We start from the raw sequence: 114310 nt of genomic DNA, 5'->3' as shown, positions 1-114310 counted from the left end.
TGGCCTGCACATCAACGGCGGTCGCGGCGGTCGTGGTTCTCGGTTGTGCGACGGTGGTCTTGCCATTGTCGGTTCCGCATCCGGCGACGAATGCCGCGGCCGCAGTACCGAACCCGATCAGCCGCCGCCGCGACATATTCCTATCCAGCATTCCCCGTTAGCTCTCTCTCACAACCGTCCACAGGATGCTACCGGCGCAAATGGCCGGACACCGTGGCGGGCAATAGATCCCACCACGGTGTCCGATTACTACCCGTTGGGCGGCGTACTACACGTGCGCGATGCTGGACCAGCCAGCGACTTCCTGCGGCTGGCGCGGGCCGGGGCCGGTGTAGATGGCGGCCGGGCGGACCAGCTTGCCCAGCTGCTTCTGCTCGAGGATGTGGGCACACCAACCGGCGGTGCGGCCACAGGTGAACATCGCGGGCATCATATGCGCGGGGACCTCGGCGAAGTCCAGGATGACCGCGGCCCAGAACTCGACATTGGTCTCGATGGCGCGGTCCGGGCGACGCTCGCGCAGTTCGGCCAGTGCGGCCTGCTCGAGCGCGGCGGCGACCTCGAAGCGCGGGGCGCCGAGGCGCTTGGCGGTGGCGCGCAGCACGCGGGCGCGCGGATCCTCGGCCCGGTAGACCCGGTGGCCGAAGCCCATCAGCTTTTCCTTGCGGTCCAGGATGCCCTTGACCAAAGTGCGTGCGTCACCGGACTTTTCGACGGCCTCGATCATCGGCAGCACCCGCGCCGGTGCGCCGCCGTGCAGCGGGCCGGACATCGCGCCGATCGCACCGGACAGTGATGCGGCGACATCGGCACCAGTGGAGGCGATGACGCGGGCGGTGAAGGTGGAGGCGTTCATGCCGTGTTCGGCGGCGGAGACCCAGTAGGCGTCGATGGCCTCGGTGTGCCGCGGGTCCGGATCGCCCTTCCAGCGGGTCATGAACCGTTCGGTCACCGTGGTGCACTCGTCGATCTTCTTCTGCGGCACCGCGGGCTGGTAGATGCCGCGCGCGGACTGCGCGACGTAGGACAGCGCCATCACCGAGGCGCGCGCCAGATTCTCCCGCGCGGTCTCGTCGTCGATATCGAGCAGCGGCTGGTAGCCCCAGATCGGGGCGAGCATGGCCAGTCCGGCCTGCACGTCGACGCGCACGTCACCGGTGTGCACCGGCAGCGGGAACGGCTCGGCTGGGGGTAGACCGCGACCGAATGCGCCGTCCACCAGTAGCGCCCACACGTCGCCGAAGGTCACCTGCGAGCCGACCAGGTCCTCGATATCGACGCCGCGGTAGCGCAGCGCGCCACCGTCCTTGTCGGGTTCGGCGATATCGGTGGTGAAGGCAACCACGCCTTCCAGGCCGCTGATGAAGTCGGGGGGTACGGCGGTGTGCCCGCTGGGCACCGCGGGGCTGGTAGTCATGTTGTGACTCTCCTTGCACTTCGGTTTCGCATTCCGTAGCGACTGCCTGCCGGTCGCTCGGAAAGGTCACGAGCGACGGCATGCCGACCGCTCGAAAAGGCCTGTTCTCGCCGATGAGGGTGTGGCTCGCCGAGCACATGCCGATCAACAAAACCTTAGCTCCCTGCTACCGCGGAGTAACGTCTGCCCCATGCGTGACCTGGACAATTCATCCGTCGGACAGGAGACGACCGTGACCGATCCGACCCTGTTCCGGGCGTCCGATCTGGCCGCCATGCGAGTCGACTACGGCGGCATGCCTTTCGGCAGCGGCGAAGACACCGATCTGGACGAAACCTGGCTGGCCGGGGGCTGGGAGCCGCTGTTGCGGCATTGGATCGAACAGGCCACCGCCGTCGGCATCGCCGAGCCCAATGCCATGGTCGTCGCCACTGTCGCGCTGACCGATGCCGGTCCGCGCCCGGTCGCCCGGACGGTGCTGTGTAAGGGTCTCTCGCCGGAGGGTGTGACTTTTTACACGAATTACGACTCGGCCAAGGGCAATCAACTGGCAGGTGTTCCGTTCGCCGCCGCGACCTTCGTCTGGCCGGCGCTCGGCCGCCAGGTCCATGTGCGCGGGCCGGTCGAGCTGGTCTCGCCGGAAACGACCGCCGTCTACTGGCGCTCCCGGCCGCGCGATTCACAGTTGAGCGCCTGGGCCTCGCGGCAGTCCCGGCCGATCGCCTCGCGCGCCGAACTCGATCGCACGCTGGCCGAGACCACCGCCCGCTTCGCCGATGTCGACGAGATCCCGGTGCCGCCGCATTGGGGCGGTTATCTGATCCGCCCCGATGAGGTGGAGTTCTGGCAGGGCCGCCGGGGTCGGCTGCACAACCGGATCCGGGTGCGCGTCAGCGGTGACGCCATGATCGTCGACCGACTACAACCCTGACCAGGCCCACCCGTCGCCAGGCCACCACTCCACGAGCGAATCGCTGCGCGATGCGCCCACCCGTCGTCCGGCCACCACCCCCATCGAATCGCTGCGCGATGCGCCCACCACCGAGCCCACCCAACCTTGTTGGGCCGCTGACCGACTCATTACGCTGCGATCGGTGAAACTGCTCGCCGACACCACCCCGCTGCGCTATCCCGATTTCCGACGGCTGTGGACCAGCAATATCGTCACCGTGATCGGTTCGCAGCTGTCCGTGGTGGCGGTGCCGCAGCAGATCTTCCAGATCACCGGCAGCTCGGGCTATGTCGGTCTGGCCGGTCTGTTCGGCCTGATACCGCTGATCGTGTTCGGCCTGTGGGGCGGTGCGCTCGCCGATGTGATGGACCGGCGCAAGCTGATGCTCATCACCAACTGCGGCACCGGCGTGACCGCGCTGGCCTTCTGGGCCCAAGCCGCGACCGGACTCGACAATGTGTGGATCGTGCTGGGGCTATTCGCCGCGCAGCAGGCGCTGTTCGCGGTGAATCAGCCGACCCGCAGTGCCGCCATCCCGCGACTGCTCCCCATCGAACACCTGGCCGCCGCCAGCGCGCTCAGCATGACCGTGCAGCAGATCGGTGCCATTGCCGGTCCGGTGCTCGCGGGTGTGCTGATCCCGGTGGTCGGGCTGTCCACGCTGTATCTGATCGACGCCGTCGCGCTGCTGGCCACCGTCTGGGCGGTGTGGAAGCTGCCGGCCATCGCACCCACCGGAACCGCGCGCAAGGCCGGATTCCGTACGGTTCTGGACGGTTTCGCCTATCTGGCGACGCAGCGCATCCTGCTCGCCTCCTTCATCGTCGATGTGATCGCCATGGTCTTCGGCATGCCGCGCGCGCTGTTCCCGCAGATCGCGCGCGAAACCTTCGGTGACCCGGCCACCGGCGGCGTCGCGCTCGGCCTGCTGTTCGCGTCCATGTCGGTCGGCGCGGTATTGGGCGGGGTGTTCTCCGGCTGGATCGCGCATGTGCGCCGCCAGGGCCTGGCGGTGGTGGTCTGCATCGTGCTCTGGGGGCTGGCCATGGTCGGCTTCGGACTTGCCGTCGGACTGACCGGCCATGGCCTCGGCATCGGGCCGGGGCTGTGGATCGCGCTGGCCTGCTCGGCCTTCGGCGGCGCGGTCGATATGGTCTCGGCCGCGCTGCGCGTCGCCATGCTGCAGACCGTCACCACCGATGAGATGCGCGGGCGCCTGCAGGGTGTGTTCATCGTGATCGTCGCCGGCGGTCCGCGCATCGGTGATGTTGCCCACGGTTTTGCCGCGGCAAGCCTGGGTACCGCGGTCGCCGCGGCGGGTGGCGGTGTGCTGGTGGTTATCGGTGTGGTGCTGGCGGCCCTGGCATTTCCGGCATTCGTGCGATATCGGATCGCCAGGTCGTCCTCGGTGCCGGTGTCGAGTTAGCGCGATAAACCTCACGTGACGCGAACGTGTTTGTGAGGTCGGTCGGTGGGCACCCTCGTTCTCGGGCCGTGCGAGCAACGACTAGCGTCTAGGTGAGAGCACCGCCGTGCCGACCGCACCCCGATGCCGACGGTCCTAGCCTGAGAGGGATCCTTCCGTGCCCGAAAAAGACCACATCAACGACGCCAAGCCGGTTTTGAGCTACCCCGGCGGCGAATACGCCATGACGATCGCCGAAGCCGAAGAAGGCAATGACGGCATCGATCTCGGCAAAATGCTGGCCAGCACCGGGTATGTGACCTACGACCCCGGATTCATGAACACCGCGCCTACCAAGTCGGCGATCACCTACATCGACGGCGAAGCGGGCATCCTGCGCTACCGCGGCTACCCGATCGACCAGCTCGCGGAGTCCTCGACCTTCATCGAGGTCAGCTACCTGCTGATCTACGGCGAGCTGCCGACCCAGGCGCAGCTGGACGAGTTCACCGACCGGATCCGCCGGCACACTCTGCTGCACGAGGATCTCAAGCGGTTCTTCGACGGCTTCCCGCGCAACGCGCACCCGATGCCGGTGCTGTCCTCCGCGGTGAACGCGCTCTCGGCGTACTACCAGGATTCGCTGGACCCGCGCGATCCCGAACAGGTCGAACTGTCGACCATCCGACTGCTGGCCAAGCTGCCCACCATCGCGGCCTACTCGTACAAGAAGTCGGTCGGTCAGCCCTTCCTCTACCCGGACAACTCGCTGAGCCTGGTGGAGAACTTCCTGCGGATGACCTTCGGCTTCCCGGCCGAACCCTACGAGGTCGATCCGGAGATCGCCGCTGCGCTCGACATGCTGCTCATCCTGCACGCCGATCACGAGCAGAACTGCTCCACCTCGACCGTGCGCCTGGTCGGCTCCTCGGACGCCAACCTGTTCACCTCCGTCTCCGGCGGTATCAACGCGCTGTGGGGCCCGCTGCACGGCGGCGCCAACCAGGCCGTGCTGGAGATGCTGGACGGCATCAAGGCCCAGGGCGGCAACGTCAAGGAATTCATCCGCAAGGTCAAGAACAAGGAAGACGGCGTGAAGCTCATGGGCTTCGGGCACCGCGTCTACCGCAACTACGACCCGCGGGCCTCGATCGCCAAGAAGCACGCCGACGCGATCCTGTCCAAGCTCGGCGGCGATGACGAATTGTTCGATATCGCAAAGTCTCTCGAAGAGGCCGCGCTCACCGACGAGTACTTCATCTCGCGTCAGCTGTACCCGAACGTCGACTTCTACACCGGCGTCATCTACAAGGCCATGGGCTTCCCGACCCGCATGTTCACCGTGCTGTTCGCCATGGGCCGACTGCCGGGCTGGATCGCGCACTGGCGCGAAATGCACAGCGAGCCTTTGAAGATCGGCCGCCCGCGTCAGATCTACACCGGTTACGGTCACCGTGACTACCACGAGATCAGCGGGCGATAGTTTTTCCGTCCAATTTCACCGTCACCTATCAGAGGGGATAGCCGAATGACCAAGCCGGAGATCGAATTCCAGGAGGGCCCCGCGCCCACCGAGCTGGTGATCAAGGATCTCACCGTCGGTGAGGGTAAGGAAGCGGTGCCGGGCGGCATCGTCGAGGTGCACTACGTAGGTGTGGAATTCGACAGCGGCGAGGAGTTCGACTCGTCCTGGAAGCGCGGCGAGTCCATCAGCTTCCCGCTGCGTGGCCTGATCCAGGGTTGGCAGGACGGCATTCCGGGCATGAAGGTCGGCGGCCGCCGCCAGCTGACCATTCCGCCGGAGCTGGCCTACGGCCCGGCCGGTGCCGGCCATCAACTGTCGGGCAAGACCCTGGTCTTCGTGATCGACCTGCTGGACGTTAAGTAGGCTCTGTCTAATTTGCCGCGCCTTCGGCGCGGCGTGTTCGCGGCCCCCTTGAGACGGGCCGCGAACGGTCGCTCGTAAGACTCGCTCCGTGGTGGCTCGCTATGTGGCTCGTGTTCCGGCTGACGGAGCACGAGCCACAATCGTTTCTCGGGCGGGCTCGGGCGAAGCCGGACGCGTCAGTTGCGAATGATTTCGACCGGGTCGGTGAGCGCGAGGGCGAGGGCGGACTGCTGGCCGGCGCTGCGCTGAGGCAGGGCCGCGACGGCCTTATCGGTTTGGGTGCTGAGGTTGGTCACGATCTGCTGGAGCTGGGTGACGCCGCCGGTGAGTTGGCCGATGGCGCTGACCAATTGGGCCCCGCCCTGATCGGCGAGTTGCGGCAGGCCCTTGGCGAGTTCGGCGCCCTCGGCCAATTGGGCACTGGCACCGGTCAACCGGTCGACCACGGTGCGCAGCAGGGTGCCGAGATCGGTGCTCGGATCGACGGCGCTGCCGACCAGTTCGCCGAGACCGCTCAGCTGGGATCCGGCCTGACCCGAAACATTGCGTAGCCCTTCGAGTTTCCCGATGATGTCGGCCACCTGCGGATCACCGGCGAAGGGGAGGGCGCGCAGCAGCGGCAGGATCTGATCGAGTCCGCCGCTCACCGTATTCGCGGTCTGCTGCACCTGCCCGATCGTGACACCGGTCGAATCCAGCGCCGAGGCAAGCTGATTCGCCTGCGCGGCCGCGCCGGAGACGGTCGAGTTCAGCAGCGCGATGGCCGAAGTCAGCTGTGCCGAACCCTCCTTGGCGAAACTCAGGAAGCCGAGCAGCTGATCCGCGCCCGAGCTGAACTGATCGGCACCCGCCGCGGCGGCGTTCACCCCGGCATTGAGCAACTGGGTGGTGAACTGCACCGAGGTCATCTGCGTGCGCGCCTGCGCGACCGCGGCGAGGGCGGCGTCCACTCCGGCCGCGCCGACCCGGTGCGTGACGGTATTCACCGCGCCGTTCACCAGGTTCGTATCGGCACCCTTATGGGTATCCACCGTGACCTTGGCCCGTTTGGGCTGTGCGCTCGCCAGCGTGCCCATGGATTCGGTCAGATCAGCGGGCAGGGTGATCACCGCCGCGTAGTCGTCGGCATTGATGTCACCGGGCTTGCCGACGGTCCACTCGTAACCGCCGCCCTCCTGCTGCAGCGCCTGGGCGATGCGGGCACCCGTCGGTCCGGTATCGGCGTTCACCAGGGCGATACCGCTCGGTGCGCTGGACGCTCGTGTGCATGCGGTGATGGTGCCTCCGAGCACGCCGGCGGTGAGAACGGCAACGGCGAACAGGGCCCAGCGGGCGCGATTTCCGGTCACAACTCCGCCTCGCTAGCGCTCGGCTCCGCCGTGACCGACGGTGCTGTGTCTTTGGTTCCTTCGCTGCGCTCAGTCACGTCTGCAGACCCTAGAGGTCCGCAATGGCTTCAACGTTGGCCGAACTCTGAGAGTTCGGTAAGGGCAGCAGGAGAATTCGGGTCAGGAAAGCTCGAGCCCGGCGCGCTCCTCGACCGGCTTCGCATCGACCATGCGGCCGAAATCGAGCTTGACCAACTGGTCGGCGCAGTCGAAGTACCTGTCGTCGTGGGTGATCACGATGACGGTCTTTCCGCGCTTCTTGAGGTCGACGAGGATCTCCCGATAGAAGACTTCGCGGAACTTCGGCTCCTGATCGGCGGCCCACTCGTCGAAGACATAGATCTGCCGGTCCTCGAGCAGGGCGGTCAACAGCGCGAGCCGTTTGCGTTGGCCCTGGGACAGATCGACGGTGGACAACCGCCCGTCCTGCACCGTCACCTTGTGCGCGATCTGCAATTCCTCGAGATAGCGACGCACTTCATGGTCGAGTCCCGGCCGATCGAAGCCGAGATACTCCTCGAACAGATGGAAGTCGGTGAAGATCGCCGAGGAGTTCTGCCGGAACCATTCGATGTTCTCATGGTCGATCGGCTCGCCATTGAGCGACAGCGCCCCCGACTGTGGCACGTACAGGCCCGTGATCAGCTTGGCCAGTGTGGATTTGCCGCTGCCGTTACCACCGACGATGAAGGTGATCTGCCCGGGTTCGAAGACCAGGTCGAGCGGGCCGAGCCGGAATCCGGACTCGCCGTTGCCCGTTTCCGGCGGCGGTCCGAGCGGTACCGGCCGATTGTCGTGCCCGCTGTGGTCGACGAACCGATGGCCGTTGACATCCGGTCGCGGTCCGCCGGGGCGTGGACCACGGCCGGGCGGATGCGCGCCGCGACCGGGTGCGCCGGGACCCGGCGGCGGCGCGCCCGGACCAGGCGGTGGCGCACCGGGCGCGGGTGCACCCGGACCGGGCGGAAACGGCGGCGGCGGCTCCATCCGGTAGCTGTAGTGCACATTCGTCAGCACCAGCCGCGCCTCGTCGACGGCGGGACGTTCCGTGAACGGCAACTGCTCCTCGTTGTGCATGGTCTGCATGGACAGGTTCATGGCGCGGATCTTCGCCAGCGCCACATCACCGCGCAGCAGGTCCGGGATGCGGTGCATGAAGTTCTGCATCGGCATGGCCAGGAAGGTCGTCACCAGGACATAGCCGACCATGACATCGCGCGACAGATCCAGCGGTGCCACGAGTACGAACAGGATCAGCGCCATGGTGCCGAGTTGCAGCGCCTGCCCGAATCCCTGTGCCACCGAGAATTTGGATCCGGCGTCGACGTTCTGCGCGCGCAGCGTCGCGGCCGAACCGAGCAGATGCCGATCCATGAAGTCCCGGCGCCGCCCCCGATGCAGCTTCAACTCTTTGATGCCGAGCGTCACCGCCTGGTACGACCGCAGCAGCGCGTCCTCGTTCTCGCGCGCCTCGCGATAGATATTGCGCACCCGCTTCAGAATCAGCTCGACACAGGCGATTCCGAGCAGCGTGCCCGCCACCGTGACCGCGAAGAGCGGGCCCGAAACCACCAGCAGGAAGACGAAGCAGCCGATGATGGTGGCCACATCGATGCAGATGCTCGGGATGGCGGTCACCGCCTGCGAGAGCGAGCGCACATCCTCGGTCAGCGTCGCCATCAGACGATGCATGCCGAGCCGTTCCAAATGCTCGAGCGGAGCCGCGACGATCCCCGAACTCAGATCCGCGCGCAGCCGGTAGATCGCGTCCTGGGCCAGGCGGATCAGCAGCACCTGCGATGCGACGCCGCTGACCAGAATGACCAGGCCGGTCAGGGCGAAGTTCTGCAGGTTGACATTCGGATGCGGTTCCGGTGACACGACCCCCCGGATAAGTGTCACCAGATAGGTATTGGCCGCACCGCAGATCAGGCCCGCGGCGATGACGGACGCGATCCGCATCCAGGAGATCGAGATGAGGAATCGGATGAGTTGCATGGTTGCTGCGCTCCTTGAGGCCGGTGCTTACCGGCGAATGATGTCGAAGATCATGCCTTCGAGGGTGACCCCCGGGGCGAAGGAGAACGCCACACCGGTCGAGATCGGCTTCGCCACCTCCTGCTGAATCATTTGTTCCAGCACGAAGATCAGCGACACGCTCAGCATATTCCCGAACTTCGCCAGCACATCCCAGCTCAGCGCCGCCCGCTCCGGTGCGATCCCCAGCGAATGCACGGACTCCTCGATGATCTTGGGCCCACCGGGATGGATTGCCCACAGATCGATATCGGACTTCTGCAAACCATTGCGGCGCAGGACATCGGTGACCACGGGATCGACCCCGGAATAGATGTACTCGGGCAGATTCTCCGACAACTCGCAGGTGATGCCATTGTGGTTGACGCCGAGCACGATGCCGTCCTCCGCGCCGTCGAAGAGCTGGCTGAAGCTGTCCCGGATCACCACTTTGCCGGGCGCCAGCGGCTGCTGGACCCGACCCGCGCCGATCACGACCGCTCCACATCCGTCCCCGAACAGGCTGTGGATGATCACATCGTTGACATTGTCGTCGAAGACCGCATTCACCGAGCTGAGCTCGAGGCACACCACCATGGCCTTCTTATCCGGATGCGCCCGAACATAATCCACGGCGGTGCGAATACCGTTCATGGCGGCCGCACACCCCATGAAGTTCACCACGACCCGGCCCACCGACGGCGAAAGCCCGAGCTGTTTCAGCACGGCGACGTCGACGCCGGGGGCGATGAAACCGGTGCTGGTCACGAAGACGAGCAATCCGATCTCCGCCGCCGCGTCCTCGATTCCGGCCAGCGCCCGCCCGGCGACATCGACGGCCAGTGGTACCGCGTGCCGGTAGTACAAGTTCATCCGGTCCCGGATCGTGCCGGGATCCCTACTGAACGGCAGGAATTCGGGATCGAGCGGATCGACGACCAGGCGCCGGGTGTCGATCTTGGTCTTCTGGTAGATCCGCGAGATCCGCGTCCGCTGCTGCGGATCGGAGAACAGCTCGGCGACCCGGTCGGCGGCATCGTCCTGGGCGACGTGCCGACTCGGCGCGCCGGTCGCGATGCTCTCGATCACGCCGACCGTGGTCGGCGGCGCCGGTGGCAGCCCGTGCTCGGCGAGGTTGTGGCCGAACTCGTTCCCCTGGCGAGCCGCCGACGTTCCCTCATCGATGGTGATAGACACGAAATTCTCCCCGTTCTTGTGAAAATGGTGATCGGCGCCGCCGTCGGAGCGCGGCTCGATCGGTCGATCGGTCAGCGGAATCGGTTCAGACCGTGCCGATTCCGGTGAACCCCTGAACCGTGTAGACCGCGCAGGTCTTCAGTGCCCCCGGCGCGAAGTGCTCGCGGATGAAGCCCCAATTCCGTTCCTCCGCCTCGCGCGAGGGCGACAGGAGATAGGTGCGGCAGAGTTTCGGGAACCGATCGGTGAAGAAGCTCTTCGCCGGCAGCCACTCGACCCCGAATTTCGCTGCCTCCTCACGCAATACGTCCTCGGTGGCGATATTGGCGAATCCGCTGCGCTGGAACGGCAGCACATGATGTACGCGATGTGAACTCAGCCCGGCCGCGAGAAAGCAGTCGATATAACGGTTCCCGAGCACCTTCAGGTCATAGGCCTGCTCCACTTGGTTGACGGCCCAGTCTTCGGTATCGGATGCGGGGAGTTCCTCGGTCTCCACTTCGAAATCATGGCTCGCGACGACCAGGAAGGTACTGATCCACAACGTCACCACGAATTGCAGTGCCCAGGCCCAGAAATCGCCCGCGATCGTGAATACCACCAACTCGCCGAGCAGAAGTGCGCGCACCCCGAACGATCCGACGAAGTGTGGCAGCGCTCCGCCCCACGTTCCGTACATGTCCTTGATGCCGACTTTTCGGGTGAGCCGGCAGACATCGAGCAGTCGAATCGTCATGCCGGTCACCGTGTGACCGAATTTGTGGAGGGTGTGAATAGGCACTCGGTACAACCGCGGCACCCGCATCATCATGGTGAAGACGTTCTTCTTGATATCGACTTCACTCTGGGTGTGCGGGTGGTGCAGCAGTGCGTGTCCGTCCGCGGTGACGAAAGCCAGTGCCACATAATTGAAATCGAAGGTGTTCGTATAGATCTTGTTGAGGCCCTTTTGCGCCCGATGGATCGCGTAGTGGCCGAATCCGGCCAGCGAACTGCGCAGCAGCACCATCGCGATCACGAAGACCGGCAACGGCATCCAACTGCGCTCGAACAGGCGCAACCCCTGGACCGCGAAGTACGCGACGGCAAGCACCGCCACCACGATGTTGAAGATCGTGTCCATGCGCCGCAGGCGCGCGGCCAGCTGCGGCTCTTTCAACCGCGCCTTCACCTGGTGGAGCAGATCATCCTTGTTGTCGAATCGGTACTTTGGGGTGTCCTGCCAGCTGTCGAAGCCTTCTTTGAACAAGAAATCGGGTGCGTTGTTCTTCGGATGGATGTCCTCGGGCAATGCGTCGCGGCCGAGCGCATACCGCTCGAGCATTCGTCCGATGCGTTCCGGATCGCGATGGTAGGAACCGATGATGGACGTGATGTCGCGATTTTTCGTTCGCCCGATGAAGAACTCGCCGCCGGGATGCTTGGAGATCCAGTCGCTCAGATCGTAGGCTTTTCCGTTGTATACCCACACATTTGAGATTTGCGGGCCACCAGGAGGCGGGCCGGGCGGTCTACGGAAGTTCCGCTCCTCCGCTTCTGGCTGGCTGTTCGTCATCGCATTCCTCCGTGTCTGATCCGCGGTTCGGTAGCCGTTGTCGGCCCCGGGGTTATGGCGTGTATCGCGGACAGGCGCGGGGGCGCTTCATCCGGTGAACCGGATGTCCCTCCGAAGTCGCACGCACTGCCTGAGCGTTCATGACAGCATCGTGCTTCCAGCGCCTTACATCTCACCAAACAATCCCTTAACCCGGTAACTTTCGCGTCGGATTCCCCCCGATCTGTGCGAGAAGACCGAACCAAGGGTAACGTCGGCACCCGCGGCATGTGCGGTTCGCCTGGACTTCGCCTTGCGAACCGGGTCGAGTCGGCCTGTGGGACAGGCTAATCTGGCGACGCAAAATGCTGCACTACACCGGGCGGCAGCACCAGCTGTCCCCGTCAAACCACCCGGTCGTATCGACCTCGCACTCTTCTGGGGGCAGAACATTGAGTGATCTGACAGCGCGAGCACGCACCTCGCACCGAATCCGGCTTCGCCGACCGGGACTCGTGCCCGCAGTGGTCGCGGCGTCGATGTTCGCGGCGCTGGTGACGGGTTGCAGCTCCAGCTCCGACTCGAAGTCCACCACTTCGTCCGCACCGCCTTCGGGCCAACTGCCCGATGCGGCGCAGATCGTGCAGGAGTCCGCCAGGACCACCCAGACTCTGCAGGCCGTGCACCTGAATCTGAAGGTGGACAACCTCACCAACCTCCCGGTCGAGACCGTCTCGGCGGATGTGACCAACCAGCCGCAGGGCGCCGGTCAGGCGATCGGTGAGGCGAAGGTGCGGACCAAGCCCGAGGCCGACTTCATCCAGGCCAAGTTCCTGGTCGTCGACAAGGTGATGTACGCGCAGACCGGTGGTTCCTCCGCATACGCCAAAGTCGGTCCGGCCGAGCAGATCTACGACCCGGGCGTAATCCTCGACAAGGACAAGGGTCTGGCCAACCTCATCGCCCAGGTGAAGAACCCGAAGGTGGAGGGTCGCGAAAAGCTCGACGGCACCGACACCGTGAAGGTGTCCGGCACCATCGACTCCTCGGTGATCGATCCCATCGTGCCCAAGTCGGGTGACCCGTCCGGTTCGTTCCCGATCACCCTGTGGATCGCGGATGTCGCGCCGCCGTCGGGTTCTGCATCGGCGCTGCCGTCGCAGGCCGCCTCGCCCGGCACCGGCCCGAATCTGGTTCAGGCAGTGGTCAAGCGGGATCCGGGCACCATCAAGGTGACGCTGTCGGCGTGGGGTAAGCCGGTCAAGGTCACCGCGCCTCCGAAGTAGGACTTCGACTCGGCGAACCGGCCCGGGAAGCGCGACGGCGGCACTTGTCGTCGGCGCATTCCGGGCCGGTTCGCGTTTTCGGCTCGGTCAGGCCTCGGCCCTGCGTTCCGGCAGCTCGAGCACCAACCGTGCGCCGCCGAGTGAGCTGTCGTCGAAATAGGCCCGGCCGCCGTGCAATTGGGCCTGTTGGGCGACGAGGGCGAGACCCAGTCCGGAGCCGCCCTTACTGGCCTGACTGCCGCGGAAGAATCGTTCGAAGACGGCGGTGCGCTCCTCGACGGGAATGCCGCGGCCATTGTCGTCGACGGTGATCAATATGTGGCCATTGGGGATTCGGTGCGCGGAGACCACCGCCTCGGTGGCACTGCCGTGTTTGACCGAGTTGGCCAGGGCATTGTCCACGGCCAGCCGCAGTCCGGCGGGCAGGCCGCGAGTGATCAGTTCGGCATCGGTGTCGATGCGCACGCTCAGTCCGGGGAAGTGCCGCATGGCATCGTGGGCGGCTTGATCGCACAGGTCGCCGACATCGGTTGCTACGTGATCGCGCTCGTGCGTGAGATCACCGGACGCCAGACGTTCCAGTGCGGCCAAGGTGGTTTCGACGCGGCCCTGGCTGCGCTGCACGTCGGCCAGGATTTCGGCGCGCTGGGCCTCGTCCAGGTCGAGGGTGCGCAGCACCTCGAGATCGGTGCGCATCGCGGTGAGCGGCGTGCGCAGTTCATGTGCGGAGACGGCCGCGAAATCCCGTGCGGTTTCCAGTGCGGCGGCGGTTTCGCTCTGCGCCTGATCCACCCGCTGCAACAGGGTGTTCACGGCTTCGGCGAGTTTCTCCGCCTCCTTGACCCCGGATCCGTCGACCGGCGCCTGCGGATTGTCCGGATCGCGATATCCGCTGCGCGCACCCACCTGTCGGGTGAGATCGACGATCGGGCGCACCGCGCGGCCCGCGAGCAGCCAGCCGAGTGCGGCCGCGGTGGCGATCGCCAATCCGGCTCCGGCCAGCACCAAACGCTGTTGCTCAGCGGTTGCTCGTGCCGCGTCGGTGGCCGGAATACCCAGGGAGACAACCCGTCCCGCCGGTTGGTTCTCGGTGGTGGTGAGCACGCGGAACGGGGTGCCGTTCACGGTGACCGAATGCGATCCGATCGGCTGTTCGGGCAGGCGGATGGGTGTGCTCGCCACGATCGTGTTGTTATCGCGGACCGTCACCGCCATGTCATAGGTCGGACCGACCAGTCCGAGCACGCCGACGGCGAGCACCGAATCGATGAGCACCAGTCGCGATGCGATGGTCAGCTGCCGATCGGTCTGGGCCAGATTATTGCGCTCGATGGCCTGTGAGGAGAGCACGCCGATGATCGTGACAATGATGATCGCCCCGACCGCTGCCGCTCCGGCCACCCGGGTACGCAGCGAGAAGGTGCGCCGCCGCCGTTTCGCGGGAGTCGCTGGACCGGTGGGCAGTTGGGGCTCCGGTGTCATGGCGCACTCACTTGGGCGCCCGCAGTACGAACCCGACGCCGCGGACGGTGTGCAGGAGCCGGGGCGTGCGCTCCACCTCGAGCTTGCGCCGCAGGTATCCGACGAAGACATCGACGACATTGGTATCGGCGGCGAAGTCGTAGCCCCACACCAATTCCAGTAGCCGCTCACGGCTCAGCACCACGCCCGCATTGCGCGCCAGGGTGGACAGCAATTCGAATTCGCGCTTGGTGAGTTCGATTTCGCGTCCGTTCAGCAGCGCGCGGTATCCGGCGACATCGACCTCGAGCGGCCCGACCGTGATCGCGCCGGGGGTGGCGGGGGCAGGGGCATCCGAGCGACGGCGCAGCAAGGCCTTGATCCGCGCCACCAATTCGGCGAGGACGAACGGCTTGGTCAGATAATCGTCGGCACCGGATTCCAGTCCGGAGATCCGGTCGTCGACGGAGGCGCGGGCGCTGAGCACGCAGATCGGGACGTCATTGCCGAGTGCGCGCAAAGCCGTCACCACGCCCGCGCCGTCGAGCACTGGCATATTCATATCGAGCACCACCGCGTCGGGCGCCTGCTCGGTCACGCTGCGCAGCGCCTCGGCGCCGTCCCTGGCGACCCGCACCTGGAAGCCGGACAGGCGCAGCCCACGCTCGACCGATGCGAGCACGTCCTCGTCATCGTCGACGACAAGGACGGTCGGGTTCGCACTGCGTTCGGTGGTCACATCGTTCATTCTGCTCCGCCACCTCCCCGAATCTTCGGCCATACCAGCAGGTGCTCCCCCGCCTCTCCGAATCTTTTGCCGGCCGTCGGGCATGCGGCCGGCTTACGTCGCGGGCCGACGGTTGCGATCGTGGCAGGGTTCTGGGCGTGCCCGACGAGTTACCCGTGTTCTTACGAAATCAGTCGGCCGGTCGGGGTGGGACATTCGGGGAGGCGGGTGCTCAGTAGTTGTGGCAGGTTTCGGCCACCGTGCGGATGGTCTCCGCCAGACCGTTGGCGCGCGGATCGTTCTCCGCATCCTTCGCGGCGTCCGGGTTCTCGTTGATCATTGCCTGGAGTTCCGCGCGGCGCTGCTCGACCGGTTGGTCGAACTTGCGCTGCAATTCGGCCTTCTGGGTCGGGTTGGCGTCGAGCATCGCCGCCAGTTGCGGAGCCTTGGCGTGCAGTGCCGCGTCCACCTGCGCGAAGCTGCAGTCGGAGCTCAGCAGCGGCCCGGCCAGTGTCATCGGATCCGCGGCCGCGATGGCCGGGGAGAGCAACACGGCAACACTGGCCGTTGCGCCTGCGGCGAGAGCTGCGACGGCCGGGCGACTGCGGAAGAGCTTCATCTGTGCCTCCAGATCTACGGGTCTACGTCTTCGATCAATGCTGTGGTCCAGCGCCTCAGACGCTATTGCCCAGCGCTGGCACAGGTGTGAGCTATCCCTGAGGATTCCCTAAGGGGTGAAACGCCGCGGTGCCGCAAAGTTATGACGGCACAATGGGATCGCCGTTCGGAGCGACGACTTCGGATCCCGACTCCTGCGGATGGCTGGCCCGGATCTGCACTTCCAGTGCGGCCAGCACCGAGGGATCCTCGATGGTGGACGGCACCTCGTAGGTATCGCCCGCGGTGATCTGGCGGATGGTCTTGCGCAGGATCTTGCCCGACCTGGTCTTGGGCAGGGCGGAGACGATGACGGCGTCGTGCAGTGTGGCGATCGCGCCGATCTGCTCGCGCACCCGGGCGACCAGTTCCTCGCGTAGGCGCTCCGGATCGATGTCGACGCCGGATTTGAGCACCACATATGCGATGGGCCGCTGGCCCTTGAGTTCGTCGGGCAGCCCGATCACCGCGCATTCGGCGACCGCGACATGTCCGGCGATGGCGGCCTCGATGCTGCCGGCGGAGAGCCGGTGCCCGGCCATATTGATCACATCGTCGCTGCGGCCGAGTACGTAGAGGTAGCCGTCATCGTCGAAGTATCCGGAGTCACCGGTCAGGTAATGGCCGGGGAATGCCGACATATAGGAACGCTGGAAACGCTCTTCGTCGCGCCATAGCCCGGTCAGCGTGCCGGGCGGCAGCGGTAGCCCGATGACGATATTGCCCTCGGTACCCGGCGCGACCGGATTGCCCTCGGCGTCGAGCACCCGCAGCCGGTAGCCGGGGACCGGCACCGATGCCGAACCCGCCTTGATCGGAAGCTGCTGGAGGCCGAGCAGATTCGCGCAGATCGGCCAGCCGGTCTCGGTCTGCCACCAGTGGTCGACCACCGGGCAGTCCGGCCGGTCGGCGAGCAATACCTCGCTGGCCCACTCGTAGGTGGCCGGGTCGAGGCGTTCCCCGGCGCAGAACAGCGCGCGTAGGCAGGACAGGTCGTAGCGGTGCGCCAGCTCGGCATCGGGATCGGCCTTGCGGATGGCACGCAGCGCGGTCGGCGCGGTGAACAGCACCCGGACGTTGTGCTCGGCGACCACCCGCCAGTACGCGCCCGCGTCCGGAGTGCCGACCGGCTTGCCTTCGTAGAGCAGCGTTGTCGCGCCCACCAGCAGCGGCGCGTAGACGATGTAGGAGTGGCCGACCACCCAGCCCACATCGGAGGCGGCCCACAACACCTGGCCGGGACCGAGGTCATAGATGTTGCGCATGGACCAGGCCAGGGCGACCGCATGTCCGCCGTTGTCCCGGACCACGCCCTTCGGCTTCCCGGTGGTGCCCGAGGTGTAGAGGATGTAGAGCGGATCGGTGGCGGCGACCGGCACCGGATCGGCGGGTGGCGCATCTCGGACAGCGTCGTCCCAATCAAGCCATTGCGCCGCGATGGTCTGGGTGGAGCTCGGCAGTGATTCGGTCGCGGGCTGCGGGGTGGGGAAGTGGATCGTCGGGAACTGCGGGCGCTGTTTCACGATCACGTGGCGCGGCGCGCTGGTCTCGGCGAGGTCCAGCGCCTGCAGCACGATCGGCGGATAGTCGACCGCCCGGCCCGGCTCCAAGCCGCCCGAGGCAGTGACAATGAGCACAGGCTCGGCATCATCGATGCGGGCGGCGAGCTCGGGTGCGGCGAAGCCGCCGAAGACCACCGAATGCACCGCGCCGATGCGGGCGCAGGCCAGCATGGCGATCACGGCCTCGGGGATCATGGGCAGGTAGATGACGACGCGGTCACCCACCGAGACGCCCAAACGGACCATCGCACCGGCGAATTCGGCAACCGCCGCGAGCAGTTCGGCGTAGCTGAAAACGCCTCTGGTGCCGGTCATAGCAGAGTCGTATATTAGGGCGGGCTGATCGGCCCGGCTCACCTCGTCCGCGGCGCCACCGCGCACATGTCGGTCGAGGGCGTTGAAGGAGGTATTGAGGCGAGCGTCCGGAAACCACCTGGCCATCGCGCGAGCCGTGGTGTCGACGATCTGGGTTGGCGGGACCTCCCAGTCGATCGCCTCGGCCGCCTCGGCCCAGAATTCGGCGGGGTCGACCAGGGAGGTCTGATACACCGGCCGGTACTCGTGCCGCCCGCCTGTCTCTCGACCGCCACCCCCCGTCGAATCGCTGCGCGATGCAGTGCGCCCACCCGTCTCCCGACCGCCACCCCCCGTCGAATCGCTGCGCGATGCAGTGCTCAAACCGTGCTCCCTAGCCTCGCTCGATGCCCGCCTCGATAGATCAGCACGATTGTGGCAGACTTCACGCGACGCCCGGGTGGGTGCCGCGACCTTTGGTTTTGCCAATTATTGGCAGGTCAAGGCCCGTAGCCATACTCAACGTCACCCAAGCTGTTATTGATCCGTTAGAATCTGATGTCACTTATTTGGGCCGTCGTAGACGCAATTTCTCGGCCAGCCGCAGTTCCTCGGCCAGCTCTGCCTGTCGAGCCAGCATGCGATTGTCTAGGTTCGCTGATGGCACGTGGTTGGGGCCAGTTTGGAAAGTGAGTGGGAGATGCGTGACGCCGCAAGGTCCGGCAGCAAACGCTGGGCGCTCGGCAACTGGGACTTGCGCTGGAAGGTTACGGCGGTCTTGGCCGTTCCGCTGGCAGTCGCGGTTGGGCTCGGCGTGTCCAGGATTACCACCGAGTTCGCCGACGCGAACCGACTGGACGCCGCCGCTGGGAACATCGAGGCGATTCCGGCCGTCACCGCGCTGAGTGCGCAGACGGCGACGACGGCGGGTTCGCAGATGATTTCGATCATGCCGAACGTGTCGATCGTGTCCGATAAGAACCTCGCGGACCTCGACAAGGTCATCGCCGATGCCGAGCAGTCGGTCGGCAAAGTCGACGGTGTCGCGGGTGCTCGCGCGTCGCTGGACAGCATGATCAACCAGGCCAAGGCGGTGCGCGCCCAGGGCAAGAACGTCACGACGCAGACCCCGGCCGAAGTCATCGGCATGATCGACCGGGTCCGCAACGACAGTGTGCACATCGTCGAGACCACGGTCGGCCAGGTCAGCGACCAGGCCATCGAACAGGCGAAGCTGCGGCTGGTCGACTCGCTGAACACCCGTGCCGCACTGGTCGGTGAGGTCGCCGCCTTCCCCGAGGTGCTGCGCGGCTCGGCGAGCGGTATTCAGAGCGCCCTCACCGCGGCCAATACCGAGCGGGCGATGCTCAACGTGCTCGCCCACCGCTTCCCGGACGCCGACTCCTCGATCGCCGACCTGCGCGCCGGTATCGATAATCGGATCTCGCTGCTGACCAGCCCGGAGGCACAGTCGGGCAAGATCCCGGTCGGTGATCTGAAGAACTCGCTGACCGGCAGCCTCGATGTCTACGAGCGCGTGGTCAACAAGTCGACCAAGGACATCGACTCGGCGATGAGTTCGCTGGTGTCCACGGCCAACACCGATGCGTGGACCTACACCGCGGTCGTCATCGCGACCATTCTCGCCGCGCTGTTGCTCGCGGTCTTCGTCGCGCGCTCGATGATCGTGCCACTGCACCGGCTGCGCCTCGCGGCGCTGCGAGTCGCCGAGAGCGATCTGCCGCACGAGGTCGCCCAGCTGCGCAACGGCGCGTCCCCGGAGGACGTGCCGCTGGAGCCGATGCCGATCCGCAGCACCGAGGAAATCGGTCAGCTGGCCCGCGCCGTCGACGACATCCACGGCCAGGCGCTGCGTTTGGCCAGTGACCAGGCGCAGATGCGTGCCCAGGTCAACGACATGTTCGAAACCCTGGCCCGGCGGTCCAAGTCGCTCGTCGACCACCAGCTCAGCTTGATCGAGGCGATGGAGTACGACGAGAAGGATCCCCGCCTGCTGGAAAACCTGTTCCGGCTGGACCATCTCGCGGCTCGTATGCGCCGTAACGGCGACAACCTGCTGATTCTCGCGGGTACCAGGCAGCGGCGCAGCAAGTCCGCGCCGGTCGAGATCGCGGACGTGCTGCGTGCGGCGATCTCCGAGGTCGAGGACTACGAACGGGTGAAGCTGGGTGCGACGCCGCGTGGTTCGCTGGTCGAGCCCGCCGCCTCGGATATGGCGCATCTGTTCGCCGAGCTCCTGGACAACGCGCTACGCGCCTCGCCGCCGGAGACCGACGTGAAGTTCACCTTCGCGCAGGGGCACGACCAGGGCATGCTCATCGAGGTCGCGGACCGCGGCATCGGTATGCCGCCCGCCGAGATGGCCGATATCAACCGGCGGCTCGAGCAGACCGCCGAACCCGGTCCGGACACCGCCCGACACATGGGTCTTTTCGTGGTCGGCCGACTGGCCGAGCGGCACGGACTCACGGTGCGGCTGCGTCCGACCTTCGATACCGCGCGGGATCCCGGTGTGACGGTTACCGTGCATGTACCGATGAAGCTCATTGTGCTCGGACAGGGACAGACCACCGCGATGCCGCAGGCGGCGACGCCGCAGGTCGCCGCCGGTGCTCCGCAGCGGCCGTCGGCTCCGTCGTCGATGCAGATGCGGGCGATCACCAGGACGCCGGGCGGCAATGTCATGGTTACCGTCGATCCCGGTGTGAGCGGCCCGATTCCGGTCAGCAGTCCGGCGCCGTCCGCGACGAGCGGGCCGATTCCGGCGGCGGCGGGTGGTCTGCCGCAGCGTTCGCCCGGCTCGACCATGGGCTCTGGCGCTGGAGCTTCCGGACTGCGTCAGGATTCGGCACAGTCGGGTTCTTCCCTGCGCCCCGCGCCGGGACCGGCGCCGAGTGGTCCGCAGCGCGGCAAGCTCGCCGCGGCGAGCCTGCCCAAGCGCAATGTCACTCCCGGCGGTCCGCCGCCGAACCGGCCCGGCGCCGAGCCGACCATCTCCGGTGGCGGTCTGCCGCCGCGGAATCTGAGTACCGGTGGTCTGCCACAGCGTCAGCCCGGTACGAGTGGGGCGCCGCAGCCCGAGGGTGGTCCGGCCGGTGGTGGTCTGCCGCAGCGTCAGCCGGGCACCAACGGTGTGCCGCCGCGCGACGGTGCCGGCGGTCTGCCGCAGCGTGAGCCCGGTGTGACCGGTCTGCCGCCGCGCGATACGGGTTCGGGCCTGCCGCCGCGCGATACGGGTTCGGGTCTGCCGCAGCGGGATGCCGGTTCGGGTCTGCCGCAGCGGGAATCGGCTTCGGGTGGTCTGCCGCAGCGTGAGCCCGGTGCGACCGGTCTGCCGCAGCGTCAGTCGCCTGCGGCGAATCTGCCGCAGCGCGAGACGCCGAACGGCTTGCCGCAGCGCGAAGCCGGGTCGAATGGTCTGCCGCAGCGCGAAGCCGGCGCCAGCGGTCTGCCGCAGCGCGATTCGGGTCTGGGCGGTCTGCCGCAGCGGGATACCGGTTCGGGCCTGCCGCAGCGCGATCCCGCCTCCGGTGGTCTGCCGCAGCGTGATTCGGCTTTGGGTGGTGGTCTGCCGCAGCGTGAGCCGGGTTCGACCGGTCTGCCGCAGCGTGATTCGGCGTCCGGTGGTCTGCCGCAGCGTGATTCGGGTCTGGGCGGTCTGCCGCAGCGCGATCCCGCCTCCGGTGGTCTGCCGCAGCGTGATTCGGCTTTGGGTGGTGGTCTGCCGCAGCGTGAGCCGGGTTCGACCGGTCTGCCGCAGCGTGATTCGGCCCCCAGCGGTCTGCCGCAGCGCGATTCGGGTCTGGGCGGTCTGCCGCAGCGTCAGTCGCCCGCGGCGAATCTGCCGCAGCGCGAGGCACCGAACGGTTTGCCGCAGCGGCCGTCGGGTACCCAACCGCCGAGCGGTCTGCCCCAGCGTGATGGCCTGCTGTCCCGCGATAGCCTGCCGTCTCGCGATGGCTTGCCGTCTCGCGACGCGCTCCCGCAGCGGGAGCCGGGTATACCCGGTCTGCCCCAGCGTGAGCCGGGTGCGACCGCACTGCCACGCCAGGAAGTCCCCCCGGGTATCGCGCTGCCGCGGCGTGATCGCGGTCTGACCCGGCCCGCGCCCGGCGGTGAGGTGCCCGCGATCTCCGAGAACGGAACCTCGACCGCACCGCGCGATCCGGGGCGGCACAGCTTCAAGCCGGATCCGGAGAAGGCGGCGTCTTTCTTCCAGACCAGGTTGCAGCCAGCGGTCGATTCTGATTCGGTAATGGGCGGCACCCCGATCTTCGCCGAGATGATGTCGGCGTGGCTCTCGGATCCGAATACGGACCGGTCCCAGGTGGCGGCCTCCTTCGAATCGCCGGGTGACGAAGGGTGGCAGGCCGCACGCCGCGCGAGCGAGGCCCAGTCCGAAACAAAGACGGCTGCCGGGTTGCCGCAACGCAATCCGGGCGGAAGGCTGGTCCCCGGTGGTGTCAACGGCAACGCCGATCGCGCGCCGCGTCGCGATCCAGAAACGATCAGGTCCAGCTTGAGTCGTCACCAGCAGGGCGTCCGGGATGGCCGCGCAATGAAGGCAATGAACCTAACCGGAGATAAAGGAGACCGATGAACCCCGATCTAGGTGGTACGAATCGTCAGCTGGATTGGCTGGTTTCGAACTTCGCCAACGAGGTTCCTGGCGTAGCTCATGCCGTCCTGGTCTCGGCTGACGGCCTACTCATGGCGGCGAGCGCGCAGCTGCCGGTGGACCGTGCCGAACAGCTCTCGGCTGTCACCGCCGGACTTGCCAGCCTTTCGGTGGGCGTCTCGAACCTATTCGAAGGCGGCACCGTGCTGCAGTCGGTGGTCGAGATGGAGCATGGCTACCTGCTACTCATGGCAGTCGGCGACGGTTCCTATCTCGCGGTGCTGACCAATACTTCTTGCGATATCGGCCAGGTCGGTTACGAAATGGCCCTGTTGGTCGAACGTGTGGGTCAGACGGTGCAGGCCACGCCACGCGTCACGATGGGTTCCTGATGGTGGGATGGACATAGACGATCACCGCATGGGGAGCGCCGAGCCCAGCCTCGTTCGCCCATACTCCTTGACTGCGGGCCGTACTCGGCCCGCGGTCGAGTTGGCGTTGGAGGCACTCGTCGCATCGCATCCGGTCGCCTTGGAGCGGCAGTTCGAACTGACCAACATCGAGACGTCCATCGTGGAGTTGTGCAGAGAATCGCCGTCCGTTGCCGAAGTGGCAGCGCGTTTGGGTATCCCCATTGGGGTGGCCCGCGTGCTGGTGGCCGACCTCATCGAGGCCGGGCATGTGCGAGTGTCGGCGACTTTGAAAGACGATTCCAGCGACGATGAGCGTCGCGAGCTGATCGAAAGGGTTCTCAGTGGACTCCGGCGTATTTGATTCGACGGCGCAGGTCGATACCCGTACCAGTAAGCCAACTTCTGCGAAGATTGTCGTCGCGGGCGGCTTCGGTGTTGGCAAGACCACGTTGGTTGGTGCAGTTTCGGAGATCGTTCCGCTGCGCACCGAGGCTTTGGTAACCAATGCCAGCACCGGAATCGACAATCTGACCGGCATTCCGATGAAGTCGACCACCACGGTGGCAATGGACTTCGGCCGGATCAGCCTCGCCGACGATCTGGTGTTGTACCTGTTCGGCACGCCGGGCCAGTACCGATTCTGGTTCATGTGGGACGACCTGATCCGCGGCGCCATCGGCGCGGTGGTGCTGGTCGACACCCGCAGACTCGAGGACAGCTTCGCCGCAGTCGACTACTTCGAGGCGCGCAACCTGCCGTTCCTGGTTGCGCTCAACGAATTCGACGACGCACCGCGGTATCCGATCGAGGACATCCGTCAGGCCCTCGCGGTGCCTGCGGATGTGCCGATCCTGTCCATCGACGCCCGCCGTCGCGAGCCCGCCAAGCAGGCGCTGGTTTCGCTCACCGAATACGCCCTGCGCAAGGTCATGCAGGGTTACTGAGCCCTGCGGAGCGAGTGGCTAAGCTCGCTCGGTGAGTATTTCCGCGCGGGAGCTGCTCGGGCAATTGCTCGATTCGGACTCGTATATCAGCTGGGACCGGCCACCGGTGACGGTGGCCGCGTCCCCGCGGTACCGCGCGGATCTGCGCAAGGCCGTGCTGGCGGCCGGGACCGATGAGTCCGTGCTCACCGGTGAAGGTCTGCTGCGTGGCCGTCGCGTGGCCGTAATCGCCTGCGAGTTCGGCTTTTTGGCGGGTTCGATCGGTGTGGCCGCGGCGGAGCGGATCGTTGCCGCGGTCGAGCGCGCGACCGAGCTCGGTTTGCCCCTGGTCGCGTCGCCGACTTCCGGTGGCACGCGGATGCAGGAGGGCACAGTCGCTTTCGTGCAGATGGTGAAGATCGCGGGTGCGGTCGCGGCGCATAAGGCGGCCGGACATCCGTATCTGGTCTATCTGCGCAATCCCACGATGGGTGGCGTCTTCGCATCCTGGGGTTCGCTCGGGCATATCACCTTCGCCGAACCCGGTGCGCTGATCGGATTTCTCGGCCCGCGCGTCTATAAGGCGTTGTACGGCCGGGATTTTCCGGAGGGCGTGCAGGTCGCGGAGAATCTCTACCACAGTGGTGTGATCGATGGGGTGCTGCCGGTGTCGGTATTCCGCCGGATCGCGCACCGCGCCTTGAGCGTTCTGAGCGGCGTGCCGGATCCCGTTGCGGCCGAATCCGGTTGGGCGGCGCCGGTGCGCGGGCTCACCGGCGCGTCATCGGATCGTGTCGCCGGGGGTGATGCGGAGACGAACGACGCTGTCCCGGCGTGGGATTCGGTGCGGATCTCGCGCCGTCCCGGCAGGCCGGGTATTCGTGACCTATTGCGCCATGTGACGCAACGGGTGCCGCTCAGCGGCACCGGCCAGGGGGAGTCCGATCGCACGATCGTGCACGCGCTGGCCCGATTCCGCGGCCAGCCGTGTGTGGTCTTCGGCCACGATCGCTCCGGGCAGCAGGGCGAACACACCATGGGACCGGCCGCGCTGCGGGAGGCGAGGCGCAGTATGGCGATTGCCGAGGAGTTGCGGATACCGCTGGTGCTGGTGATCGATACGGTCGGCGCGGCTCTGTCGAAGGAGGCCGAGGAGCGCGGGCTCGCACCGGAAATCGCGCGCTGCATCGCGGATCTGGTGACCTTGGACACCCCGACCATCTCGATCCTGCTCGGTCAGGGCACCGGCGGTGGCGCACTGGCGCTGCTTCCGGCCGACCGCGTTCTGGCCGCCACCCACGGCTGGCTCGCGCCGCTGCCCCCGGAGGGAGCCAGCGCGATCGTCTACCGCGACACCGCCCACGCCCCGGAGTTGGCCGCGGCGCAGGGCATTCGGGCCGCGGACCTGCTGGCCGACGGTGTGGTCGATCGCATCGTCCCGGAATTTCCCGACGCCGCCGACGAACCGGTCGACTTCGCTCGACGCATGGTTGCCGCCATTGCCGAGGAGCTGACCGGCCTGCGCGCCCGACCACTGGACGAACTGCGCACGTCCCGGCGCACCCGATACCGCCGCCTCGGTCTGCCCGAGTCCTGAGTGACCCCGACTATCAAGGCAAATCGCGTGCCAGCCAGCAAACCGGTGGTCAACACGCGGAGGGTTTTCGTTGACGACTCGCCACGGCACTTCTACGGTCGGACTGTGACCTTCAGAAGCGAGACCTGCACCATCCCCTCGATCGTGCTGAATGACGGGAACGTGATCCCGCAGCTCGGCTTCGGTGTGTTCCAAGTGCCGCCCGATGACGTCTACCCGGTCGTCACCGCCGCGTTGGAGGCGGGCTATCGCAGCATCGACACCGCCGCGATCTACGGCAATGAGGAGGGCACCGGCCGTGCCATCCGGGAATCCGGGCTGCCGCGCGATGAGATCTATGTCACCACCAAACTGTGGAATTCCGAACAGGGCTACGACTCCACGCTGCGCGCCTTCGACGTCAGCATGGCCCGGCTCGGTCTGGACTATCTCGATCTCTACCTCATCCACTGGCCGATGGCGCAGGCCGATCGCTACGTCGAGACCTTCAAGGCGTTCCAGACATTGAAGGCGCACGGCCGGGTCCGCTCGATCGGCGTCTCGAACTTCACCGTCGGCGACCTGGAGCGCGTCATCGGCGAGACCGGCGAGATTCCGGTGGTCAACCAGATCGAACTGCATCCCCGGCTGGCCCAGCGCGAGCTTCGCGCCTTCCACGATGCGAACGCCATTGCCACCGAGGCGTGGAGTCCGCTCGGCCAGGGCACGCTGCTCGACGATCACACCATCGTCGCCATTGCCAACCAGGTCGGCTGCACCCCGGCCCAGGTGATCATCCGCTGGCATCTGCAGTTGGGCATCATCGTCATCCCGAAGTCGGTCACCCCATCGCGCATTGCCGCCAATTTCGATGTCTTCGGTTTCGAACTGACCCGCGAACAGATGGAGGCCATCAACGCGCTGGACCGCGGAGCCCGGATCGGTCCCGATCCGGCCACTTTCACCGCGGGGATGTAGCGCTCTCGCTATCGCAATCCCAGGTACTCGGTGAGTTCCTGGGCGGCCGCGCGTCCGGCCCGATTGGCGCCGATGGTGCTGGCGGACGGGCCGTAGCCGATCAGATGTATGCGCGGGTCGACCGCTACCTGCGTGGCGAGGCGGCCGGTCATGGTGATGCCACCGCCGGCGCCGCGCAGGCGCAGCGGGGCCAAATGGTCCAGGGAACTGCGGAATCCGGTCGCCCACAGGATCACATCGGCCTGCTGGAACGAGCCGTCGGCCCAGCGCACCCCATTCGGTTCGATGCTCGCGAACATGGGCCGCCGCGTCAGCGCACCGCGGACCTGCGCGGCGCGCAGCCGATCATCGAGCCGCAGTCCGGTGACCGAGACCACCGACCCTGGGGGCAGCCCGCGCCGCACCCGGTCCTCCACGATGGCGACGGCGGCGCGGCCCTGCGCCTCGGCGAACGGCCCGTCACGGAATACCGGTTCCCGCCGTGTCACCCAGGTGGTGGCGGTGACCTGCGAGATCTCATCGAGCAGCTGGACCGCCGACACCCCGCCGCCGACCACGACGACATGCTTGCCCGAGAATTCGTCGGCGGTGCGGTAGTCGCGGGTGTGCAGCTGCCGTCCGGCGAAGGTTTCCGCGCCCGGATAGTGCGGAATAAAAGGACGCTCCCAGGTGCCGGTGCCATTGATCAGGCCGCGTACCCGGATGGTGCCCGCGGCATCGGTCTCGACATTCAGCGTCGTGCCCCGCCCGGCCGCGAGGTCCGGTCCCGCGGCACAGGGGGTTCCGTCCGCATTGCGGTCGCAGACCACGGTCACCGAAACCGGTCGGCGGACCCGCAGATCGAAGCGCTTCTCATAGAGCTCGTAATAGCGCGGCACCGCGGTCGCCGCGGGTACGGCGTCGGAATCGGGCGGCAATGTCTCGGCGAACGACATCCCCGGCAGGTCGTGTACCCGGTTGACGGTGGTCAAGGTCAGCGATGGCCAGCGAAACTGCCAGGCTCCACCGGGCCCCGGCGCGTGATCGACGATGAGGAAGTCCTGTTCGGGGCGCAATCCGAGACGCTGCAGGTGGTAACCGGCCGACAGTCCGGCCTGACCAGCACCGATCACCAGGATGGAGAAGTCTGTCGGCACAAGCCGAGATCGTATCGGCAAGGTCGGTATGTCCCGCCACCTATGGCAGAGTTGATGTAACCACTCGAACCGGTCAGTTGGGGAGCTATGCATGCTCGGAGTTAGCCGCGATGGTGGCGTTGTCACCATCGAACTACAGCGCGAGGCGCGGCGTAACGCGCTCAACATCGAACTCGTCTCACGGTTGCGAGATGCGGTGTCGACCGCGGCCGAGGATGCCAGGGTGATCGTGCTCACCGGCCAGGGACCGATCTTCAGTGCGGGCGCGGACCTGTCCGGTGTCCATTCGGACGACTTCCTCGGCGCCCTGCTCGATATGCTGCACACCATCGAATCGGCACCGGTCCCGGTGATCGCGGCGATCAATGGCGCCGCGGTCGGCGCGGGCGTGCAGATCGCGCTGGCCGCGGACCTGCGGGTCATCGAACCCGACGCCTATATCGCCATCCCGGCCGCCAAACTCGGCATTACCGTCGACCGCTGGACCGTGCGGCGGCTGGTATCGCTGATCGGCAGCGGTCCGGCCCGGACCATGCTGCTCGGCGCGGAATCGATACCGGCCGCCGACGCCTACTCCTTCGGTTTCGCGAACCGGCTCGGCACCCTGGCCGATGCGCAGGGCTGGGCCCGATCGATTGCCGAACTAGCACCACTATCGCTACGTCATATGAAGCTGGTACTCAACGACGACGGCACCCGCGATCCGGACAATGCGCAGCAGCGTGCGGCGCTGGAGGCGGCGTGGACCAGTCAGGACGCCCAGGAGGGACGATTGGCCAGGCAAGAGAAGCGTGCGGCGAAATTCGTGGGGCGATAATGAAACTGGGAAAACTTTTCGCAGCGGCGGCGGGCGCGGTCGGTATCACCTGGGTGGTGCGTGCGGTCTGGGATATTCCCTCCGCGATCGGCGCGTCGATCAATGCCATCCAGCCCTACGCCACCGGCGCGGTGAGCTACCGCAATCGGCAATTCCACAACACTGAGCCGAGCACCCAGTTCGTCTCGGGTGCGGCTCCGTCCCTGCTGTTTTCGGTGCTGACCCGGCGCAACGCCGGTCGTCCGCGCGCCGCGGTTCCGCTGGCGACCCCCGAGGTGCCGACCGAGGCCGCCGATCTCGCGGTCACCTGGTACGGGCACGCGTCGGCCCTGATCGAGGTGGACGGGTACCGGATTCTGGCCGATCCGGTCTGGAGCGAACGGGTTTCGCCGTCCGCGCTGGTCGGTCCGGCCCGGCTGCATCCGGTGCCGACGCCGCTATCGGAGCTGCCGCCGGTGGACGCGGTGCTCATCTCGCACGATCACTACGACCATCTGGACAAGGCCACCATTCGCCAGCTGGTACTCGGCCAGGCCGCGCCCTTTCTGGTGCCGATCGGTATCGGAGCGCATCTGCGGCACTGGGGTGTGCCGGAGCATCGGATCGTCGAATTGGATTGGGGCGGTTCGATTTCCCTCGCATCGCTGGGACGCGAGCGCGATGGCACCGATCTGGTGCTCACCTGTACCGAGGCGCGGCACTTCTCCGGTCGCGGACTGGTGCGCAACACCACGCTGTGGGCGTCCTGGTCCATTGTCGGCCCGACTCGCCGGGTGTACTTCGGCGGTGACACCGGATATACCAAGGCTTTCGCCGAGGCCGGTGCCGCGCTGGGCCCATTCGATCTGACGCTCTTGCCGATCGGGGCCTACGACGAGGCATGGCCGGATGTGCATATGAATCCGGAGGAGGCGGTGCGGGCGCACGCCGATCTGTGTGTCGGCGATCCCGGGTACGGGCTGCTGGTGCCCATCCACTGGGCGACCTTCAATCTGGCCTTCCACGGCTGGTCGGAGCCGGTACGCCGGATGGTCGAGGCGGCCGGGGCGGCCGGTACCGCGGTCGCGGTGCCCATGCCGGGACAGCGCGTCGATCCCGATGGTCTGCCCACCGGTGATTCCTGGTGGGAGGATATGGGGTGAACACCTCTGCGGTTCGTCGACAGGAAGGAATGCAGGAATGAGTCTCGTGGACACCCTGAAAGACCTGGTCGGCAAGGGTAAGGATGCGGCGGCCAAGAACGCCGACAAGATCAACGAAGCGGTCGACAAGGCCGGTAGCTTCATCGACGAGAAGACCGGCCACAAATACACCGACAAAATCGGCAAGGTGTCCGAGGCCGCGAAGAAGGCGGTTCCGTCCGAGCAAGCTGCGCCGCCCGCTGCTGCGCCGAAGGAGCCGTCGGCTGCTGCGCCGAAGGAGCCACCCGCTGCCGCGCCGAAGGAGCCGTCGGCTGCCGCGCCGAAGGAGCCACCCGCTGCCGCGCCGAAGGAGCCGTCGGCTGCCGCGCCGAAGGAGCCACCCGCTGCTGCGCCGAAGGAGCCGTCGGCTGCTGCGCCGAAGGAGCCACCCGTCGGCGCGCCGAAGGAGCGGCCCGCCACCGCACCCGAGGAACCGGGGCAACCACCGGCCTGATCTGTGGCGGGGACCGGTTTCTGTCGGTCCCCGCCCCTAAACTTCAGTTATGGTGACCCGCCGGGAATTCGGTGGCGGCCCGGGCCGGTCGGGCATAGAGGTTGAATTGAGCAACCTCGACAAGGTGCTGTATCCGGCGACCGGAACCACCAAGGGCGAGGTCATCGCGTACTACTCGGCCATCGCGCCCGCCATGCTGCCGCATATCGCGGGGCGGCCGGTCACCCGCAAGCGCTGGCCCAATGGGGTCGACGAACCATCTTTCTTCGAAAAGAATCTCGCCGAACACGCACCGTCGTGGCTCGAGCGGCACAGCATCGAGCATTCCGGTCGTAAGGTCGTCTATCCGGTCATCGATTCCGAGGCCGGACTGGCCTGGATCGGACAGCAGGCGGCGCTGGAAGTCCATGTGCCGCAATGGCGTTTCGACGGTGACCGAGTCGGCCCGGCGACTCGGCTGGTCTTCGACCTCGATCCAGGGCCCGGCGCCGGGCTCGCCGAATGCGCGCGGGTCGCGCTGGCGGTGCGCGATATGGTCGAGGGCATCGGGCTGCACGCGTTCCCGGTCACCAGTGGTAGCAAGGGAATTCATATCTACGTCCCCTTGGACCGGGAGTTGAGTCCGGGTGGCGCGTCCACCGTGGCCAAGCAGGTGGCGACGAATCTGGAAAAGCTGCGTCCGGATCTGGTGACCGCGACGATGGCGAAATCGGCGCGCGGCGGAAAGGTCTTCCTGGACTGGAGTCAGAACAATCCGTCCAAGACCACCATCGCACCGTATTCGCTGCGCGGCCGGGCCGAACCGAATGCGGCCGCACCGCGCGCCTGGTCCGAGATCGAGAACCGGAAGAAGCTGCGGCAGTTGCGGTTCGACGAGGTGCTGGCCCGCTGGCGCGATGGCGGCGATCTGCTCGCCCAACTGGATCCGCCGATGGCCGACGCGCTGACGAAGTACCGCTCGATGCGCGATGCGGCGGCGACACCCGAACCGGTGCCGTCCGCAGCGCCGACGCCCGGTGCCGACAATCGTTTCGTCGTCCAGGAGCACCACGCACGGCGGCTGCACTGGGATGTGCGGCTCGAACGTGACGGCGTACTGGTGTCATGGGCCGTGCCGAAGGGCCCGCCGACCTCCCCGAAGCAGAACCGGCTCGCCGTGCACACCGAGGATCATCCGCTGGAGTACCTGGACTTTCACGGTGCGATCCCGAAGGGACAGTACGGCGCGGGGGAGATGACCATCTGGGATTCCGGCACGTACGAGACCGAGAAGTGGCGCACGGACGAGGTCATCGTCACCTTTCACGGCGAGCGATTGCGGGGTCGCTACGCGCTGATCCAGACCAATGGCACCCAGTGGCTGATGCATCTGATGCAGGACCAGTCGCCGCGGGAGGACGGATCGCAGGATGGTGCCAAGCGGCCCGCCGGCGGTCCGGTCGGACCGCTCGCCGCGATCACCGTGCCGAAACCCGCGGGGCCGGTGCCCCTGCCACGTGGCCTCGCGCCGATGCTCGCGACCGCGGGCGAGGTCGCCGAGCTCGATGATGCCGAGTGGTGCTTCGAAACCAAATGGGACGGCTTCCGGCTGATCGCCGAAATCGAGTCCGGCGCACTGACCTTGCGCAGCCGACGGGGTAATACCGTGACGGAGCGCTATCCCGGGATCGCGGTGCTCGCCACCGAATTGGCCGACCACGACGTGGTCCTCGACGGCGAGGCAGTGGTGTTCGACGATCACGGAGCGGCCAATCTCGGTCTGCTGCAGGCGGATGCGGCCCGTGCGGTTTTCGTCGCCTTCGATGTGCTGTACCTGGACGGGACCTCGCTGATCCGCAAACGGTATTCGGACCGTCGTCGGGTGCTCGAGGCGCTCGCCGCCAATGCGCCCTCGCTGATGGTGCCGCCGCGACTGGACGGCTCCGGCGCCGATGCGCTGCGCCGGAGTCAGGAGCAGCGCATGGAGGGTGTGGTCGCCAAGCGCAGGGATTCGGTGTATCTGCCGGGTAAGCGCGGACATTCGTGGGTGAAGCAGCGCAACTGGCGCACCCAGGAGATCTTGATCGGTGGCTGGCGGCGCAGCGACGCCCGCAACTTCAAATCGCTGCTGGTCGGCATACCGCACGATGGCAGGCTGTACTACGTGGGGCGGGTCGGCACCGGTTTCAGTGAGCCGGTCATGCGCGACCTGGCCGCGCGGCTCGGCAAGTTGGAACGCAAGACCGCCCCGTTCGACAACGAACTCACCGCCGAGGAACGCGAGGACGCGGTGTGGGTGACTCCGAAACTCGGTGGGACCGTGCGCTTCATGAATTGGACCGAGACCGGTCGGCTCTGGCATCCCGCCTGGGTCGGCTGATCGGTCGGCGGGCCGAGTGTGACGGCGGTCGCCGATGGCTTGCCGGTTGATTCGGGTATTCGCTGGGTATCGTGAGTTCGCGGTTGTGTCGGCTCGAAAACGAGGAGTGCGTGGTGGATTTCAAGAATCTGGCGAACAAGGCCATGGACCTGGCCCAGCAGCATGCGGACAAGGTGGATACCGCCATCGATAAGGTGGGCGATCTCGTCGACAAGCAGACCGACGGCAAGTTCGCGAACCAGGTCGACGCGGCGCAGGAGGCCGCGAAGAAGGCCGTCCACAAGGATAGCTGAGTTCGCCGCTGGCGGAGGCGGTCCGCCGATCCGCCAGCGCACGCGGTCGGTCAGCTCTGTTCGCGGGCCAGCAGCGGAATGATGGTCGCGCTATCGGTGACCATGGCATGTCCCTGGAACTCGAATTCGTCGTAGGCCCGCGCCATCGCCTCCTTATCGCGGCCGCCCACGGCATCGCTGATGATCACCGGCACGAAGCCGAGATCGGTGGAATGGGTGACCGTCGGCGCGATGCCGATCTCCAGTGCGACGCCGGTGATCGCGTACGCGCCGATGCCGAGATCGCGCAGCACCGCGGCCAATGGGGTGCCCTCGAATGCCGACATCGAGGTCTTGTCGAAGATCACCTCGTCCGCCGTCGGCCGCAGCTCCGGGACCAGTTCGAAGGCCGGGGTGTCGCGCTGCAGGATGAATTTCACATCGTCCACGGAATCGACCTGCTGCCAGCTCATTGCCATTCGCAGCGCGAAGGTCCCACTGAGCCGCCGCGGCAGGAAGAAGTGCCGCAGGAAGATGATCGGATAACCGCCGCGCCGGGCCGCCTCGACAATGCGCGCGACCCGCTCGATGATCTCGGGGCCGTCCGGCAATTGGGAGAGCACGCCGACCTGCATGTCGTAGACGATCACCGCCATGCGGTGCGGCGCACACACATCGGCGAGCCCTTCGGGAATGTCCAGTCCGTTGCCATGCCGCATGGTCAGCTCACTCCTATTCGACACCGGTCACGGCCGGGATACGGCCTGCCGGTGATTCGGTTGCGCGATAGCCACTTCCGAAGCGTGCCGGAGCCCGCTTCGACCCCACTGTAACCATGTCGGAAATCGGACATGTGCGGCGTCGTCGATGCCCCCGAATGACCGTAGCCGGGGCCTCTGATCAGGCAGTACGGTTGTGGCACTCGAGATCGGGCGGAGTCGGCGCAGACGCGTTCCCGGCGTACTGTGCGTCGCGCCGCGTCGGAACACTGGAGGCCCCGATGAAAAATTTGCATGCCCCATTCGTCGGAAGTCACCGGATATCCGCTCCCACAGCGATACCGATCATCCTCGCGATGGTGGCGTTCGCTGTCGTACCCGTCGCCGCAGCGGTGCCCACCCCGGACCAGGATCCGTTCTACGCGGCCCCGGCCGACGTCGGCGAATACCCCACCGGTGCCGTGCTGCAGTCCCGCTCGATCGCGTTATACGGTCTGCCGCTGCCGATTTCGGCTTGGCAGGTGCAGTACCGGACCAATGACGGGAACGGTTGGCCGATCCCGGGCATGGCCACCGTGCTGGTCCCGAATTGGCCCTGGTTCGGTCCCGGCCTGCGGCCGCTGCTGTCGTACCAGATCGCCGAGGACAGTCTCGATGTCCGGTGCGCGCCGTCGTACGCGCTGCGCGGTGGCTGGGATCTCGGCGGTGCGAACAGCTATATAGACACGCTGTTCATCGCCGAGGCATTGCGTCGCGGCTGGGCGGTGGTGGCCAGCGACTATGAGGGGCCGGACTCCCGATTCCTGGACGGTGTCAATTCCGGCCGCGCGGTGCTCGACGGGATCCGTGCCGCTCGCGCGCTCGCGCCGGATGGGGTCGGACCGGCGAGTCCGATCGGCGCGTGGGGTTACTCCGGCGGTGCCTTCGCCACCCTGTGGGCGGCCCAGCTGCAACCGGAGTACGCGCCGGATATCGAGTTCGCGGGGATCACCTCCGGCGGGGTGCCCGTCGATTGGCCAGCCATGGCCCATGGCGTCGACGGCACCATGCAGGCGGGTCTGGCGATGCTGGCGCTGGTCGCGATCGTGAAGAACGAGCCGGATTCCGGTGTGTCGGAACTGCTCAACGAGCGCGGTCGCGCCGCGGTCGCCGAGGATGCGGCGGCCTGCGGTCCGGATTTCGTCATCAAGTACGTCGATGCGCACATCGACGATTTCGCCGCCGTGCCGGATGTGTTGTCCCACCCGTACTTCCGGGCGGCGACCGACCGGCAGGAGTTGGGTGGCAGTGCCCCGGTCGCGCCGATGTACCTGTACCACAGCACGACCGACGACGTGATCCCCGTCGCGGGATTCACCGACCTGCTCGGCCGGTACTGCGCGCAGGGTGCCGATATCAGCTCCGTGTACTCGGCACTGCCGGGACACGATGTGACCGCTCTCGGTGAGGCGGCCGGTGCGATGGGCTTCCTCGCCGATCGTTTCGCCGGTATACCGGCAGCTCCCGGCTGTCATGGTGGGTGAATACGGAAAGATGCGACGCGCTAGGAGGATTCGTAGCGCGCCGCGTCCGGAGTGCGTGTTCGCGGCCCTACTTGACCGGCGGGTCCTGCCATTTGGTGGTGCCGGGCGCGGCGGCCAGGGTGCTGATCAGATCGATGCCCGCGATGACCAGTGCCGGTCCGCCGACCACGATGGTGCCGATGATGCCGCCGATACCGGCACCGGCGATGACACTGGCGATCACCGTCGGTCCGCCGACGATGCCGGTGAGTCCGACCAGGGCGCCGATCACCGTGCCGAGAAAGCCGCCGATCGCGGTGGCAATGCCGAACTGGGACAGGAAGTTGTCCTGTGCGCGCTGATTCTCCCGCGGTGACGCGATCGGCGTCGCCACCGGGTGCGCCTGCGTGTAGTCCTTGACCGCGGTCAATTCCAGCACCCGTCCGGCATCCTTGACCTCATGCGGCAGCGCGAATTCGTATCCGTCCTGCCGGAACGACAGCGGCAGCGTGACAACCGTATTGCCCGCGATGTCCTTGATATCAACTGTGTTCGCTGCCATCTGGAACGACCCGTTGGTCAGCGTGGTGACGATCTTGTCGCCCACCAGTTTTGCCTCGTAACCGATATCGGGCACGGGCGTGGCGCTCGGCTGCGCATAGGAGGTGCCCGCGCCGACCGCGACCGCGGCGACGATCGGCACGGCGGCCGCGGTGATCTTGCGGAGAATCATTCCGGTGGTCCAATCTTCATCAGTTCTTGCAAGCCGTAGCAACACTCCGCACGCGAAGAATCCTCCCCCCGGCGCTATGCAGAGTCACGATGTGATCAAGAGAACAGCACTCCGATGACAATGTACCGTGTACGAAAGGTTTCGAGGAATGCTTTTCGGGGTATCCACTCTTGCTTGGTGACGAATCTTGCTACAGCTCTTGACTATACGGTCATGGGAACGGTTGCAGAACGTTGATGGCGCGGGCGATCACCAAGATCACCAGCACCAGCGAGATCGCCGATTGCACCATCATCATCGCCTTCGCCCACCGCGACATCGGCATCACATCGGTCGGGCTGAACGCCGTCGCATTGGTGAACGACAGATACAGATAGTCGAAGAACTCTGGTTCCCACTCGGTTTCGGTCAGCTCCGGGTTCTGCATCTGCACGAACAGGAAGTCCGGCAACGGCTTTCGCGCATAGGCGCGGGCCGCGGGTCCGCCGCGATCGAACTCCCAGTACCACAGGCCGAATACCACCACATTGGTCAACCAGACCGCCCCGCCCAACTCGAGCAGGTTCACGGGATCGCGCAGGGTGCTCTCGAGGTCGTAGGCCCATCCCGGAGGCCAATGGATCAGTGCGGCCACCAGACGACCCGCCGAGATCGCCGTGGCCAGACTCAGCACTCCGGTCAGCAGCAGGCCGCTATTGCGCAGCCACCGCTCCTCCCGGTTGAGCCGGAACGGATTCACCACCACCAGCACACCGAGCAACCACACCTCCAGTGCGGGCAGCAGCAGCCAAATGGGCTGTGGCCAGAGTTTCTTCAGCGGCCCGAACTGCAACCCAACGATCACCAACACGGCCAGTGTCACCGCGACTCGGGACTCTCCGTCCGTCTTGCGCTGCCATGCGGGCACCTCGTCGTTTTGCTCCGGCACCGGGCCAGTATCGCCGATCAGGTGAGCAGATCGAGTAGGACCGCGCCGACGCAGACCGTGATGACCAGGGTCAGCGCCAGCGCATCGTTGCGTCCGGGGGAGTTGGGGCGGGCGGTGAGCTGCCCGGTGCCGCCGCGCGCGGTAATGGCCTCGCCGAGTTCGGTTGCCCGGCGGCTGGATACGGCCATGGCGGCGGTGAGGATATCGACGAGCGGATTATCGGCGGCGCGATAGAGCCCGCGGTCGCGCGGGCGCAACCGGCGTGCTGCTCGCAGCACCCGGATCTCCTCTATCAGCAGCGGCAGTCCGCGCAGCGTGAGCGCGATGACCACGGCGCATTCGTCGACGGGCACCCGGAGTTTGCGCAGTGGGGCACCGAGTTTGGCCAGTGCCGGGGCGATATCGCCCATGGGGGTGGTCCAGGCGATCAGGAACGAGGCGGCCAGCAGGATCAGGCCGAAGACCATGATATTGGTGTAGCGCAGTACGGCCTCGGTCCCGATCGGCACATTCAACAGCGCGCCGACGCCGATCGCCGCCCAGAACCACCACGGCAGGCGAGGCAGTGTGCTCAGCGGGAGTTTGGCGAGTGCGCCGATCGCGATCAGGAATACAACCATCAGGCCGAGCACCCACCAGGACGGCAGGAACATCAGCACCAGGCTGATCAGGAACACTCCGATCATCTTGGTTCCGGCCCACAGGCTGTGCACCGGGCTGGAAACCGGTACCTCGCGGAACAGGACGGTACTCATCGGTGTCCTCCGTTCCCGAGCCGCCAGGCCGGATCGCCCGGGCGTGGTTCGGGCAGCGCGACGTGGGAATCCAGCTGGTGCGCAGGCAGGTTCGCGGCCGCGGCGGCGTCGACGACGGGGTCGGTCTCCAGGATCCGCCCGGCCTCCAGATGGACGGTGCGGTCGCAAACCGCGGTCATATCGCGCACGTCATGCGAGATGACGATCAGGGTGAGCCCGGAATCACGCAGGCGGGCAAGCAGTTCCACGACATCGGCTCGGCCCTCGGGGTCCAGTCCGGCCAGCGGCTCGTCGAGTACCACGACTGGCGCGTGGCTGGCCACGATGGCCGCGAGTACCACCCGCTTGGCCTGTCCGCCGCTGAGTTCCTCGATGGATCGCGCGGCGAGTGCACGATCCAGCCCCACCGCGTCCAGTGCGCGTCCGACCGCACCGGAACCGGTGGCGCGCCCGCCCCAGTCCGCGATCTCGGTGCCGACCGTCTGCTTCTGCAACTGCAGCCGGGAGTGCTGGAACGCCAGCTCGACCCGGCCGATCTGCTTGGCGATCGGCCTGCCATCGACTTCGCAACGGCCGGAACTGGGGTGGATCAACCCGGCCATGATCCAGGCCAGTGTCGACTTGCCGGATCCATTGCCGCCGACCACCAGCAGCGCCTCACCGCGCCGCACGGTCAGGTCGACACCGTGCAAAGCCGGTGCCGCCCACGGTGTTCCGCGGTTGTAGGTATGGCGGACATCGCGCAGGCACATGATGGTCTCGCCCATCGGGCGGCGGCGGATCGTGCAGACCGGCTGCGGCCAGGCGGGCAGGTGCTCGACGGTGCGGCCACCGGCCAGATGCACCACCCGATCGGCGGCGGCGGCATCGGCCTCGTGATGGGTTACCAGCACCACCGCCATGCGGTGGCGCTTGGGCAGTTCGGCCAGCAGTGCGACCAGATCGCGGCGACCGTCCGGGTCGATCATCGAGGTGGCCTCATCGGCGATGAGCAGGGCGGGGCGGCGGGCCAGCGCCGCGGCCACCGCGAGTCGCTGCTGCTGACCGCCGGAAAGCGTCGCGGTCTCCCGATCGCCCATGCCGTCCAGGCCGACCTCGCGCAACAGACCGTCGATATCGACCGCGGCGGCGAGTTCGGTGGACAGACCCCAGACCACATCGTCGGCGACCAGCACGCCGAGGGTCTGACTCTCCGGCCGCTGCAGCACCAGCGCGGTGCCGCCGAGGTGGCCGAGTCCGGCGGCGCCGGGACGGTCCACACTGCCCGAGGTCGGTGGGCGACCGGCGAGCAGCCGGGTCAGCGTCGACTTCCCGGATCCGTTGTGCCCGACGACGGCGACGAACTCACCGACGTCGACCGTGAGATCGATGTCGGACAGTGCGTCCACCGACGTGCCCGGATAGCGGAATCCGGCACCGCGCAGCCGCACCGGCAGCGGCGCGATGGGCCGGTCGTCGGGTGGTGCGTCGAGCCGATCCTGACTGGGCAGCCAGGCCAGCCGATCGAGCACCGAGCCCAGGACGAACCAGGAGAACACCGCCGTCACGATGATGCCCATGATCACGCCGCCGCCGACCAGAGCCCACCACCAGCGGATCGCGGCGTCAGCGGCGTCGGCGATGCCACGTCCGAGCGGTTCCAGCTGTGCCTGCTGTGCCGCGATCCGCTCCAGGCCGTCGGCGGTGCTGCGAATGGTGTTGAACAACAGCGTCCGCGACCTGGACAGCACCAGCAGGGTTCCGATGGCGAAGGCCGCGAACCCGAGACCGGCGAGCACGGACAACCCGACCACCGCGGGCAATCCGCCGCGCCGCCGTTTCACGGTGCCGATGATGCCCCCGATGGTCGCGGAGCTGATGATGCCGAATGCGGGGACCAGGCCCGCCGCGACAAAGCTGACCAGGGCGGCCGCACCGGTCGCGGTGATCAGGGCGCGGAGCCGATAGCGCTGCGCGATCATGGCCAGCGGTACCGCGGCGACCAGTTGCAGTGCCGCGGCGAACGGGATCAACGCGCCCACGGTGACCAGTCCGACGGTGGCGCCGCCGAGCACCGCACCGGCGGCGAGTTCGATCGGGCGCAGCGGTCCGCGCTCGATGGCTCGCTCGGTAGGGTGCACGCCGGGCCGATCACTCACGAAACAAGTCTGCCAGCTTCCTGTGCAGAGTTCGTGTGGTCTTTTTGTGGAGACTATGTGGCCGTGGTTCCGTTCACGCGACCCGCGTCAGTTCGTAATCGTCGGCTCTGAGCTTGCGGACGCGACGACGATAGGCCAGTTGCCGACCCGGCCAGTTATTGGTGATGCGGCCCGAGTCGGTGCGATACCAGCTGGAGCAGAAGTTCCACGGCGTGCGCGCGAGGCGCTGCTGAACCGCGGTATTGAACTGTGCCTCCGCCTCCTGGCGCACCTCGAGCACATGGCCGGGACGCGCGGCGAGCAGTTGTACGGCCTGACGGATATAGCGGGCCTGCGATTCGATCATGTAGATGATCGAGCCGACGCCGAGATTGGTATTGGGTCCGTAGACCAGGAACAGATTCGGGAAGTCGGGCACGGTGATGCCGTAGTAGGCGTGCGCTCCGCCCTCCCAGGCATCGGAGAGTTCGCGGCCCCCGCGGCCGTAGATGTGCATGGGCCAGAGGAATTCGGTGCCCTTGAATCCGGTGCCGTAGATGATCACATCTGCCTCGTGCACCGTGCCGTCGGCGGTGCGCACGCCGTTGGGCACGATCTCGGTGATCGCGGTGGTCTCGACCCGCACATTCGACTCGGTGAGGGCGGGGTAGTAGTCATTGGAGAACAGGCCGCGCTTACATCCGATCGGATAGTCGGGGGTGAGTTTGGCGCGCAGTCCCGGATCCGGCACCTGCTCTGCCAGATGTTTGGTCGCGATCCGGCCGACCATCCGGGCGATCCAGGGGAATTCGACCAAGCCCAGCGCGACGAATTCCGCGATGGCCCACCAGCCGAAGCGTTCGACGAGCAGTGCGCCGGGCAGCCGCGCGAAGAGTTTGTGCTGGATCGGGGTGTAGTCGGTGTCGAATTTGGGCAGTACCCAGGCCGGTGTGCGCTGGAACAGCGTGAGGTGCTCGACCTTCGGCTGGATCTCCGGGATGTATTGAATGGCGCTGGCGCCGGTGCCGATGCACGCGACGCGTTTGCCGGTCAGCTCGACGCCGTGATCCCATTCGGCGGAGTGGAAGGCCTGGCCGGTGAAGGAATCGATGCCGGGAATGTTGGGCAGGGCGGGCCGGGACAACTGGCCGACCGCGGAGATCAGCACGTCGGCGGTGCGGGCGGCCCCGTCCCTGGTGCGCACGGTCCAGCGGCCGGAGGTGTCGTCGAATTCGGCCTCGGTCACCTCGGCGCCGAAATGAATATCCTCGAGCAGGCGGTGGCGCTTCGCGACGGTGCGCAGATAGTCGTGGATCGCGACCCGTCCCGAGTAGCGCTGCGGCCAGTCCGGCTTGGGCTCATAGGAGAACGAGTACAGCGGCGACGGCACATCGCAGGCGGCGCCGGGATAGGTGTTCTCCCGCCAGACCCCGCCGATATCGGTGCTCCGCTCCAGCACGGCGACATTCTCGAAACCATTGCGCCGCAACTCGATTGCCATTCCGATGCCGCCGAAACCGGCACCGATGACAATGACCGACGGGCGCTCGCCAGCTGTCATGTGACACTCCTCACAACGCGTATGAATCCCACTCTAGGACCGTGTGACTGAACGTGGCCGGCATATCGGGCTGACCCTTTCGAGCGACCTGCAAGCAGTCGCCACGGAGCGTATCGAGATTTTCGGCCATAATGTCGGCTGTGGAGCGGGTACAGGATCCGGGCATCCGCGACTGGAACTTTCCACGCGGCATCGCCAGCGTGGCGCTGATGATCGGTTACGCCGGTGAGCACGGCGTGCCCCTCGCGCGCATGCTCGCCGGAACCGGGCTGACCGAGGCGCTGCTGCGCGACCCGGACGCGCAGATCGATGCGCGGACCGAACTGGCGGTGATCCGCAACCTCGTCCGCGAACTGCCCGATACGCCGGCACTCGGTGTCGAGATCGGCCGCCGCTATCGGATCACCACCTTCGGCATCTTCGGCTTCGCCTGTGTCAGCAGTCCGACGCTGGGTGAGGCGATCTCGTTCGCCCTGCGCTATCTGGAGCTGAGCTTCACCTTCTGCCTGCCGGTCGCGGAGTGGGGCGACGGCGAATTCGTCGCCTGGGTGCACGATGAATCCATTCCGGCCGATGTGCGCCAGTTCCTGGTCGAACGCGATGTCAGCGCCATGCATCAGGTCATGAGCGACCTGATCGGCAAACAGTTGCCGCTCACCAGGGCCGAATTCCGTTTTCCCGAGCCGACCTATGTCGATCGGATCATGGAGTTCACCCAGGTTGCCCCGCGCTTCGGTTGCCCGCGGAATCTGTTCGCCATCGATCCGGCAGTGCTGGAACAGCCACTGCCACAGGCGAATGAGCACACCTGGGCCATGTGTCTGGCTCAATGCCGCGATCTGGTGGACCGCCGCCGCGCCCGCACCGGCATCGCGGCCGAGGTGCGCGAACTGCTGGTCCCCGGCGGTGCCGAAGGATTCGCGGCACCGCCCGGAATCGATACCGTCGCACGGGATCTCAATATGAGCACCCGTACCCTGCGCCGCCACCTCGACGCGGCGGGCACCAGCTACCGCGCGCTGCTGGATGAGGTCCGCCGCGCACTCGCCGAGGAAATGCTTACCGCCACACCGCTTTCGGTGAGCGATGTGGCCATCCGGCTCGGCTACGCCGAATCCTCCACCTTCATCTACGCCTTCAAACGCTGGACCGGCGCGACACCGGCCGTCTACCGGCGCGAGCGTGTCGCGCGGCGCTAGTTCGGCGGCACGCTGATCCAGCCGCCCATCGCGACACTGCGGAAATGCGTTGTCATGCGGCGGTTTTCGTCGATCACGTGCAGGGCGACGGCCGGATCCGGCGCGTAGTCCATGACGCGGTCGGGCAGTTCGAGCTCCCATTCGCCGCCCAGCACCGATGCGGTGCTCGGCGCGATCAGTAGCGGGCGGCCCGCGAAGGTGGTGACGGCCGCGGAATGCGCGTGTCCGGTGAGCACGCCGACGATGCGTTCGTCGGACGCGACGACCTCGGCGAACTTCTCCGGTTCGGCCAGCGAGATCGTATCGATCACCGGGCTGAACAGATGGGCGGGCGGGTGGTGCAGTGCCAGCAGAATGGGCGCGTCGGCGGGCGCCGCGGCCAGTACGCCGCGCAGCCAGTTGTAGGTCTGTTCGGTCAGTTGGCCACCGGATTCGCCGGGGATGCTCGAATCCAGCAGGGCCACGGTCAGCTTGCCGACCCGGTGCGCATGGTTGATCGGCGCGGTCGAGGCGGGTTCGCCGAGCAGCGTCTCGCGGAAGGCGGCGCGGTCATCGTGATTGCCGGGCAGCGCGTAGACCGGGATATCGGCATCGAGCGCCATGCGGGCCTCGGCGTACTGGTCGGATTTGCCGGAATCGGTGATGTCACCGGTCACCAGGATGGCATCGGGTCGGCGGCGCAGATCGGCGAGGAAGGCCATCACCCGCTCGGCGCGTTCGGCGTTGCGGGCGCCTAGATCGAAATGGGTATCGCTGATCTGAGCCACCAGGATCATCGGCGTTCGCTTTCTCTGGGGGTATCGCTCCATTGCGTCAGAGTGTGCCGACCTCGCGTGCGCGGCACCCCATCAGGCTAGATGACCTGCGGGTTCCGCGTCGCCATGAGGCTGACCACCGGTAGAAAGCCGGAGGGTCGGTAGTGGTGGCGCCCACAGCGATACCGGTGGGTTTCGGATGTCAGCCCTGCTGTCCGATGATCGACGCCCACAGCGTTTGCATCGACCGCAGGAAGGCCTTGCGCTCGGCGGCGGGCAGTGGTGACAGCAGCCGGTCCTCCTGCTCCTGGATATCGCGTTGCGCACGATCGCGAGTGGTTCGGCCGGTCGGGGTGAGCGAGACCAGCCGCGCGCGCCGATCGGTTGGATCCGGATCACGTCGGATGAGGTCGCGCTGCTGGAGTTCATCGAGCACGCCGATGATGCGGGTCTTATCCGCGCGGATCTTCTTGGCCAGTGCGGCCTGGGTGTAGACAGGTTCGTCGCCGAGGCCGAGCAGGACCACGTAGCCCCACATGGTCAGTCCGTGCCGCTCGAGTATCGGCAGCTCCGCGGCGGCGAGGGCGCGGCCGAGCGGCACGAGCATCGCGGCGAGATCGGGGCGCTGCACTTCCGGCATGAGTAGAAAATACTGCTTGGCAAGTGATAAGCATGAGCTTACGATAAGCTGACGCTTACTAATTTGAAGATATCGAGAGGACTGAAATGACCACCGATTCCGAAACCGGTGCGGTAGCTGCCGAACTGCGCACCCTCGATCTGCTGGGGGCGAAGGTCGATCTCATCGCACTCAACGCGCAGGCCGTGCGCACCAGCATCGATGTGGTTTCCCATGTCACCGCCGCCGATCTGGCCAAGCCGACGCCCTGCGCGGGCTGGACGCTGCACGGGCTGCTGGCGCACATGATCACCCAGCACTACGGGTTCGCGGCCGCCTCGCGCGGCGAAGGTGACCTGTCGCTGTGGCGGCTGCGTCCGCTGAGCGAGGACCCGGTCGCGGACTACCGTGCGGCCGCCGAACATGTGTCGGCGTCCTTCGCCGAGGACGGTGTGCTCGAGCGGACCTTCCCGCTACCGGAATTCACCCGGGCCTTCGAATTCTCCGGAGCCGAGGCGGTCAGCTTCCACTTCATCGACTACGTCGTGCACTCCTGGGATGTCGCCCGAACCCTCGGCAGGACAGTGCATTTCGACGATGATCTGCTCACCGCCGCACTGCGGGTGGCCGAGGCCGTGCCCGGCGGTAAGTCCAGGCTGGCGCCCGGTGCCGCATTCGCCCCGGCGATCACCTGGTCCGGGGATTCCACGCTCGACGAGATCGTCGCCATCCTCGGCCGTTCCCCCAACTGGCCCGCATAGGGCCTGTGCGCCCGCGGACCGGGCGTGCCGAGTGATCTGCTTCACATGGTGTCAGGATTTTCGTCGCTGCGGTGTCTTGTATTCGAGCCCCTCGGCGCGAAGGAGACACCATGAGCAAGAACACCGATGTGGTCGTGATCGGCGGCGGATATGCCGGAGTGATGGCGGCCAATCGTTTGACGCAGCGCGACGACGTGACGGTGACCGTGATCAATCCGCGCCCGGTCTTCGTCCCGAGGCTGCGGTTGCACCAGCTGGTTGGCGGGACCCACGATGCGGTCGTCGACTACCAGGAGGTCCTGGCCGAGGGTGTCCGGTTGGTCGTCGACAACGCAACGCGGATCGATGCGGTCGGACGCAGTGTGATGCTGGCCGAGGGTGACGGTATCGGCTACGACTACCTGATCTACGCGGCAGGTAGCGGCAACGCCGGGCCGCGGGTGCCGGGCGCGGCCGAGTTCGCCTACCCGGTCGCGACTTTGGAGGCTGCGCAGCGGCTGCGGTCGGTGCTCCTCGACACGCCCATGGGGGCTGCGGTGACGGTGATCGGGGGCGGCCCGACCGGAGTCGAGACCGCCGCCGAGCTGGCCGAGCAGGGGCGCAAAGTCACCTTGGTCTGTGGTGGTGTCCTCGTTCCGTACCTGCATCCCAAGGCACGGCGCACGGCCCACAAGTACCTAGCCAAGCTGGGAGTGAACGTCATCGAGGGCCCCGATGCAGCCGTCACCGCGGTGACGCGGGACACCGTGCAGCTCGGTGATGGCCGGACGCTGGCGAGCGACGTCACGATCTGGACAGCGGGCTTCGGGGTGCCCGACCTGGCCAACCGTAGCGGGCTGAGCACCGATTCCGCCGGGCGTCTGCTCACCGACGAGACGCTGACCAGCGTCGACGATGAGCGCATTATCGCAGCGGGCGACTGTGCGGCACCGTCGAATCTGCCGTTCCGGATGAGCGCCTACGTCGCGTACTGCTTGGGAGCGCACGCCGCTGACACCCTGGTGCACCGGATCGCGGGTGAGCAGCCCGCACCGATCGACCTGTCGTTCATCGCCATGTGCCTCAGCTTCGGACGGGAGGCCGGGATCTACCAGCTCGGCCACAAGAACGAGACCGGCATGCGGCTGTACTTCAGCGGGTCCGTGGGCAAGAAACTGAAGGAATTCGCCTGCGAAGCCGGCATCGAACACCTCGCGACCGAGGCACACAAGCCCGGCTCGCATCACTGGTTCAAAGACGGCAAACACCGGCCGCAGCTGCTGGCGGCCCAGCGCGACAACACGACGGCATCGGTCGCGTAGGACACCGAAAGTCGTCGCGTCCCGCTGCCGGTGACCTGCCTGCACGGATGGCGGCACCGCCCCTTGATCCGGGCCGCCGCCGCACGCCAGGTCATCGGCGGCCCGGATCGAACGGCTGCAAACGGGAGACAGGAGAGGACTCCATGGACACAACGAGTCACCCCGGCGGACAGCGGCGGCCCGGCGGCGCGGCAGCGGGTCGCGATGTCGGTGACCGCGCCACCGTCGAGGCGACGGAAACGTTTGTCGCGCACCGCAAGCTGCTGTTCACCGTTGCCTACGAAATGCTCGGATCGGCGGCCGACGCCGACGATGTCCTGCAGGAGACCTGGTTGCGCTGGGTCGCTGTCGACGCGGCGCACGTCGACGACCACCGCGCCTACCTGGTTCGGATCACCACCCGCCAGGCGCTCAACCGGCTGCGGTCGATGAAGCGCCGCAGGGAGGCGTACGTGGGGTCCTGGCTGCCGGAGCCGCTGCTCACCACCGCGGATGTGGCCGCCGACGTCGAACTGTCCGAAAGCGTTTCGATGGCGCTGATGCTCGTGCTCGAGACATTGACCCCGACCGAACGGGCGGTGTTCGTGCTGCGCGAAGCATTCGGAATCGGCTACGACGAGATCGCGGCCGCAGTCGACAAGACCCCCGCCGCCGTACATCAGATCGCCCACCGAGCCCGCCGCCACGTCGAAGCCCGCCGACCGCGCCGGTCGGTCACCGCGCGCCAGGCCGAGGCGGCCGTCGAGGCATTCCGGCATGCGCTCGAGACGCGGGACCTGCGGGGCCTGCTCGACGTGCTCGCCCCCGACGTCGTGACGATCAGCGACGGCGGTGGCATCAAACGGGCCACACCGCGACCGATTCTCGGCGCCGACAAGGTCGCCCGTTTCATCGTCGGCGGCCTCACCAAGCACAACGTCACGCTCACCGTCGAGCCGACCACGGTCAATGGTGGCCCCGCGCTGGCTCTCCACGTCGACGGGCAACTCGACGGGGTCATTGCGATGCACGTCGAGGACACCCACATCACCGGCATCTACTACGTCCGCAACCCGCAGAAACTGACCCATATCGAATCCGAAACCCAACTCACCCTGCGATGAACACCGGTCCCACTTGTTCGAGGAGTAGATATGACCACGCGAGCACCGCTCGCCACCGATGCGCTGCCGTCCCGCTGGCCGAGGGTGATCGGCGCTGTCGTCCTGCTCACCGCGATCACCAGCGTGCTGCTCGTCGCCTTCGCCTGGCCGTCGGTGCGGTCGTCGGTACACGATGTTCCGATCGCCGTCGCCGGCCCGGCCGCCGCGGTCACACCGATCCGCAGCGCACTCGAGCAGCGTCTCCCAGGCGGCTTCGATATCACCGAAGTCACCGACACTGCCGCCGCTGAACAACTCATCCGCGACCGGCAGGTGTACGGGGCGATCGATCTCAGCTCCGGCACCCCACAGGTCATCGTCGCCTCCGCCGCCAGCACCGCGGTCGCTCAGACCCTGCAGACCATGGCTACCGGCCTCGGCCGAGCAGGGAAATCCGGCACACCGGCCGTTGTCCGCGACCTCGCCGCATTGCCTGCCGACGACCCGCGCGGCGCCGGTCTCTCCGCTGGCGCCCTGCCCCTGGTCATGGGCGGTCTGCTGGCCGCGGGGCTGCTGACCGAGCTCGTTCGCGGCACGGTCCGCCGGGTTGTCGGGGCACTCGCCTTCGCGGCAACCGGCGGTTTGGCCGTGACAGCGATCCTGCAGTTCTGGCTCGGCTCACTGAGCGGGTCCTACCCGGTCAATGCCGGTGCCGTCGCATTGACCATCGCGGCCACCTCCCTGACCGTCCTCGGGCTGGAATCCCTGCTCGGATATGCCGGAATCGGCATCGGCGCCGTCGCCATGATGCTGATCGGCAACCCCCTCTCGGGCACGGCGACCGCACCCGAGATGCTGCCCGGCTGGTCCGGCACGCTCGGCCAGCTACTGCCGCCCGGGGCCGGTGGCCGGTTGCTGCGATCGACCGCCTTCTTCGACGGTCGCGGCGCCACCCACGCCGTCACCGTCCTGGTCGCCTGGGTCGCGCTCGGTGCGGTGCTGTGCCTGGTCGGCGGCCTGCGCGCCGGTCGCGCCGCCAAGGCGGCCGCAGGGCTTTCGGCGATTACTACCGGAACCCCGGAAGGTGTGCAGCGCACCGGAATTGCTCGCTGAACTCAGGTGCGGCTCACGAAAAGTTTGCGGCGCTCGGCTATTCGATGGTGTGCAGCAGCTCGTCGGCGCGCTGGAGGATCGCGTCGGTGTCGGAAGCGGGCTGGATCGGCTGCCAGAAGTCGGAACTCGGCGTCGCTCGCACAGTGAGTTCCGGGGGCGTGCGCCACGGTGCGGCCAGGCCGAGTTGCCAGGAGTGCAGGTAGGTCCGGTCGTACCGGCCGGACTTGTCGAACAGCGGATCGCCGAGGATCGGATGTCCGATCCAGGCCAGGTGCACCCGGATCTGGTGGCGGCGGCCGGTGATCGGGCGCACCGCGAGCAGGGTGTGTTCGTCGGTGCGCAGGACCGTCGCGAATCGGGTGACCGATGGATAGTTCTTCGTGGCCAGTAGGTCGGCGTCATCGACGAACCATCGGCCCGCCTGTTCGCGAATGCGCTCCCGGGGCGCGGCGATGCGCACCCGGTTCTTGCGCCCGACGCTGAGCGGCAGTTCGATGACGCCGCGATCGGGCAGTCCGGTCGACTCGACGATCGCCAGATAGGCCTTCTCCGCCGTCTGTTTATTGAACTGCCTGGTCAGCTGCCCGTGCGCGGTCAGCTCCTTGGCCAGTAGCACCAGTCCGGAGGTCACCTTGTCGATCCGGTGCACCGGATACAGCGTTTCCCCCGCCGCGGCCGCCGCCTCGACGATATCGCTGTCGTGCCGCTCACCGGTGACCGAAATCCCCGCGGGCTTGTTCAACGCCAGCACCGCGGCGTCCTCGGCGATGCCGCAGCTCGCGCGCAGTTCGGCCCACTCGAAATCCACCGGACGAGCTTAGGTCCTGCGCTATCGCCTCTTGCCATTGCGGCGCAGTGTGTGCGGCCGGAGGCGATTGAAGCCGCGGACGCGGACGCTGCGCAGGTTGCGAATATCGAACTCCGGATTGCCCTCCAGCGCGGCGGCGGCATCGTCGTCGACGAGTACGGTGCCCGGGCGGGCGACGCCGGTGAGCCGGGAGGCGATATTGACCACCGAGCCGTACAGATCGCCGAAGCGCTGCAGCACCGGACCGTATGCCACCGCGACCCGTAGGTCGGGGGTGCCGCCGACCATCATCGTGCTCTCCTGGATGGACAGTGCGATCCGGGCCGCGTCGGCCGGATCCTCGGCCGCGAACATGACCTCGTCGCCGACGTTCTTGATGACCCACCCGCCGTTCTCGGTGATCGCGGCGGTGGTGGTGGATTCGAACGCCTCCAACAGCGTCGAGAGTTCGTCCGGATGCAGATGCCTGGTGAGCCGGGTGTAGCCGACCATATCGGCGAAGCCGACCGCCAATTCCCGCACCGCCTCGCCCGCCGTGGTGCCCGGGTCGAGCGAACGGGCCACCGCGGCGGCGAGATGGCGGCGCCAGGCGTAGGTATTGATCTTTTCGAGCGTCGAGATGGCCGCCTCGGTGGCGGTGCGGGCGGTCTCGGCCGGATCGGCGCCCGGCCCTGCCTCGGCGATGCGATCGCTGATCTCGGCGAGCACCATGTCGACCTGCCATTCCGCGAGTCGCGCCATACCCTGGCCGACGGTGCGCACGGTCGCGGCCTGCTGCCGGGAGTCGGCGGAGGAGAGCGCGTTGAGCGCGCGGAAATTGCGGACCGCGGCGATATCGGCGTCGGTGTAGTCGACCGCGTCGTCGTCGATGCCGGCCGGGAAGCCGAGCGCCCTCCACAGCCGTTTGGTAAGGGTGGTGTTCGCCCCGGATTGCTCGGCGACCTGGGTCCGGTTGTAGCGGCGCGGTCCGTCGAGCAGATACGACTCCACGACCGACTCGACCAGCTCGGATATCTCGGTGGGGACCATGATCGGTACCTTACGGGCCGGGCCGGGCCCGCAGGGTGGCAACCGGGGCGGGTAATAAGACCGCACGGTCGCATCGGCCGCCGACTGTGGTCGGTCACAATCGGCGGCGTGCTCAGCTCAGGTGCAGCCACTGTCCGGTCGATGGCACGCCCTGGTCGTTCACGACGAACACCAGATACCAGCCCGGTGGTGCGAGCGCCGGATTGGTCGGCAGTGTGATCGTCACCGAATTCGGTGCGGTGCTGGCGAATTCGAGATCGATCAGACGTTGCTCGTTATCGGAGGAATGGGTGCAGGCGCCCGGCCGGACTAGATTCACCTCGCGCAGGGTGGCGGCGGTGGTCGCGGTGACGGTCGCGCCGTAGGCGGCGGTATCGCTGGCCAGCGCGAGCTGGGGTCGCTCGCCCTGGAACAGATAAGGCGGCCAGTAGGTTTCGATGCGCAGTTCCTCGGTCTTGCGCGCCGGATTGGAGCCCGCGGTGATCACCTTGCCGTCGGGGGTGAGCAGCGCGATGGAGTGGTAGAGCCGCGGGACGCGACACGGTGCGGTGTGCATCCAGGTGCCCATGGCCGGATCGAAGATCTCGGCATGCGGTGGTGCGGCGTGCGCCATCTCCTCCATTCCGGAACCACCGGTGGCCAGCACCGTTCGGTCCGGGAGCAGTACCGCGCTCAGGTGCATTCTCGGGTGGTCCATCGGCGGCCCCGGTTGGTATTCCGGTGCCGCCGCGGTCAGGTCGACGATTCTGGTATCGGCCAGCGCCGGTGCGGGGCTGTGCATATCGAAGCCGCCGCCGCCGAGGATCATGACCCGCTGTTGTTGCGCCGGTGGCAGCAGCACGCTGGTGGACTGATTGCGCGATCCCGGATCGGTGAGGCCGGGCACCTCCACGGTGGTGCCGGTCGCCGGATCCCAGATCGACGGGCGCATACCGTTGTTCGCGCCGTACTGGCCGCCGGTGTAGAACAGCCTGCCGTCGGCGAGCAGGACGAGATGTCCGTACATCGGGATCGGGCCGGGCGATGGCAGCTGGGACCAGGTTTCGGTCCCGGCATCGAAGACTTCCGGAATGACGGATAGGAAGTTGTCGGTGCCGAGACCCGATACCGCGACGATATTGCCGTTCGGCAGCGGTGCCAGTGACGGATACCAGCGCCCGAAGGCCATATCCGGCTGGGCATTCCAGGTCGAGGTCGCCGGGTCGAAGATCAGTGCGTCCCTCAGCCCGTAGAACGGGTCGTAGCGTTCGGTGCCGCCCGCTGCGAGTAGTCGGCCATCCGGCAGGAATGCCTGGCCGACACAGAACAGGTCGATCGGGGTGGCGGGCGCGCTCAGCTGCGGCCGCGGGTAATGCCAAACGCGAGTGCGGAATTCGTGGGCGTCGTGCCGGTCCGGATCGTTACCGGAACCGGCGAAGAACAACACATCACCGGTGTGCAGTACGGCTGCGTGCACCGGGTTGATCTCGGTGCCGAAATCGAGAATTCGCCACAGGCCCATATGCGGCGCATGCGTCAGATCGGTCTCCAGTTCGAGCACGCGCAGATATCCGGCATTGGGACCCTCGGGTGCATCGATGGTGAATACCACCAGCTCCGGCGGCGCGTCCGCATGGGGCAGCAAAGCCACTGCCGCGCCCTGGTTTTCGGCGAATCCCCAGTCCGTCTTGGTCCACACGCTCCAGCCGTCGACCGCGTGACCCGAACCCTCCAGACCCCAGCCGATGGTGTAGACGCCGGTGTTCACACCGTCGGGATCGTCCACCGCGAAGACGATCAGCTCCGGCCTGCCGTCGCCGTCCAGATCCGCGGCCGTGATGCCCGCGCCCTGGTTCTCCCACCCGTACCAGTCGGGCACCTCGATCCACGGTGTCCATTCGCCGACTGCCCCCTCGACGGTCAGGCCCTTGGCCAGCCGGAACTGTCCGCTGTTCGGGCCCGGCGGATTGTCGACCGTCAGCAGGACCAGGGTGGTCTGGCCATCGATCGAGGTGAGGCAGATATCGGCCCCTTGGTTCTCCCATCCGTACCAATCCGGTACGGCGATCCACGGCGTCCACCCGCCGGTCACCGTGCCGTCGGCGTCCAGATCGCGCCCGATCCGGTAGAACCCCTGGTTCTGGCCCGGGGGATTGTCGACAAGGAAGACCACCAGGTCGGGCCGACCATTGCCGTTCAGATCCCCGATGGCGATGCCCGCGCCCTGGTTCTCCCAGCCGTACCAATCCGGCACCGGCAGCCACGGTCCCCAACTCTGCGTCGTTCCGTCGGTGGCCAACCCCTTGCCCACCCGATAGGACCCGGTGTTCTGACCCTGTGGATCGTCCACCATGAGTACGACGACATCCGGTGTGCCGTCACCATCGATATCCGCGACCGCGATCCCGCAATCCTGGTTCTCCCAGGCGAACCAGTCGGGCATCGGAACGAATTTGCCTGCCACGCAATACATCGTCGCGCCGAAGGCGCCAAAGTGCGCGCTGTGCGGCGAAGTTGGCCGATCCTGCCTAGGCCTGCTGGTACGGCAGCAGGGATTCCCTGGACCAGGTCAGTGTGCCCGCGGCCAGATCGGCGATAACACTATCGAGCCAACGCAATTCGGCCTCGGTGACCGCGCGCTGGTACTCGTCTTCCAGCATCACCACCCGGGGCAGATGCATCGCGGCGGCCTGTGCCGCATCGGCATCCATCTCGGCGAGCTTCGCGCGCACCGACTTTGCGCGCCGCTCCAGTTCGGTGCGGGCCCCCTCGGGGCCCAGCAGCATCAGAAATGACAGTGCCGCAGGGAAATCCGGATATTCGTTGCGCGGTTCGCCGATCATCTCGGCCAGCCAGCCGGCGCAGGCCGCGCGGCCCGCATCGGTGATCTCGTAGACGGTGCGCTCGGGATATTGCTGATCGCGTCCGGTCTCGCGCACGGTGACCAGCCCGGCCTCTTGCAACCGGCCGATCGTCTTGTACAGCGCGGCGCGCTGGGCGACATTGACGACCTTGTCCTTGCCCCACTCCTTGATCCGCCGCTGGATCGCATAGGGGTGCATCGGTTCCAGATGCAGGATGCCGAGCAGCGCCATCGCCAGTGGTGAGCGCTTGAACTGCGTCGATGCCGTCATACCGACCATTCTAGTGGTGTCTGCAGAACTAGGGTCTTAAATACTAGTTGCAAAGAAACTAGTGTGTATGCCACTATTGGTTCATCAGCGGACGCCACCGCCCGGAAGGAACAGAGAAATGACCGCCAAGACCGCCACCCGGATCCACGTCGACCACGAGACCACCAAGCGCCTCGGTGACTGGACCGCCGCCGATACCTTCGACGTCACCGCTCGCTACGGCAGCGTGGTCATCGACCTGCGCTCGCCGCTGATCACCGGCGACGGCGAGATCGTGGTGCACGCCGACCTCGACCACGCCATGATCAAGCTGCTCGTCCCCGACGACGCCGTCATCGACCAGACCGAACTGCGGTGGACCGGGCGCGGCCGGGTCAAGGATTTCGCGCGGCCCAAGGACGCCGCGGGTCGTGTCATCCGCCTCACCGGCGCCAGCAATCGGAGTGAATTCCGTGTGCACCGCGCGGGTATCGCGGTGCTGTCGGCAATGTTCTCGCGGGAGTTCTTCGAGGATGCGCGCCGGGCGCACCGGGAGGGGACCCACCCCACCGTCGCCGATCCGGCCAACGCCCCGCGTTGACCCGCGCCGACGTCAGTGCCCCCGCCTTGGTGGGTACCGAGGTTGGGGCACTTGGCATTTCGGTGGGGATTCAGAGTGCGAGCGTTCGGTGCAGTCGGTTGTCGGGATCCACGACGGCGCGGATGCGCCGGAGTCGGTCGAGGTTGTCGGCGAAGTAGCGGTGGGGGGAGTCCGATGGTTCGAGGTAGTTGACGTACGCGCCTGCCGAATGCGAACCGAGGTTTCGATGGGCATTGGCGACCCACTGTCCTGCGTCGGTCGGACCGTCGACGATCCACTGCAGGACGGCCGAGTGGTCGCGCCACGGGAAAACCGTTGCGTCGCCGGGGAGATCGCGCACCGCGCCATCGAGCGGGTCGATGAGTACTCGGCCGGACATATCCGTGAGCGTGGTGAGGGTTTCGATGATCCGGTCGGCCAGGTCGGCCGAAATATCAGCTACGACATCGGATCCCGCGACCGAGCAGGTGCGTGGCGCATCGATGCCACCGGCGAGCGCGTCGATCGCTCCGAGATGGTCGAGGGTCTGTCGCTGGACGGTCAGCGGGGCGGTACCGGTGGCTGCGGTCAAGGCGCGGGTGTGTGCCACTCCCGTGTCCGCGGCGCAGACCAGTAGGACCGTGCAGTCCATGGCGCCGTGGCCGTCGGTGGATGCATCGATATTGGCCCAGGCGCTGCGGTCCGCGGTCGACAGCCAGTCGGCCCAGCCGGTGATCACTCGTGCCAGTCGTTCGGCTGGAAAGGTCATGCGCACTATGTCTTTGGGTGTCGCGGGGCAGGTCAGGAAGGTCAGCGAGGTGACGACGCCGAGTTGCCCGCCGCCCCCGCGCAGCGCCCAGAAGAGGTCCGGGTCGCTGGTCGCGGAAACCTCGACCGATTCGGCACTCGGAACTACGATGTGCGCCGAATCGAGCCGGTCGCATGACAATCCGTGCCGCCGCGACTCGATGCCGATACCGCCGCCGAGTGTCAGACCGGCGATGCCGACCGTCGGACAGGTGCCCAGGGGTAGGGTCTGCCCGAATCGGTGCAGAGCGTTCTGCACATCGGATAACGAAGCTCCGGCCCCGACGGTGACCCGGCCGCCGTCGTAGCGCACATCGCGCAGTGCGCGCAGATCGATGACCAGCGTTCCGTCCGCCGCGGACGCCCCTATATAGGAATGTCCGCCGCCGCGCGCCGCGATCCGCAGTCCGGACTCCGCCGCGAATGCGACCGCCGCGCGCACATCCTCGACCGAGGTCACCTGGACAATGGCGGCCGGAGTTTTCGCGTCGAACCGGGGATCGAAGAGTTGTTTCGCCGAGGCGTACCCGGCCTCACCCGGCAGCAACACGTGGCCGCGCCACTGCGCGGGTTGTGCGGCGGCACCGCCCGACCATGCGAGGAATCCGGAGCCGGCCAGCGCCGCCCCGGCTCCCAGTGCGCCGCGCAGAAACGACGCCCGTGACATGCGATTGCCGATGCGATGGACCCTATCGCCGCGACCCATCGCCGCCGCGCCGCCGCACCGGGGGCGTCTCGGCGGTTATTCGAGATCGGATAGGCCCTGCGCCGTGTCGAGGCCGGTCGTCAGATAGTTGACGAAATATTCGTTGTTCAGCGCATGGGGTGAGCGCCGCCGCCGGATCAGGGCGATCGCGTCATCGACCGCATAGCCCAGGTCGAGCAGGGTCTGTGCGACCACCAACCCCGACCGGTTGTAGCCGTACTGGCAGCGCACCATGACAATGCGCCGCGCGCGGACCGCCGCGGCGGCGATCGCGGCCAACCCACGTGCCGCCGCCAACTGCTCGGCGTGCAGCTGCGCATCTGGAATCGCGAGGTGATGGTGTTCGATCCCGGGCCCCGGCCCGTGCCCGTCGGCCTGGAAAAGACTGATCACCACATCGAATTCGGTGCCGACCACCGCGGGCACCCGCACTCCGTCACCGTTCCCGTAATGATGTCCGCCCATCCACAGCTGCGGCACGATCTCATCCCACGGCGCATCCGCGTCGGGTGTCCGCATACCTTCGATCCGCACCATCACTGCCTCCCCACGGCAACCGACCCAGACCTGCCGGGACGGCCTCATTCCACGGTACCGTCGGCCAGCGCTGCCGCAATGGCCTGAGGAAATGAGCTGGCCCCGGTTCCGGGGGCAGGCCTTCTTTGGTCTGTCCACCGAGATCGTCGGCTCGATAACGTCCCGACCAACGGTGCCCCTCGCCGTTCGGAAAGGATCGACATAATGCATACCTTGCGCGCCGGCCTCTTCATAGGCGCCTTGCTCATGGCCCCCATGGCCGCCACCATCCCGGCCTCCGCCATCCCCCTGGAACCGGCTACCCCCGCCGAACAGACCACCCCCGTCGATCAGGCCACTCCCATCTGGCAGGTCTGCACCACCCCAACCCCCGACCTCACCTGTTACCTGATCACCCTCTCCTCCAGCGGCTCCGGCCGCTAACACCCGCCCCCCGCCCCCCAAGCGGCGCGGCCCAACTCCCCACCCCATGATGAGTCGAGAATGCGCTGGTGCAGGTGCCTTCTCGGCGATTGCCGGGCGTGAGCGCACGGTGATCGCTTGTCCAGGTCGTCGCTGGGTGCCACGGCGGCGCGGGTGTGAGGGGTGTCCGGTCGCGGTGGTGGGGTGGGGCTGGCACGGCTGGCGGTGGGGTCAGTGTTCGGCGTTCCAGAAACCGATGGCGATGGCGCCCCACCAGCAGATCTGGGAGATGGCGCCCGATGTTGCGCCCCATAGGAGTAGGCGGGTTGTCAGGGGTGTCGAGGTGTGGGTGGTCAGGCGCTTGCCGAGGAGGAGGGCCTGGAGTCCGTTGAGTGTCAGGATCAGGACGAATGCCATCTTGGTTCGGGTCATGGCGGATTCGAGATTCGGTTCCAGGAGGCATCCGCTGGCGACCAGGGTGACCAGGCCGACCCAGATCGGCACGTGTAGGCGCGCGACTCCGGCCAATGCCTCGGCGAGGGTGGTTCGTCCGGCCAGCCAGATCAGCATCAGATAGTCGGCGATGAGGACGCCGCCGAAGCCGAGTACCAGGGCGGCCAGATGGATGAAAAGACCGACGGTGTGCAACTGCCGATCGACGCTGAGATGGGCCGCGATCCACAGCGCGCCGCCCAGTGTCAGGGTGGCCAGCAAACCTGCGGCAGCCACCGTCCACCACGAATCATGAAGTGCGACAGCGCGTTGCGGATTGTTCTCGGGCCAGCGCCGCCGCGGTGCGACGGCGGGGTGCCATTCGCCCCAGATGGTGGTGGCCGCCCGCGTTCTCGGCAACACCACGATCGCGGTGGTGGACGTCGGACCAGGGACTTCGGCGGTCCTGCCACCAGACATACGGCCTCCAGACAGCATTCACAGAACATTCACAGCAATTGTTAGGACAGGCTAATCTATGTCTTCGGTCGGGTAAAGACGGTGGATCGTCCGTGCGGGCAGGCGCGGATCGGGCGTGAGGATGAGATGAGGACGACCCAGGCTCTCGGAGTGAGCATCGGCTCGGTGAACGCGGTATCGGCGGCGGCGACCGATGGCGGCGCACATCCGGTGGTGACCACCCGACGCACCACGGTGACCTTCGATGGTGACGGCACCGCACATATCGGCGCGGTTCCCCGTGACGCCGCGGTACTGGCGGATTTCGCGGATCTGGCGATTGCGCAGGATCCGGTAGTCGTCGTAGCGGGGCGGGTCATGACTGGCGCCGATCTGGTTGCAGCAGTGGCGAATCGGCTGGCGGCAGTGGCGGTGCGCAGCGTATTGGCCTACCCGGCAATATATTCCGGTGATCAGGTGGCGGATCTGCGCCGGGCGCTGGATGAGGTCGGCGCCACGGGAACCGGGCTGGTTCCCGAGCCCGTCGCTGCCGCGGCATGGCTGCAATCCTGCGGTGGTGCGGTGGAATCCGAACTCGTCCTGGTCTACGACCTCGGCGCGAGCTGTCTCGATCTCGCGGTCGTTTGTGCTGGCTCGCTGGCCGGACCGCCGGTGCGCTCCTATGATTTCGGCGGCCGTGCGCTGGATGTGGCGGTGGCCCGATACGCGCACGATATCGAGCCGGATGTCGAATCGCGTTTGGCGCAGGGCGTATCCGCCGACGATATCGCCGAGTTGCGTACCCGCCAGGTGCGCGAGTCGGTCGCGCTGGTACGTGACTGCGTGCGTGCCGCAGGTGTCGCGATATCCGATATCGACCGAATTCTGTTGATCGGTGGCGCGGCCCGGCCCGCATCGGTGGCGCAGGTGCTGGCCGATGAACTCGACCTTCCGATTGTCCTCGGCCCCGATCCGGCGCACACCACCGCGCTGGGCGCTGCACTGCTCGCATCCCGTGCCGCCGCTGACGGCCCGGCGCTCGTGCCCCTCGGCCGCCGCGAGCCACGCGTCGCGGCCTTGGCGGCCGCGGTGCTCACCACCGGGCTCCTCGTGCCAGCCGCCGTGCCGGTCGGACGAGCCTTCGATCACAGGTCGCCGATCCAGGCGTCCCCAGCCGATGCGTCCTCGGTACCGCGCTACGACCCCTACCGCGATCCGATCCCTGCCGCGGCGACCGCAATTGTCGCGCCCGCCGTGCTGCCGCACGCGGTGCTCGTCGACAGCCCCGCGCCCCGGCGGCCTTCGGTTCCCGCGTCATTGTGGGCGATGCTGCCGGACCCTGCGGCACATGACATTTCACCGCTGCCGACCACCGAACGGGCTACTGCCTCAGTAACATCCGAGTCGGCGTCCACCGTCTCGACGACGGACTTCCCGTCCGCGACTGCCCGGCCGGATGGAACCACGCCGTCCGACACTGTCGATTCCAGTCCGTCGCCGAATTCGGGTCGGCCGGGCGATTCGGGTCGGGCCGGTGATCCGAGTCGGCCCAACGAATCGAGTCAGCCCAAGGATCCGGGGCAGTCCAGTGACACGAGTCGGTTGAGTGATTCAGGTCAGCCGAGTGGTTCGGGTCGGCCGAGCGATCCGAGTCGGCCAAATGGTTCGGGTCGGACGGCTGATTCGGTGTCGGGTGGCGTGGGTGCTGGCTCGTCCGCGGATTCTGTTGGGCCGAGCGCTCCGTCGTCGAGGGCCCACGATCGAGTGAAGAATGGATGCCGAGCCGATCCCGGCACCCATTCGATCGGGCGGAGGGTCAGCTGAAGCGGACTTCGGTGATGCGGATCGATGCGGCGCGGACCTCGCCGGACAAACACGGGCCGGTCATCGCTGATGCGTTGATAATGCCGCCATCATCGATGACCATCTGCCCGCCGGTGCCGGGGCCATCGACGATGACCACGGTGTTGGTGTTCGCGGCAGTCAGTCCGCCCGGGACGTGCCAGGGGCCCCGGATCCGACTGATCTGACCATTCGACCAGTTGATCGAACCGTCGATATTTCCGGTGACGCCCAAGCAGCCGCCGGTGCCGTTGAAGGTGCCGCTCACCGTGGCGGTGGGGGCGGGGGTGCCCGTGCAGCCGCTGAGGTTGCCGCTCCACGACGCCGTGATCGGCGCACTCGTCATGCTCAATGGGGTGGTGGTGAAATCGAATTGGCCGCCGGAGCAGCCGCCGGCGATCGGATCGGCCGTGGCCTGCGCTGCACCGAAGACCGTGGTGGCGAGTGCGGCGGCAGCAACCGATGCTGTCGCGATCTTCCGGGAAATTGCCATGTAATTACCTTCTCCTGTTGATCGGCTGTGACCTGATGGAGCAGCTAACGACTAGCAAAAGCGGGAAGATAGTAATCCGTTCGCCGTGTATCCAGCCCGGCACCCGCCGAAAGGGCCGTGATCAGTGTCAGTGCCCGGCGGCCCTGGCGAGGTGTTCCGGATAGCGTGCCCCGGCGAATGCGGTTGCTGGGGCAGCGGCATCGATGCGGGCGAGATCGTCTGCGGTCAGCGTGATCTCGACGGCGGCGACGTTCTCCTCGAGGTAGGTGCGGCGCTTGGTGCCCGGGATGGGGACCACATCGTCGCCACGGCTCTGCACCCAGGCGAGGGCCAACTGTCCTGCGGTAATGCCCTTTTCGGCAGCCAGCTCGCGCAATGCCGCGACGATGGCGAGGTTGCGGTCCAAATTGTCCTCGGCGAATCGCGGTAGGCGGCGGCGCATATCGTCGGCGGGCAGATCGGCGGTGGAGGTGATCGCACCGGTCAGGAAGCCGCGGCCGAGTGGGGAGAAGGGCACGATGCCGATACCGAGTTCCCGGCAGGCCGGCAGCACCTCGGCCTCGATATCCCTTGTCCACAGCGACCATTCGCTTTGCAGGGCGGTCACGGGGTGGACCGCGTGCGCGCGACGGATGGTCGCCGCCGAGGCCTCCGAAATTCCGAGATGGCGCACCTTGCCCGCTTGTACCAGCTCCGACAGCGCGCCCCAGGTCTCCTCGATCGGGACATTCGGGTCGACGCGGTGCTGGTAGTAGAGGTCGATGTGATCGACACCGAGCCGGGCCAGTGACGCATCGCAGCTCTGCTTCACATACGCCGCATCGCCGCGGGCGCCCATGGATCCGTCCTCGCCCCAGACGATGCCGAATTTGGTTGCCAGCACCACCTGTTCGCGGCGGTCGGCGATGGCCTTGCCCACCAGCCGCTCGTTGGTCTCCGGGCCATAGACATTCGCGGTGTCCAGCATGGTCACGCCCAGATCCAGCGCACGGTGGATGGTGGCGATGGATTCGTCATCGTTACCGCGCACGCCATAGGCATGGCTCATACCCATGCAGCCCAGGCCCTGCGCACCAACGGTCAGCTGTCCGAGCTTCCTGGTCGTGATCATGCGTGGCTCTCCTCCTTGGTCGACGATCGAGTGACGCACGTCCTCGACGCTACGACCTGGAGTGCGCTCCAAGTCAAGGCATAATTCAGTTCGCGAAGGAGCCGATGACGACCGGGGCGACGAACTGTTCGAGCATGGCACGCTCGTCGGCATCGTCGCGACCGGGGGCGGTGAGCAGCGACATGATCACGCGGGCCAGCCAGCGTGCCAGGCGGGAACGGTCGGGATCGGTGGTCGGTGGCAGCAGGCCAGCGGCAATAGCCTCGATGACCTCGGAGGATTGCCCGATCTCATTGGCAATGCCCGCATTTCCCGCGGTGAACCAGGCGATGAGTGCCGGATCAGCGCGGACCTCGCGCAGCGCGGCGAGCATGACGGTGACAATGCGCTCGCCCGGATCGGTGATCTCGCGAGCCTGCTCCGCGACCGCCGCCGCGACCCGCCGAGCCTCGCGGTGCACGAACGCGATGCGCAGGGCTTGGCGGTTCGGAAAGTAGCGGTACAGAGTGGCGCGCGAACAGCCCGCGGCCTTCGCGACATCGCCCATCCCGGTATTCGCCACGCCGCGCTCGATGAACAGCCGTGCAGCGGCGTCGAGTATCTGTTCGGCCGCGATATCGGCGCGCCTGGGGCGCAGCCAATCTCCGGGCCGCCCGCCCGTCACCGGGCCACCCCGCATCCCGAGGCCGCCTTCATGGCGTCACCCGGAACGACGCGCATCCGAATGCCGCATTTCATGGTGTCACCCGAAAAGGCACACGGTCCGGCCAGCGCACATAGCTGCCGGGGGCATAGCGGACTCGGTCGATATCGACGACGAAATCCGGACAGCGCGAAAGCAATTCCTCGAGCGCCACACAAGCGACCATGCGTGCGGCGGCCGCGCCGAGGCAGTGATGGTTGCCGTGGCTGAAGGTGAGGATCTGCTTGGGCCGTCGAAGCACATCGAGTTCGCTCGCGTTGGGACCGAACTCACGTTCGTCGCGGTTCGCGGAGGCGTACAGCAGCAGTGCGCGGCGTCCGGCGGGAATGGTCGTGCCGTGCACCTCGGTGTCGCGCACCAGGGTCCGCGCCAAGCCCTGCACCGGCGAGGTGAGCCGCAGGAACTCCTCGACCGCGTCCGGGATGAGCGCCGGATTCTCGATCAGCAGCCGCCGCTGATCCGGGCGCTCGGTGAGCAGTTGCACCGCACCGCCGAGATTGCCGGTGGTGGTGTCGTTTCCGCCGGTGATCATGGTGAAGGCGAAGCCGAGAATCGAGATGATGCCCGCGTAGTCGCCGTCCGCGCCCATGCCGGCGGCGACCAGATGCGAGATCGTATCGTCGGCGGGTTCGGCGCGGCGGCGTTCGATCAGCTGGGTGAAGTACTGCATCAATTCACCGATGGCGTCTTGGGCATCGAGCGGACTGCCGCCCGCGGAGGAGGTCATGATGAGATCGGTCCACTCGTCGAATTTCGGCCGATCCGGTTCCGGCACACCGAGATAATGCGCGACCACCATGCTGGGCAGCGGTTTGAACAGTTCGACGACGATATCGCCCTCGCCCGCCGCCCGCAGTCGCTCGAGTCGCTCGATCACGAATGCGCGCACCTGCGGTTCGACCGAACGCACCTGGCGCGGCGTGAAGCCCTTCATGACCTGCTTGCGGAAGGTCGTGTGATCCGGCGGATCGGTGAAGACGAACGGCCGTGGCTCGGGCAGGCCGATTTCGCCGAGATCGCGGTAGTCGACGGTCAGCCCTTTCGCCGAGGAGAACGTCGTGACATCGCGCGCCGCCGCGTGCACATCCGCATAGCGGGACAGCACGTAGTAGTCGCTCGCCGGATCATCCTGGGGCACAACGTGATGCACCGGATCGTGCGCCCGCAGCTCGGCATACATCTGCCACGGGTTCCGCCAGGTCTCCGCGGATCTCAATTCGAACTGCGGTCGGTGAGACAACTCTGTCTTCATGAATCGAGCGTAAGACAAAACATCAAAACTGTCTAGAACGCGTTCTAGGGCTCGGCCGGCAGACGAATCCGGCTAGGCGCAGTCGGTTTCGTTCGTGAAGTCCGACCGTGGTTCGCGAATGTGGTCGGTGATGCGCCAGGTGTCAGCCCTGAATGCCGAGTTCGCTAAGCAGGTCGCGGACGCGTTGTTCGATCTGGTCGCGAATGGCCCGTACGGTGTCGAGGTGCTGGCCCGCGGGGTCGTCGAGTTTCCAGTCGCGGTAGGTGACGCCGGGGTAATAAGGGCAGGTGTCTCCGCATCCCATGGTGATGACGACGGTGGAGGTTTCCACGGTGTCCGGGGTGAGGATCTTGGGTGTCTGCCCGGTGATGTCGATGCCGAGTTCCGCCATCGCCTCGACGGCGAGGGGATTGATGGTGTCGGCGGGCGCGGTTCCGGCGGAGCGCACATCGACGGCGTCGCCGGCGAGGTGGGTCAGGAACCCCTGGGCCATCTGGGAGCGTCCGGCATTGTGGACGCAGACGAACAGCACGCTGGGTTTGGCAGCCATTGGTGGACCGGATCTTTCAGGAGGCGGGGGTGATGACATCGGCTGCCGGTTCGGCAGTGGTGCTGGGATAGAGGACGCGGACCAGGACGAGTCCGGCGAGCGCCCCGAGGATTTGGGCGGCGATGAATCCCGGGACGGAGGCGGGCGCGATTCCGGCGAACGTATCGGAGAAGGCGCGCCCGATCGTGACGGCGGGGTTGGCGAATGACGTGGAGCTGGTGAACCAGTAGGCCGCGCCGATCCAGGCCGCGACCGCGGCCGCCGACAGGGCCGCACGGCCGGTGCGAGCCAGCATGAAGATGACCGCGACAAGTCCTGCGGTAGCGATGATTTCGCCGACCAGATGTCCGCCGCTGGCGCGGTGGTGGGTGGCGATCTGGATCGGGGTCGTGTCGAACATGACGTTCGCCAGCACCGCGCCGCCGATCCCGCCGCCGATCTGCGCGCCGGTGTAAGCGATGACATCGCGGCCGGTCAACCCGGTGCCGTGGCGCAGGCCGAGCAGCCAGTCCGCCGCGGAGACGGCGGGGTTGAAGTGAGCGCCGGAGACCGGCCCGAACATCAGGATCAGCACCGCGAGTCCGAATACGGTCGCGGTCGAGTTCTCCAGCAGTTGCAGGCCGATGTCGTTGGGCGAGAGCTGGGCAGCGGCGATCCCGGAACCGACGACGACGCAGACCAGTAGTGCGGTTCCGACGAACTCCGCGAGCAACCGCCGCGCCAGTGCGGGCGTGCTCATTCGGCTACGGTGACGGGCTCGGCGCCCGTGGTACTCAGGATGGCCGAAAGTCGTTGCAGCACTTCCGGTATCGCCCAGTAGAAAACCCAGGTGCCGCGACGCTCGCAGTCGATCAGGCCGGCCTCGCGCAGCACCTTGAGGTGGTGGGAGATGGTGGGCTGGGACAGGTCGAACTGTGGGGTCAGCTCGCAGACGCAGACCTCCTCGCCGGGGCGGGAGGCGATCAGCGACAGCAGCCGTAGCCGGACCGGATCGGCCAGCGCCTTGAACGCCGCCGCCAGCTCCGTCGCCGCCTCGTGGTCCAGCGGGCTGGTCAAGGTCGGGACGCAGCAGGCGTTGGTGGAGCCGATTACCGGCGGATCCTGTTTCGACACCCGTCTATATTGACATCCATCGATTCAGGGCGCAAGCTGTATCGACATTCATCAATACAGCCAGGTCGACCTATCTTCTCGTTACCTGGTGAACCTACAAGCTAGGGGTGTGTGTCATGACCGATCAGCACAGCGAACTTCGCGAGACCGTCCGAGCGCGGTATGCCGAGGCCGCGAATATGGTTGCCGATGGAGGTGTCGCCAACGATTGTTGCGGCAGCCCTTCGGTCGAGGTCGACGCCAACTTCGGCGCCAGCCGCTACGGGGCCGCCGACCGCGACCAAGTCCCGATCGCCGCGACCGCCGCGTCACTGGGCTGCGGCAATCCCACCGCGGTCGCCGAACTCCGCGAGGGCGAGCGGGTGTTGGATCTGGGGTCCGGCGGCGGCATCGATGTTCTGTTGTCGGCGCGGCGCGTAGGTCCGACCGGTAAGGCGTACGGGGTCGATATGACCGACGAGATGCTGGCCCTGGCGCGGGAGAACGCCGCGAAGGCCGAGGCGGCGAACGTCGAGTTCCTGAAGGGCACGATCGAGGCGATCCCATTGCCCGCCAACAGCATCGATGTGGTGATCTCAAACTGCGTTATCAATCTGTCGGTCGACAAAACCGCGGTATTCGCCGAGATGGCCCGCGTGCTCGTGCCGGGCGGGCGGATCGGGATCTCCGACGTCGTCGCCGATGATGCGCTCTCGGCGGGGCAGCGCGCCGAACGCGGCGACTATGTCGGCTGCATCGCCGGTGCGCTCTCGTACGCCGAATACCGGGCTGGGCTGACGGCCGCCGGTTTCACCGAAATCGAGATCACCGCAACCCATTCCGTGGCCGACGGCATGCATTCGGCGATCGTCAAGGCCGTCAAACCAGTGCCGCAGCCGACCGCCGAGGAGTCGGCGGCACCGTGCTGCGGACCGACCTGCTGCTCATGAGGCGAAGCGGTCAGTTGTCCCCGACGACATCGGATACCGTTTCGGCGAATGCCCGGATCAGCGGGCTCTCGGCGGCGCGCCACACCAGTGCCCAGCGGGAGGGCGCGGCATCACGGATCGGCACGAATGCCAGGCCCGGCCACGGGTAGTAGCCCGCGAACTCCGCGACGACTCCGGCGACGCACTGTCCGGAGGTCACCGTGTTGACCACCTGCTGCCAGGTGGACATCACCGGGCCACGCGCTATCGGGCGGCCCGACGGAGTATAGAAGGGGTTGATGGCCTCCTCCATGTAATGGGAATCGAGTCACCGGCCACCACGATGCAGTCGCCGAGATCTTCCAGGCAGATCGAATCACGTTGGGCAAAGGGGTGATCGGCGGCGACCATGAGCAGCACCGGCGAGGTGTGGGTGACCGGGCCGACGGTGAGATCGGGTTCACGCACCGGCAGCCACAGCAGCGCCACATCCACCTCGCCGGACCGCAACGGATCCAAGGGCGCTGGCGGCTGGATCTCCCGATGCTGTAGCTGCGCTGCCGGGTAGCGGTGCTGGAACAACTCCATCGCCTCGACGAGATCGTCGAGCCCGAACGGGTGCGGTCCGATAGTGCCCAGTGTGAGCACCCCGGCGGTGCCGCGCGCGGCGGCGGATACGCTCGCGACACCGTCCATGATCTGCCGGTATCCCGCATCGAGCTCCTGATACAGCTGTGCGCCCAGCGGGGTGAGCCGGACCGCCCTGCTGGTGCGGTCGAACAGCGCGCCACCGACACGCCGTTCCTGCTTCTTGATCGATTGGCTCACCCTCGCCTGGGTGACATGCAGACGCTCGGCCGTGCGACCGAAATGCAGCTCCTCGGCCAGTGCCAAGAAGATCTCGATATCCCGTAACTCCACTTCGGCCCTCACATCAATACACGCGAGATGGGAATACCGTAGTTGCCGGTTACGAGAAGTGATCAGTCCAGATCGTTTATCGGGTCGATCGATTCCGCATGACAGCCAGCGTGACGCTCGCACCGAGAACTCATCGGGAGTCGGAGTCGCCCGATCGCGGTGAAATCGGGGTCTCGAGTCGGAATGCGGCCTCGATGCGGGCGGCGGCGGCGAGCCCGCGGTGTTCGGCGAACGGTGCGGTGATCAATTGCACCCCGATCGGCAGTCCTTCGGCCGATAGCGCCGCCGGCAACGTGACGGCGGGCAGGCCGAGATAGTTGGCGGCGATGGTCAGCTGCTGTGCGGCATACATGTGCGCGACGTTCGCGCTACCGCCGAGGTCGTAGCCGACCGGCCAGGGCAGGGCCGCCGATACCGGGCCGAGCACGATCGGATGGTCGGCGAGGAACCGAGACCAAGCCGCGCGCAGCGTGAGACGCTCGCCGAGCGCGGACATATAACCCGCTAGGTCCAGCGGCGGGAACAGTTCGAGCGCGGCGTCGATGAAGGCGTTGAGCCCTTGGCTGCCGATGCGGCGCATGAGGTCCAGACGCTGGGTCACCACCTCGGTCGAGACGAGTCGGCCGTAGGCCGTTGCGGTTTCGTCCAGCCGTGGCGCTGCCACCTCGGTGATCGGATGCCCCGCGCGCGCAAGCGCATCCGCGGCCTGCCGCACGGCCGCGCGCACCTGCGGATCGATGCTGCCGTTCGCGCAGACCGCGACCGCGGGCGTCCCGGTGGGATCGTCGAGGTCGCGGGCCGGGATCCACGCCGGATCACGCACATCGCCGTCGATCATTACCGCGAAGGCTGCCGATAGGTCGCGCACCGAACGGGCCACCGGCCCTGGCGCGGCGAATAGCTGGTTGGTTGGCGCGGGTGCCGGTCCGGGCAGGCTGGACGCGACCGCGACCCGGCCGGGTGTCGTGCGCAGGGACGTGACGCCGCAGAACGCGGCGGGCACCCGGAGTGAACCGCCGAAGTCGGTGCCGAGTCCGAGCGGTGTCATACCGGTCGCCACGGCGGCGGCGTCGCCGCCGCTGGAACCGCCGGGGCTGCGCGAGGCGTCCCAGGGATTGATGGTCGGGCCCGCGGCGTCATTGTCGGTGTGCCAGCGAGTTGCGAAGTCCGGCATATTGGTTCGGCCGATCACGATCGCACCCGCCCGCCGCAGCGCTGCCACCGACGGCGCGTCCGACGGTGCGACCGCGTTCGCGAGTGCCGCGACACCCCAGGTAGTAGGGCTGTCGGCGACGTCGAGATTGTTCTTGACGGTGAACGGCACCCCGTGCAGCGGCCCGATCGGCTCCGCGCGCCGATCGGCTTGCGCCGCCGCGTCCAACGCCGATTCCGCGAACACGGCGGTGATCGCCGCGATCGAGGGATCGATCTCCGTGATCCGCGCCAGATGCGCCGACACTACCTCCGTCGCCGTGACCTCACCCGCCGCGATCATGGCGGCGAGTGACACCGCGTCCCGCGTCCACAGCGCGGTTGCCCGGCCTGTTGTCATCATTTCCTCATTTCGGGGTCAGGCGATTGCCGGTTCAGCGATATCGCTCGCGCGCTCGGGAACGGGTTCGCGGGCCGGATCGGGCTGGGCGGCAAGGCGTTTGCCGAGCAGGACGAACAAAAGGATCAGCCCGGCCGTCAGCAGGATGTGACCTGCTCCAGCGAGCAGCGCGATCACTGCGGAGCTCGATCGGCCGAGGACGGTCAAGGTGCCGTGCACGGTCATCGCGCCGACGGTGATGACCAGACCGATGTTGTAGACGGTGAAAAACCAGCCGAACAGCCGGTGCGCGCTGAGGACGAACAGCTTCTCCAGCGCCAGGACGATGAGGAAGAACAGCATCCCCAGCGCCAGCAGATGGGTGTGGACCACACCGAGCTGGGTCTGCCCGGTGAAATCCTCGATCTTGGTGAGTTCCCGGTAGTACAGGCCGGAGACCACCCCGACGATCATGTAGATGTGGGCGGTATCGAGGATGGTCTTCATTGCCGTCGTGTTCATTGCGGTGCCCGTCATCGCTTCTCGCCCCGCAGCAGCAGTGCTGCGGTGGCACCGACGAGTGCCGCGGTGAGGCCGTGGACGCCGATGGCAGTGGCGGTGGAGCCGTGGCGGACCAGAATGGTCAGCATGTCGCCGGTGGGGATCAACGCGATGGTCACCATGGCGACACCGAGAGCGCGCCGCTCACGTGCCGCGAGCAGCGCGAGCACGATCAGCCCGGTGACGACGTCGCGGACACCCTTGATATTCAGGAAACCGGCGGCCTCGCCGCGCGGCCAGTCGGGCAGGCCGAAGTCCGGTGCCATCGAATCCGGTGCGACCAGGTAGCCGACCCCGGTCGCCAGGATGAACGCCCCACCGACCAGGGCCCCAGCGGTGCCGAGCCGATCGGTGACGGTGCGCGAACCTCGCAGGGCCGCAGTGGTTTTCGGGTGGTCTGGAACGGACAACGATCTCTCCCGCGTCAAGTGTGCAACAGTGCCGGTCTCGGCACTTCCACCCTGCAATGCGCCCGCCCGCCCGATCAACGACGGATCGGGTAACGACCTATTAGTCCAGAGTTATCGCCGATGCGGCGAATTGCGCAATGGCCACATCGGTGTGGGCGCACCAATCGTGAGCGCGTTCGGCTACGAACAGCTGCGTAGTACGCACCGATTATTCGTCGAAAGGGGGATCAATGCGCAGGTCGGCGTTCTGGTTCTGGGGCAGCAGGATCGGTGCGGGGGTGGCCGCGTACTGCATGATCTTCGCGATCGGATCATGGGTTTCCGATAATGGCTACTGGCGTGCCTATGCGGTCGCCGGGATCGGCGGCGCCATCGCGTGGTGGTTCGGTCACCGGCTGGGAGTGCGAACCGCGGCCGAGGAGCGCGCGCCAGTGGCGCATCCGGACATTGCCCAGCGCCGGTGGGAGCTCGGGCAATGTATCGACGCGTTCGGTGCGGAGGACCCGCGCACGCTCGGGGCCCAGCTGGTGCTCGCCGATGCGTGCTGGGCGGCGGGGCAGCACGACGAAGCGCTCTACTGGTACATGGCAACCCACGCCAGCTGCCTGCGCGCCCTCGGTTCCGATCATCCGATGTCGATCAAGGCGGAGCACCAGTTGCGCGACGCGCACCGCCGATCGAGATTCGGCCTCGGCGACGATGATTCGGCCGGGCCGTCGGATTCGGCGTCGCCGACGACACCCTGATCTCGGACGCATTCGGCGGCGGTGCCCCCACCTGCATCTCGTGCTGATCGGGGTCCCGATGGTTAGGCTGCGGCCTTGTGCGTGGGCTGTCGTCGGTGTCGCGGTTGTGGTTGGTGTGGGGTGTCACTCGGATGCTGATGGTGGTGTTCACCGGGGTGACGGTGCTGCCGCACAGCATCTGGGATGCCGCGGCCGCGGACTTGACGCTGTACCGCGAATGGGCCGAACTCATTGTGTCCCAGAATATTTTCCCGCTGCACGACGAGCGGTGGCAGTACCCGCCCGGTGCGGGCGCGCTATTGGTGCTGCCCTGGCTGCTCGGTGGCGGGCACGGCTACAACTGGTTGTTCTTCGCACTGGTCGCCGCGGCGGACGCGGGTGTGCTCGCCCTGCTGATCCGGGCCGCGCCGCGCGAGGGCCGGGACACCGGGCCGTGGGTCTGGACGCTCGGCGTGGCACTGCTGGGCCGGGTCTGTTACGGCCGATTCGATCTGATCGTGGCGGCGGCCGCGGTCGTCGCACTGCTGTGGGCGACGCGCCGACCGGCGGCGGCTGGCGCGGCCGCCGCCGCGGGCGTGCTGCTGAAGGTGTGGCCGCTGGTGGTCGTGCTGGGGTTGCGCCGGCGGGTGCTGTGGCGGATGAGTGCGGCGGCGGCCGGTGTCGGGGTGCTGGCGAGCGTGGGGCTGACGGTATTGGGTCCGGGCGCATGGTCTTTCCTGCAGTTCCAGTCGAAGCGTGGGTTGCAGATCGAATCCGTCGCTGCCACACCGCTGTTGATCGCTCGGCTGGTGACCGGCGGCTGGCGCATCGTGCATCGCTATGGGGCCGAGGAGTTGTCGGGGCCTGGGGTTTCCGCCGTGGCCCTGGGATGCGTGACGGCCATGATCATCGGCGGCGCGGTGCTGCTGGTCGCCTGGTGGCGCATGCGGCCGCCGGCAGCGGATCTGGCCTTGGCCGCGGTGCTGCTCGCCTTGGCGACCAGCCGGGTACTCAGCCCGCAGTACCTGGTGTGGGTGGTGGCGGTGGCCGCGGTCTGCGCGCTCGACTCGCGCACCACACAGCGCCCCGCCGTGGTCCTGGTGCTGGTTACGGCGCTGGCGAGCCAGGTGGAATTCCCGTTCGTCTACGACCGGGTGGCCACCGGAAGCTGGCCGGGCGTGCTGGTTCTGACACTGCGCAACGGCCTGCTGGTCTGGGCAACTGTGTGGTCGATTGTGCGGCTGTACCGCAGCACCGGCTACACCTCGATTTGCGAGCCCATGATGACCGTGCAGTCGCGGGGGAGGCCGAAGTATTCGGCGGCGTCGGCGGTGATGTGACTGGTGGCGATGAACAGTCGTTTGCGCCAGTTGGCCATGGTCGGGGCGTCGCCGCGGCGCAGTTCGATGGTCGAGAGGAAATACGAGGCCTGGTCGAGTTGCAGTAGGCCTTCGGTTTCCGCGGGGTCGAGCAGGGCCAGTGCGGCGGGCACGTCGGGGGTTTCCATGTAGCCGTACCGGGCGGTAACGAAGATGATGCCGTCGTCGCGGTAGCCGAGGTGGTCGATGGCGACGCGCTGGTCCACCGGAACGCGCGGCACGGGCTCGGTCTTGATCGAGATGATCACGATCTGCTTGTGCCGGACGTGGTTGTGCTCGACATTGGCCCGCATGGCCAGCGGCGCGGTTTGTTTGCCGCGGTTGAGGAAGATGGCGGTGCCGGGGACGGTGATCGCCGAGGTGGCTCCGCTCTGCAGTTCTTCGACGAATTCGCCGAGCGATCCCTCGCGCCGTTCACGCTCGGCGGTGACGATTTCGCGGCCGCGCTGCCAGGTGGTCATGATGGTGAATGCGGTGACGCCGATCAGCAGCGGCAGCCACGCCCCGTGCACGAGTTTGGTCATATTGGCCGCGACGAACAGCAGGTCGACCACCAGCAAGGGGATCGCGCCCAGCGCGATCAACCACAGCGGTGTCTGCCATTTCGCGCGGGCGACATAGAAGAACAGCAGCGTGGTGATGGTGATGGTGCCGGTGACCGCCATACCGAATGCGTAGGCCAGCGCCGCCGACGTGCGGAAGGCGAAGACCAGTGTCAGCACCGAAACCATCAGCAGCCAGTTGATCCATGGCACGTAGATCTGGCCGATGGTGGACTCCGAGGTGTGCGCGATGCGGAGCCTGGGCAGATAGCCGAGCTGGGCGGCCTGCGCGGCGACCGAGTACGCGCCGGTGATGACCGCCTGGGAGGCGATGACCGTGGCCGCGGTGGCCAGCAGCACCATCGGTAGTCGCCCCCATCCGGGCACGAGCAGGAAGAACGGGGCGCTGATATTGGCGGGATCGTCGAGGATCAGCGCACCCTGGCCCATATAGCTGAGTACGCACGCGGGGAATACGAGGACGAGCCAGGCACGGGTGATCGATCGGCGGCCGAAGTGCCCCATATCGGCGTAGAGCGCCTCGGCGCCGGTGACGGCGAGCACGATGGCGGCCAGCGCGAAGAACGCGATGCCGAAATGGCCGAACAGGAAGCTCAACGCATACGTCGGTGACAGCGCCTTCAGGATCTCCGGATGTTTGCCGATGCCCGCGACACCGCACGCGCCGATCGTGATGAACCAGACGATCATCACGGGCCCGAAAACCCGGCCGACCGCCGCGGTTCCGCGCTTCTGGACCAGGAACAACGCCACGATGATCACCGCGGTGATCGGCACGATCAGCTCTTCCAGCGAGGGTTGCACGACCTTGAGTCCCTCGACCGCCGACAGCACCGAGATCGCGGGGGTGATCATGCTGTCGCCGAAGAACAATGACGCGCCGAAGATACCGAGCGCGGACAGTGCGGCGGCGGTGCGGCGGCCGCCCGGCGCGGTCCAGCGCCGCAGCAGCGTGATCAGCGCCATGATGCCGCCCTCGCCATCGTTATCGGCGCGCATCGCCAGCAGCACATAGGTGACGGTGACAATGATCATTACCGACCAGAACACCAGTGACACCACACCGAATACGTTGTCCCGGCTGACCGGAACCGGGTGCGGGTCGCCGGGGTTGAACACCGTCTGCAGGGTGTAGATCGGGCTGGTCCCGATATCACCGAACACCACGCCCAGCGCACCGACCACCACCGCGAGCCCGGCCGTATTGTGCGTGCCGGACGCACCCGACGGTGTCCCCGCCGCTTCTGCTGCCGCTTCCGTATGCGGTTGGTCGGTCACGGTGATCCTCCTCCGCGCGGATCGTTGAGCCAGCTGCCCGCGCATCGTGCCGGACGATACCGGCCCATCCCCCCACCTTCAGCACATCCCCGGCTACACGCCGGTTTCCGAGCCGTCCGGAACGGGGACGGGAGCGGCTGTTCGATCACTGGGACTGCGATAGCAGGGCTGGATGTCGCGGCCAGGGCTGTGGTGGACCCCTGTACTGCTTCGCTGGTAGTCATCGCACTCGGAATCGTGACCCGCGCCACAGGTTTGCTCTGAGTGGGAACTCGGGGCGTTCGGGTGCGACTACCGATCCGTCAGCGCCGATGCCCGGGATCTCGGGGTGTCACAAACGCTGAATCGTCAAGTGGCACACCTGGTGAAGGGTTAGTAGTGAGAGAACATCGTGGCTTCGGCGTGCGCCGGGGTCTGGGGATTGTCGGGGCGGGCGCGGTTGTTGCCGTTGGTTTGCTGTCGACGGGTGCCGCGAATGCCGACGCGTTCGTCGCATTGCCGGACGGGCAGAAGGCCGGTCCGGGCGTGAACGTCATCCGCAATGGCGAGCATGCGATTGTGTCGCCCTCGCTGGCGGCCAACGGTGCCGGTCGCACGGTGTGGATGTCGGGCAACGCGATCGCCGAGGTCGCTGTCACGCCGGAGGGGGCGGTCGGGCCCAATAACGGTCCCTCGGGCGCTCCGGGCACCAATAATTCGTCGACACATGGTATTTCGCAGCTGAGCACTGGATACATCGTCGGGTGCCAGGTCAGCATTGCCGACAATGCGATCTCGGCGGGAGTGTCCGGCGGAATCAACCTGAGTGGGGGATCGCTCGGCGGCTCGGTGGGTCTGAACCTCGGGCCGGGTGAGGTGAAGTTCGTTCAGATCGACTACAAGGACATTCCGAAGCCCGGCACCTATTCGGTGGAGTATCAGGACGCCGAGATCGAGATCCAGGGCTGCGCGGGCTATGCGCAGGCGCGTGCGTACACGGTTGTCGAAATCATCGGCGACCACTACTCGAAGACCACCCTCTATGGGGCTCCGTTCAGCATCGGCTGACCCAGGTTTGTCGAATCTCTTCTCGCTCAGCCGAATTCACTCTTCGAGGAAGTCAAAGATGATCAACCGCAAGCTCATTGCCCGGCTCGCCGGCCTGGGTATCGCAACCGTCGCAGCTCTGGGGTTCTGCTCAACGGGCGCGGCGAATGCCGATACCTTCGTACCGCTGCCCGGTGCGCACCTGACCAAGACGCTGTCGGACGGCACCGTCGTGGACATCACGCTGTCCGGTGAGTCGGCGAATATCAACCCCTCGATGGGGGCGACGCCGCTGCACCGCAATGCGTGGGTGTCGGGGACGGCGTCGGTAGAGCTGTCCGGTCCCGGCGTCAGGGGCGGTCGCATCGCCCCTGGTTACGTGGTCGGCTGCCAGGTCAATATCGCCGGTGGCGGCGCCAATGGTGGAGTGACGGGCACGCTCGACTGGAGTGACGGGCAGAACGTCAAGCCGGGTGTCGGCACCAATAGCGGCGGCAATCTGACACTGGGTCCCGGCCAGGCGAAGTCGTTCTTTCTGCTCGACCTCGAGCAGGCGGATGATTTCGGCCAGGAGGTCCACCGGATCCGGCACCAGTTCAAGGGCCCCAGCGGCGGTGTGTCCTGGGCCGATGAAACCATCGATCTCAATGGATGTGCCGGGTATGCCCAGGCCCGCTCCTTCGTGGGCGTCGAGGTGGAGACCGCCAACGTCGTCACCTGGGTAACCGTGTGGGGCGAGCCGTTCAGTATCGGCTGAGGAACATTCCGATTCCTACCAGCTGGGTCGCCGGATAAGCCGATATCCCTGTAGAGGGGCATCGCGTGGCTATCGTCACTGCTGAGCATCAGTTGCGTTCGATTCCTTTTCCAGAAGGAGTGATCTCGACGATGAACAAATCTTGGTTGGGACGTGCGGGCTCGACCGGTGTAGCGGCAGCCGCCGTCGTGGTGATCGCCGCGGCTCCCGCATCGGCTCATGTCACGGTGTCGGCGCCGGATGCGGCGCGTGGCGGTTCGGCGGTGCTGGTGTTCCGGGTGCCGAATGAATCGATGACCAATAGCCCGACCGTCGAATTGGCGGTGCAGATTCCGGGTGTGACCGCTATCGATACCGAGGCGGTGCCCGGCTGGAAAGCGGTGACACACAAGGACGGCAATGTCACCGCCGTCACCTGGACCGCCGACTCCGGTGGCGGGATCGGGCCGGGACAGTTCGGGGAGTTCTCGGTGCTCGCCAATGGGCTGCCCGATATGGACAAACTCACCATGCCAGCAGTGCAGACCTACGCTGACGGCCAGGTCATCAAGTGGGATCAGTCTGCCAGCGATAAGGGTGAACCCGAATACCCCGCCCCGACATTGGCTTTGGCGGCCGAACGATCCGGTGGGGCCGAAAACCACGGCGACATTCCGGCGAGGTCGACTACCGGCGGGTCCTCCAGCGATGACACCGCGCGCTGGCTGGGCGTCATCGGCATCGTGCTCGGCGCGCTCGGTCTGCTGATCGGTGGCGGCGCGGTGATGCGGCGCAGGTAGATCGAAACCTCGGATCGTGATCGGCCGCGCTGGGTATGGATCAAAAGCTGACCGAGCGCGGCTGATCAAACCCTTCCGACTCGCACGCGCGTGCCGGATGGGAGGATAGGCATTGTTATGAACCGCTTGCCCGTATCGCCGCACCTGCGGGCAATGCGTGCGGCGATATTCGCGGCGATCGGTGTGTTGTTGTCCGCTGTCGGCCACGCCGAGGCGTCCGGGCACGCGGTGTCGTTGTCGGCGTTGGTCGTGGCGTTCGCCGCGACGGGTTCGGTGGCGTGGGCACTGGCCGATCGGCAGCGGGGAATCATCGCGATCGGCGGTGGCCTGCTGGTGATGCAGGCGGCACTGCATCTGTGGTTCGGTGTCTCGGTGGTATCGGGCGCTCATGGCGCATCCCACGCCGCGGCTGTGCCGGGTTCCCTCGCGCACGTGGGTTCGCTGGCGATGATCGTCGGACATGCGGTGGCCGCGGTGGTCTGTGCGGTGTGGCTCTGGTGCGGCGAGCGGGCTTTGTTCGCGCTGTTGCGCGCGTTGTATTCGCGGATTCTGGCACCGCTTTTGTTGGTGTTGATCCATTCGATAGTGGACGAAGCCGGAGTCGGTGTTCCGGTCGTTTCCGAGCGAGCGGTCGTGCCCCTGCGCGGTGCCGTGCTGCGTCATGTGGTGGCTCGGCGGGGACCGCCGGTAGGCGTGGTTGTGGTCTGAGAGTCCGCCACGGGCAGCCGGAATGGTTCCGGTGCAGTGGTGCGGAACCGGTGGCCGACGATTCGGTCGGCGCTACATCGGTTCGGCGTGCACGAGTGGCGGACGCCGCCGCCGTAGCCTGCGCGTCCGTCCTGGACGGTAGGTGCGGCGAGCTTTCGCCCAGCGGTCGCCGGAGCATCCGCGCACTCGTCGGTGCGCGGGGATAAGCCCGTGTGCGACCGGTCTTTTCAACGCCGCGTGCTGCGGCGTCGCTGAACCGAGATTGTTCGACACATGCATTCACTAGTGAGAACACTGCCGTTCGGCAGTGGTATTTCGTTGTCCCTCCTGACATTTCCCGTGGTGCACCCGGGTGAGTCGTGCCGGTCTGGAAACCGCTCATGTCCGACGAAGAACTGACCGCGCTCGCGCTGGCGGCCGGTAAAGGGGATCGGGCGGCGCTGGCCGAGTTCATCCGAGCGACGCAACGTGATGTGTGGCGTTTCGTCGCCCACCTGACCGACGTGCAGTCCGCCGACGATCTCACGCAGGAGACCTTCCTGCGCGCCATGCGCAGCCTGCCGCGGTTCGCGGGTCGGTCCACCGCCCGGACCTGGCTGTTATCGATTGCGCGGCGGGTGGTCGTCGACCGGTTCCGCAGTGCCGCGGCCCGGCCGAAGAACGCACAGCTGGCCGAGTGGCAGCAGGACCTGGACCATCGCCGCGAGCACGAAAGACCGGACTTCCCAGAGGAAATGGCGATTGCCGATCTGCTGCGCGCCCTGCCCGCGGAACGGCGGGAGGCATTCGTCCTGACCCAGGTGCTCGGCCTGACCTATGCCGAGGCAGCGCAGACCGTGGGTTGCCCGACGGGCACCATCCGCTCACGGGTCGCGCGGGCTCGCGAAACCTTGGTCGCGCTATTGCAGGCGGCGGAGACGCCCACGCCCAGGGAACCGATCGGTGCTCCGGTGCGACTACCGCTCGGTGCGCGCAGCGCGATCGGTGGGATCGGGCCGGGTATCGCGGAGGTGGTGTGATGGGCGGGCTGGAGCTGCGGTTGGCGAGGGTGTCGTGCCGACACGGCCGCATCGAGGTCGTCAGCGATGTCGATCTGGATGTCCCCGCCGGACAGCGGGTCGCGCTGACCGGCACCAACGGTTCCGGCAAGACCACGCTGCTGCGTGCGGTGATCGGTCTGCACGGCGCGGTCCGCGGCGAGATCACGGTCGGCGGGCGTACCGGCGGCGGCACTGCCGAGCAGGCGTGGTGTCGCCGGGTCTGCGCATGGATTCCGCAACGGCCGGCGGCTGGGCGGTTCCCGTTGCTCGCCGGTGAACTGCTGGCCAGCAGCGGGGACCGGGCGGCGGCCGAGACGATGGCGATGCGGCTCGGGGTCGGTGCGCTGGTCGACCGACCGCTGGACACACTGTCAGGTGGGCAGTTGCAGCGCATGCACCTGTCACGCGCGGTGGGCTGTGTGGCGGCCGGCGCGGGTGTCGTGCTGGCCGACGAGCCAACGGCCGCACTCGATTTCGCGGGGCAGGACGAGGCGGCCGAGGTTTTGGCCGGACTGCCGGTCACGCTCGTCGTGGTCACCCACGATCGGGCGCTGGCGCGGCGCTGTGACCGGGTGCTGGAGATGGCGGCGGGCCGGTTGCGGGAGGTCGAATGAGATTCGTTGCTGTGGTGTGCATCCCGGCGTCGGATCGCAAGACAGGGAGGCATCGTGAACGGGCCCGCTGAGGTGGTCGATCTGCTCGGGCTCGTCCCGGTGCGGCGGGCCGGACTGGCGCTGGTGCTCGGGTCGATCGGGTTGCCGATCGTCGGGGTGGTGATCGTCGGGCTCGACATCATTCCGGTGCGGTTCGCGATGATGCACGTCGCGTTGCTCGGCGCTGCCGTCGGGATGCTGACCGGACTCGATCCGGCGCTGTGCGGGCTGGTGGCCTGTGCGGTCGCCGGAGCCGGGATCTCGCCGCTCGCCCGCACACCGGAAAGCCTGTCCGGGGCAATGGGTTTGCTCATGAGCCTCGCCATCGCGGCGGCATTGCTGGTGCTCGCGCTGGCGGGAGTGAACGCGTCATCGGCGTTCTCGCTGCTGTGGGGCTCGATCCTTTCGGTGCGTTCCCAGGACGTGATCGTGCTGGCGGCACTGGCGATTGCGGTGCCCGCGCTGTTCTGGTGGCGGCGGCGGGACCTGGCGCTGCTGCTGCACGATCGGGAGTTGGCGCTGGTATCCGGGGTGCCGGTGCGGTGGCTGACGCTGGCGCTGCTGGTATTGGTCGCGGTGGCGGTGGCCGGGGCGATTCGGCTCACCGGTGCACTGCTCGTCGATGCGCTCACGCTCCTGCCCGCCCTGGCCGCGCGGCGACTCGGACATTCGCTGACATCGATCATCGGGTGGGCCGTAGGTATCGGCGTCACGGTCAACCTCGTCGGCTTCCTCCTCGCCCTCGCCTTCGACCTGCCACCAGGACCGGTCCTGGTCCTCACCGCGGGGGCAGTCGCCCTCGCGGCCCACCTGATCCCCGAACGGAGATACAACCCATGGCACGTTTCCACCCACTGACCGCGGGGCTGGCCCTCGCTGTGGCCGCCGGTGTGCTGCTCGGCGGCTGCGCCAGCTCCGACGGCGACCACGACCACGACGGACACCAGCACCCGAAGATCGTCGCCACCACGACCTGGGAAGCCGCGTTCGCGAAAGCCGCAGGCGCGGAGGATGTCACGGTGATCGTGCCCGCATCGGTGCACCACGCACCCGACTACGACCCCAAGCCGTCGGATCTCACCGCGGTCGCCGAGGCGGACTTCGTGCTGTACGCACCGTTCGAACCGTTCGCGGCGAAGATCAAGGAGGCGGCCGGTTCCAAGGCGAAGCTGATCGAGGTGAACCTCGACAACTCCGCCGATAGGGCGACCGCGCAGGTCAAGTCGCTCGGTACCCAGTTCGGCACCGCGGCTGCCGCCGATGGCTGGACGGCGACGTTCACCGCCGAATACGACAAGCTGGGCAAGGACATTCGGGCCGCGTGGCCGGGGGGTAAACAGCCGACCATGGTGGCGCAGGTCTTTTCGACATGGGCGGCGCAGTTGGCGGGTGCCGATATCGTCGGCACCTACGGGCCCGAAGCGGTGACACCGGGACAAGTGTCCGCGCTCGCGGCGAAGAAGCCCGAGTTCGTGCTCGACAACGCGCACATGTCGAGCGGAACCGTACTACCGGACAACGCAGCCAGGCAGGTGTCGATCGTCAACTACCCGAGCCAAGACCGAGAACTGCTGACCGTCTACCGTGACGCGGCCGCCGCACTGAAGAAGGCCATGTCCGGTTCCTGATCACTGTGGGGCAGGCACGTGAGAGGCTTGCCCCACAGCCGATCGCGGCCCGCATGGCCGCTCGGTCCGGTTTACCTGCCGGAGTCAGGGGCAGTGCATCGAGTAGCAGTAGTGATTCGGGATGCTTCCCGCGCTCGGCCCGTGCGCACTCAGATGGCGCACAATCCGTCAGAACTGTGGGGCAGGCGGGTGAAGAGTGCTGCCCCATAGCCGATCTCAGCCGATCGCAGCCCGCATGGCCGCCCGGTCCGGCTTACCCGCCGGAGTCAGGGGCAGCGCATCGAGCAGCAGTAGTGATTCGGGATGCTTCCCGCGCTCCAGTCCGTGCGCACTCAGGTGGTCGCACAATCCGTCCAGGTCAGGTGTGCGACCGGGGCGCGGGACGACGCATGCGGCGAGCCGTTCCCCCAATCGCGGATGCGGCACACCGACGCACGCGACGTCACGGATGTCGGGGTGACCGGCGAGCAGCTGCTCCACCTCGGCCGGACTGATATTCGCACCGCCCCGGATCACGATCTCCTTGAGCCTGCCGACCACGTGCAGGCGTCCTTCGGCATCGAGGACGCCGAGATCCCCGGTGCGGACCCAGCCGTCGTCGGTGCGATAGCGGGCGTCGAGTTCGGGATCGCCGACGTAGCACAGCGGGGTCATCGGACCGCGGGCCACGATCTCACCGGTCTCACCCGCGGGGGCGGTTTCGCCGGTATCGATGTTCGTGATGCGGATCTCGGCGACGCGAGGATTCGGGCGGCCGACGATAATGCCGGGACCGGCTGCGGCCGTACCGGTTTCGCCGATATCGGTGTGGCAGTTCACGCCATCGGCGGAACCGTAGAGGTTGATGACCGAGCAGCCGAAGGCGCTTTCGGCCTCGTCGGCCGTGGCTCGGTCGAGCGGTGCACCGCCGAGCACGAGTGCCTGAAGTGAACCGGTATCGGTGCCGGATGCGTTGTGCTCGAGCATCATTCGAACCATCGTCGGGACGCCGAGAACGTGGGTCGGCCGATGCTTTTCGATCGCGGCCAGTGCGGCCTCGGGGGTGAAGTGGTCGAGCAGGATGAGGGTGCCGCCATGTCGGGCCAGGGTGACGGCGGTGCCGCTGCTGCCGAAGGCAGAGGCGAGCGGGACCAGGAACAGACAGCGCGGCGGTTCACCCTCGAGCAGGGCCGCCATGAAGTTGCCGCGGCCGCCGGCGAGCGCATTGTGTGAGTAGGCAATCATTTTCGGCTCCGACTCCGAACCGGAGGAGACCAGGATCCGGGCGGCGGCATCGGGGTCGGGACGAGCCGGGACGTACAATTGGCCGTCCGCGTGCAGCAGTTCGGTGAAGGAGATACATCGCGCCGGGGCCGGCTCCTTGCCTACGGCGGCGACGAAACGCAGGTTGGGTAATTCGTCGAGCAGCTCAGCGAGGTCCTGCGCGTGGGCGTGGCCGCGGAAATCGGTCGCGGCCAGAACGGCAACGGCCTCGGCGCGGCGCAGCAGCGATTCGGCCTCCCGCATGCCACGGCCCGCCGGAAACGGCAGTGCCACCGCGCCCAGCGCAGCCAACGCGAGGTCGGTGATGACCGCTTCGCGCGAGGTCGGAAGCTGCACGCCGACAACGTCTCCGGGACCGACGCCCTCGGCTGCCAGACCTGCCGCCAGGCGACGCACCAGCCGGTCGAGTTGGGTGTAGCAGACCTTGCCCTTGGCATCGAGCAGCGCGGTGCGGTGCGGGTCCAGGCAGCGCTGCGCACGAAACAGCGAATACAGGTCGAGGTCGGGACAGGCGCCGTCGGCGGCCCACGAACGGCGCAGCCGACGCGGGACCAGATCGTGTAGCACAACGCTCATCGGAAGCTCCAGGGAGACGAAACAGCAACAGCGCCGCGTGCGTCGGTGGTCATGGCGTCGGTGAAGCGAGGATCGCCGGGCAGATCGGCCAAGTCGGTGGTCACCGCAGTGGCTTCGATTCCGCTGTCGCGCAAAGTGGCGACGGCTTGTGCGGTGGACAGACCGCGGACCCGATCGGCGTGCTCGATGGCCACCGCGGCGTGCGCGTCGGTGGGGGTAAGCCACCCGTCAGCGGTGGCCAGTGGTCTGCGGAACCCGGCCGGTCGGCGCGGGTCCAGTCCGTGGGCGGCCCGGCGCAGCGCGGGCGCGGTGAGCAGATTCGCCGCCGCGAGCAGCGAGGATTCGACCCGGACACCGCGGCCGGTCTGCTCGCGGGCGAGTAGCCCGGCCAGGATCGCCTCGGTGCCCAGCATGCCGCCGAGCACATCGAGCAGCGTCATCAGCGACGGTATCGGTGTCTCATCCGCGGGCCGTGCGGCCTCCCCGACGCCGGTGCGGGCCTGCACCATGAAGTCGGTACCCATCGGGGCGTCGGTGAGCCGCCCGGCCCAGCCGCTGGTGTAGGCATAGATCAGGCCGGGGTTGGCCGCCCACAGATCATCAGCGCCCAACCCGAGCTGCTCGGCTTTGCCGGGCGCCCAGTTGTGCAGGAACACATCCGCTCCGGCAGCCAACTCGCACAACCGTTTCCGATCCTCGGCCGATTTGATGTCGATCTCGACCGCGTCCTTGCCCCGGTTCAGCGCCAACCAGCGCGCGGAGATATCCGAGCAGGTCGGCGGCATACCGCGCAGCGGATCGCCGCCCGGCGGCTCGATGCGCACCACGTTCGCGCCGAGCAGCCCGAGCAGATGCGCGGCCAGCGGAGCCTGCACCCGACGTCCGGCCTCCAGCACGGTGAAACCCGCGAGCGGTCGATCGGCGGTCGGTGCGGAACCAAAAGCGGCGGTGTGCCTTTCGTCGCCAAGGAGGAATTGCCACGGCATGGTGTCCTCGCCATTGGCGCGCATCTCCTGGCCGCGCTCGGTGAGTGTGCGCAGTCGGCACACGTCCGCGCCGGAGGCGTCAGCGGCGGCGCGCACCTGCGCCCAGCTCCGCAGCGCGGTGGTGTCGTGCAGTGCCCGGGGAATCGGTGCGCAGGCGGTCGCGTAGCGGAATTGGAAGGGCCGCCAGCCTTTTCGCAACGCGTCCTGCGGTGCGTCCAATGCCCGCCAGAAGTCGGCCCACACACCGACTTCGAGGGCTTCTACCTCGAATTGGACGCCGTCGGCAGTAGTGAAGGGCGGCCCGCCCGGGGCCAGCGAGGTCGCTTCGTCATCGTCGGCGCACGCCGCCGCCAGATACTGGGAGACGGTCAACAAGGCCGTCTTGTCGACCGCGACGTATACTCCGGTCAGCGCGCCGCCGCGGGCGCGACCGATGAGTGCGGCGAGAAGTCCCTGCACCGTGAGGATTCCGGCGGCGGTCGAGGCGTAGTCCACGGCCAGGCCGCGCGGAGTGCCGTCGCGTCGGCCGTGCACGAGCATCAGTCCCGCCGCGGCCTGCGCGGTTGCTTCGTCCTGTATCCGACTGCTGGATCCCCCCCAGGCCACCGCTGCGTGCACAGCACTACCGTCCGGTCCGGTCAGGGTCAGCGCGTCGGCGTCGCCGTCGACCGGTTCGGCACCGAGCAGCCGCAGGTGTTCGGTTGCCGTGGTGATCGGGCCGGGCGGGCTCGCGGTGCGAAATCGCATGCCCCGCAGGGGTGCCGTCAGCTGGTCGGTGCCGGGTGTCCGCATGATGCCGGGTGTCATGGCTCTCCCTGTTCAACGGTCGCGCTACCCGTGGGAACTCGGCGCGGCTGCGCGCCGACCAATCCCTCGGACAACAGCAGTCGGACCGTCGGGCACTCGGGTTCCCGGTCAGCGTGGAGGAGAAGTCATGACGCCGTTCACATCTCGCAGTGCCGCATCGAGGCCGCTCGGGCCGGATGTGGATATCGCGGAACTGCGGGCGCGCGTGGCAGCTTTCGTCGCGGACAAAGTGGTGCCACAGGAAGACGTGCTCGACGCGGGTGGGCCGAGAGCGGCCGTCATATCCGCAGAGCTGCGGGGGGCGGCGCGGACGGCGGGGTTGTGGGCGTTGCCGCTACCGCTCGAATGGGGCGGACAAGGACTTCCGTTCGCCGACTACGTGTGCCTGGCCGAAGCGGAGGGCGCCAGCGATCACGGGCCCGCGATCCTCGGCTCGGCCTCGCTGCTGGATGTGTCGATGCTGCAACGACATGCCAGCCGCCGTGTGCGCGAGAGCTACCTGAACGGCCTGGTCTCCGGTGAGCTGCGGGCCGCCTACGCGATGACCGAACCCGATACGCCGGGCACCGATCCGGCCATGACGGCCACCCGCGCGACTGTCGAACCGGATGGCTCGTGGACGCTGACCGGTCGAAAGTGGTTCGTCAGCGGCGGCGCCGATGCCGATGTGATCACCGTGCTGGCCCGCACCGATGGCGAGGCCCCCAGTCGCGATGGGCTCACCCTACTGCTGGTGCCGACCGATACGCCCGGCTTCCAGATCGTGCGTGAGGTACCGGTGTTGGGCGTCGGCGGGCAATGGGAGATCGAACTGGACGGGGTCCGGGTACCCGGCGACCACGTGATCGGCGACCCCGGGCGGGCACTGGCCATCGCGGGCGACCGGCTGCAACTCGGCCGAACGCTGCGGTGTCTGCGCTGGCTTGGACAAGCCGAGCGCGCGTATGCGCTGATGTGTGATCGGGCCCGCGGCCGCAACCAGTCGCGCGGCCCATTGGCCGAACGGCAACTGGTGCAACAGCATGTCTTCGAGTCCCTGCTCGCCATCCGCGGCACCCGGCCGCTGGTACACAAAGCGGCCGCACTGATCAGCGCTGGTCACGATGCTCGCGTGGACGCCGGTCTGGCGAAGGTCGCGGCGGCCCGAACGCTGCAGCAGGTCGCCGACGCCGCGATCCAGATTCACGGCGCGGCCGGGCTGGGGCCCGATACCGCGCTACCTCGGCTGCTGCGCACGGGTCGGATGGCACGCATCCTCGACGGGCCCGATGAGCTGCATATCGAGGCGGTGGCGCGGCGGGTGCTGCGCTGACCGGGTTCAGGTGTCGAACGGTGCGACCGCGCCGGTGTGAATGGCCAGGGCGAGGGCGAAAAAGTAGTCGCCCCAAATGAGTTCGTGCGCGGTGGCCAGGTTGCGATCCAGGTCGTAGCACCCGTCCAGCAGCATGCCGGAGTGGTTCAGATGCCGGGTTGCCAGCTGCTCGAGTATCTCGATCGCCCTGCTTCTCAGGCGCATCGCTCGCTCCGGAAGCTGATGTGCGGCAGCAAGTTTGAGCAGCGCGACGGCTTCGATGGCGGCTGCGGAGGTGTCCGGTGGCGCGTCCGGTGTCATCTCGGCGGGCGGAATCAGCGGTGCCGTGTCATCGATCAATTCCTCGGCGGTGTCCAGGTAGCCGGTATCGATATGCCAGCTCGCATCCGCCAGCGCCAGCAGCAACCAGGCCCGTCCTCGGCTCCAGCCCGTCCTCGGCTGCGGGCACGCGAGCCAATCGCCGTTGGTCCACGCCCAGGCGGGGGTGAACACCGGTTCGGTGCGCCATCGGATGAGGTGGGTGTCCAGATGTGCTTTGGCCGCGGCCGTACCCGATGCCGTGGTCAGCAGCGGCTGCGGGCAGGCAGCGCAATCGCCGTCGGTCCAGCCCCGCGCCGGGGTGGACACCGGTTCGGTGCGCCATGGGGTGGGGTGGGTGTCCAGATGTGCTTTGGCCGTGCCCGATGCTGTGGCCAACAGCGGCACGATGCCTGCCACACCATCGACGCGGGCCAGCAATCGCGGGCCGCCGAAGGCCGAACCCCATGGCAGCACGCCGAGTTCGTGATCGAAGTCGTCCAGACAGGCGCGTGCGGCTTCCGCGCCCAGTTCGGCAGCGGTGCGGTCACCTCCGGCGTTGGCCGCCAAAGCTGTTCCGTACCAGAAGATCAACCCGCGGGTCGCGGTATCCGCGCCGACCCAGTCCGCCAGACGAGCGGTCACCTGCGCCGCGGCCGAACGGTCGTGGGCCGATCCGCTGTGCAGAGCGCGCAGCCACAGTAGGCCCGACCAGAAACCACCGGTCCAAGAACCCCGTGAGGTCGTCACCCACTCACCGCTGCTGTGCTCGGCATACAACGGGAACCGCTCACCTACGACAGCGCGTGTCTTCTCGGCACGGTCCAACACCGAATTCAACGCCACCTCGGCCCACTCACTCATTCCTGCACCTCACCTGGGTAGTCCCCGATGCGGCGAAGCCGCAGATCGCTGCCGAGGCCCAAACCTGTGGATTCGGTCCGTTCGGCTCCGGCGTGACCTCGATATTTCGCTCGCTCATGCCCGATCCCGCAATGCCCACACCGCGGCGACACCTGCGGCAGTCATGAACTCCGCGGCCACCAGCAACCAACTGCTGCTGTAACCGATCGAAGGCACGACCGCACCGAAAACCGGTGGCCCCACGGCGAACCCGGCAAAGAACCCGGCCGACACCAATGCCGAGTCCCGCCCAGCTCGACCGGGTGCCGCGCGCTGGATCACCAGTACCATCGACACCGCATTACCCGCCATCCCGAACGTCCCCACCGCGACGACCGCAACCCAGACCAACCCGTTCACCAGCGGTGCCACGGCCATCAGCCCCGCAGCGCCCGCCGATCCGACCCCCAATCCCGCGGGCAACACCACCGCCATGCCGGGCCTACTCGCTACCCGCGCCCACCCGATCCGTCCCGCGATCCCGGCCACGCCGAGCACCGCGACGAGCGTCCCCGCCGTCGCGGCGCTGAGCCCGAGCCGACGCTCTCCGAACAGCGCGAGATAGGTATTGATCGAGGCCATGCCAGCACCCAGGAACAGTGAGTACACCGCGAGCCAACGCACGACGCTCGCCGCGGTGACGGCGTCAATCGTCGAACCCATTGCGGCAGTGTGGATTTCCGACTTGCGCCGCGGTGGATCGGTCGGCAATGTCCACCACACCCATAACGTGACCAGCACCGCCGAACCGGCCGCCACCAACACCGACACCCGCCAACCGGCGACCGCCGCCAACGCCGTCAACGGCAGCCCCGCCGCGATCGCGCCCAATTGAACGCCGGACTGCTTCGTACCCGTCGCTCCCGCTCGCTGGGCAGCCGGAATAACGGCCAAAATCGCCTTGTTCGTCGCCGGATTCGCCAATGCCTGCGGTAACCCACCCAATCCAACCGCCACCAGCAATACCGCATACCCCGGCGCGGCGGCGATCAACCCCAATGCGAGCGCGACCAGCCCCAACAAGGCAACCAGACATCGCCGCGGGCCGAGCACATCCACCGCCCGCCCGGCCATCGGCGACAGCAGCGCGGCAGTCCCGAACCCGACCGTCGTCGTGAACCCCAACATCGCCGCGGACAACCCGAGATCCGGCACGATCCGTGGACCCAGCGCCCCCACCAAGAACAGTTGCAGCATGGAAAATCCCATGGCGGCGGTCAACACCCCTGCCACCGACACCGTCGCCACCCGGTCCGCACGGACCTGCGGATGCGTCTGCACCGCCGTTCTCCTCCCAGCCACGCCACCGTTCGCCTACCCGAACTCACGTAGTCGGGTAGGCGGCTGTCCGGGTTCCCAGCGAAATTCTCCGACCGCCCCCTGCCCCGTCCAGATACCTTCCCCCGTATCGCCCCCTCAGCCTGGGGAGTTCCGTCGAACGTAGTCAGATGGTGGTCGTACACGCCACAATCGACCGCCCTATCACTACGCTCGGTGAGCACTTGGACTGGATAGCGCAGCTACTATCTGGAGGGGGCACTAGTAGACAGGCGGAACGTCCCGATCGACGGGGGCTGCGCTACCGCAGCGTGCCCGATGGCAAAAACTGGGCCCACTCATACATCCTCGATGTCACGAACGCTGGTGGGGTTGATCGTGATTGCGTCGGCTCGGTCCAGATTGGTGTCGGAGTCGGATATCCAGCCGTCTGTGATCCGGATGAGCGAGCCGTCAGCGCCCTGGTAGATGGGTGCGCTCGCGATGGGAGCCGATGCGAGCTTGTGGGGAGTGTCCTCGTTGAACAATGGTGAACAATGCCCATACGGACGGGGCGATTTCGCGCTGACCGGGCTCGAGCTCGGACATCCGGTTCACGCTCCCGTCGGTGTGTCGGGCAGGACATCGGCGGTGTCGCCGACCACGCGTGCCCCGATGAGCGGATGCGATACCGCCGGAGATCGACCCGATCCAGTACAGGCGCGGATGGTGTCGACAACGTTGCGCCCGGAGGGGCGGAAGGTGCATCGCGGTGGTTCGATCCAGCGCCGGAACTCCGCGCATCGGTCGCTCGGGCTCGGCAAGGCGATGGTGCCGCCCGCCCGGACGACGGACACAGTCGATCGGAACATCTCCGCGAACAGGCTGTCATCGTCGGGCAGATCGGGACGCACCAGATACGTCCACCGATTCGAACGAGGGTGCGATCCCCGAATATTGATCTGCGACGAGATCACCTCCGCACTGGACGCGACAGCCCGCGAAGTCGTCATCGACCTACTCGACGACCTCCGCCGAACCGGCCTGGCCCTGATCAGCCATCAGAGCCCGGTACTCGACCGTCTCGCAGATTCAGTGCTCACATCGGACGAGACGATTCCACAGGTCTTCGTTCAGCCCGCCACCGGATAGCGTTCGCCTGGAAGGGAATTCACCCGATCTCGTCGATCGCGATCGCACGCCTGAAACTTCTTGCCTTCCAACGGAACCAATGGCCCGGCCACGACGTCCAAGCATAGTGAGAGAGGATCGCATCGAGGCAGGTGCGCTCACTTCGGCAACCTCGCAAAACGACGAGCGGTGTTCCGTAGCTCCGGTGCGCTACCGCTTCGGGGGCACGGGGAGGTGTTGGGCGAGGTATCGGTCCTCTGCCGGGTAGTCGAAAAATCGGGTGAAGTAGCGGTCGTGGGGCTGTGGGAGGAGTTGAGTCGGGTCACCGTTGTGGGCGGTGGTGATCAGCCAATCGTTTTGGGCGCGAACTGTGGACGCGTAGTTGCCGATGGGCTGGTAGCCGAGGGCGATCGCGGCGCTGGTGTCGAGGATGACCGGGGCGGGGGCGTCCCAGGGGGTCGCTCCGAGGGTGGGGTGTTCGTCGGGTGCCAGTGGTATTTCGGTCCATTGGTGGCCCAGATGGTGGGTGATCGCTCTGGAGATCTGTGCGGCGGTGGGGTGGTCGGGATCGGCGATGTTGAGGATGCGAGCACCGGGGTTGTGGGCGACCGTCTCGACCAATGCGGCGATATTGACCGCGGCCGTGGGATGGACGACTCCCGAACCGCGGTTTGCCAGCAGTACGGCCGGTCGTCGGTCGAGTACTCGCTTGAGGAAAACCCACTCCCGTGGGCGGCGGGTGCCTACGCCATGGACCAAAGAGGGTCTGAGGACGGTAATCGGTAGACCGGAGTCCAGTGTGATGTTCTCGGCCGCGACCTTGTTGGCGCCGTAGCCTTCTCGGGAGTTGAAGTCCATATCGCCGGGCGTCATGACCGGTGCCGATTCGTGGATCGCACCGTCGAAAATCGGGGCGGTCTCGGAGTTGGCGTGGTTTCCCGCAGCGTCGACATATACCGCTTTGCTCGACATAAGCACGGTCGACGTCGCATGTTGCGCGAACTCTACGAGGGTATGCGCATCGGTGCCGGTGTAGCAGAGACAGTCGACCAGTAGATCGAGCCCATTGCCGAGGACAGCGTGCAGTCGATGCCGGTCGGACCGGTCCACCGCGACGAATCGGACGCCCGCGGCGACGAGTTCGCTCGGCATATTCGCCGGATTGCGGCCGGCCACTCGAACGGACCAACCCGCGGTGGCCAAGTGTAGCGCGATCGCCCGCCCGATTACCCCGGTGCCGCCGAGGATGAGCGCTTCAGTCATTGCGCGAGTTTAGATGAGTGGCTGGGCGCGTCCGCGACCTCGGTGGGTTCGATGAGACGTTGGGGCAGCGCCCCTGCGCGACGGTCTAGTAGGACGCGCAGGTGGGACTGCGCCGCCCGGGGAAGGCGGGGGCTGCGGCGCTCGGATGAGGTATCGCGGACGAGGTGTACTCGGCCCACGTCGAATCGAATTCTGTTGTGGCACAAGTGTTCCGGGAGCGGATTCCTGAGCGGGCCGGTCACTGGTCGATCGCGCCGATCTGCCTCATAATTGGTTCACGGCCACATTCGGGGGAGGGGTCGAAGATGCCGGGTTTCGTTCTTATCGTCCTGTCCGTGCTGCCGGTTGGGGTGTCGGCGCTACTGCGTATCCCGTTGTGGGTGAGTTCGATCCCGGAATTGTCTGCCAGTGAGCTCGGCTACCTGTGCCGCGGCGGGCGCGGCGCTGTCGTCACCGCGGTCAAGTCGCTGGATATGGACGACGTGATCACGATGAACGCGCGCCGGAATTTCCAGCGGACCAGGAAAACGCTACCTTCGGACGCCGACGAGTTGGAGCGCGCCGTCTTCACCGATGTACGTGGCCCGGCACGGTTGTCCGAACTGCCCGAAAAACGGTTCATCCGAAGGGAGTTGGCGGCGACGCGGGACCGGCTTGCGCAGGCAGGCCTGATACCGCGTCTGTGGTGGCGTCGGACCATAGTGGTGGTCACGCTGATTCTGATCATGGTGGCTGTGGCGGCATATTGGGTGTCCGATGCCGTCACCTGGGGCAATCTGGCGGTGTTGGTTGCGGGGATTCTTGCCGCTTTCTGCCTGCTGCTATTCAGTCGGCGAACGATCGCGGGAGCGCGGTTGCTGCGCCGGGAGCGTCGCGAGAGCCGTCGTGCACTCGCCGACTGGGAGCCCGCGGAGCCTTCGGCCGCCGGTCCGGCCCTCGACGAGACGGACTCCGCGCAGGAAACAGGGTTCTTTCGAAACCAGCACTCGCTGTTCAAGCGATTCGTGGCGCTGGGCATGACCGTGGACCTGACCGCGGTCACAGGAATCCCGGTGCCGAGCTATGGCGATCACGGCGGCTCCGATTCGGCCGGTTGGCATTGGGGTAGCCTCACTATCTTTGGTTCATCGGACAGCGGTCACGGGCACTACGGCGCTGGTCACGGGCACCACGACAGTGGTTGCGGTGGAGGTGACGGCGGTAGCGCTGGCGGTGGTTACTGAGGCGGTGACGTGGCGGATCCGCGCGATTTCGAGATTCCGCTCCCCCGTTGGCCGTTGGTGAACGGCCTTCGCCAGTTGCGATCCACACGGCATCGAGCAGGTTCGACTACCGACACAGTGGTGAGGATCGCCCGGGATTCGAACGAAGCCTCACCACTGCCCATGACGCGGGGCCTGGATCTCAGTCGAGCACGGCGAACGCCTCGACCTCGACGAGCACATCGGGCTCGAACAAGTAGTCGACGCCGATCGCCGACAGGGGCGGCAACGGCTGCGGTATCCCGAGTTCGTCTGCGACGCAGTCGATTCCTGCGACGAAGTCGTGGTACTTGTCCGGGCTCCAGTGCGTGACGAAGAACCGGAGACGCACCACGTCGGCGAAGCTCGCCCCGGCCCCGGCGAGGCCCCGTGCGGTGTTGCGCAGTGCCTGCGCGACCTGACCGGTGAGGTCACCTGTCGCGACAGCATTGCCGACGGCGTCGCGCGCGATCTGACCGGCCACGTGCACTTGGCGAGTACCCGTGCTGATCGAAACATGGTGGTACGGAACAGGAGTGAACATGCCCTCCGGGGTCAGCAGCTGTACTGCCATGGGTGTCCCTTTCACTGTCGGAGTAGGTATCCGATGTCTACCTGGTACCCCAAGGGAACTTCAACGAGACTAGGTGTCATGCCGGAAACCGCTCCACCACAGTCGGATAGCCCTCAGCTCACCGAGCAACACCGCGAGCTGCTCGACCACGTGCTCGACAAGTGGTCACTCCAGATCCTCGACGCACTGTGCGAACGGGGCCCCCTGCGCTTCAACGAACTTGGTCGAACGATCCCCGCCGTGACGCAGAAGTCACTCACCGCCGCACTCCGGCGCCTGGAGCGCAACGGGATGGTCGAGCGCGTCATCACAAGTACGCGACCCGTCGCCGTCGAATACCGCCTCACGTCCCTTGGACGGTCGTTGCAAGACCTCATCGACGCACTCCTGCATTGGGCCACAACCACACTGCCCGACGTCGAGCGCGCCCGCGCGCGCTTCGACGACCGGGCTCGAGCTGAAGAAATGCCATCGCTTTGAGATCGGAAGCAGTCGCGCAAGCGTGAGACCAGATCTGGAGCGGCAGGTCGCGCGGGGGTCAGGTGGTGACGGGTTCGAGGCCGTGGGTTCGGGCGTAGCCGGAGCACGTTCGCCAGCAGTGGGATGCCGCATTTTCTTGCGTGATCGCGCTCGTCGATATTGTCGCTGGTTGTGATGTCATGGCAAGCGGCCAGGGATCGTTCGCCTGCATTTGTCCCTGAGCGGGCGGCGGCGAGCACAATGGACCGGGCAAGTTGCCGGTCGGCTCTGTCGATGCGTCGGCGCCACATCAGTCGACGCGGGTTCGTCCTGTCGCCTATCTGCCACCAGAGCGGCTGTCCGATCCAGAAGGTGCTGGTCTGACCGGGATGTCCCGCAGGACGCATTCCCACGGCCAGATCAATTACGGCGAGACGACCGCAGCAGCCTTTCAAAGGAGAGTCATGTCCTTTCCCAAGCTTCCCCAGCCGGAGACCGGTGAAGTGCTGTTGGTCTGTACGTGCTACGAGGACGGCACCGCAGTGTGGGGCAAGCTACTTCACGAGATCGGGAGCCGCCGGGAAGGCGATGTGCTCGTCGTCGGGGACAGCGGAGTGCGGCTGCGACCGATCGAGGACCGCGGGTGGCACTTCCTGCACGGCGGAAACGTCCCGGCGCTTGTCGCGCACGGCGGCCCGGTGCCGCCGTTCGTCGTCTTGGCGGACATTCCAGTGGTATACGGCGGGGACGGGCCGTTGCTGGTGGACCTGGCGGCGATTCCCGGGCGCGGCGTCCGGGTCCCCTCGGCACGGCTCGGCGAGATCCTGGCCGACCTGCTGGGCGGCGCACTCACGTTCGACCACCTGGTGCGCAACATGGATGTGTGCGGCATGTACCAGGGGAACGGCAGTCGGCCGGCGTTCCCCGCACCAACGACGCTGCCGCACCGGCCCTTCCCGACACTGCCCTCCACCGCTGGCGTACTGCTGGTCCGTACCTTCTTCGACGACGAGCAGGGCTGGCGCGCCCTGCTCGACGAGCTGGGTGGAGCCGACGAGGATGGCTGGGTCGGCGCAGACGTGGACCCGGACGAGATCGACGTGGAGCACTATCCGCTGACGGCGTTGGTCGTCGACGACCGAGCCTTCGAGGGCCTGCTGCCGGGGCAGGTTCCGGCGCTGGTCCCGCCGCCCAAGGACACCGACGAGCACACCACGCTGGTCGTTCTCGCCGATGCCAGGACTTTTGCCGAGCCCGGCCGACCGCTGACCGCTGTCGACCTGTACGACACCCCGGGGCAGCCCGCCGTCCTGCCCTCCCGCATGGTCGGATCGCTCGCGTGCAACCTCGAGATCAGCAACATGGACTTTTACGAGTTCGTCGCCGTGGAGGACACGGAGCCGTGGTGGGAGGGCTCCTGAAAAAGTAGGCTGTGCTGCACTCCTGCCGTGAGCATCGGACAGCAGGGGCGACATCATCATCGGGCGCGGAACGCTGGCGGTTCTCAGACTAGTTATTTTCCGGAATCCGTTTGTCTCATAAGACGCTCACACGTTCCGGCCTTGGCCGTCTTTGATCCAGAACATGCCTCGGCCCGATTCCGCAGGCGCGCGTACCTCGCGTGGTGCGATCCGGTCGAGCCGGTATCCGAGTCGGCGGGGGACTGCGGCGCTGCGAATGTTGGCTTCGTCGCAGCGGATTTCAACGTGGTCGATGCCGGGTAGGGCCAACGCGATTCGAGTCAGCGCGGCGGCCGAACGGGTGATCACTCCTCGGCCGGTATGCGCGACATGGCACCAGTAGCCGATTTCCAGCGTGCGCGGGCCGACGTGGTCGCGGATTCCGATCGCACCGAGTACCGTCCCCTCGGCGTCGAAGATGCCGTAGTTGCAACTTCCGTCGGGTCCCGGCCAACTCGTCGCCATCGCGTCGCCGAAGGCACGGTGCTGCTCGAGTGTCATGGGTTCGGCGAGCCAGTCCATCCATGGATGGATGTGGTCGAAGGAGGCGCTTATCGCGTCGAATCGGGGCACCAGATCCTCGGGCTGCCAACGACGCAGCAGCAGATCACCCAGGTCGATCTGCTGAGGCGGCGCAATACCGGGCACGAGCGCGGCTGGTTCCTCGGTGTTCATCTTGGGATGTTGTCAGCTCGATCCGTTGTGGGGCAATGCAATTAGGTCAGCAGCGCTGACGACGGCGAGCCGATCGGCGAATCAGCTCCCGGCCAGCTGACCGGACGGGGGTCAACCGCTCGCGCGGCCCAGAGCTGGCCTGGTCCGCCACAGCTCAATGCCAATGTCGACGAGTTCGACTTGGTCGAGGTGGACGACGCCGTGCAACCGACTTGCCGGGATTCGTTTTGTCCGGATGTCGTTGCCGACCCGGCGCGCGGTATCGCATGAGGGAGTGATGATCGAGATCCCCTGGGCCAGAAGCTCATCGGAGCAGAACGTCGAGATCCGTCGGCGGTCGGGACCGTGCGGTCGCTCGAGTATGTCGAGAGTCACATTGTGGCGCTGTCACAGGGATCAGGGCAGAGACATCTTGTGGGCGTCCACTGCGAGCACTTCGCTCGCTCGTATCGAGGAGCACCTCATGTCTTTCACACTCGAGCCCCAGGTTGCCGAAGCCTACGCCCCATTCGCCGCCGCGATGGCCGACAGCACACCCCCACCGGTCGGCGATGTCGCCACCAGACGCATCGTGTTCGAGGAACGCATCGGCCAGGCCGACGCCGCCCAGCCGTTCCCGGATGACATCGCTATCACCGACCACCGGCTGGTCACCGCAGACGGCGCGACGATCCGATTGCGTTGGTACACAAGAAAAGACACCTCCGATGTGCCTGGCCCGGCCGCGCTCTATCTACATGCTGGCGGGATGATTCTGGGCCACATCGACTTGTTCGATGGATCGGTTTCCCGGTATGTGTCCGCCAGCGGCACCCCGTTGCTGGCAGTGGACTACCGGCTCGCCCCTGAGCACCCCCACCCGATCCCGGTCGAGGACGCTTACGCGGGGCTGGCCTGGCTGCATGAGCACGCCGACGACCTTGGGGTCGACCCCGCTCGCGTCGGCGTCTTCGGCGACAGCGCAGGCGGTGGCCTCGCAGCCGCGGTGTCGATCCTGGCCCGTGATCGCAAGGGGCCTGCTATCGCTAAACAGATCCTCGTCATGCCGATGCTCGATGACCGTACCCCGCCCCCCGATCCGCTGTTAGCGCCGTTCGTAACGTGGTCGTGGGACGACAATCGCACCGCCTGGCAGGCTTTGCTCGGCGACGCTGCCGGCGGGCCGGACATCTCGGCCTCCGCCGCACCGGCACGCGTCGCTGATCCGGCCGGGCTGCCGCCCGCCTATATCGAAGTCGGTCAGCTCGATATCTTCCGCGACGAAGCCCTCACCTACGCCGTGCGCCTGAGCCGGGCCGGGGTCCAGGTCGAATTCCACCTCCATCCCGGTGTGCCGCACAGATTCGAGACAGTTGCCTTCGCCTCCGACACCGCCCGGCGCGTCATGGCTGACCGCCTTCGCGCCCTCGCCGCACTCTGACCGCGACCCGCGTGGAACCCGTTGCTGCCGAACGAAATGGAGACATCGTGACCGGAGTCTTCGCCACCCGCGCCCCGCACCGGCCCAACCCGATCGGCCTGCACCACATCCACATTCTCGCCATCAACGGCACTCGTATCCACGTCCGCAACCTCGAGGCTCTGCACGGCACACCGATCCTCGATCTCGAGCCCCTCCTCACTACGGACCGCTGACCCGTTCCACGCGCACCCGAAAGGCCACTACCGGCAGGCAATCGCACTCCGCGTGCGCCTGCCGGTAGTTACGCCGGGAGGTTCGCGCAGCTGGCGAACTGATCTGCGCGCGAATTCCGGTCCGGCCCAGGATTATTCGAGCTGAGCCAGGGCCGGGCAGCCCGGCTCGGTCGTCGATCAGACAGCGGAGGTGTGGCCGTGCGCCTTCGTCGCGAGGTCCTGCCAGTTGGCCCAGGTCTCGAGCCGGTCGGTGTAGATCTGCGAAACGATCTGGTTGCCTTGGGATCCGAAGAAGACGCGCAGGGGCGGGTTGGGGGAGTCGACGATTTCGACGAGCGCTCGGCCTGCCGCGGCCGGGTCGCCGGGATCGAGCGTCTGCGCGTAGGCGGCGAAGGCTTCTCGGAGACCGGCGTAAGCGGGGTCGGCCTCGGCGTGGACGGCGCCGGCCGCGCCGTCGGTGGCGTAGGAGCCGGGCTCGACCAAGGTCACTTTGATGCCGAATCCGGCGACCTCTTGGGCGAGGGATTCGCTCAGGCCTTCCAAGGCCCATTTGGAGGCGTGGTACGCGCCGCCCAGCGGCCACGCGGCGAGACCGCCGACCGAGGAAATCTGGATGATGTGCCCGCCACCGTTGTCACGCAACTGCGGTAGCGCGGCTTGGACGACCCACACCGCGCCGAACAGGTTGGTGCCCAACTGATCTCGAAGTTGCTGCTCGGTCAGCTCCTCGACAGCTCCGAGCAGGCCGTAGCCCGCGTTGTTCACAACGACGTCGAGATGGCCGAAGTGCTTTGTGGCGCGCTCAACGGTCGCGAAGACGCCTGCCCTATCGGTCACGTCCAGGTCCAGGGGGAGGATGGCCTCGCCGTAGGTGCCGACGAGTTCTGCGAGGCTGTCGGCATTCCGGGCGGTTGCGGCCACCCTATCGCCGTTGGCCAGTGCGGCCTCGACGAAGCTTCGGCCGAGGCCGCGGGAGGAACCGGTGACAAACCAGACCTTGCTCATGACGTCTTTCCGTTCTTTCTGCATTGGCGAACGCAGCGAGGAGGGTCGCCCTCGCTGCCGATGTTCGGTGCTGCTGCACCGAACGAGCACAAGATGCCGCCAACCCGATCCTTGTGACGGCACGACAGCGTGACGTGCGTCACCCGCCCCGGCCCCATGAAGGATCAACGGGTGAGCCGCGTTGGCGTCATTGGTGACCTGCGTCACGTGTTGTTATGTCTCGGTGGTCGACGGTGTCCTGAGGGCATGAACGAGCACAACAGCACCTACACCAAGGTCGTCGTGATCGGCGGCGGCTATGCCGGGACCGTGGCGGCCAACCGGCTGCGGCAGCGCGACGATGTCGAGATCACTCTGGTCAACTCGCGCCCGAAGTTCGTCCAACGCCTGCGGCTGCACCAGTTCGTGGCTGGCACCGGTGCGGCCGCGGTCGACTACGGCACGCTGCTCGGTGACGGCGTGCGGCTGGTCGTCGACGACGCCGTCCGCATCGATATCGCTGCGCGGATCGTGGAGCTGGCATCAGGGCGCGTCTTGGACTACGACTATGTCGTCTACGCGGTCGGCAGTACCGCGGCGCTGCCCGCCTCGGTACCCGGAGCAGCCGAATTCGCCTACCCCATAGCGGAATTGGAGCACGCGCAGCGGCTGCGTACCGTCATCGGCGAGTTGCCGCCGAACGCTGCGGTCACTGTCGTCGGCGCCGGGCTCACCGGGATCGAGACAGCCGCCGAGCTGGCCGAACAGGGTTATGCGGTCACGCTGGCCTGCGGCGATAGATTGGCTCCCACGTTCTCGGAGCGGGGGCGGCGATTGGTGGCCGAGTGGATGGCCAGAAATGGGGTCGCGGTGCTCGACAACGTGCGGGTGGCCGAGGTCCTGCGGGATGGGGTGATACTGGCCGACGGCCGTGTGGTGCCCAGTGCGGTCACCGTGTGGACTGCCGGTTTCGGTGTGCCGGACTTGGCCGCGCGCAGCGGCCTGCACACCGACGCGCTCGGTCGGCTCATCACCGACGAAACGTTGACCAGCATCGACGACGACCGCATTGTCGCGGCCGGTGACGCGGCCGCGCCGTCGAGGCGGCCGCTGCGAATGAGCTGCCAGGCCGCTGGGCCCCTCGGCGCTCAGGCCGCCGACACCGTGCTGGCCCGAATCGCCGGTGCTCAGCCTCCGGTGCTGGACATGGCTTTCCTGGGTTCCAACGTCAGCCTCGGCCGCCGGGCCGGGATCGTGCAGTTCAGCCACAAGGACGACACACCCATGACCGCCTATATCGGCGGCCGCATCGGTGCGCCGATCAAAGAAACGGCCACCAGGTGGACGCTATGGGGAATCCGGTGGGAAGCTCGCAAACCCGGCGCGTTGTTCTGGGCCAAGGGTGGCAGGCGGTCCGAGCAGGCCGTGATGGTGGCGAACCCGTGAGCTCCATCGACGAACATGCCGAGCGCTTCACCCTGCTACGGCCGCTGCTGTTCACCATCGTCTACGAAATCCTCGGCTCCGCAACCGAATCCGACGATGTGCTGCAGGACAGCTACCTGCGCTGGGCCACAGTGGACCTCACGACTGTGCGGGACACGAAATCGTTTCTGGCGCAACTGGTTACTCGTCAGGCCCTCAACGCGCTGCGAGCCAGTGCCCGGCGTCGCGAGGAGTACGTCGGCCCGTGGCTGCCCGAGCCGTTGCTGTTGACCGAACACGATGCCGCGGCCGATATCGTGCTCGCCGAATCGGTGTCGATGGGGATGCTCGTGCTGCTGGAAGCGCTCACCCCCGAAGAACGCGCGGTATTCGTCCTGCACGAGGTGTTCGGCTTCGACTATGACGACATCGCCACGGCGGTAGGCAAATCCGTGACAGCGGTGCGCCAGATGGCGTATCGGGCTCGCGCGTACGTGCAGGCGCGGCGCAACCGGTTCGGACCCATCGATGCCGCGCGCACCGCCGAACTCACCGAACGGTTCATGACGGCGGCGACCACCGGCGATATGGCGGGCCTGATGTCGATGCTCGCACCCCATGTCACCTGGACCACCGACAGCGGCGGCAAAGCCACCGCGGCGGGCCAGTTGGTGATGACGGGTGCGGAGCAGGTGGCCTCGATTCTCATTGCGCTGTTCGTCCCGATACAGCGCAAGCCGGACGTGCGGATCGAGCCGGTGAACTGCAACAGCGAGCCCGCTGTTGCCATCTACACCGGCGACCACCTGGAGGGCGTCGTCTTACTCGAATTCGTCGACGGCATGGTCATCAACGGCTACGGCATCCGCAATCCCGACAAACTCGCCGCCCTCGCAATCGCGCGCACCATCACCCGCAACACCCACGAAAATCCCATAGCTCTCCAGGAGTGACCGACCATGTCAACCACGATCGAACTCAGCGAACTGACCGGTGACTACGTTCTCGATACCGGCCACACGCGGATCGGATTCATCGCCCGGCACACCCTGTCCACCAGGGTGCGCGGGAGGTTCGGTGAGTTCGAGGGCACCGCGCACCTGGACGGCGACGAACCGTCGAAATCCAGCGCCCAGCTCACGATCCAGGCGAATAGCATCGACACCGACAACCCGCGGCGCGACGATCTGCTGGGTAGAAAGTTCTTGGGCGTCGACGACCACCCGACGATCACCTTCACCCTGACCCGGGTGGAGCAGTTCGACTCGACCAGCATCACGGTCACCGGTGATCTGACCATGCGCGGTGTCACCAGGCCGGTCACCGTGGACTTCGAACTGACCGGCGCGGACATCGACGAGCAGGGCGCCCTCCGAGTCGGCTTGACGGGCAGCGTCACGATCAATCGCAAGGACTGGGGCGTGCATTGGAAGGCGGCCGTGGGCATGGTCAGCCCGAAGGTCACGCTCGAGTTCGACGTTGCCGTGATCCGGCAGTCCTGACCAGAGAGAACCCGACAGCGTTCCCGGATGTGACACACGGCACCGCCGGACTGCGTCACGAAAGAGCTGCCGGGCTCGTCCAGGACACGAGACCGCTAGCGCGGGAACACCTATGCGAAAGGAGAGTCGAATGCCGAGCGACAGGACCTCACACCTTCGACGCCGATGGTTGCGAGCGCTGTCTGCGGTCGTGGCTCTGCTATCCATCAGCGTGGCGATGCCGGCGGTATCGCATGCGGACAGCTCCGTGGAGACACTCGATGATGGGCAGTTCGTCGATACCGCGGTGGCGCGCTTCCATTTTCTGAAGGCAGGCGGGGGTCCGCCCATCGTTCTGCTGCCGGGCGGCACGCTCTGGTCGTACACCTATCGCGACACCATTGCCGCGCTCGCCACCAGTCACACCGTCTATGCGGTCGACCTGCCGGGTTCGGGGTTCACCACGCTGCACGATCCGGATTTCGGATACGACGTGCGGGCCATGGCGGAGTCCTTGCGGCAGTTCATCTCCGCGATCGGCCTTACCCGTGTCTCCCTGCTGGCGCATTCCCTGAGTGGTTCCGTCGCCGTGGATTTCGCCGCACGATATCCCTCGGAGGTGGATCAACTGGTGCTCATCTCACCACTGGTACTGGACACCGAACTCAATGTGAACATGCGGCTGATGCGCACGCCCGTCCTGGGGGAACTGGCCACGCGGGTAATGACCGAGGACATCTATGTGGCCGGATTGCGCGGGGCGTACGCGCACCCCGAGACGTTGACGAAGGAACTCGCGGACACGTACTGGATCCCGCAGAGCCATGACGAGAACCGCACCGCGATGTGGAAGCAGCCACGCAATCTCGATCTGGCCGAGGTGCAACGAGAGGCGGGCACGATCAGAGCGCGGACGCTGATCCTCTGGGGCGAACTGGATACCGTCGTGAGCCCCTCGCAAGCACAGCCACTCGCCCAACTGATCCCCAGGGCGACGCTGCGAATGCTCGCAGGCGCGGGCCACAACGCCCACGAGGATGATCCCGCCGCCGTCGATACGGAGCTCACCGCATTCCTCGACCACTGACGGTCGAAGCCGAATCTTCATGTCGGGTCCGGATTGTCGGATGCGGCTTACAGGGCTCGGCGCATACAGATCATGGCGTGCCCATTACGCGCTGCACGAAGCGCAGACCGGCGCCGAAGCCGTCGTTCATGATGGTGCTGTGGTCGGCGTCGAAGGCGGCGAACTCGTATTTCGTTCCTGCCGAGGTGAATTCGGCGAGCAGGGCCAGCGTGACGGGGATCGGCACAGCGGTATCGGAGACGCCCTGGCCGATGAACACCGGCTGACGGTATCCAGCGGTCGGGACGGCCATATAGGTGTTGAGCACGTCGGTGATAACGGGGTCGTTCAGGGGCCGCGCCAGCAGTGCGCCGATCGGGCGGTCGCCAACCGTGTCGGACCACTCGGTCACGCACTGTGTCGACACCGCGTCCAGGATGCGGCGCCCCTCGGTGCTCAGATACGGGTTCAGGTCGAAGCCCGGCTGGTTGGCGCGGATGGCGGCCAGAACTGCCGCGATCGTCCCGGCCAGACCGCCCAGTCCGGGGACCGCGGGCGACTGCGGACCGGCCAGTGACAGCACGCGTTCGAGATGGGATTCCGGCGCCAGCGCGACCGTTCCGCGGAAGTCCAGTTCGGGGGCGTAGTTGGGTGCCATATTGCCGGTGCTCAAGGCCGCGCCTCCGCCTTGGGAGACACCCATGACACTCCAGCGGGTCGACAGATCGTCGAAAGCATGTCGCGCGGCACGCACCAGATCGATAGTCGTCGTGGCCTCGGTGCGGGTGTTCTGGTACGGATGGACTCCCGGCGATTGCGGGCTCAGGCCGAGGTAGTCCGGGGCGACGGCGGCATAACCGGCCTGATTGATCCGCAACAGTGCGGGAGCGTCGTAGGGAGCATTGTCGGAAGACGACAGGCCGCACTGCTGGCTCAGTCCGTTGGTGCCGTGATCCCACGCGACGATCGGCCGGCCCCCGTCCGGAGACGGCCCCTCGGGGAGAAAGACCAGGCCGGTGGCGGTGGTCAGCCGACCGTCGAGCGCAGGTGTGCGGTACGTGAGGAGGAACCCCTGATTCGTCCCGCCCCAGCCGGCCGCCAGTCGCTCGACCCGCACCAGATCACCGGCCTGCGCCGCGGGCTCGGCGACCGCCGACGTGGCGGTCGTGGCCGACATCGAGCCGACCGCGAGGATAGTCGCCAGAATCCCCCGGAGCCGACGCCGTGCTGCTCCCCGCATCGAATCATCCATTCGTATCAAGATCCTCACTGTGATCAAGAATTGAGATCCGGCGGCCCGATCGGACGGCCAAAGTTATTGTCGAGCAGTAACTTTGGATCGTTACAAGACGCCAGTTCACGCTCGTCAGCTGGTTGAGACCGGTGCCAGGATCGGATCCCGGCCACCACGGGCACGCGCGTGACGGGTGCGCTGGGATTGCTCGTCGCGATCGGTATCGGCGCCCAACTCCTCGATCGGGTCGACCTGCCCAGCGCAGCGGTGACCACCGAGACCGTGGTTCTACTCCTGGCGTGTACGGTCCTGCGGCTTCGATCCTGGTGCGCATGACGTGGCGCAGGACTGGGCAATCCGCCAATCGGCGATCTTCGCCACGCTGATTGTCTGCCTCGCCTTGTTCGCCACCTACGCACTGTTCTGGCCAGCGGCGATGGCGTTCTACTGCGCAATACTGGCCACGCCGGTGGTCGCCCTGTCCATCGGCTACTTCCCGATCGCTTTGCTGCGACGCAGCCACGCGGACAAAACCGCTGCCGCCGTCCACCCGGTCGGCGCAATGTAGCTGCACTGCTACGGATTTCGCGCTGTAGGACGGTGCGGGGAATGGTCGATCCCATGAGTCCGGTCGGCGGCCGAGCACGCGCGACCGGACAGGCACTACTCGATGCCGAGGGTGACTTCGGTTGATTTGATGAGGACTTTGACGGGGGAGCCGTCGGTGAGTGCGAGATCGTCGACGGCGTCGCGGGTGATGGAGGAGGTGATTTCATCGCCTCCGGTGAGTCGGACTCGTACGACGGCCATCGCCTCACCGCGGGTGACCGAGATGACGGTGCCGTCGAGTTGATTGCGGGTGCTCAGTCGCATGGCAGTCAGTCTAGGCAGCGGTGTGTCCAACGGGTGGGAGGTGCGTCGGATCCGAAACCCGGGGCGATTCCGTCATGGGCCAGTAGACGTCGCGGACGTATGAACATCGCCACCCATTCCTGCGCGGACGCGCCCTGAGAGCCACATCACTCCAGCTGTTGGGCCCTACCTGCTCGGGCGAGCACAACTCGGACCAGGGGAAACACCGCCCGTCGGTGCCCGGCGCGACGGGTAGGCTTGGCAGATGAGCGCCGAGGTGCGGCTGGACGAGCTCGTGAAAGTCATCGAGCAATACGGCCTCGCCTACCTGATCAGCATCGGCGATGACGCCCGGCCACACGTAGTCGCGGTGGATCCGGTTGCGCGGGAAGATCAACTCCGGATCGTCGAGCCCGGTCGAGGTTCACGTCGCAACATTTCCGCACGTCCCGCGCTCACTCTGCTGTGGCCGCCATCGCAGCCAACCGGGTACTCGCTCATCGTCGACGGCATCGGCGCACTGCACGATGACCGCATCGACATCACACCTACCCGGGCGATCCTGCACCGCGCTGCCGCACCTGACTCCGCGCAGACCGACGACGGCTGCGGCAGCGACTGCCGTCACATTCCGGTCGCCGACGCGCGGGCCACCTCGGCAGAGTCATAACGCGTTCGTCGAAATATTCGAAGAACCGGTTCCGCGCGGTACTGCCCAGGGCGGATCACGCTGGGTAGGTGTGGACTTCGGTGGCTTTGACCGCGGCCCACAATGGCGCTCCGGTCTGCAGCCGCAGATCGGCGACGGTTGCGGGGGTGACGTCGGCGAGGACGGATGGGCTGCCGCCGAGGCGGACTCGGGTGGTGTGGGCGTGCTGTTCGAGCCCGATGATGGTGACCGGCCAGGTGTTTCGCGGGCTGCCCACGGGTTGTTCGGGATGCAGGCTCACCGCGTTGGGCGGGAATGCGACATGGACCGCGCCTCGGGCCGGTTCGGCCACGGTGAGTGTTCCGCCGTCGTCGAGGTCGACGGTATTGCCGTGGGCGGTGCCGCGATAGAGGTTGAGGCCCACCAGGTTCGCGACATAGTCGGAGCGTGGTCTGCGGGCCACTTCGCTGGGCGGTCCTTCCTGGATGATGTTGCCGTCTTCGAGGATGACCAGGCGGTCGGCGAGCACCATGGCGTCGAGTGGATCGTGGGTGACCAGCACCGTATGCCCGGTGTAGTCGGCGAGGTGATGGGCGAGGTCGGAGCGAACCTGTAAGCGGGTGCTCGCGTCCAGTGCGGCCAGCGGTTCGTCGAGCAGCAGCAGCTGCGGGTCGGTGGCCAGCGCGCGGGCCAGGGCGACGCGTTGCGCCTGGCCGCCGGACAGCGCGCGTGGTTTGGCGTGTAGGTGTTCGGCGAGGCCGACCCGGTCGAGCCAATACCCGGCGCGGTCGCGGGCCGCGCGGCGGTGCTGTCCGCGGGCGCGCAGTCCGAAGGCGACGTTGTCCTGGGCGGACATGTGCGCGAACAGCAGGTAGTCCTGGAATACCACGCCGACCGCGCGTCGCTCGGCGGGGGTGAACAGCTTCGGCGGTGCGTCCCAGGTGTTCTCGTCGAGACGGATGCGCCCGCCGGTGAGTGGGGTGAGTCCGGCCAGCGCCCGCAGTGCGGTGGTTTTGCCCGCTCCGTTGGGGCCGAGCAGTGCGACGACTTCCCCGGCCGCCACGGTGACGCTGATGTCGAGTTCGAATCTGTCTCGGGTGATACGTATTTCGGCCTCGAGGGTCATATCGCGCCTCGTGTCCACCGGTCCCGCAGCGCCGCGAGTACGGCCACCGAGACGAACAGCAGTACCAGGCTGAGCACGATCGCGTCCTCGGGATCGGTTTCCAGGGCGAGGTATACCGCCAGCGGCATGGTCGTGGTCTTGCCGGGGAAATTGCCCGCGAAGGTGATGGTGGCGCCGAACTCGCCGAGTGCGCGGGCCCAGCACAGCACCGCGCCCGCGATCACGCCAGGCATGACCGAGGGCATGGTGACCCGCCGGAAGGTCAGCCAGCGCGATGCACCGAGGGTTGCGGCGGCTTCCTCGTAGCGGGGGTCGGCTCCGCGCAGTGCGCCTTCGACGGAGATGACCAGGAACGGCATCGCCACGAACGCCTCGGCGACCACGACCCCGGCGGTGGTGAAAGGCAGTGAGACACCGAACCATTCGTTCAAATGGCGGCCGATGATTCCGTGCCTGCCCAATACCAGCAGCAATGCGACCCCGCCGACGACCGGCGGCAGCACCAGCGGGACGGTCACCAGCGCTCGGACGAATCCGAGTCCCGGTATCTCGCCGCGCGCGAGCAGCCATGCCAGTGGGATACCGAATGCCAGGCAGACGACGGTCGCCAGGCTCGCGCATACCAGCGATAGGCGCAGTGCCCGACCGACTTCGGCGCTGAACAAGCGGTCGGGCATGCCGTGCCACGGTGCGCGCAGCAGGAGCCCGATCAGCGGCAGCAAGAGGAACGCCAAGCCGCAGACGGCGGGCAGCACGAGGATGAGCGGTCGCCGCCCGCGTGCTGCCCGCCGTCGCGCCGACGTGCGGATCACGGATTATCGAATCCCGACTTGGTGAATACCGCGCGGGCCTGGTCGGATTCGATGAACGTGACGAAGGCTGTCGCGGCGGCGGAGTTGGGTGCCTTGGCCAGTGGTGCGACCGGGTAGTCATTGATCGCCTTGTCGGCCTCGGGGAAGTCGATGCCCTCCACCCTGTCGCCTGCGGCCTTGACGTCGGTGCGGTAGACCAGCGCAGCGTCCACTTCACCGAGGGTGACCTTCGTCAGCACCGCTTTGACATCCGCCTCACGGGTGTCGGGCTGCGGATTGACACCCGCGACCTCGAAGACGGTCTTGGCGGCGGCGCCGCACGGCACCTGCTCGGCGCACAGCGCGATCTTCGGTTCGGTCTTGCCGAAGTCGGCCAGTCCGGTGATGTGGCCGGGATTGCCCTTGGGGACCGCGATTTCGAGGCGGTTGCGCACGAAGGTCACCGGCTTGGCGGTGATATCGCCCGCGTCGACGACCTGCTGCATGTTCTTCGGCGCCGCCGAGGCGAATACGTCGACGGGGGCGCCCTGCTTGATCTGTTCCGCCAGTGCCGAACTCGCGCCGAAGCTGTAGACGACCTTGGTGCCGGGGTGCGCGGCCTCGAATTGCTTGCCCAGTTCGGTGAACGTCTCGGTCAGCGATGCGGCCGCGAATACCGTCACCGTTCCGGAGATCTTGTCGGTGGGGGCCGGATCGGACGATTTGTCCGATGCACACCCGACCAGTGTCAATGCGGCGGCGCCGGTCACGGCAGCCGCACTCAGCGAACGAATCATCCTCATCAACTTTCCGGGATTTCTACAACAACGTGGGTGGACTTGACCGACGCGACCGCCACGCTGCCGACCTCGAGGCCGAGCTCGTCGACCGATTCCCGGCTCAGCAGGGACACCAGCCTGAAGGGCCCGGCCTGCATCTCGACCTGGGCCATCACCGTGTCCTTCACAATTCGTGTCACGATCCCGCGCATCCGATTCCGCGCGGAAGCAGCCACCGTGGCACCGGGCTCCGGCGCCTCCGCGTTGGCCCGCAGAAATTCCGCCAGCTCACGGCCGCTCACGCCCTTGCGACCGCTGTCCAGCTGGATCGCGTTCAGTCGCCCCTGATCGATATACCGCCGCACGGTGTCATCGCTGACACCCATCAGAGCGGCAACCTCACTGATTCGCAGATTCGACACGAGTGGCAGCATATTGCCGTATCCACGGAATGTATAGCCGGATTCGCACGCTCCAGCGGATCGTTACGGATACTGGCGCGGCGGCTGCGCGCCGCCAGAGCTATGCGAAACACGGCGGCGAAACGACAGGTGGGGTCGCCGCCCATGACCCCCGAATCGACACGCTCGCGCGAACCCCGTACCATCCGGCGCGGCAGCCGATCTCCAACAGTCCGCAGAGGAAGCTATTGGGAACCAGCCCGGTCTACCGCAACGCAACCGTCTACGAACTACTCATGCGGGCGCTGTACGGGCGGCACTATCAGGCCCGGTTTCGCGCGATCGCGGAGCTGATCCCTTATGGCGCCGACGTCGTCGACGTGTGCTGCGGTCCGGCGACGCTGTATACCCGCTATCTGCGCGGATGGGTGGGCGCTTACACCGGCTTGGACCTGAACAGCCGGTTCATCGCTCGGCTCAACAACGCGGGCGGGCACGGCACGGTGTGGAACGTGCATTCCGAGGTCCCGTTTCCGGAGGCCGACTATCTGGTGATGCAGGCGAGCATGTACCAGTTCCTGCCCGAACCGGTTCCCGTCCTCGACCGGATGCTGGCGGCCGCGCGCAAGCACGTCATCATCGCCGAACCGATCCGGAACCTGGCCTCCAGCAACAACCGCATAGTGGCCGCGATCTCGCGGCGCTACACCGATGCCGGTGAGGGGGCGCAAAGCCATCGCTTCACCGAGCAGACGTTGGATGAGCTGTTCGGTCCTTACGAATCTCGGATCCTGCACCGGTCGTTGATCGCCGGCGGCCGAGAGAAATTATTCGTGCTCGCGGCATGAGCGCATCGAATGCGGGGATGTTGAGTAGGGTGTGGAACTCGTGACCGACAGTGCAGTGTCGAAGGCAGCGCTGGCCGAACCTTCGGGGGCCACGCAGAATTCCACTTCCGAGCCCACTCGGCGAGATATCTCTCGGTGGGCGGCGGTCACGGCGATCGGGGTCATCGCCGGATACACCGCGGTCCTGCTGGCCAACGTCCGTCACTTCTATACCGACGACACCGAATCCCAGTACACCGGCCTGTGGGTGGCGCTGGGACGGGCGCTGCGCAACGGGCAGTTCCCGGTGCTGTGGCCGGATCGGTGGATGTCGGGCAACAACACCATCGACGATGCGGGCCTGTTCAATCCGCCACAGCTGTTGATCGACCTGATCGCGCCGTCGGTCGACAATCTGGCGCTGTACGCGACGATCGTCAAACTGATCTTCTCGATCATCGCCGCCCTCGGTGTGTACCGGATCTGCCTGGCCTACGGTGGCCGCCCGGCCTGGTCGGCAGCGGCGGGCATCGCGTTCCCGCTGTCGGGTTTCTTCCTGTTCTTCGACGAGGCCAGCTGGATGACCGCCCTCACCGGCACAGCTTGGCTGGTGCACGCCTGGGCGGCGTCGGTGCGCTACACCCGTGGCAAGGCCGGTCCCGTTCCGGTGTTCGGGTATCTGTACCTGACCATTTCGACGCAGTACATCTTCCCGGCCGTGGAAGCGGCGCTGATGCTGCTCGCGGTAGCCGTCGGGGAGATCGTGTACCGCCGCGCGTGGAAACCGGTGCTGCGCCTCGCGTTCGCGGCCGCCTGTGCCGGGCTCGCCGGACTGCTCACGTTCCTGCCGAGCATGCTGGCGGCGAAGGTGACCTGGCGCGGCGTCTCCAGCATTATCAACGACCAGTTCCTCACTGTGCCCTGGTCGGAATCGCTGAATGCCAGCCTGCCGAGCACACTGCCCGCCTTCACGTCCTGGTGGGGCTACATCCAGCCGATGCCGCTCACCTACGTCGCCTGGTTCCTGATCCCAGCACTCGCCTTCATTGATTGGGGCCGGGCGCGGGAGGCTTGGCAGGAACTGTCCGCGGTCGCGCTGTTCACGCTCATCATGCTGATGTGGACCGCGGGCCCCGGCACGATCGGACCGCTGCGCTGGCCGGTCCGCGTGCTGCCGATGCTGGCGATCGGCCTGCTCGTGCTGGTGGGTGTGCTGCTCGGCCGCTACGGCACCGTTCGGAATTGGCGCCACCGCGGCATCGCCGCCGGGGTGCTGATCCTGGCGCTGTGGGTGCGGTCGTTCTCCGCCGACCCGCACAACGTGCTCCGGCACATCACGGCGGCGCTGGTGATCGCCGCGGTGGGCGCGGGCGTGGTGTGGCTGGGCCGGCGCCGGGGCACCGCCGCGGCCGTGGCGCTGACCATCGTCGCGATGTTCCCGATCGCCTACTACCAGGTCAATGCCGCCCAGCCGACGCCCATGCCGTGGAATCTGCCCGCGAACCGGGCCGAGGCACGAGCGGCGTTCCCTGACTTCACCGGCACCACCCTGCAACTCGGCGAGCGCGGTCTGCTGCAGCCGAGCGACAAGAGTCTCGACGGCGCGTACGGTTCACTGGTTTTCGGCAACTACGCCGAGGATATGGAACTGAACTACGTCAACGGATACACCCCGACCGGCCATTACTACTTCGGCGAAATGCTGTGCATGCGCTGGGATTCCAGCGTCTGCCCCGACGCCTACCGCCGCGTGTTCGCACCCGAGCACAGCACCGGCCGCCCGCTGGTCGATCTGATGCTCATCGACCGAGTCGTATTGCAGAAGGCCCTGTTTCCCGACGCCCGCAACCAGCCCGCCCCTGAGGGCTGGCAGTGGGTCGACTACCCGGGCCACGAGCGCTACATCGCCGTGCTGGAGCGGGTCAACGGTCCGGTCTCCGCGGTGAACGGCCGCGTCGCCGACGCCCGAAACGTCACTGCCACGTCGGTATCGGAGACCAACACCACCAGCCGTGTGCGAGTCTCCTCCGACACCGGCGGCCGCGTGGTCTTCGCCCGACTGGGCTGGCCCGGCTACCGGGTCACCCTCGACGGCAAACCGATCTCGTTCACGACCGTGGCCAAATCCTTTGTCGCCGTGGATATCCCCGCGGGCACCCGCGACGCCGACTTGGAGCTGACCTGGCGCCCGCCCGGTTGGAAGATCGGTCTGGCCGCCCTGGCCGCCGGAGTGATCGGTACGGGGCTGCTGCACTGGCTGTATATCCGCGCCAGGCGCAAAGACGAGGCGGACCCCGAGCTCAGTGCGACCGACCGCGAGTTGGCGGACATCATCGCGGCCGGACAGCAGTCACCCGAATAGCACCCCTCGCCACGGCTTGTCCGCTGTGACCAGGCCGAACACCGTGTCAGTCGGCGTGTCAGGTCGGTATCAGGTCGGTATCAGCCGGGCTGGCGACTGTGTGCACATGAACAACGCAGCAATCGCGGCCTCCGGGCTGCGGAAGGCATACGGGGACAAGACGATCCTCGACGGCATCGATCTGAATATCGGTGCAGGCACGATCTTCTCCCTGCTCGGTCCGAACGGGGCGGGCAAGACGACGACGGTGAACGTGCTGACCACCCTGCAGCACGCCGACGGCGGCACGGCGCACATCGCCGGGCACGACATCACGGCCGAGCCCGAAGCGGTGCGCAAGGTGATCGGGGTCACCGGTCAGTTCGCCGCGGTGGACGATCTGCTGACCGGTGAGGAGAACCTGCAACTGATGGCGGATCTGCACCGCATTCGGGGCGCCCAGCGCAAGCAGGTGGTCGGCGGGCTGCTGGCACGGTTCGATCTGGAGGGGTCGGCGCGCAAGTTGGCCTCGACCTACTCCGGAGGCATGCGCCGGAAGCTGGACCTGGCGATGACGCTGGTCACCAAGCCGGACATCGTCTTCCTGGACGAGCCGACCACGGGACTGGATCCGCGCAGCCGTCGCACCATGTGGGAAATCGTGCGGGAGTTGACCGGTGACGGCGTGACGATCTTCCTCACCACCCAGTACCTGGAGGAGGCCGATCAGCTGGCGGATCGGGTCGCGGTGCTCGACGGGGGACGCATCGTCGCCGAGGGCACGCCCGACGAACTCAAGCGCCGGGTGCCCGGCAGCCACGTCCGGCTCCGGTTCACCGACGCGGCGGATCTGGGCACGGCCGAGCAGATCCTGCCCGGCTCCACCCGCGACGACGAGGCGTTGGCCTTGCAGGTTCCGAGCGACGGCGGTTCCAAATCCCTGCGCGCCCTGCTGGACCGGCTCGCCGCGCACTCGATCGAGGCCGACGAAGTCGCCATCCACACCCCTGATCTCGATGACGTTTTCTTCGCCCTGACCGGGCGCCCCACCACGGAGGCTGTCGAACAATGAGCACCATCACCGCATCCGGCACCAGCACCTTCTCCGCGGCGCTGGCCGATTCGTCGACCATGCTGCGCCGCAACTTCAAGCACATCGCCCGGACCCCGGTCACCATCTTCAACGCCGCGCTGATGCCGGTCGTCATGATGCTGATCTTCGTGTACGTCTTCGGCAACGCGTTCAATGTCGGCGAGAAGTACATCAACTACTCGACGCCGGGCATGATCCTGCTCGCCATCAGCTATGGACTGTCGGGCACCGCGGTCTCGGTGAGCTCTGATATGGCCAAGGGCATCATCAACCGCTTCAAGGTCATGTCCGTCTCCCGCAGCGCCGTTCTGATCGGCCACGTCGTGGCCACCATGCTGACCAACCTGGTCGCCATCGCGGCGGTCATCGGCGTGGCCTTCGCACTCGGCTTCCGGCCGGACGCGACCGCCGTGGACTGGCTCGGCGCGATCGGCGTCATGGTGGCGACCTCGTTCGCGGCGTCCTGGCTCACGGTCGCGCTGGGCATGGCGGCCAAGACGCCGGAATCCGCGGGCATGAGCGTGGTGCCGCTGATCATGCTGCCCTTCCTGAGCAGCGCGATCGTCCCGGCCGACCAGATGGGCCAGGGCATCCGGCAGTTCGCGGAGTACCAGCCCTTCACGCCGATCATCGAAGCCCTGCGCGGATTCCTCACCGGCCACCCGTCGGGCGGCTACACCGCCGCGGCGCTGGCCTGGTGCGCCGGGTTCGCCATCGTCGGATTCCTGTGGTCCCGTGCCACTTTCAACAAGCGAGTGTAGAAGCGACCAGTTCCTGCCAGCTTCCCTGCGACCCCTCCTTCGTCGCCTCGGTGAACTCCGTTTCACCGAGGCGACGTTGTGCTGTCTGCTCGATCCGGGCCACATCGGGCAGCGAACGATCCGACAGCCCGCGCACTCCCGCACTCGCCGCGAGCAGCCGCACGGCCTGCTCGTTCTGGTCCGCACGCAGCGCCAGATCCGCGATACCCACGAGCACATGGGCGATGAGGAGAGCATGCCCGGCTTCGGATGCCGCCCGGTACGCCGCGGTGTGGTGGGCACGGGCTTCGTCGAGATCCTGCGCCAGGAAACCGCGCAGTTCATGGATCATCGCGCTGTTGTGCGGCTGCTCCGCGTCTTTGCCCAGCATGGTCGTCGCGACGTCGATCTGCCGGTATGCCTGCTCGGTGTCGCCGCTCCAACGGGCCAGCTCCGCCTTCGCCAGGGCCAACTCGGCCAGCGCATTCGGCCAGGCGGCCTGATCCGCGCAGCGCTGCGCCTCGGCCACGGCGGCCGCGCTCGCCTCCGGATCGCCCAGCAGCCAATACAACTGAGCCTGCCGCGCCCGCATCCGGACCACATCCTCGATCGCGCCGACCTCGGTGACCACGGCGATCGCCTGCTCGAAAAGCTCACACGCACCGGCGAATTCGCCGCGCATGGCCATTCGATCCGCCAGTTCGGTCAGCGCGAACGAAATCCCCCAGCGCTCACCGAGTGCCCGGAACTCGGCGAGCGCCGTCTGCAGAAACTCCTCCGCCTCCCGCGTGTTCTGGCCGAGCACGATTCGCATCTTGCCCAGCTGCAGCCGCGCCAGTGCCCGCACCCAGGGATCCTCATTGGTGAGCAGTGCTTCGAACGCGGGCAGGTACTCTTCCGGCCCGTGCAGCAGACGTTCCAGTGCGACAACGAAACTCAACGTCGGATGGCGGCCCTCGGTCTCGCCGCTGAACCGGTACGCCTTGTGGATCCATTCCGCCAGCTGGTTTTCGTCATTGCGCCCGGAGCTCAGGAAGTGCACGGCCATCCCGTACACCGTGGCTCGGGTCTCGTCGTCCACCTCACCGGGCAGGTCGGCGGCCGCGATGACGAAATCCGTGCCCTCGGCCTTGTGCCCGCCCAGCCACCAGTACCAGCCGGCGGCCGCCGCGAGCCGCAGCGCCTCCGCGGCGTCATCGGCCGCGAGCGCGCCGCGCATCGCCGCCGCGATGTTGTCGTGCTCGGCCTCGAGCGTGGCGAGCCACTCCAGTTGCTCGGCGCGGCGCAGATACGGCTCCGCGGTCGCGGCGAGTCCGGTGAAGTAGGCGAGATGGGCTCGGCGCGCCGAATCCGCTTCCTCCGCCTCCACGAGCCGGTCGCGGGCGTACTGCTTGATCGTGTCGAGCATCCGATAGCGCGGCCCGTCGTCCGCCGCGATCAGCAGCAGCGATTTCTCGGTCAGCGCGGTCAGCAGCTCCAGCACCTCCCAGTGCTCGACCGCGGTGTTCCCGCCCCCCTGCCCTTCGGGCCCACCCCCTGTGCCCGCACAAACCTGTTCGGCCGCATCCAGACTCGCGCCGCCGGAGAACACCGCGAGCCTGCGCAGGACCATCCGTTCGGCGTCGGTGAGCAGTTCCCAGCTCCAGTCGACCACCGCGCGCAGCGTCCGATGCTGCGGTATCGCGGTGCGGCTGCCGCCGGTCAGCAGGCGGAACCGATCGTCGAGGCGGTTGGCGAGCTGATCGAGGGACATGGTGCGTAATCTGGCCGCCGCCAGCTCGATCGCCAGCGGTATCCCGTCGAGCGCCCGGCACAGGCGCGCCATGGTGGCCAGGGTGTGGGCATCGGCCGCGAGATCCTGGCGCACCGCACCGGCCCGGTCCCGCAACAGCTGTACGGCAGGGGAGGACGCGATCTCCGCGGGATCCGCGTTCTCGGCGGGCGACACCAGCGGCTGGACCTGCCATATCGCTTCCCCCGTGATGCCGAGCGGTTCCCTGCTCGTCGCCAGGATCCGCAGCCGCTGACATTCCCCGAGCAGCCGGTGGGCGAACGCCGCCGCGGCGTCGATCACGTGCTCACAGTTGTCCAGGATCAACAGCGTTTCGCGCTCGCGGATCGCCGCGATGAGCCGCTCCATCGGTTCCGCGTTGGGTGCGCCGCCGAGCAGCGCGTCCCGGAGCCCGAGCGCGGCGAGCGCCGATTGCGCCAGGTTTTTCCCGTCCCCCTGCCCTTCGGGCCCGCTCCCCTTGTCACCGCTGGTGCCGACGGACGCCAACTCCACCAGCCAGGCCCCGTCCGGTAAGTCGTCGAGCAGGGTCCGCGCGGTTTCCAGCGCCAACCTGGTTTTGCCAGAGCCGCCGGGCCCGGTCAAGGTCGTGAGGCGATGTCCCGCAATGAGTTCGCGCACCGCGGCGATATCGGGGTACTTGCCGACGAAGCTGGTCAGTTCGGCTCGCAGGTTCGTCTTGCGGTCTTCCTCCCGCGCTCCCACTTCGCCGCGCAGCAGCGCGACATGCAGTGCGGAGAGCTCCGGTGCGGGATCCACGCCCAGCTCGTCGGCGAGGGCTTCGCGGGCCCGCTGATACACGGTCAGTGCCTCGGCACCGCGACCCGCGGCGGCCAGTGCCCGCATCAGCGCGGCGACGAGCCGTTCCCGCAACGGATTCCGGGCCACCTCCTCGGTCAGCTCGGTGACCAGCTCCGGACCCCGGCCGAGGCGGACCTCCGCTTCGTATCGGTCCTCCAGGGCGGCGAGGTGCAGCCCCTCGAACCGGGTGACCACCGCGTCGACGGCCGCGCTTTCCCGCACGTCGACGTCCTGCATGGGCGCACCGCGCCACAATTCGAGTGCCTCGCGCAATAGCGGGGCCCGTTGCAGGTCCGTACCGCCGCGGGCCTGGTCGAGAAGCTGTTCGAAGCGCACGGCGTCGACAGCCCGGGGTTGCACCGCCAGCCGGTATCCACCGGCCTGCACGTCGAGCGACCCGTCCGGCAGCGCCCGGCGCAGCCGCGAGACCAGCGCCTGCAAGGCATTCGCCGCGTCGGAGGGCGGCTGCTCACCCCAAATCCAGTCGACCAGCTGCGTTTTCGGGACCGCGCGACCGGGTTCGAGCGCGAGGGCGATCAGCAGCGCCCGCAGCCGAGAACCAGATATCTCGATCAATCCGCCGTCATCCACTCGGATCTCCAGCGGTCCTAGTACCCCGATCTGCACCGGACCATTCTGCCGTGGATGATCGGCGGTCACCGGGTCGCCCGCCCCACGGCGGAGAACCGCTCCGGGGGCGACGCGGGGTCCCAGGCGAAACAAGTTGCCGGGCAAGCGGTTCAATACCCGCCCGTTTGCCACTTTTATCCGCTGTGACCAGGGAAAACGCCGTGTCGGACGCCGTGTCAGGTCGGCGTCAGCTCGATATCAGCCGGGCTGGCGAAAGTAATCCATGTGAACAGCACAGCGAGTGCGGCTTCCGGGCCACGCAATGCCCCCCGGTTCACACACCAACCGATTCACCCACTGAAGGAGCCAGCCATGCCCGCATTCGAGACCCTGGAACCGATCGCCGTCGCCGTCGAGGTGCTCTCCGGCAACGTCACCGTGATCGCCTCCGACCGTACCGACACCGTCGTCGAGGTCCGTCCGGCCGATGCGTCCAAGAAGGGCGACGTTCGCGCCGCCGAGAACACCCGGGTCGATTTCGCAGGCGGCACCTTGACCGTGCAGACGCCGAAGGACTGGCGGACCTACACCCCGTTCGGCGGCAACCCGTCGATCGAGGTGACCATCGAGGTGCCCACCGGGTCCCGCCTGAAGGCCACCGCCGGTGTCGGCCGCGTGCTGAGCACCGGCGAACTCGGCGACTGCGACCTGGAGGTCTCCGCCGGCGACATCGTCCTCGATCGCACGCGCGGTGCGGTGACCGCGAAAGTCGCCATGGGCGACATCCGTATCGGCGAAGCCTCGCGCGGTGTGCTGCGGCTGGAGACCTCCAAGGGCGAACTGGAGGTGGGTATCCACCCGGGCAGCGCGGCGCGGCTGGAGACCAACGCCCTGAGCGGCACCGTGCAGAACTTGATGGAACCGGCCGGTCGCTCGCGGGACATCGATGACATCGTGCAGGTCTACGCGCGGAACTCCTACGGCAACATCATCATCCGCCACGCCACCGCCGTCTGACGCACCCGGATCCGTCATGGTGAGTAGGCGACCGGGGAGGTCCGA

Annotated in this window: 108 protein-coding genes (1 of these 108 cut by a window edge); 53 read left to right on the top strand and 55 right to left on the bottom strand. The window is 66.9% G+C overall.

What is annotated here, in order from left to right:
- Both ACQP2D_RS40390 and ACQP2D_RS40385 read right to left on the bottom strand, forming a co-directional pair.
- Positions 1-136 carry the 5' end (the start) of a polysaccharide deacetylase family protein gene (locus ACQP2D_RS40390; protein ID WP_433681151.1) on the bottom strand. It extends 722 nt beyond the left edge of the window, so 136 of the gene's 858 nt are visible here — the first part of the coding sequence; its start codon is at positions 134-136; its stop codon lies off the left edge, out of view.
- Between the two features lie 132 nt (positions 137-268).
- Entirely contained in the window at positions 269-1417 is a 1149-nt protein-coding gene (locus ACQP2D_RS40385) for a citrate synthase 2 (protein ID WP_433681150.1), read from the bottom strand.
- A 274-nt stretch (positions 1418-1691) separates the two neighbouring features.
- On the opposite strand from ACQP2D_RS40385, the gene pdxH reads away from it, so the two are divergent.
- The 4 genes from pdxH (at position 1692) to ACQP2D_RS40365 (ending at position 5662) form a co-directional block, all read left to right on the top strand.
- A complete protein-coding gene (pdxH, locus tag ACQP2D_RS40380; RefSeq protein WP_433685910.1) occupies positions 1692-2348 on the top strand; it encodes a pyridoxamine 5'-phosphate oxidase in 657 nt (218 codons plus the stop codon).
- Positions 2349-2511: 163 nt separating this feature from the next.
- A complete protein-coding gene (locus tag ACQP2D_RS40375; RefSeq protein ID WP_433681149.1) occupies positions 2512-3795 on the top strand; it encodes an MFS transporter in 1284 nt (427 codons plus the stop codon).
- 157 nt (positions 3796-3952) lie between these two features.
- Positions 3953-5257, top strand: coding sequence for a citrate synthase (locus ACQP2D_RS40370; RefSeq protein WP_433681148.1), 1305 nt, complete (start codon positions 3953-3955; stop codon positions 5255-5257).
- A gap of 45 nt (positions 5258-5302) precedes the next feature.
- On the top strand, positions 5303-5662 hold the full coding sequence (locus tag ACQP2D_RS40365; RefSeq protein WP_433681147.1) for an FKBP-type peptidyl-prolyl cis-trans isomerase: 360 nt from the start codon (positions 5303-5305) through the stop codon (positions 5660-5662).
- 176 nt (positions 5663-5838) lie between these two features.
- On the opposite strand, the gene ACQP2D_RS40360 is transcribed toward ACQP2D_RS40365, so the two are convergent.
- The 4 genes from ACQP2D_RS40360 to ACQP2D_RS40345 all read right to left on the bottom strand — a co-directional run bounded on the left by ACQP2D_RS40360 (position 5839) and on the right by ACQP2D_RS40345 (position 11818).
- On the bottom strand, positions 5839-7011 hold the full coding sequence (locus tag ACQP2D_RS40360; protein ID WP_433681146.1) for a hypothetical protein: 1173 nt from the start codon (positions 7009-7011) through the stop codon (positions 5839-5841).
- A 159-nt stretch (positions 7012-7170) separates the two neighbouring features.
- On the bottom strand, positions 7171-9048 hold the full coding sequence (locus tag ACQP2D_RS40355) for an ATP-binding cassette domain-containing protein (RefSeq protein WP_433681145.1): 1878 nt from the start codon (positions 9046-9048) through the stop codon (positions 7171-7173).
- A gap of 27 nt (positions 9049-9075) precedes the next feature.
- Complete coding sequence (locus tag ACQP2D_RS40350) at positions 9076-10185, bottom strand: type III polyketide synthase (protein WP_433685909.1); 1110 nt, start codon at positions 10183-10185, stop codon at positions 9076-9078.
- Between the two features lie 163 nt (positions 10186-10348).
- Positions 10349-11818 carry a cytochrome b5 domain-containing protein gene (locus tag ACQP2D_RS40345; protein WP_433681144.1) on the bottom strand — a complete coding sequence of 490 codons (1470 nt, stop codon included), beginning with the start codon at positions 11816-11818 and terminating at the stop codon, positions 10349-10351.
- Between the two features lie 431 nt (positions 11819-12249).
- On the opposite strand from ACQP2D_RS40345, the gene ACQP2D_RS40340 reads away from it, so the two are divergent.
- Positions 12250-13083 carry an LppX_LprAFG lipoprotein gene (locus tag ACQP2D_RS40340; RefSeq protein ID WP_433681143.1) on the top strand — a complete coding sequence of 278 codons (834 nt, stop codon included), beginning with the start codon at positions 12250-12252 and terminating at the stop codon, positions 13081-13083.
- A gap of 87 nt (positions 13084-13170) precedes the next feature.
- Here the strand turns inward: ACQP2D_RS40340 and ACQP2D_RS40335 are convergent, their stop codons facing one another.
- The 4 genes from ACQP2D_RS40335 to ACQP2D_RS40320 all read right to left on the bottom strand — a co-directional run bounded on the left by ACQP2D_RS40335 (position 13171) and on the right by ACQP2D_RS40320 (position 18039).
- The gene (locus ACQP2D_RS40335) at positions 13171-14565 is read right to left on the bottom strand and encodes a sensor histidine kinase (RefSeq protein WP_433681142.1); all 1395 of its coding nucleotides are present in this window, start codon (positions 14563-14565) and stop codon (positions 13171-13173) included.
- 7 nt (positions 14566-14572) lie between these two features.
- Positions 14573-15292, bottom strand: a complete 720-nt coding sequence (locus tag ACQP2D_RS40330) for a response regulator transcription factor (protein ID WP_433681141.1) — start codon at positions 15290-15292, stop codon at positions 14573-14575.
- A 211-nt stretch (positions 15293-15503) separates the two neighbouring features.
- Positions 15504-15890: a hemophore-related protein gene (locus ACQP2D_RS40325; protein ID WP_433681140.1), complete on the bottom strand. Its 387-nt coding sequence runs from the start codon at positions 15888-15890 to the stop codon at positions 15504-15506.
- Positions 15891-16029: 139 nt separating this feature from the next.
- Positions 16030-18039, bottom strand: coding sequence for an AMP-binding protein (locus ACQP2D_RS40320; RefSeq protein ID WP_433681139.1), 2010 nt, complete (start codon positions 18037-18039; stop codon positions 16030-16032).
- Positions 18040-18484: 445 nt separating this feature from the next.
- Between ACQP2D_RS40320 and ACQP2D_RS40315 the strand changes: the two genes are divergently transcribed.
- The 6 genes from ACQP2D_RS40315 (at position 18485) to ACQP2D_RS40290 (ending at position 26313) form a co-directional block, all read left to right on the top strand.
- The gene (locus ACQP2D_RS40315) at positions 18485-22405 is read left to right on the top strand and encodes an ATP-binding protein (RefSeq protein ID WP_433681138.1); all 3921 of its coding nucleotides are present in this window, start codon (positions 18485-18487) and stop codon (positions 22403-22405) included.
- Positions 22402-22815: a roadblock/LC7 domain-containing protein gene (locus ACQP2D_RS40310; RefSeq protein ID WP_011207200.1), complete on the top strand. Its 414-nt coding sequence runs from the start codon at positions 22402-22404 to the stop codon at positions 22813-22815. The genes ACQP2D_RS40315 and ACQP2D_RS40310 overlap by 4 nt, the downstream gene beginning before the upstream one ends.
- Positions 22816-22822: 7 nt before the next feature.
- On the top strand, positions 22823-23197 hold the full coding sequence (locus ACQP2D_RS40305; protein WP_040686485.1) for a DUF742 domain-containing protein: 375 nt from the start codon (positions 22823-22825) through the stop codon (positions 23195-23197).
- Entirely contained in the window at positions 23178-23780 is a 603-nt protein-coding gene (locus tag ACQP2D_RS40300; RefSeq protein ID WP_174414979.1) for a GTP-binding protein, read from the top strand. Before ACQP2D_RS40305 ends, ACQP2D_RS40300 begins: the two co-directional genes overlap by 20 nt.
- A 31-nt stretch (positions 23781-23811) precedes the next feature.
- Complete coding sequence (locus ACQP2D_RS40295) at positions 23812-25356, top strand: carboxyl transferase domain-containing protein (RefSeq protein WP_433681137.1); 1545 nt, start codon at positions 23812-23814, stop codon at positions 25354-25356.
- A gap of 105 nt (positions 25357-25461) precedes the next feature.
- Positions 25462-26313, top strand: a complete 852-nt coding sequence (locus ACQP2D_RS40290; RefSeq protein WP_433681136.1) for an aldo/keto reductase — start codon at positions 25462-25464, stop codon at positions 26311-26313.
- Positions 26314-26321: 8 nt separating this feature from the next.
- Here ACQP2D_RS40290 and ACQP2D_RS40285 read toward each other — a convergent pair whose 3' ends face one another.
- Complete coding sequence (locus ACQP2D_RS40285; protein WP_433681135.1) at positions 26322-27449, bottom strand: NAD(P)-binding domain-containing protein; 1128 nt, start codon at positions 27447-27449, stop codon at positions 26322-26324.
- A gap of 91 nt (positions 27450-27540) precedes the next feature.
- On the opposite strand from ACQP2D_RS40285, the gene ACQP2D_RS40280 reads away from it, so the two are divergent.
- The 5 genes from ACQP2D_RS40280 to ACQP2D_RS40260 all read left to right on the top strand — a co-directional run bounded on the left by ACQP2D_RS40280 (position 27541) and on the right by ACQP2D_RS40260 (position 32553).
- Entirely contained in the window at positions 27541-28266 is a 726-nt protein-coding gene (locus tag ACQP2D_RS40280; RefSeq protein ID WP_433681134.1) for an enoyl-CoA hydratase, read from the top strand.
- On the top strand, positions 28266-29408 hold the full coding sequence (locus ACQP2D_RS40275; RefSeq protein ID WP_433681133.1) for an MBL fold metallo-hydrolase: 1143 nt from the start codon (positions 28266-28268) through the stop codon (positions 29406-29408). The genes ACQP2D_RS40280 and ACQP2D_RS40275 overlap by 1 nt, the downstream gene beginning before the upstream one ends.
- A 37-nt stretch (positions 29409-29445) precedes the next feature.
- Positions 29446-29901 carry an antitoxin gene (locus ACQP2D_RS40270; RefSeq protein ID WP_433681132.1) on the top strand — a complete coding sequence of 152 codons (456 nt, stop codon included), beginning with the start codon at positions 29446-29448 and terminating at the stop codon, positions 29899-29901.
- A 49-nt stretch (positions 29902-29950) separates the two neighbouring features.
- On the top strand, positions 29951-32260 hold the full coding sequence (locus ACQP2D_RS40265) for an ATP-dependent DNA ligase (RefSeq protein WP_433681131.1): 2310 nt from the start codon (positions 29951-29953) through the stop codon (positions 32258-32260).
- A 113-nt stretch (positions 32261-32373) separates the two neighbouring features.
- Positions 32374-32553 carry an antitoxin gene (locus ACQP2D_RS40260; RefSeq protein ID WP_433681130.1) on the top strand — a complete coding sequence of 60 codons (180 nt, stop codon included), beginning with the start codon at positions 32374-32376 and terminating at the stop codon, positions 32551-32553.
- 50 nt (positions 32554-32603) lie between these two features.
- On the opposite strand, the gene ACQP2D_RS40255 is transcribed toward ACQP2D_RS40260, so the two are convergent.
- Positions 32604-33251, bottom strand: coding sequence for a cysteine hydrolase family protein (locus ACQP2D_RS40255; protein ID WP_354959175.1), 648 nt, complete (start codon positions 33249-33251; stop codon positions 32604-32606).
- Between the two features lie 356 nt (positions 33252-33607).
- Between ACQP2D_RS40255 and ACQP2D_RS40250 the strand changes: the two genes are divergently transcribed.
- Positions 33608-34774, top strand: coding sequence for a lipase family protein (locus ACQP2D_RS40250; protein ID WP_433681129.1), 1167 nt, complete (start codon positions 33608-33610; stop codon positions 34772-34774).
- A 67-nt stretch (positions 34775-34841) separates the two neighbouring features.
- Here ACQP2D_RS40250 and ACQP2D_RS40245 read toward each other — a convergent pair whose 3' ends face one another.
- The 5 genes from ACQP2D_RS40245 to ACQP2D_RS40225 form a co-directional block, all read right to left on the bottom strand.
- Complete coding sequence (locus ACQP2D_RS40245) at positions 34842-35486, bottom strand: ammonium transporter (RefSeq protein ID WP_433681128.1); 645 nt, start codon at positions 35484-35486, stop codon at positions 34842-34844.
- A 211-nt stretch (positions 35487-35697) separates the two neighbouring features.
- Complete coding sequence (locus ACQP2D_RS40240; protein ID WP_433681127.1) at positions 35698-36414, bottom strand: hypothetical protein; 717 nt, start codon at positions 36412-36414, stop codon at positions 35698-35700.
- Between the two features lie 17 nt (positions 36415-36431).
- Entirely contained in the window at positions 36432-37169 is a 738-nt protein-coding gene (locus ACQP2D_RS40235; RefSeq protein ID WP_433681126.1) for an energy-coupling factor transporter transmembrane component T family protein, read from the bottom strand.
- Entirely contained in the window at positions 37166-39307 is a 2142-nt protein-coding gene (locus ACQP2D_RS40230; protein ID WP_433681125.1) for an ATP-binding cassette domain-containing protein, read from the bottom strand. The genes ACQP2D_RS40235 and ACQP2D_RS40230 overlap by 4 nt, the downstream gene beginning before the upstream one ends.
- Before the next feature lie 73 nt (positions 39308-39380).
- Positions 39381-40847 (bottom strand): flavin-containing monooxygenase, encoded by a 1467-nt coding sequence (locus tag ACQP2D_RS40225; protein WP_433681124.1) that lies wholly within the window; start codon positions 40845-40847, stop codon positions 39381-39383.
- A 140-nt stretch (positions 40848-40987) separates the two neighbouring features.
- On the opposite strand from ACQP2D_RS40225, the gene ACQP2D_RS40220 reads away from it, so the two are divergent.
- On the top strand, positions 40988-42046 hold the full coding sequence (locus ACQP2D_RS40220) for an AraC family transcriptional regulator (RefSeq protein WP_433681123.1): 1059 nt from the start codon (positions 40988-40990) through the stop codon (positions 42044-42046).
- Here the strand turns inward: ACQP2D_RS40220 and ACQP2D_RS40215 are convergent.
- Together ACQP2D_RS40215 and ACQP2D_RS40210 are read right to left on the bottom strand one after the other, a co-directional pair.
- A complete protein-coding gene (locus ACQP2D_RS40215) occupies positions 42043-42822 on the bottom strand; it encodes a metallophosphoesterase (RefSeq protein WP_433681122.1) in 780 nt (259 codons plus the stop codon). The two genes, ACQP2D_RS40220 and ACQP2D_RS40215, sit on opposite strands and share 4 nt — an antisense overlap.
- A 181-nt stretch (positions 42823-43003) precedes the next feature.
- On the bottom strand, positions 43004-43441 hold the full coding sequence (locus ACQP2D_RS40210; RefSeq protein WP_433681121.1) for a MarR family winged helix-turn-helix transcriptional regulator: 438 nt from the start codon (positions 43439-43441) through the stop codon (positions 43004-43006).
- A gap of 86 nt (positions 43442-43527) precedes the next feature.
- Between ACQP2D_RS40210 and ACQP2D_RS40205 the strand changes: the two genes are divergently transcribed.
- The 4 genes from ACQP2D_RS40205 (at position 43528) to ACQP2D_RS40190 (ending at position 47677) form a co-directional block, all read left to right on the top strand.
- Positions 43528-44181: a TIGR03086 family metal-binding protein gene (locus ACQP2D_RS40205; RefSeq protein WP_433681120.1), complete on the top strand. Its 654-nt coding sequence runs from the start codon at positions 43528-43530 to the stop codon at positions 44179-44181.
- A 110-nt stretch (positions 44182-44291) separates the two neighbouring features.
- Positions 44292-45482, top strand: coding sequence for an NAD(P)/FAD-dependent oxidoreductase (locus tag ACQP2D_RS40200; RefSeq protein ID WP_433681119.1), 1191 nt, complete (start codon positions 44292-44294; stop codon positions 45480-45482).
- Positions 45483-45625: 143 nt separating this feature from the next.
- Positions 45626-46585, top strand: a complete 960-nt coding sequence (locus ACQP2D_RS40195; protein WP_433681118.1) for an RNA polymerase sigma-70 factor — start codon at positions 45626-45628, stop codon at positions 46583-46585.
- Positions 46586-46615: 30 nt separating this feature from the next.
- Entirely contained in the window at positions 46616-47677 is a 1062-nt protein-coding gene (locus ACQP2D_RS40190; RefSeq protein WP_433681117.1) for a hypothetical protein, read from the top strand.
- Positions 47678-47714: 37 nt separating this feature from the next.
- Here the strand turns inward: ACQP2D_RS40190 and ACQP2D_RS40185 are convergent, their stop codons facing one another.
- The 4 genes from ACQP2D_RS40185 to ACQP2D_RS40170 all read right to left on the bottom strand — a co-directional run bounded on the left by ACQP2D_RS40185 (position 47715) and on the right by ACQP2D_RS40170 (position 52627).
- Positions 47715-48485, bottom strand: coding sequence for an RluA family pseudouridine synthase (locus ACQP2D_RS40185; protein ID WP_433681116.1), 771 nt, complete (start codon positions 48483-48485; stop codon positions 47715-47717).
- A 21-nt stretch (positions 48486-48506) separates the two neighbouring features.
- The gene (locus ACQP2D_RS40180) at positions 48507-49514 is read right to left on the bottom strand and encodes an adenylate/guanylate cyclase domain-containing protein (RefSeq protein ID WP_433681115.1); all 1008 of its coding nucleotides are present in this window, start codon (positions 49512-49514) and stop codon (positions 48507-48509) included.
- A gap of 112 nt (positions 49515-49626) precedes the next feature.
- Complete coding sequence (locus ACQP2D_RS40175) at positions 49627-51957, bottom strand: galactose oxidase-like domain-containing protein (RefSeq protein WP_433681114.1); 2331 nt, start codon at positions 51955-51957, stop codon at positions 49627-49629.
- A gap of 64 nt (positions 51958-52021) precedes the next feature.
- Positions 52022-52627 (bottom strand): PadR family transcriptional regulator, encoded by a 606-nt coding sequence (locus ACQP2D_RS40170; RefSeq protein ID WP_433681113.1) that lies wholly within the window; start codon positions 52625-52627, stop codon positions 52022-52024.
- 118 nt (positions 52628-52745) lie between these two features.
- On the opposite strand from ACQP2D_RS40170, the gene ACQP2D_RS40165 reads away from it, so the two are divergent.
- Positions 52746-53207 carry a hypothetical protein gene (locus ACQP2D_RS40165; RefSeq protein WP_433681112.1) on the top strand — a complete coding sequence of 154 codons (462 nt, stop codon included), beginning with the start codon at positions 52746-52748 and terminating at the stop codon, positions 53205-53207.
- A gap of 70 nt (positions 53208-53277) precedes the next feature.
- Here ACQP2D_RS40165 and ACQP2D_RS40160 read toward each other — a convergent pair whose 3' ends face one another.
- Complete coding sequence (locus ACQP2D_RS40160; protein ID WP_433681111.1) at positions 53278-54660, bottom strand: FAD-binding oxidoreductase; 1383 nt, start codon at positions 54658-54660, stop codon at positions 53278-53280.
- Between the two features lie 75 nt (positions 54661-54735).
- Positions 54736-55236, bottom strand: a complete 501-nt coding sequence (locus tag ACQP2D_RS40155; RefSeq protein ID WP_433681110.1) for a protein-tyrosine phosphatase family protein — start codon at positions 55234-55236, stop codon at positions 54736-54738.
- Positions 55237-55440: 204 nt separating this feature from the next.
- Here ACQP2D_RS40155 and ACQP2D_RS40150 point away from each other — a divergent pair, with 204 nt between their 5' ends.
- Complete coding sequence (locus ACQP2D_RS40150) at positions 55441-55659, top strand: hypothetical protein (RefSeq protein ID WP_433681109.1); 219 nt, start codon at positions 55441-55443, stop codon at positions 55657-55659.
- Positions 55660-55869: 210 nt separating this feature from the next.
- On the opposite strand, the gene ACQP2D_RS40145 is transcribed toward ACQP2D_RS40150, so the two are convergent.
- Positions 55870-56550: a hypothetical protein gene (locus ACQP2D_RS40145; RefSeq protein WP_433681108.1), complete on the bottom strand. Its 681-nt coding sequence runs from the start codon at positions 56548-56550 to the stop codon at positions 55870-55872.
- Between the two features lie 126 nt (positions 56551-56676).
- On the opposite strand from ACQP2D_RS40145, the gene ACQP2D_RS40140 reads away from it, so the two are divergent.
- The gene (locus tag ACQP2D_RS40140) at positions 56677-58353 is read left to right on the top strand and encodes an FGGY-family carbohydrate kinase (protein ID WP_433681107.1); all 1677 of its coding nucleotides are present in this window, start codon (positions 56677-56679) and stop codon (positions 58351-58353) included.
- Here the strand turns inward: ACQP2D_RS40140 and ACQP2D_RS40135 are convergent.
- The 7 genes from ACQP2D_RS40135 to ACQP2D_RS40105 form a co-directional block, all read right to left on the bottom strand.
- Positions 58346-58864: a hypothetical protein gene (locus ACQP2D_RS40135; RefSeq protein WP_433681106.1), complete on the bottom strand. Its 519-nt coding sequence runs from the start codon at positions 58862-58864 to the stop codon at positions 58346-58348. The genes ACQP2D_RS40140 and ACQP2D_RS40135 overlap by 8 nt on opposite strands.
- Positions 58865-58991: 127 nt before the next feature.
- Entirely contained in the window at positions 58992-59975 is a 984-nt protein-coding gene (locus ACQP2D_RS40130; protein ID WP_433681105.1) for an aldo/keto reductase, read from the bottom strand.
- A gap of 85 nt (positions 59976-60060) precedes the next feature.
- Entirely contained in the window at positions 60061-60639 is a 579-nt protein-coding gene (locus ACQP2D_RS40125; RefSeq protein WP_433681104.1) for a TetR/AcrR family transcriptional regulator, read from the bottom strand.
- A gap of 70 nt (positions 60640-60709) precedes the next feature.
- Positions 60710-61930 carry a cytochrome P450 gene (locus tag ACQP2D_RS40120; RefSeq protein WP_433681103.1) on the bottom strand — a complete coding sequence of 407 codons (1221 nt, stop codon included), beginning with the start codon at positions 61928-61930 and terminating at the stop codon, positions 60710-60712.
- Positions 61931-62072: 142 nt separating this feature from the next.
- Entirely contained in the window at positions 62073-62480 is a 408-nt protein-coding gene (locus ACQP2D_RS40115; protein ID WP_433681102.1) for an arsenate reductase ArsC, read from the bottom strand.
- A gap of 16 nt (positions 62481-62496) precedes the next feature.
- Complete coding sequence (locus ACQP2D_RS40110) at positions 62497-63219, bottom strand: aquaporin (RefSeq protein WP_433681101.1); 723 nt, start codon at positions 63217-63219, stop codon at positions 62497-62499.
- The gene (locus ACQP2D_RS40105; RefSeq protein ID WP_433681100.1) at positions 63216-63593 is read right to left on the bottom strand and encodes a metalloregulator ArsR/SmtB family transcription factor; all 378 of its coding nucleotides are present in this window, start codon (positions 63591-63593) and stop codon (positions 63216-63218) included. The genes ACQP2D_RS40110 and ACQP2D_RS40105 overlap by 4 nt, the downstream gene beginning before the upstream one ends.
- Positions 63594-63709: 116 nt before the next feature.
- Between ACQP2D_RS40105 and arsM the strand changes: the two genes are divergently transcribed.
- On the top strand, positions 63710-64522 hold the full coding sequence (gene arsM, locus ACQP2D_RS40100; protein ID WP_433681099.1) for an arsenite methyltransferase: 813 nt from the start codon (positions 63710-63712) through the stop codon (positions 64520-64522).
- A gap of 10 nt (positions 64523-64532) precedes the next feature.
- Here the strand turns inward: arsM and ACQP2D_RS40095 are convergent, their stop codons facing one another.
- The 5 genes from ACQP2D_RS40095 to ACQP2D_RS40075 form a co-directional block, all read right to left on the bottom strand.
- Complete coding sequence (locus tag ACQP2D_RS40095) at positions 64533-64751, bottom strand: hypothetical protein (RefSeq protein WP_433681098.1); 219 nt, start codon at positions 64749-64751, stop codon at positions 64533-64535.
- A 14-nt stretch (positions 64752-64765) separates the two neighbouring features.
- The gene (locus ACQP2D_RS40090; RefSeq protein WP_433681097.1) at positions 64766-65434 is read right to left on the bottom strand and encodes a LysR family transcriptional regulator; all 669 of its coding nucleotides are present in this window, start codon (positions 65432-65434) and stop codon (positions 64766-64768) included.
- Positions 65435-65552: 118 nt separating this feature from the next.
- Positions 65553-66974, bottom strand: coding sequence for an amidase (locus ACQP2D_RS40085; protein WP_433681096.1), 1422 nt, complete (start codon positions 66972-66974; stop codon positions 65553-65555).
- Between the two features lie 18 nt (positions 66975-66992).
- Positions 66993-67490: a DUF2871 domain-containing protein gene (locus ACQP2D_RS40080; RefSeq protein ID WP_433681095.1), complete on the bottom strand. Its 498-nt coding sequence runs from the start codon at positions 67488-67490 to the stop codon at positions 66993-66995.
- The gene (locus ACQP2D_RS40075; protein WP_433681094.1) at positions 67487-67924 is read right to left on the bottom strand and encodes a DUF4267 domain-containing protein; all 438 of its coding nucleotides are present in this window, start codon (positions 67922-67924) and stop codon (positions 67487-67489) included. Before ACQP2D_RS40075 ends, ACQP2D_RS40080 begins: the two co-directional genes overlap by 4 nt.
- Positions 67925-68154: 230 nt before the next feature.
- Between ACQP2D_RS40075 and ACQP2D_RS40070 the strand changes: the two genes are divergently transcribed.
- Both ACQP2D_RS40070 and ACQP2D_RS40065 read left to right on the top strand, forming a co-directional pair.
- Positions 68155-68670 (top strand): tetratricopeptide repeat protein, encoded by a 516-nt coding sequence (locus ACQP2D_RS40070; protein WP_433681093.1) that lies wholly within the window; start codon positions 68155-68157, stop codon positions 68668-68670.
- Between the two features lie 77 nt (positions 68671-68747).
- Positions 68748-69989 (top strand): glycosyltransferase 87 family protein, encoded by a 1242-nt coding sequence (locus ACQP2D_RS40065; RefSeq protein ID WP_433681092.1) that lies wholly within the window; start codon positions 68748-68750, stop codon positions 69987-69989.
- Here the strand turns inward: ACQP2D_RS40065 and ACQP2D_RS40060 are convergent.
- Positions 69908-71779 carry a potassium transporter Kup gene (locus ACQP2D_RS40060; RefSeq protein WP_433685908.1) on the bottom strand — a complete coding sequence of 624 codons (1872 nt, stop codon included), beginning with the start codon at positions 71777-71779 and terminating at the stop codon, positions 69908-69910. The two genes, ACQP2D_RS40065 and ACQP2D_RS40060, sit on opposite strands and share 82 nt — an antisense overlap.
- Positions 71780-72247: 468 nt before the next feature.
- Between ACQP2D_RS40060 and ACQP2D_RS40055 the strand changes: the two genes are divergently transcribed.
- The 8 genes from ACQP2D_RS40055 to ACQP2D_RS40020 all read left to right on the top strand — a co-directional run bounded on the left by ACQP2D_RS40055 (position 72248) and on the right by ACQP2D_RS40020 (position 78460).
- Positions 72248-72916 (top strand): MspA family porin, encoded by a 669-nt coding sequence (locus ACQP2D_RS40055; RefSeq protein WP_433681091.1) that lies wholly within the window; start codon positions 72248-72250, stop codon positions 72914-72916.
- A gap of 58 nt (positions 72917-72974) precedes the next feature.
- On the top strand, positions 72975-73652 hold the full coding sequence (locus ACQP2D_RS40050; RefSeq protein WP_433681090.1) for an MspA family porin: 678 nt from the start codon (positions 72975-72977) through the stop codon (positions 73650-73652).
- A gap of 131 nt (positions 73653-73783) precedes the next feature.
- The gene (locus tag ACQP2D_RS40045; protein ID WP_433681089.1) at positions 73784-74431 is read left to right on the top strand and encodes a DUF1775 domain-containing protein; all 648 of its coding nucleotides are present in this window, start codon (positions 73784-73786) and stop codon (positions 74429-74431) included.
- A gap of 117 nt (positions 74432-74548) precedes the next feature.
- Positions 74549-75139, top strand: coding sequence for a hypothetical protein (locus ACQP2D_RS40040; protein WP_433681088.1), 591 nt, complete (start codon positions 74549-74551; stop codon positions 75137-75139).
- Positions 75140-75519: 380 nt separating this feature from the next.
- Positions 75520-76158: a sigma-70 family RNA polymerase sigma factor gene (locus ACQP2D_RS40035; RefSeq protein ID WP_433681087.1), complete on the top strand. Its 639-nt coding sequence runs from the start codon at positions 75520-75522 to the stop codon at positions 76156-76158.
- Positions 76158-76793, top strand: coding sequence for an ATP-binding cassette domain-containing protein (locus ACQP2D_RS40030; RefSeq protein WP_433681086.1), 636 nt, complete (start codon positions 76158-76160; stop codon positions 76791-76793). The genes ACQP2D_RS40035 and ACQP2D_RS40030 overlap by 1 nt, the downstream gene beginning before the upstream one ends.
- A 54-nt stretch (positions 76794-76847) precedes the next feature.
- Positions 76848-77690 (top strand): metal ABC transporter permease, encoded by an 843-nt coding sequence (locus ACQP2D_RS40025; RefSeq protein ID WP_433681085.1) that lies wholly within the window; start codon positions 76848-76850, stop codon positions 77688-77690.
- Positions 77669-78460, top strand: a complete 792-nt coding sequence (locus ACQP2D_RS40020) for a metal ABC transporter solute-binding protein, Zn/Mn family (protein ID WP_433681084.1) — start codon at positions 77669-77671, stop codon at positions 78458-78460. The genes ACQP2D_RS40025 and ACQP2D_RS40020 overlap by 22 nt, the downstream gene beginning before the upstream one ends.
- 216 nt (positions 78461-78676) lie before the next feature.
- Here the strand turns inward: ACQP2D_RS40020 and ACQP2D_RS40015 are convergent, their stop codons facing one another.
- Both ACQP2D_RS40015 and ACQP2D_RS40010 read right to left on the bottom strand, forming a co-directional pair.
- Entirely contained in the window at positions 78677-80299 is a 1623-nt protein-coding gene (locus ACQP2D_RS40015) for a class I adenylate-forming enzyme family protein (RefSeq protein ID WP_433681083.1), read from the bottom strand.
- On the bottom strand, positions 80296-82092 hold the full coding sequence (locus tag ACQP2D_RS40010) for a CoA transferase (protein WP_433681082.1): 1797 nt from the start codon (positions 82090-82092) through the stop codon (positions 80296-80298). Before ACQP2D_RS40010 ends, ACQP2D_RS40015 begins: the two co-directional genes overlap by 4 nt.
- 127 nt (positions 82093-82219) lie before the next feature.
- Here ACQP2D_RS40010 and ACQP2D_RS40005 point away from each other — a divergent pair, with 127 nt between their 5' ends.
- Complete coding sequence (locus tag ACQP2D_RS40005) at positions 82220-83404, top strand: acyl-CoA dehydrogenase family protein (protein ID WP_433681081.1); 1185 nt, start codon at positions 82220-82222, stop codon at positions 83402-83404.
- A 6-nt stretch (positions 83405-83410) separates the two neighbouring features.
- Here the strand turns inward: ACQP2D_RS40005 and ACQP2D_RS40000 are convergent, their stop codons facing one another.
- The 4 genes from ACQP2D_RS40000 to ACQP2D_RS39985 all read right to left on the bottom strand — a co-directional run bounded on the left by ACQP2D_RS40000 (position 83411) and on the right by ACQP2D_RS39985 (position 88255).
- Complete coding sequence (locus tag ACQP2D_RS40000) at positions 83411-84565, bottom strand: hypothetical protein (protein WP_433681080.1); 1155 nt, start codon at positions 84563-84565, stop codon at positions 83411-83413.
- A 114-nt stretch (positions 84566-84679) separates the two neighbouring features.
- Complete coding sequence (locus ACQP2D_RS39995; protein WP_433681079.1) at positions 84680-85885, bottom strand: MFS transporter; 1206 nt, start codon at positions 85883-85885, stop codon at positions 84680-84682.
- Positions 85886-86475: 590 nt separating this feature from the next.
- Positions 86476-86874, bottom strand: a complete 399-nt coding sequence (locus ACQP2D_RS39990; protein ID WP_433681078.1) for a hypothetical protein — start codon at positions 86872-86874, stop codon at positions 86476-86478.
- Between the two features lie 328 nt (positions 86875-87202).
- Entirely contained in the window at positions 87203-88255 is a 1053-nt protein-coding gene (locus ACQP2D_RS39985; protein WP_433681077.1) for an NAD-dependent epimerase/dehydratase family protein, read from the bottom strand.
- 305 nt (positions 88256-88560) lie between these two features.
- On the opposite strand from ACQP2D_RS39985, the gene ACQP2D_RS39980 reads away from it, so the two are divergent.
- Positions 88561-89478, top strand: a complete 918-nt coding sequence (locus ACQP2D_RS39980) for a TIGR04222 domain-containing membrane protein (RefSeq protein WP_433681076.1) — start codon at positions 88561-88563, stop codon at positions 89476-89478.
- A gap of 181 nt (positions 89479-89659) precedes the next feature.
- Here ACQP2D_RS39980 and ACQP2D_RS39975 read toward each other — a convergent pair whose 3' ends face one another.
- A complete protein-coding gene (locus ACQP2D_RS39975) occupies positions 89660-90070 on the bottom strand; it encodes a RidA family protein (protein ID WP_433681075.1) in 411 nt (136 codons plus the stop codon).
- A 78-nt stretch (positions 90071-90148) separates the two neighbouring features.
- Here ACQP2D_RS39975 and ACQP2D_RS39970 point away from each other — a divergent pair, with 78 nt between their 5' ends.
- Positions 90149-90550: a winged helix-turn-helix transcriptional regulator gene (locus tag ACQP2D_RS39970; RefSeq protein WP_433681074.1), complete on the top strand. Its 402-nt coding sequence runs from the start codon at positions 90149-90151 to the stop codon at positions 90548-90550.
- Between the two features lie 443 nt (positions 90551-90993).
- Positions 90994-91950, top strand: coding sequence for a DUF6924 domain-containing protein (locus tag ACQP2D_RS39965; protein WP_433681073.1), 957 nt, complete (start codon positions 90994-90996; stop codon positions 91948-91950).
- A 126-nt stretch (positions 91951-92076) separates the two neighbouring features.
- On the opposite strand, the gene ACQP2D_RS39960 is transcribed toward ACQP2D_RS39965, so the two are convergent.
- On the bottom strand, positions 92077-92664 hold the full coding sequence (locus ACQP2D_RS39960) for a GNAT family N-acetyltransferase (protein ID WP_433681072.1): 588 nt from the start codon (positions 92662-92664) through the stop codon (positions 92077-92079).
- 463 nt (positions 92665-93127) lie between these two features.
- Between ACQP2D_RS39960 and ACQP2D_RS39955 the strand changes: the two genes are divergently transcribed.
- A complete protein-coding gene (locus ACQP2D_RS39955) occupies positions 93128-94084 on the top strand; it encodes an alpha/beta hydrolase (protein ID WP_433681071.1) in 957 nt (318 codons plus the stop codon).
- Positions 94085-94095: 11 nt separating this feature from the next.
- Positions 94096-94299, top strand: a complete 204-nt coding sequence (locus tag ACQP2D_RS39950; protein ID WP_433681070.1) for a TrmO family methyltransferase domain-containing protein — start codon at positions 94096-94098, stop codon at positions 94297-94299.
- A gap of 177 nt (positions 94300-94476) precedes the next feature.
- Here ACQP2D_RS39950 and ACQP2D_RS39945 read toward each other — a convergent pair whose 3' ends face one another.
- Positions 94477-95304 (bottom strand): SDR family NAD(P)-dependent oxidoreductase, encoded by an 828-nt coding sequence (locus ACQP2D_RS39945; protein ID WP_433681069.1) that lies wholly within the window; start codon positions 95302-95304, stop codon positions 94477-94479.
- Positions 95305-95550: 246 nt separating this feature from the next.
- Between ACQP2D_RS39945 and ACQP2D_RS39940 the strand changes: the two genes are divergently transcribed.
- The 4 genes from ACQP2D_RS39940 (at position 95551) to ACQP2D_RS39925 (ending at position 99276) form a co-directional block, all read left to right on the top strand.
- Entirely contained in the window at positions 95551-96729 is a 1179-nt protein-coding gene (locus tag ACQP2D_RS39940) for an NAD(P)/FAD-dependent oxidoreductase (protein ID WP_433681068.1), read from the top strand.
- Positions 96726-97661, top strand: coding sequence for an RNA polymerase sigma factor SigJ (sigJ, locus tag ACQP2D_RS39935; RefSeq protein WP_433681067.1), 936 nt, complete (start codon positions 96726-96728; stop codon positions 97659-97661). Before ACQP2D_RS39940 ends, sigJ begins: the two co-directional genes overlap by 4 nt.
- 6 nt (positions 97662-97667) lie before the next feature.
- A complete protein-coding gene (locus ACQP2D_RS39930; protein WP_433681066.1) occupies positions 97668-98210 on the top strand; it encodes a YceI family protein in 543 nt (180 codons plus the stop codon).
- A gap of 247 nt (positions 98211-98457) precedes the next feature.
- Positions 98458-99276, top strand: a complete 819-nt coding sequence (locus ACQP2D_RS39925; protein WP_433681065.1) for an alpha/beta fold hydrolase — start codon at positions 98458-98460, stop codon at positions 99274-99276.
- 70 nt (positions 99277-99346) lie between these two features.
- Here the strand turns inward: ACQP2D_RS39925 and ACQP2D_RS39920 are convergent, their stop codons facing one another.
- Complete coding sequence (locus ACQP2D_RS39920) at positions 99347-100432, bottom strand: lipase family protein (RefSeq protein ID WP_433681064.1); 1086 nt, start codon at positions 100430-100432, stop codon at positions 99347-99349.
- Positions 100433-100826: 394 nt separating this feature from the next.
- On the opposite strand from ACQP2D_RS39920, the gene ACQP2D_RS39915 reads away from it, so the two are divergent.
- Entirely contained in the window at positions 100827-101057 is a 231-nt protein-coding gene (locus ACQP2D_RS39915) for a hypothetical protein (protein ID WP_433681063.1), read from the top strand.
- A 95-nt stretch (positions 101058-101152) separates the two neighbouring features.
- Here ACQP2D_RS39915 and ACQP2D_RS39910 read toward each other — a convergent pair whose 3' ends face one another.
- On the bottom strand, positions 101153-101362 hold the full coding sequence (locus ACQP2D_RS39910) for a TOBE domain-containing protein (protein ID WP_433681062.1): 210 nt from the start codon (positions 101360-101362) through the stop codon (positions 101153-101155).
- A gap of 244 nt (positions 101363-101606) precedes the next feature.
- Here ACQP2D_RS39910 and ACQP2D_RS39905 point away from each other — a divergent pair, with 244 nt between their 5' ends.
- The gene (locus tag ACQP2D_RS39905; protein ID WP_433681061.1) at positions 101607-102011 is read left to right on the top strand and encodes a pyridoxamine 5'-phosphate oxidase family protein; all 405 of its coding nucleotides are present in this window, start codon (positions 101607-101609) and stop codon (positions 102009-102011) included.
- Positions 102012-102066: 55 nt separating this feature from the next.
- On the opposite strand, the gene ACQP2D_RS39900 is transcribed toward ACQP2D_RS39905, so the two are convergent.
- The 4 genes from ACQP2D_RS39900 to ACQP2D_RS39885 are packed head-to-tail and all read right to left on the bottom strand — an operon-like array spanning position 102067 to position 105108.
- A complete protein-coding gene (locus ACQP2D_RS39900; RefSeq protein ID WP_433681060.1) occupies positions 102067-103116 on the bottom strand; it encodes an ABC transporter ATP-binding protein in 1050 nt (349 codons plus the stop codon).
- Positions 103113-103925 carry a molybdate ABC transporter permease subunit gene (gene modB, locus ACQP2D_RS39895; protein WP_433685907.1) on the bottom strand — a complete coding sequence of 271 codons (813 nt, stop codon included), beginning with the start codon at positions 103923-103925 and terminating at the stop codon, positions 103113-103115. The genes ACQP2D_RS39900 and modB overlap by 4 nt, the downstream gene beginning before the upstream one ends.
- The gene (modA, locus tag ACQP2D_RS39890; RefSeq protein WP_433681059.1) at positions 103925-104704 is read right to left on the bottom strand and encodes a molybdate ABC transporter substrate-binding protein; all 780 of its coding nucleotides are present in this window, start codon (positions 104702-104704) and stop codon (positions 103925-103927) included. The genes modB and modA overlap by 1 nt, the downstream gene beginning before the upstream one ends.
- Positions 104705-104709: 5 nt before the next feature.
- A complete protein-coding gene (locus ACQP2D_RS39885; RefSeq protein WP_433681058.1) occupies positions 104710-105108 on the bottom strand; it encodes a TOBE domain-containing protein in 399 nt (132 codons plus the stop codon).
- A gap of 227 nt (positions 105109-105335) precedes the next feature.
- On the opposite strand from ACQP2D_RS39885, the gene ACQP2D_RS39880 reads away from it, so the two are divergent.
- From ACQP2D_RS39880 to ACQP2D_RS39865, 4 genes are all read left to right on the top strand, one after another.
- On the top strand, positions 105336-105935 hold the full coding sequence (locus ACQP2D_RS39880; RefSeq protein WP_433681057.1) for a class I SAM-dependent methyltransferase: 600 nt from the start codon (positions 105336-105338) through the stop codon (positions 105933-105935).
- 127 nt (positions 105936-106062) lie between these two features.
- Positions 106063-108276, top strand: coding sequence for a hypothetical protein (locus tag ACQP2D_RS39875; protein ID WP_433685906.1), 2214 nt, complete (start codon positions 106063-106065; stop codon positions 108274-108276).
- A gap of 106 nt (positions 108277-108382) precedes the next feature.
- Entirely contained in the window at positions 108383-109327 is a 945-nt protein-coding gene (locus ACQP2D_RS39870; protein WP_433681056.1) for an ATP-binding cassette domain-containing protein, read from the top strand.
- Complete coding sequence (locus ACQP2D_RS39865; protein WP_433681055.1) at positions 109324-110109, top strand: ABC transporter permease; 786 nt, start codon at positions 109324-109326, stop codon at positions 110107-110109. The genes ACQP2D_RS39870 and ACQP2D_RS39865 overlap by 4 nt, the downstream gene beginning before the upstream one ends.
- Here ACQP2D_RS39865 and ACQP2D_RS39860 read toward each other — a convergent pair.
- Positions 110093-113305 (bottom strand): BTAD domain-containing putative transcriptional regulator, encoded by a 3213-nt coding sequence (locus tag ACQP2D_RS39860; protein WP_433681054.1) that lies wholly within the window; start codon positions 113303-113305, stop codon positions 110093-110095. The genes ACQP2D_RS39865 and ACQP2D_RS39860 overlap by 17 nt on opposite strands.
- Before the next feature lie 315 nt (positions 113306-113620).
- Between ACQP2D_RS39860 and ACQP2D_RS39855 the strand changes: the two genes are divergently transcribed.
- Positions 113621-114265: a hypothetical protein gene (locus tag ACQP2D_RS39855; protein ID WP_433681053.1), complete on the top strand. Its 645-nt coding sequence runs from the start codon at positions 113621-113623 to the stop codon at positions 114263-114265.
- The last annotated feature ends 45 nt before the right edge of the window (positions 114266-114310 follow it).

This window comes from Nocardia sp. CA-119907, assembly GCF_050955995.1.
Lineage (GTDB): Bacteria > Actinomycetota > Actinomycetes > Mycobacteriales > Mycobacteriaceae > Nocardia.
This window is presented reverse-complemented; position numbering and strand designations above follow the sequence as displayed.

Bases quoted from the DNA above. Each gene is read 5' to 3' on its own strand.
- ACQP2D_RS40365 (WP_433681147.1), top strand. From the start codon at position 5,303: ATGACCAAGCCGGAGATCGAATTCCAGGAGGGCCCCGCGCCCACCGAG.
- ACQP2D_RS40085 (WP_433681096.1), bottom strand. From the start codon at position 66,974: ATGACAACAGGCCGGGCAACCGCGCTGTGGACGCGGGACGCGGTGTCA.
- ACQP2D_RS40225 (WP_433681124.1), bottom strand. From the start codon at position 40,847: ATGACAGCTGGCGAGCGCCCGTCGGTCATTGTCATCGGTGCCGGTTTC.
- ACQP2D_RS39940 (WP_433681068.1), top strand. From the start codon at position 95,551: ATGAACGAGCACAACAGCACCTACACCAAGGTCGTCGTGATCGGCGGC.
- arsM (WP_433681099.1), top strand. From the start codon at position 63,710: ATGACCGATCAGCACAGCGAACTTCGCGAGACCGTCCGAGCGCGGTAT.
- ACQP2D_RS40165 (WP_433681112.1), top strand. From the start codon at position 52,746: ATGACCGCCAAGACCGCCACCCGGATCCACGTCGACCACGAGACCACC.
- ACQP2D_RS40310 (WP_011207200.1), top strand. From the start codon at position 22,402: ATGAACCCCGATCTAGGTGGTACGAATCGTCAGCTGGATTGGCTGGTT.
- ACQP2D_RS40040 (WP_433681088.1), top strand. From the start codon at position 74,549: ATGAACCGCTTGCCCGTATCGCCGCACCTGCGGGCAATGCGTGCGGCG.
- ACQP2D_RS40335 (WP_433681142.1), bottom strand. From the start codon at position 14,565: ATGACACCGGAGCCCCAACTGCCCACCGGTCCAGCGACTCCCGCGAAA.
- ACQP2D_RS39970 (WP_433681074.1), top strand. From the start codon at position 90,149: ATGCCGGAAACCGCTCCACCACAGTCGGATAGCCCTCAGCTCACCGAG.
- ACQP2D_RS39910 (WP_433681062.1), bottom strand. From the start codon at position 101,362: ATGCGACTGAGCACCCGCAATCAACTCGACGGCACCGTCATCTCGGTC.
- ACQP2D_RS40130 (WP_433681105.1), bottom strand. From the start codon at position 59,975: ATGATCACGACCAGGAAGCTCGGACAGCTGACCGTTGGTGCGCAGGGC.
- ACQP2D_RS39865 (WP_433681055.1), top strand. From the start codon at position 109,324: ATGAGCACCATCACCGCATCCGGCACCAGCACCTTCTCCGCGGCGCTG.
- ACQP2D_RS40345 (WP_433681144.1), bottom strand. From the start codon at position 11,818: ATGACGAACAGCCAGCCAGAAGCGGAGGAGCGGAACTTCCGTAGACCG.
- ACQP2D_RS40305 (WP_040686485.1), top strand. From the start codon at position 22,823: ATGGACATAGACGATCACCGCATGGGGAGCGCCGAGCCCAGCCTCGTT.
- ACQP2D_RS40325 (WP_433681140.1), bottom strand. From the start codon at position 15,890: ATGAAGCTCTTCCGCAGTCGCCCGGCCGTCGCAGCTCTCGCCGCAGGC.
- ACQP2D_RS40180 (WP_433681115.1), bottom strand. From the start codon at position 49,514: ATGGTCCCCACCGAGATATCCGAGCTGGTCGAGTCGGTCGTGGAGTCG.
- ACQP2D_RS39990 (WP_433681078.1), bottom strand. From the start codon at position 86,874: ATGACGACTTCGCGGGCTGTCGCGTCCAGTGCGGAGGTGATCTCGTCG.
- ACQP2D_RS40245 (WP_433681128.1), bottom strand. From the start codon at position 35,486: ATGATTCTCCGCAAGATCACCGCGGCCGCCGTGCCGATCGTCGCCGCG.
- ACQP2D_RS39960 (WP_433681072.1), bottom strand. From the start codon at position 92,664: ATGAACACCGAGGAACCAGCCGCGCTCGTGCCCGGTATTGCGCCGCCT.
- ACQP2D_RS40155 (WP_433681110.1), bottom strand. From the start codon at position 55,236: ATGGTGCGGATCGAAGGTATGCGGACACCCGACGCGGATGCGCCGTGG.
- ACQP2D_RS40070 (WP_433681093.1), top strand. From the start codon at position 68,155: ATGCGCAGGTCGGCGTTCTGGTTCTGGGGCAGCAGGATCGGTGCGGGG.
- ACQP2D_RS39980 (WP_433681076.1), top strand. From the start codon at position 88,561: ATGCCGGGTTTCGTTCTTATCGTCCTGTCCGTGCTGCCGGTTGGGGTG.
- ACQP2D_RS40000 (WP_433681080.1), bottom strand. From the start codon at position 84,565: ATGAGTGAGTGGGCCGAGGTGGCGTTGAATTCGGTGTTGGACCGTGCC.
- ACQP2D_RS40095 (WP_433681098.1), bottom strand. From the start codon at position 64,751: ATGTCCACCTGGCAGCAGGTGGTCAACACGGTGACCTCCGGACAGTGC.
- ACQP2D_RS40235 (WP_433681126.1), bottom strand. From the start codon at position 37,169: ATGAGTACCGTCCTGTTCCGCGAGGTACCGGTTTCCAGCCCGGTGCAC.
- ACQP2D_RS40205 (WP_433681120.1), top strand. From the start codon at position 43,528: ATGACCACCGATTCCGAAACCGGTGCGGTAGCTGCCGAACTGCGCACC.
- ACQP2D_RS39955 (WP_433681071.1), top strand. From the start codon at position 93,128: ATGTCTTTCACACTCGAGCCCCAGGTTGCCGAAGCCTACGCCCCATTC.
- ACQP2D_RS40190 (WP_433681117.1), top strand. From the start codon at position 46,616: ATGACCACGCGAGCACCGCTCGCCACCGATGCGCTGCCGTCCCGCTGG.
- ACQP2D_RS40280 (WP_433681134.1), top strand. From the start codon at position 27,541: ATGCTCGGAGTTAGCCGCGATGGTGGCGTTGTCACCATCGAACTACAG.
- ACQP2D_RS40355 (WP_433681145.1), bottom strand. From the start codon at position 9,048: ATGCAACTCATCCGATTCCTCATCTCGATCTCCTGGATGCGGATCGCG.
- ACQP2D_RS39985 (WP_433681077.1), bottom strand. From the start codon at position 88,255: ATGACTGAAGCGCTCATCCTCGGCGGCACCGGGGTAATCGGGCGGGCG.
- ACQP2D_RS40210 (WP_433681121.1), bottom strand. From the start codon at position 43,441: ATGCCGGAAGTGCAGCGCCCCGATCTCGCCGCGATGCTCGTGCCGCTC.
- ACQP2D_RS39975 (WP_433681075.1), bottom strand. From the start codon at position 90,070: ATGGCAGTACAGCTGCTGACCCCGGAGGGCATGTTCACTCCTGTTCCG.
- pdxH (WP_433685910.1), top strand. From the start codon at position 1,692: ATGCGAGTCGACTACGGCGGCATGCCTTTCGGCAGCGGCGAAGACACC.
- ACQP2D_RS39855 (WP_433681053.1), top strand. From the start codon at position 113,621: ATGCCCGCATTCGAGACCCTGGAACCGATCGCCGTCGCCGTCGAGGTG.
- ACQP2D_RS40315 (WP_433681138.1), top strand. From the start codon at position 18,485: ATGCGTGACGCCGCAAGGTCCGGCAGCAAACGCTGGGCGCTCGGCAAC.
- ACQP2D_RS40080 (WP_433681095.1), bottom strand. From the start codon at position 67,490: ATGACGGGCACCGCAATGAACACGACGGCAATGAAGACCATCCTCGAT.
- ACQP2D_RS40050 (WP_433681090.1), top strand. From the start codon at position 72,975: ATGATCAACCGCAAGCTCATTGCCCGGCTCGCCGGCCTGGGTATCGCA.
- ACQP2D_RS40330 (WP_433681141.1), bottom strand. From the start codon at position 15,292: ATGAACGATGTGACCACCGAACGCAGTGCGAACCCGACCGTCCTTGTC.
- ACQP2D_RS39930 (WP_433681066.1), top strand. From the start codon at position 97,668: ATGTCAACCACGATCGAACTCAGCGAACTGACCGGTGACTACGTTCTC.
- ACQP2D_RS40135 (WP_433681106.1), bottom strand. From the start codon at position 58,864: ATGGCAATTTCCCGGAAGATCGCGACAGCATCGGTTGCTGCCGCCGCA.
- ACQP2D_RS40275 (WP_433681133.1), top strand. From the start codon at position 28,266: ATGAAACTGGGAAAACTTTTCGCAGCGGCGGCGGGCGCGGTCGGTATC.
- ACQP2D_RS39870 (WP_433681056.1), top strand. From the start codon at position 108,383: ATGAACAACGCAGCAATCGCGGCCTCCGGGCTGCGGAAGGCATACGGG.
- ACQP2D_RS40250 (WP_433681129.1), top strand. From the start codon at position 33,608: ATGGTGGCGTTCGCTGTCGTACCCGTCGCCGCAGCGGTGCCCACCCCG.
- ACQP2D_RS39965 (WP_433681073.1), top strand. From the start codon at position 90,994: ATGTCCTTTCCCAAGCTTCCCCAGCCGGAGACCGGTGAAGTGCTGTTG.
- ACQP2D_RS40255 (WP_354959175.1), bottom strand. From the start codon at position 33,251: ATGCGGCATGGCAACGGACTGGACATTCCCGAAGGGCTCGCCGATGTG.
- ACQP2D_RS40005 (WP_433681081.1), top strand. From the start codon at position 82,220: ATGACGCCGTTCACATCTCGCAGTGCCGCATCGAGGCCGCTCGGGCCG.
- ACQP2D_RS39900 (WP_433681060.1), bottom strand. From the start codon at position 103,116: ATGACCCTCGAGGCCGAAATACGTATCACCCGAGACAGATTCGAACTC.
- modA (WP_433681059.1), bottom strand. From the start codon at position 104,704: ATGATTCGTTCGCTGAGTGCGGCTGCCGTGACCGGCGCCGCCGCATTG.
- ACQP2D_RS40200 (WP_433681119.1), top strand. From the start codon at position 44,292: ATGAGCAAGAACACCGATGTGGTCGTGATCGGCGGCGGATATGCCGGA.
- ACQP2D_RS40035 (WP_433681087.1), top strand. From the start codon at position 75,520: ATGTCCGACGAAGAACTGACCGCGCTCGCGCTGGCGGCCGGTAAAGGG.
- ACQP2D_RS39905 (WP_433681061.1), top strand. From the start codon at position 101,607: ATGAGCGCCGAGGTGCGGCTGGACGAGCTCGTGAAAGTCATCGAGCAA.
- ACQP2D_RS40170 (WP_433681113.1), bottom strand. From the start codon at position 52,627: ATGACGGCATCGACGCAGTTCAAGCGCTCACCACTGGCGATGGCGCTG.
- ACQP2D_RS40215 (WP_433681122.1), bottom strand. From the start codon at position 42,822: ATGATCCTGGTGGCTCAGATCAGCGATACCCATTTCGATCTAGGCGCC.
- ACQP2D_RS40020 (WP_433681084.1), top strand. From the start codon at position 77,669: ATGGCACGTTTCCACCCACTGACCGCGGGGCTGGCCCTCGCTGTGGCC.
- ACQP2D_RS40195 (WP_433681118.1), top strand. From the start codon at position 45,626: ATGGACACAACGAGTCACCCCGGCGGACAGCGGCGGCCCGGCGGCGCG.
- ACQP2D_RS40385 (WP_433681150.1), bottom strand. From the start codon at position 1,417: ATGACTACCAGCCCCGCGGTGCCCAGCGGGCACACCGCCGTACCCCCC.
- ACQP2D_RS40120 (WP_433681103.1), bottom strand. From the start codon at position 61,930: ATGAAGACAGAGTTGTCTCACCGACCGCAGTTCGAATTGAGATCCGCG.
- ACQP2D_RS40160 (WP_433681111.1), bottom strand. From the start codon at position 54,660: ATGTCACGGGCGTCGTTTCTGCGCGGCGCACTGGGAGCCGGGGCGGCG.
- ACQP2D_RS40145 (WP_433681108.1), bottom strand. From the start codon at position 56,550: ATGTCTGGTGGCAGGACCGCCGAAGTCCCTGGTCCGACGTCCACCACC.
- ACQP2D_RS40150 (WP_433681109.1), top strand. From the start codon at position 55,441: ATGCATACCTTGCGCGCCGGCCTCTTCATAGGCGCCTTGCTCATGGCC.
- ACQP2D_RS40030 (WP_433681086.1), top strand. From the start codon at position 76,158: ATGGGCGGGCTGGAGCTGCGGTTGGCGAGGGTGTCGTGCCGACACGGC.
- ACQP2D_RS40015 (WP_433681083.1), bottom strand. From the start codon at position 80,299: ATGAGCGTTGTGCTACACGATCTGGTCCCGCGTCGGCTGCGCCGTTCG.
- ACQP2D_RS40045 (WP_433681089.1), top strand. From the start codon at position 73,784: ATGAACAAATCTTGGTTGGGACGTGCGGGCTCGACCGGTGTAGCGGCA.
- ACQP2D_RS40115 (WP_433681102.1), bottom strand. From the start codon at position 62,480: ATGGCTGCCAAACCCAGCGTGCTGTTCGTCTGCGTCCACAATGCCGGA.
- ACQP2D_RS40265 (WP_433681131.1), top strand. From the start codon at position 29,951: ATGGTGACCCGCCGGGAATTCGGTGGCGGCCCGGGCCGGTCGGGCATA.
- ACQP2D_RS39920 (WP_433681064.1), bottom strand. From the start codon at position 100,432: ATGTCGGCCACGACCGCCACGTCGGCGGTCGCCGAGCCCGCGGCGCAG.
- ACQP2D_RS40010 (WP_433681082.1), bottom strand. From the start codon at position 82,092: ATGACACCCGGCATCATGCGGACACCCGGCACCGACCAGCTGACGGCA.
- ACQP2D_RS40110 (WP_433681101.1), bottom strand. From the start codon at position 63,219: ATGAGCACGCCCGCACTGGCGCGGCGGTTGCTCGCGGAGTTCGTCGGA.
- ACQP2D_RS40270 (WP_433681132.1), top strand. From the start codon at position 29,446: ATGAGTCTCGTGGACACCCTGAAAGACCTGGTCGGCAAGGGTAAGGAT.
- ACQP2D_RS39945 (WP_433681069.1), bottom strand. From the start codon at position 95,304: ATGAGCAAGGTCTGGTTTGTCACCGGTTCCTCCCGCGGCCTCGGCCGA.
- ACQP2D_RS40140 (WP_433681107.1), top strand. From the start codon at position 56,677: ATGAGGACGACCCAGGCTCTCGGAGTGAGCATCGGCTCGGTGAACGCG.